General features: G+C 40.3%; 95 protein-coding genes, 1 tRNA gene and 3 pseudogenes (2 of these 99 only partly in view). 43 read left to right on the forward strand and 56 right to left on the reverse strand.

What is annotated here, in order from left to right:
• The 10 genes and pseudogenes from HW279_RS01210 to HW279_RS01255 form a co-directional block, all read right to left on the reverse strand.
• Window positions 1-131 carry the beginning of an ExbD/TolR family protein gene (locus tag HW279_RS01210; protein WP_002673266.1) on the reverse strand. Its footprint begins 484 nt before the window's first position, so 131 of the gene's 615 nt are visible here — the first part of the coding sequence; the start codon lies at window positions 129-131; its stop codon lies beyond the left edge, outside the window.
• A 6-nt stretch (window positions 132-137) separates the two neighbouring features.
• On the reverse strand, window positions 138-569 hold the full coding sequence (locus tag HW279_RS01215) for a hypothetical protein (protein WP_002673267.1): 432 nt from the start codon (window positions 567-569) through the stop codon (window positions 138-140).
• Window positions 570-597: 28 nt separating this feature from the next.
• Complete coding sequence (locus tag HW279_RS01220) at window positions 598-1329, reverse strand: MotA/TolQ/ExbB proton channel family protein (protein WP_009418843.1); 732 nt, start codon at window positions 1327-1329, stop codon at window positions 598-600.
• 72 nt (window positions 1330-1401) lie between these two features.
• A tRNA-Ser gene (locus HW279_RS01225) sits at window positions 1402-1489 on the reverse strand.
• A gap of 69 nt (window positions 1490-1558) precedes the next feature.
• A pseudogene (locus tag HW279_RS01230) lies at window positions 1559-2586 on the reverse strand (asparaginase).
• A complete protein-coding gene (locus tag HW279_RS01235; RefSeq protein WP_002673277.1) occupies window positions 2573-3706 on the reverse strand; it encodes a 1-acyl-sn-glycerol-3-phosphate acyltransferase in 1134 nt (377 codons plus the stop codon). The pseudogene HW279_RS01230 and the gene HW279_RS01235 overlap by 14 nt, the downstream one beginning before the upstream one ends.
• Window positions 3707-3778: 72 nt before the next feature.
• Window positions 3779-4540, reverse strand: a complete 762-nt coding sequence (locus tag HW279_RS01240; protein ID WP_178957656.1) for a TatD family hydrolase — start codon at window positions 4538-4540, stop codon at window positions 3779-3781.
• Window positions 4541-4914: 374 nt separating this feature from the next.
• Window positions 4915-6135 (reverse strand): DUF6051 family protein, encoded by a 1221-nt coding sequence (locus HW279_RS01245; RefSeq protein WP_178957657.1) that lies wholly within the window; start codon window positions 6133-6135, stop codon window positions 4915-4917.
• Window positions 6136-6202: 67 nt separating this feature from the next.
• Complete coding sequence (locus HW279_RS01250) at window positions 6203-7711, reverse strand: RagB/SusD family nutrient uptake outer membrane protein (protein ID WP_178957658.1); 1509 nt, start codon at window positions 7709-7711, stop codon at window positions 6203-6205.
• A 9-nt stretch (window positions 7712-7720) separates the two neighbouring features.
• On the reverse strand, window positions 7721-10777 hold the full coding sequence (locus HW279_RS01255; RefSeq protein ID WP_178957659.1) for a SusC/RagA family TonB-linked outer membrane protein: 3057 nt from the start codon (window positions 10775-10777) through the stop codon (window positions 7721-7723).
• A gap of 407 nt (window positions 10778-11184) precedes the next feature.
• On the opposite strand from HW279_RS01255, the gene HW279_RS01260 reads away from it, so the two are divergent.
• Both HW279_RS01260 and metK read left to right on the forward strand, forming a co-directional pair.
• Complete coding sequence (locus tag HW279_RS01260) at window positions 11185-11799, forward strand: hypothetical protein (RefSeq protein WP_178957660.1); 615 nt, start codon at window positions 11185-11187, stop codon at window positions 11797-11799.
• A 277-nt stretch (window positions 11800-12076) separates the two neighbouring features.
• Window positions 12077-13330 (forward strand): methionine adenosyltransferase, encoded by a 1254-nt coding sequence (gene metK, locus HW279_RS01265; RefSeq protein ID WP_178957661.1) that lies wholly within the window; start codon window positions 12077-12079, stop codon window positions 13328-13330.
• Window positions 13331-13492: 162 nt separating this feature from the next.
• Here the strand turns inward: metK and HW279_RS01270 are convergent, their stop codons facing one another.
• Together HW279_RS01270 and HW279_RS01275 are read right to left on the reverse strand one after the other, a co-directional pair.
• Complete coding sequence (locus HW279_RS01270) at window positions 13493-14749, reverse strand: hypothetical protein (protein ID WP_178957662.1); 1257 nt, start codon at window positions 14747-14749, stop codon at window positions 13493-13495.
• Window positions 14750-14777: 28 nt separating this feature from the next.
• Window positions 14778-15917 (reverse strand): TlpA family protein disulfide reductase, encoded by a 1140-nt coding sequence (locus HW279_RS01275; protein WP_178957663.1) that lies wholly within the window; start codon window positions 15915-15917, stop codon window positions 14778-14780.
• Window positions 15918-16550: 633 nt separating this feature from the next.
• Here HW279_RS01275 and carA point away from each other — a divergent pair.
• From carA to HW279_RS01320, 9 genes are all read left to right on the forward strand, one after another.
• The gene (carA, locus tag HW279_RS01280; protein ID WP_178957664.1) at window positions 16551-17651 is read left to right on the forward strand and encodes a glutamine-hydrolyzing carbamoyl-phosphate synthase small subunit; all 1101 of its coding nucleotides are present in this window, start codon (window positions 16551-16553) and stop codon (window positions 17649-17651) included.
• Window positions 17652-17795: 144 nt separating this feature from the next.
• Complete coding sequence (locus HW279_RS01285; RefSeq protein ID WP_178957665.1) at window positions 17796-18266, forward strand: DinB family protein; 471 nt, start codon at window positions 17796-17798, stop codon at window positions 18264-18266.
• A 90-nt stretch (window positions 18267-18356) separates the two neighbouring features.
• On the forward strand, window positions 18357-19649 hold the full coding sequence (eno, locus tag HW279_RS01290) for a phosphopyruvate hydratase (protein ID WP_178957666.1): 1293 nt from the start codon (window positions 18357-18359) through the stop codon (window positions 19647-19649).
• 72 nt (window positions 19650-19721) lie between these two features.
• Window positions 19722-20480: a carboxypeptidase-like regulatory domain-containing protein gene (locus tag HW279_RS01295; RefSeq protein WP_009418141.1), complete on the forward strand. Its 759-nt coding sequence runs from the start codon at window positions 19722-19724 to the stop codon at window positions 20478-20480.
• Window positions 20481-20584: 104 nt separating this feature from the next.
• Entirely contained in the window at window positions 20585-20743 is a 159-nt protein-coding gene (gene rpmH, locus HW279_RS01300; protein ID WP_002669412.1) for a 50S ribosomal protein L34, read from the forward strand.
• Between the two features lie 89 nt (window positions 20744-20832).
• Complete coding sequence (locus HW279_RS01305; protein WP_178957667.1) at window positions 20833-21594, forward strand: MBL fold metallo-hydrolase; 762 nt, start codon at window positions 20833-20835, stop codon at window positions 21592-21594.
• A gap of 71 nt (window positions 21595-21665) precedes the next feature.
• Complete coding sequence (locus HW279_RS01310; RefSeq protein ID WP_178957668.1) at window positions 21666-22160, forward strand: lipocalin family protein; 495 nt, start codon at window positions 21666-21668, stop codon at window positions 22158-22160.
• A 23-nt stretch (window positions 22161-22183) separates the two neighbouring features.
• On the forward strand, window positions 22184-22876 hold the full coding sequence (locus tag HW279_RS01315) for an OmpA family protein (RefSeq protein WP_009410919.1): 693 nt from the start codon (window positions 22184-22186) through the stop codon (window positions 22874-22876).
• Between the two features lie 288 nt (window positions 22877-23164).
• Complete coding sequence (locus HW279_RS01320; protein ID WP_009421686.1) at window positions 23165-24415, forward strand: aspartate kinase; 1251 nt, start codon at window positions 23165-23167, stop codon at window positions 24413-24415.
• Between the two features lie 109 nt (window positions 24416-24524).
• Here the strand turns inward: HW279_RS01320 and hisS are convergent, their stop codons facing one another.
• The 8 genes from hisS to HW279_RS01360 all read right to left on the reverse strand — a co-directional run bounded on the left by hisS (window position 24525) and on the right by HW279_RS01360 (window position 33154).
• Entirely contained in the window at window positions 24525-25901 is a 1377-nt protein-coding gene (gene hisS / locus HW279_RS01325; RefSeq protein WP_178957669.1) for a histidine--tRNA ligase, read from the reverse strand.
• Between the two features lie 6 nt (window positions 25902-25907).
• Entirely contained in the window at window positions 25908-26684 is a 777-nt protein-coding gene (gene mazG, locus HW279_RS01330) for a nucleoside triphosphate pyrophosphohydrolase (protein WP_009410922.1), read from the reverse strand.
• Window positions 26681-27889 carry an ROK family transcriptional regulator gene (locus HW279_RS01335; RefSeq protein WP_178957670.1) on the reverse strand — a complete coding sequence of 403 codons (1209 nt, stop codon included), beginning with the start codon at window positions 27887-27889 and terminating at the stop codon, window positions 26681-26683. Before HW279_RS01335 ends, mazG begins: the two co-directional genes overlap by 4 nt.
• A 319-nt stretch (window positions 27890-28208) precedes the next feature.
• Entirely contained in the window at window positions 28209-28847 is a 639-nt protein-coding gene (locus tag HW279_RS01340) for a peptidase E (protein WP_178957671.1), read from the reverse strand.
• 127 nt (window positions 28848-28974) lie between these two features.
• Window positions 28975-29787, reverse strand: a complete 813-nt coding sequence (locus HW279_RS01345) for a DNA alkylation repair protein (protein WP_178957672.1) — start codon at window positions 29785-29787, stop codon at window positions 28975-28977.
• Between the two features lie 157 nt (window positions 29788-29944).
• Window positions 29945-31342, reverse strand: a complete 1398-nt coding sequence (locus HW279_RS01350) for an efflux transporter outer membrane subunit (protein ID WP_178957673.1) — start codon at window positions 31340-31342, stop codon at window positions 29945-29947.
• Window positions 31343-31477: 135 nt separating this feature from the next.
• Window positions 31478-32578 carry an efflux RND transporter periplasmic adaptor subunit gene (locus HW279_RS01355; protein ID WP_178957674.1) on the reverse strand — a complete coding sequence of 367 codons (1101 nt, stop codon included), beginning with the start codon at window positions 32576-32578 and terminating at the stop codon, window positions 31478-31480.
• A gap of 243 nt (window positions 32579-32821) precedes the next feature.
• Window positions 32822-33154: a hypothetical protein gene (locus HW279_RS01360; protein ID WP_178957675.1), complete on the reverse strand. Its 333-nt coding sequence runs from the start codon at window positions 33152-33154 to the stop codon at window positions 32822-32824.
• 425 nt (window positions 33155-33579) lie between these two features.
• Between HW279_RS01360 and HW279_RS01365 the strand changes: the two genes are divergently transcribed.
• Window positions 33580-34974: a DUF5723 family protein gene (locus HW279_RS01365; protein WP_178957676.1), complete on the forward strand. Its 1395-nt coding sequence runs from the start codon at window positions 33580-33582 to the stop codon at window positions 34972-34974.
• A 90-nt stretch (window positions 34975-35064) separates the two neighbouring features.
• Here the strand turns inward: HW279_RS01365 and HW279_RS01370 are convergent, their stop codons facing one another.
• The 4 genes from HW279_RS01370 to HW279_RS01385 form a co-directional block, all read right to left on the reverse strand.
• Window positions 35065-38052, reverse strand: coding sequence for a VIT domain-containing protein (locus HW279_RS01370; RefSeq protein WP_178957677.1), 2988 nt, complete (start codon window positions 38050-38052; stop codon window positions 35065-35067).
• An 87-nt stretch (window positions 38053-38139) separates the two neighbouring features.
• Window positions 38140-40422, reverse strand: a complete 2283-nt coding sequence (locus tag HW279_RS01375; RefSeq protein WP_178957678.1) for a GH92 family glycosyl hydrolase — start codon at window positions 40420-40422, stop codon at window positions 38140-38142.
• 498 nt (window positions 40423-40920) lie between these two features.
• A complete protein-coding gene (locus HW279_RS01380) occupies window positions 40921-41787 on the reverse strand; it encodes a lysophospholipid acyltransferase family protein (RefSeq protein WP_178957679.1) in 867 nt (288 codons plus the stop codon).
• A gap of 315 nt (window positions 41788-42102) precedes the next feature.
• Window positions 42103-42546 (reverse strand): lipocalin family protein, encoded by a 444-nt coding sequence (locus HW279_RS01385; RefSeq protein ID WP_178957680.1) that lies wholly within the window; start codon window positions 42544-42546, stop codon window positions 42103-42105.
• Between the two features lie 205 nt (window positions 42547-42751).
• Here HW279_RS01385 and HW279_RS01390 point away from each other — a divergent pair, with 205 nt between their 5' ends.
• A complete protein-coding gene (locus HW279_RS01390; protein WP_178957681.1) occupies window positions 42752-43552 on the forward strand; it encodes a DUF4476 domain-containing protein in 801 nt (266 codons plus the stop codon).
• Between the two features lie 107 nt (window positions 43553-43659).
• Window positions 43660-43980: a thioredoxin gene (gene trxA, locus HW279_RS01395; protein WP_009418004.1), complete on the forward strand. Its 321-nt coding sequence runs from the start codon at window positions 43660-43662 to the stop codon at window positions 43978-43980.
• Window positions 43981-44063: 83 nt separating this feature from the next.
• Here the strand turns inward: trxA and HW279_RS01400 are convergent, their stop codons facing one another.
• The 3 genes from HW279_RS01400 to greA are packed head-to-tail and all read right to left on the reverse strand — an operon-like array spanning window position 44064 to window position 45144.
• Complete coding sequence (locus HW279_RS01400) at window positions 44064-44450, reverse strand: HIT family protein (RefSeq protein ID WP_088593859.1); 387 nt, start codon at window positions 44448-44450, stop codon at window positions 44064-44066.
• 31 nt (window positions 44451-44481) lie between these two features.
• The gene (locus HW279_RS01405) at window positions 44482-44622 is read right to left on the reverse strand and encodes a hypothetical protein (RefSeq protein ID WP_178957682.1); all 141 of its coding nucleotides are present in this window, start codon (window positions 44620-44622) and stop codon (window positions 44482-44484) included.
• A 48-nt stretch (window positions 44623-44670) separates the two neighbouring features.
• The gene (gene greA, locus HW279_RS01410; RefSeq protein ID WP_009410098.1) at window positions 44671-45144 is read right to left on the reverse strand and encodes a transcription elongation factor GreA; all 474 of its coding nucleotides are present in this window, start codon (window positions 45142-45144) and stop codon (window positions 44671-44673) included.
• Window positions 45145-45504: 360 nt separating this feature from the next.
• Here greA and HW279_RS01415 point away from each other — a divergent pair, with 360 nt between their 5' ends.
• Together HW279_RS01415 and HW279_RS01420 are read left to right on the forward strand one after the other, a co-directional pair.
• A complete protein-coding gene (locus HW279_RS01415; protein ID WP_009410097.1) occupies window positions 45505-46827 on the forward strand; it encodes a lytic transglycosylase domain-containing protein in 1323 nt (440 codons plus the stop codon).
• 28 nt (window positions 46828-46855) lie between these two features.
• Entirely contained in the window at window positions 46856-47722 is an 867-nt protein-coding gene (locus HW279_RS01420; protein WP_178957683.1) for a geranylgeranylglycerol-phosphate geranylgeranyltransferase, read from the forward strand.
• 174 nt (window positions 47723-47896) lie between these two features.
• Here the strand turns inward: HW279_RS01420 and HW279_RS01425 are convergent, their stop codons facing one another.
• Together HW279_RS01425 and HW279_RS01430 are read right to left on the reverse strand one after the other, a co-directional pair.
• Complete coding sequence (locus HW279_RS01425; RefSeq protein ID WP_178957684.1) at window positions 47897-50332, reverse strand: tetratricopeptide repeat protein; 2436 nt, start codon at window positions 50330-50332, stop codon at window positions 47897-47899.
• 76 nt (window positions 50333-50408) lie between these two features.
• Window positions 50409-51200 (reverse strand): DUF3108 domain-containing protein, encoded by a 792-nt coding sequence (locus tag HW279_RS01430; protein WP_178957685.1) that lies wholly within the window; start codon window positions 51198-51200, stop codon window positions 50409-50411.
• A 293-nt stretch (window positions 51201-51493) separates the two neighbouring features.
• On the opposite strand from HW279_RS01430, the gene pbpC reads away from it, so the two are divergent.
• From pbpC to HW279_RS01485, 11 genes and pseudogenes are all read left to right on the forward strand, one after another.
• Window positions 51494-53872: a penicillin-binding protein 1C gene (gene pbpC / locus HW279_RS01435; RefSeq protein ID WP_178957686.1), complete on the forward strand. Its 2379-nt coding sequence runs from the start codon at window positions 51494-51496 to the stop codon at window positions 53870-53872.
• Window positions 53873-54527: 655 nt separating this feature from the next.
• Window positions 54528-54785, forward strand: a pseudogene (locus HW279_RS01440) (glutaredoxin-2 domain protein); the annotation flags it as partial.
• A 197-nt stretch (window positions 54786-54982) separates the two neighbouring features.
• Entirely contained in the window at window positions 54983-55426 is a 444-nt protein-coding gene (locus HW279_RS01445) for a PIN domain-containing protein (protein ID WP_048746550.1), read from the forward strand.
• A gap of 24 nt (window positions 55427-55450) precedes the next feature.
• A complete protein-coding gene (gene ruvA, locus HW279_RS01450) occupies window positions 55451-56035 on the forward strand; it encodes a Holliday junction branch migration protein RuvA (RefSeq protein WP_048746553.1) in 585 nt (194 codons plus the stop codon).
• 17 nt (window positions 56036-56052) lie between these two features.
• The gene (locus HW279_RS01455) at window positions 56053-56319 is read left to right on the forward strand and encodes a hypothetical protein (RefSeq protein ID WP_053580975.1); all 267 of its coding nucleotides are present in this window, start codon (window positions 56053-56055) and stop codon (window positions 56317-56319) included.
• Window positions 56320-56421: 102 nt separating this feature from the next.
• Window positions 56422-56913 carry an LptE family protein gene (locus HW279_RS01460; protein WP_178957687.1) on the forward strand — a complete coding sequence of 164 codons (492 nt, stop codon included), beginning with the start codon at window positions 56422-56424 and terminating at the stop codon, window positions 56911-56913.
• A gap of 27 nt (window positions 56914-56940) precedes the next feature.
• Window positions 56941-57777, forward strand: a complete 837-nt coding sequence (locus tag HW279_RS01465; RefSeq protein WP_002673420.1) for a hypothetical protein — start codon at window positions 56941-56943, stop codon at window positions 57775-57777.
• An 11-nt stretch (window positions 57778-57788) separates the two neighbouring features.
• Window positions 57789-58166: a preprotein translocase subunit SecG gene (secG, locus tag HW279_RS01470; RefSeq protein WP_178957688.1), complete on the forward strand. Its 378-nt coding sequence runs from the start codon at window positions 57789-57791 to the stop codon at window positions 58164-58166.
• A 204-nt stretch (window positions 58167-58370) separates the two neighbouring features.
• The gene (gene groES / locus HW279_RS01475) at window positions 58371-58649 is read left to right on the forward strand and encodes a co-chaperone GroES (RefSeq protein WP_002673428.1); all 279 of its coding nucleotides are present in this window, start codon (window positions 58371-58373) and stop codon (window positions 58647-58649) included.
• Window positions 58650-58673: 24 nt separating this feature from the next.
• Window positions 58674-60308 carry a chaperonin GroEL gene (gene groL, locus HW279_RS01480; RefSeq protein ID WP_009418123.1) on the forward strand — a complete coding sequence of 545 codons (1635 nt, stop codon included), beginning with the start codon at window positions 58674-58676 and terminating at the stop codon, window positions 60306-60308.
• A gap of 266 nt (window positions 60309-60574) precedes the next feature.
• Window positions 60575-61738, forward strand: coding sequence for an OmpA family protein (locus HW279_RS01485; RefSeq protein ID WP_178957689.1), 1164 nt, complete (start codon window positions 60575-60577; stop codon window positions 61736-61738).
• A 715-nt stretch (window positions 61739-62453) separates the two neighbouring features.
• On the opposite strand, the gene HW279_RS01490 is transcribed toward HW279_RS01485, so the two are convergent.
• The 9 genes and pseudogenes from HW279_RS01490 to HW279_RS10955 form a co-directional block, all read right to left on the reverse strand.
• Complete coding sequence (locus tag HW279_RS01490) at window positions 62454-65612, reverse strand: efflux RND transporter permease subunit (RefSeq protein WP_178957690.1); 3159 nt, start codon at window positions 65610-65612, stop codon at window positions 62454-62456.
• Between the two features lie 333 nt (window positions 65613-65945).
• The gene (locus HW279_RS01495; RefSeq protein ID WP_178957691.1) at window positions 65946-66380 is read right to left on the reverse strand and encodes a DUF4268 domain-containing protein; all 435 of its coding nucleotides are present in this window, start codon (window positions 66378-66380) and stop codon (window positions 65946-65948) included.
• Window positions 66381-66384: 4 nt separating this feature from the next.
• Window positions 66385-67131, reverse strand: a complete 747-nt coding sequence (locus HW279_RS01500; RefSeq protein ID WP_178957692.1) for a hypothetical protein — start codon at window positions 67129-67131, stop codon at window positions 66385-66387.
• Window positions 67132-67144: 13 nt separating this feature from the next.
• Window positions 67145-68979 (reverse strand): annotated as a pseudogene (locus HW279_RS01505) (GNAT family N-acyltransferase).
• Window positions 68980-68993: 14 nt separating this feature from the next.
• Entirely contained in the window at window positions 68994-70298 is a 1305-nt protein-coding gene (locus tag HW279_RS01510) for a cation:proton antiporter (protein WP_178957693.1), read from the reverse strand.
• 55 nt (window positions 70299-70353) lie between these two features.
• Window positions 70354-71067 (reverse strand): DUF4294 domain-containing protein, encoded by a 714-nt coding sequence (locus HW279_RS01515; RefSeq protein WP_009410075.1) that lies wholly within the window; start codon window positions 71065-71067, stop codon window positions 70354-70356.
• Window positions 71068-71161: 94 nt separating this feature from the next.
• A complete protein-coding gene (gene ribH, locus HW279_RS01520; RefSeq protein WP_178957694.1) occupies window positions 71162-71647 on the reverse strand; it encodes a 6,7-dimethyl-8-ribityllumazine synthase in 486 nt (161 codons plus the stop codon).
• Between the two features lie 3 nt (window positions 71648-71650).
• Window positions 71651-72439 (reverse strand): tetratricopeptide repeat protein, encoded by a 789-nt coding sequence (locus HW279_RS01525; RefSeq protein ID WP_009410073.1) that lies wholly within the window; start codon window positions 72437-72439, stop codon window positions 71651-71653.
• 413 nt (window positions 72440-72852) lie between these two features.
• Window positions 72853-73008 (reverse strand): hypothetical protein, encoded by a 156-nt coding sequence (locus HW279_RS10955; RefSeq protein ID WP_002673486.1) that lies wholly within the window; start codon window positions 73006-73008, stop codon window positions 72853-72855.
• A 231-nt stretch (window positions 73009-73239) separates the two neighbouring features.
• On the opposite strand from HW279_RS10955, the gene topA reads away from it, so the two are divergent.
• Window positions 73240-75717, forward strand: coding sequence for a type I DNA topoisomerase (gene topA / locus HW279_RS01530; RefSeq protein WP_178957695.1), 2478 nt, complete (start codon window positions 73240-73242; stop codon window positions 75715-75717).
• Between the two features lie 207 nt (window positions 75718-75924).
• Here topA and rpe read toward each other — a convergent pair whose 3' ends face one another.
• From rpe to HW279_RS01565, 7 genes are all read right to left on the reverse strand, one after another.
• The gene (gene rpe, locus HW279_RS01535; protein ID WP_178957696.1) at window positions 75925-76575 is read right to left on the reverse strand and encodes a ribulose-phosphate 3-epimerase; all 651 of its coding nucleotides are present in this window, start codon (window positions 76573-76575) and stop codon (window positions 75925-75927) included.
• 88 nt (window positions 76576-76663) lie between these two features.
• Window positions 76664-78136 carry a Fe-S cluster assembly protein SufB gene (gene sufB, locus HW279_RS01540; protein ID WP_009418984.1) on the reverse strand — a complete coding sequence of 491 codons (1473 nt, stop codon included), beginning with the start codon at window positions 78134-78136 and terminating at the stop codon, window positions 76664-76666.
• Between the two features lie 159 nt (window positions 78137-78295).
• Entirely contained in the window at window positions 78296-78850 is a 555-nt protein-coding gene (locus tag HW279_RS01545; RefSeq protein ID WP_002673497.1) for a TlpA family protein disulfide reductase, read from the reverse strand.
• A 120-nt stretch (window positions 78851-78970) separates the two neighbouring features.
• Window positions 78971-79444, reverse strand: coding sequence for a DinB family protein (locus HW279_RS01550; RefSeq protein ID WP_178957697.1), 474 nt, complete (start codon window positions 79442-79444; stop codon window positions 78971-78973).
• Window positions 79445-79448: 4 nt separating this feature from the next.
• Window positions 79449-81737 carry a DUF5682 family protein gene (locus tag HW279_RS01555; protein WP_178957698.1) on the reverse strand — a complete coding sequence of 763 codons (2289 nt, stop codon included), beginning with the start codon at window positions 81735-81737 and terminating at the stop codon, window positions 79449-79451.
• Window positions 81730-82584, reverse strand: a complete 855-nt coding sequence (locus HW279_RS01560) for a hypothetical protein (protein ID WP_178957699.1) — start codon at window positions 82582-82584, stop codon at window positions 81730-81732. Before HW279_RS01560 ends, HW279_RS01555 begins: the two co-directional genes overlap by 8 nt.
• Window positions 82585-82714: 130 nt before the next feature.
• Window positions 82715-83194: a Dps family protein gene (locus tag HW279_RS01565; RefSeq protein WP_178957700.1), complete on the reverse strand. Its 480-nt coding sequence runs from the start codon at window positions 83192-83194 to the stop codon at window positions 82715-82717.
• A 775-nt stretch (window positions 83195-83969) separates the two neighbouring features.
• Here HW279_RS01565 and HW279_RS01570 point away from each other — a divergent pair.
• The 12 genes from HW279_RS01570 (at window position 83970) to tpx (ending at window position 95605) form a co-directional block, all read left to right on the forward strand.
• Window positions 83970-85736: an ABC transporter ATP-binding protein gene (locus HW279_RS01570; protein WP_178957701.1), complete on the forward strand. Its 1767-nt coding sequence runs from the start codon at window positions 83970-83972 to the stop codon at window positions 85734-85736.
• Window positions 85737-85841: 105 nt separating this feature from the next.
• Entirely contained in the window at window positions 85842-88247 is a 2406-nt protein-coding gene (locus HW279_RS01575) for an FtsK/SpoIIIE family DNA translocase (protein ID WP_178957702.1), read from the forward strand.
• 29 nt (window positions 88248-88276) lie between these two features.
• Window positions 88277-89470 carry an aspartate aminotransferase family protein gene (locus HW279_RS01580; protein ID WP_178959015.1) on the forward strand — a complete coding sequence of 398 codons (1194 nt, stop codon included), beginning with the start codon at window positions 88277-88279 and terminating at the stop codon, window positions 89468-89470.
• Between the two features lie 201 nt (window positions 89471-89671).
• Window positions 89672-90844: a nicotinate phosphoribosyltransferase gene (gene pncB, locus HW279_RS01585; protein ID WP_178957703.1), complete on the forward strand. Its 1173-nt coding sequence runs from the start codon at window positions 89672-89674 to the stop codon at window positions 90842-90844.
• 67 nt (window positions 90845-90911) lie between these two features.
• Window positions 90912-91112 carry a hypothetical protein gene (locus HW279_RS01590; RefSeq protein WP_009421888.1) on the forward strand — a complete coding sequence of 67 codons (201 nt, stop codon included), beginning with the start codon at window positions 90912-90914 and terminating at the stop codon, window positions 91110-91112.
• A 20-nt stretch (window positions 91113-91132) separates the two neighbouring features.
• Window positions 91133-91678 (forward strand): Smr/MutS family protein, encoded by a 546-nt coding sequence (locus tag HW279_RS01595; RefSeq protein ID WP_178957704.1) that lies wholly within the window; start codon window positions 91133-91135, stop codon window positions 91676-91678.
• Complete coding sequence (locus HW279_RS01600; protein ID WP_178957705.1) at window positions 91679-92359, forward strand: ABC transporter ATP-binding protein; 681 nt, start codon at window positions 91679-91681, stop codon at window positions 92357-92359.
• Window positions 92360-92400: 41 nt separating this feature from the next.
• The gene (locus HW279_RS01605; protein WP_178957706.1) at window positions 92401-92844 is read left to right on the forward strand and encodes a PepSY-like domain-containing protein; all 444 of its coding nucleotides are present in this window, start codon (window positions 92401-92403) and stop codon (window positions 92842-92844) included.
• 76 nt (window positions 92845-92920) lie between these two features.
• A complete protein-coding gene (locus HW279_RS01610; RefSeq protein ID WP_178957707.1) occupies window positions 92921-93367 on the forward strand; it encodes a PepSY-like domain-containing protein in 447 nt (148 codons plus the stop codon).
• A gap of 1 nt (window position 93368) precedes the next feature.
• The gene (locus HW279_RS01615) at window positions 93369-93803 is read left to right on the forward strand and encodes a PepSY-like domain-containing protein (RefSeq protein WP_178957708.1); all 435 of its coding nucleotides are present in this window, start codon (window positions 93369-93371) and stop codon (window positions 93801-93803) included.
• A 2-nt stretch (window positions 93804-93805) separates the two neighbouring features.
• A complete protein-coding gene (locus tag HW279_RS01620; RefSeq protein ID WP_178957709.1) occupies window positions 93806-95035 on the forward strand; it encodes an NAD(P)/FAD-dependent oxidoreductase in 1230 nt (409 codons plus the stop codon).
• Between the two features lie 72 nt (window positions 95036-95107).
• Window positions 95108-95605 (forward strand): thiol peroxidase, encoded by a 498-nt coding sequence (gene tpx / locus HW279_RS01625; RefSeq protein ID WP_178957710.1) that lies wholly within the window; start codon window positions 95108-95110, stop codon window positions 95603-95605.
• A gap of 55 nt (window positions 95606-95660) precedes the next feature.
• On the opposite strand, the gene recJ is transcribed toward tpx, so the two are convergent.
• Both recJ and HW279_RS01635 read right to left on the reverse strand, forming a co-directional pair.
• On the reverse strand, window positions 95661-97355 hold the full coding sequence (recJ, locus tag HW279_RS01630; protein ID WP_178957711.1) for a single-stranded-DNA-specific exonuclease RecJ: 1695 nt from the start codon (window positions 97353-97355) through the stop codon (window positions 95661-95663).
• Between the two features lie 93 nt (window positions 97356-97448).
• On the reverse strand, window positions 97449-98312 hold the full coding sequence (locus HW279_RS01635; RefSeq protein ID WP_002673542.1) for an RNA polymerase sigma factor RpoD/SigA: 864 nt from the start codon (window positions 98310-98312) through the stop codon (window positions 97449-97451).
• A gap of 101 nt (window positions 98313-98413) precedes the next feature.
• Here HW279_RS01635 and HW279_RS01640 point away from each other — a divergent pair, with 101 nt between their 5' ends.
• Window positions 98414-99409: a glycosyltransferase gene (locus HW279_RS01640; RefSeq protein ID WP_178957712.1), complete on the forward strand. Its 996-nt coding sequence runs from the start codon at window positions 98414-98416 to the stop codon at window positions 99407-99409.
• Between the two features lie 211 nt (window positions 99410-99620).
• On the opposite strand, the gene rsgA is transcribed toward HW279_RS01640, so the two are convergent.
• The 6 genes from rsgA to HW279_RS01670 all read right to left on the reverse strand — a co-directional run bounded on the left by rsgA (window position 99621) and on the right by HW279_RS01670 (window position 111603).
• Window positions 99621-100559, reverse strand: a complete 939-nt coding sequence (gene rsgA, locus HW279_RS01645; RefSeq protein WP_178957713.1) for a ribosome small subunit-dependent GTPase A — start codon at window positions 100557-100559, stop codon at window positions 99621-99623.
• A gap of 3 nt (window positions 100560-100562) precedes the next feature.
• Window positions 100563-101072, reverse strand: a complete 510-nt coding sequence (locus HW279_RS01650; RefSeq protein WP_178957714.1) for a CvpA family protein — start codon at window positions 101070-101072, stop codon at window positions 100563-100565.
• Window positions 101073-101097: 25 nt separating this feature from the next.
• Window positions 101098-104106: a reprolysin-like metallopeptidase gene (locus HW279_RS01655; protein WP_178957715.1), complete on the reverse strand. Its 3009-nt coding sequence runs from the start codon at window positions 104104-104106 to the stop codon at window positions 101098-101100.
• A 50-nt stretch (window positions 104107-104156) separates the two neighbouring features.
• Window positions 104157-106496, reverse strand: a complete 2340-nt coding sequence (locus tag HW279_RS01660; protein WP_178957716.1) for a reprolysin-like metallopeptidase — start codon at window positions 106494-106496, stop codon at window positions 104157-104159.
• 68 nt (window positions 106497-106564) lie between these two features.
• Window positions 106565-109591: a reprolysin-like metallopeptidase gene (locus HW279_RS01665; protein WP_178957717.1), complete on the reverse strand. Its 3027-nt coding sequence runs from the start codon at window positions 109589-109591 to the stop codon at window positions 106565-106567.
• A 140-nt stretch (window positions 109592-109731) separates the two neighbouring features.
• The gene (locus HW279_RS01670; protein ID WP_178957718.1) at window positions 109732-111603 is read right to left on the reverse strand and encodes a glycoside hydrolase family 13 protein; all 1872 of its coding nucleotides are present in this window, start codon (window positions 111601-111603) and stop codon (window positions 109732-109734) included.
• 373 nt (window positions 111604-111976) lie between these two features.
• Here HW279_RS01670 and yaaA point away from each other — a divergent pair, with 373 nt between their 5' ends.
• Window positions 111977-112735: a peroxide stress protein YaaA gene (yaaA, locus tag HW279_RS01675; protein ID WP_178957719.1), complete on the forward strand. Its 759-nt coding sequence runs from the start codon at window positions 111977-111979 to the stop codon at window positions 112733-112735.
• Between the two features lie 83 nt (window positions 112736-112818).
• On the opposite strand, the gene HW279_RS01680 is transcribed toward yaaA, so the two are convergent.
• The 3 genes from HW279_RS01680 to HW279_RS01690 are packed head-to-tail and all read right to left on the reverse strand — an operon-like array spanning window position 112819 to window position 114196.
• Entirely contained in the window at window positions 112819-113145 is a 327-nt protein-coding gene (locus HW279_RS01680) for a hypothetical protein (protein ID WP_009421892.1), read from the reverse strand.
• Window positions 113135-113362, reverse strand: coding sequence for a hypothetical protein (locus HW279_RS01685; protein ID WP_009421903.1), 228 nt, complete (start codon window positions 113360-113362; stop codon window positions 113135-113137). The genes HW279_RS01680 and HW279_RS01685 overlap by 11 nt, the downstream gene beginning before the upstream one ends.
• 42 nt (window positions 113363-113404) lie before the next feature.
• Window positions 113405-114196, reverse strand: a complete 792-nt coding sequence (locus tag HW279_RS01690; RefSeq protein ID WP_178957720.1) for a DUF2797 domain-containing protein — start codon at window positions 114194-114196, stop codon at window positions 113405-113407.
• A gap of 567 nt (window positions 114197-114763) precedes the next feature.
• On the opposite strand from HW279_RS01690, the gene HW279_RS01695 reads away from it, so the two are divergent.
• On the forward strand, window positions 114764-115343 hold the beginning of the coding sequence (locus HW279_RS01695) for a beta strand repeat-containing protein (RefSeq protein ID WP_178957721.1). 6029 nt of this gene lie beyond the right edge of the window; 580 of the gene's 6609 nt are visible here — the first part of the coding sequence; its start codon is at window positions 114764-114766; its stop codon lies beyond the right edge, outside the window.

The raw sequence follows: 115343 nt of genomic DNA on the forward strand, positions 1-115343 counted from the left end.
TTAGGAGGTAACTTTACAGTAATCCCTGAGTTGCTCTCAATAGTTGTTGTTACCAAAAAGAATATCAACAACAAGAAAGCAATATCAGCCATTGAACCTGCATTTACCTCAGGTGCGGAACGTTTTGCCATAATTTCTTATTTCATTAGTGCTTTTTTCACATTGGAAGCTATAAGAGCTACTACGGCTACCGCTACCAATATGTACAAAGCGATTAAACCTGTGCTTACCCATTTTCTTACAGATTCGCTGGCTTTCTTCACTTCGTCACTGGCATTAGCTTCTACAGCTCCTGATGAGAAGATATAAGCTAAAAGAAGAACTACCACAAATCCTCCTGTATAGATAAGCGTTTTCTTAAGTGCTTTTGGTGAAGCTAAAATGTTTTGTGCCGCTGATACGATTACTGCCAACAAAGCAATACCTAAAAGAACATAAGTCAGCACAAACAAAGCTTGCATTGTACCGTTGTTGGGATCCTCAGCGTTTGTAAAGAAAGACAAAACAATCCATAGAACTACCCCAATTACGCCCAAAGCAAGAGCTCCATATTTTGCTATTTTATACATACTTAAAGTTGTTTAATGGGTGAATAAATTATTTCATTTTTCTTGCTACTAAAAGGTCTATCAATGAGATAGAAGCATCTTCCATATCATTTACGATAGCGTCGATTTTAGCAATGATGTAGTTGTAGAATACTTGTAGAATCATCGCTACAATCAAACCAAACACTGTAGTAAGCAAGGCAACCTTGATATCACCAGCAATCAATGATGCGTCCAAACCACCAGCTGAACTAATCTTATCGAAAGCCTCAATCATACCAATTACCGTACCCATAAACCCTAACATCGGTGCAATAGCAATAAAGAGCGAAATCCAAGATACGTTCTTTTCTAATTGTCCCATCTGTACACCTCCGTAAGATACTACTGATTTTTCAACCATATCAATACCTTCTGATGAACGGTCAAGACCTTGATAGAAAATAGATGCAACAGGGCCTTTTGTATTACGGCACACTTCTTTAGCTGCCTCAATACCTTTGCTATCCAATGCCTCTTCAATATCGGCAATTAGCTTTTTAGAATTGGTAGTCGCCATATTGAGGTAAATAATTCTCTCAATAGCTACTGCCAAACCAATAATTAAGCAGAGCAAGATAGGAGCCATATACATAGGACCCCCTTCAATAAAACGCTCTTTAAATACTTGGTGGAAGCCTTTGCTTTGTTGCATCGTTTCAGTTGCTTCCTGAGCGCTAACCATAGCCACGTTTAAAATTAACATTGCTACTAGAAGTAGCTTAGATGACATTTTTTTCATTTGTTTAATCTTTTTAAATTGTTAGTTGATAATTTAATGTTTAATAATTATTCTGTTTTTTTTAGAAAGAAGCAGAGAGGAAGGGATTCGAACCCTCGATACGCTTGTGGCGTATATACACTTTCCAGGCGTACTCCTTCGACCACTCGGACACCTCTCTCTATGCTGTTTCTGAATGCCAAAGTAACAAATTATTTTTCTATCCCACAAGTTTTTTCTTAATTTTTTGCTAAATTTCTCCAGCTATATTTTCTTCAAACTTGATTTTGAATAGTTTATGAGAAATATTTTTTTTAAGCAAAAGCATCAATTTTGTGATTGCGGACTCGGTTGTGAGGTCTTTTCCGTCTATCACTCCCATCTTTTTGAGGGCTTCACTCGCTTCATATTTGCCCATCATCACACTACCTCCAGAACACTGAGTAACATTCACTATGTGTATTTCTTTATCAATAGCACTCTGCAAACTCTCTACAAACCACGCATCGGTAGGAGCATTACCTGAACCGTAGGTTTCTAACACTACCCCTTTCAGATTTGGAATATTGAAAATACCATTCAGTATAGGTGCAGTAATGCCTGGGAACATCTTGATAATCGCTACGTTAGTTTCAAAATCTTTCCACACTTCTAAATGTTGCTTTTGCTTACGGGGTAAAAGGTTCTCTTTCATCACCTTTAAATGTACACCACTTTCTACCAACAGCGGATAGTTCAGCGAGGCAAAAGCTTGAAAGTGCTCGGCGTTTATTTTGGTAGTACGGTTGCCTCGGTAGAGCTTGTACTCGAAATAGAGTCCTACTTCTTGTATCACCGGATCGCCATTTTCTTTTAGGGCTGCGAGTTGTATAGAGGTGATGAGGTTCTCTTTGGCATCGGTGCGCAAATCGCCTATCGGCAGTTGTGAACCGGTAAATATTACAGGTTTAGTAAGCCCTTGTAGCATAAAGCTTAAAGCCGAAGCCGAGTAGCTCATCGTATCACTGCCGTGCAACACTACAAAACCATCGTAGTGATTATACTCTCTTTCAATCACCTCAGCAATTTCAATCCAATGCTGGGGGTTCATATCCGAGGAGTCTATCACTTTCTCAAACGAGTGCACCGAAATTTCACAATCTAAGTGCGAGAGCTCAGGAATACGCTTGTAAAGATTATCAAACTCGAAAGCACGCAAGGCTCCTGTTTGGTAGTCCTTTATCATCCCGATAGTCCCCCCGTATAAATGAGGAGCACTTTTGAATTATTGGTTTCCATCGAATTTGTTCTTTACAGGATTGGCGTACATCTCTAAAAACTTCTTTTGTGAAAGGTCTTCAGAATTGCTTCGGTTGTTCATTCGGCGTTCAAAACGTCGAAAATCTTTTTCGTTGTAGTATTCCTTATATATAGAGGTGTCGTTCAGCAAATCATAAGCAATATAATTCGCAGGAAACAACTTGTATTGTTGATGAATAGCTCTGTCTAAACATTCAGCTAAGGCTTGCAATTGCTTGTTAAGATGCTGATGTGTGGCTTCTATAGTGTCTATCTGGTCGTACAGCGGTTGTCCTACCGAAATATGCACACGTCCTTTTTGTCCCAACAAGCCTTGAATGATATTCTCAAAATCCTCTTTTTTAGATTTCACGTATTCTACCCCGTTATGTTGGGCAATAAGTGCGGGCAACTTCAACACATCAGTGGGGTCAAACTCATAGGAAATCGACATCGGTACTAAATTAAGTGTCTTCAGGTACTGCAAAGGTGATATATCTTCGGGAGCATTAAGGGTGAGCATCTTCAAAACCCCTTGCTGGGTACGGTCGTCACCATTCTTAGTACGCCCTTCTCGTTGCGCAATCCACACATTGCGATGCTCTTCTGTAATGCAGTGGTAAATATATTCCGATACCAATTTAGAATGCTCCAAAGCCTCTCGTGGGGGCAGACTCCTATATATAATGATATTTCTGTTGAGCATCGCCAATATCTTCAAATACTTTTTCCTGAGCAAATTGTCACCCATCGCCGAAGCCGTCATCGAAAGGTGATTATCGTATAGGGCAACGTTTAATAAGGAAGTATCTAAAACAATATCGCGGTGATTGGAAACAAATACATAAGCTTTGCGCGGGTCTAAACCGTCAAACCCATCACAGGTAAATTCCGAAATACTTTTCTCAATCGCCTTAGTAACCACTTGATACATTATATCCTCCTGAAAATCGGACACCTTTTGGCAAGCAAGCAGTCGTCGCTCTCGCTCCTCGGGAGTTTCATCAGGAAATGCATAAGCCATCATCGCTCGAATCAAAGGATTATCTTTAATTTGCGACAAGGCACGTGCTACTTCGTTGTCGTTAAACGGACGTATGGACTTGAAATAATCGGTCATTTCAGATACTCTATATTCTCTTGTTTTGGATAACGAAAGGCAAAGTAACGAAATATATTTGATAATACCTAATTAAATCTTAAATATATTTGTAGCATTTTCGTCAGTAAGGCGTATAATCTCGCTTTCGGGCAAAGCATATATATCCGATAATTTCTCTACAACTTTCACTATATAAGCACTTTCGTTACGTTTCCCGCGGTAAGGTACTGGTGCCAAATAAGGTGAATCGGTTTCTAAAACGATATGCTGTAAATCTATATTTTTTAAAAACTGGTCTATCTTTCCGTTCTTAAAAGTTACCACTCCGCCAATACCTAAATGTAAGCCGTAGCCAATAGCTCGCTGAGCTTGCGCTTCTGTGCCTGTAAAGCAGTGAAAAATGCCAAAAAGGTCGTCACTTTTTTCAGTTTCTAAAACCTCAAACACTTCGTCGAAAGCCTCCCGACAGTGAATAACAATAGGTAACTGATGCTTTTTAGCCAACTGTATTTGCCACTGAAAAGCCTCTTGTTGCTCTTTGAGAAAAGTTTTATCCCAATAAAGGTCGATGCCTATTTCGCCAATAGCACAAAAGAAATGCGATTGCATCAAATTCTCAACGTGCGCAAGTTCCTCCTGATAGTTTTCTTTCACGCTACAAGGGTGCAGACCGTTCATTAGGAAAACGTAGTCAGGATAATCGTTTTTCAGCTGAAACATTCGCTGGGTATAGCTCGCATCAATAGCTGGGATAAAACAACGGGTTACCCCTGCTGCTTTGGCTCGTGCAATCATCTCGGTACGGTCAGCGTCAAATTCTTCTGAATATAAGTGTGTATGTGTATCTATCATCAGTTGTCAGCCGTTAGTGTTTAGTAGTTATTTACAATTATATAGGTTAAATACATCACAAGTGCAACTCCTAATAGCCAATATTTCTATAACCTTTCTTCGCCTTATCCTCGGTATAGATTCGTCATTTGTTCGTCTTTCCTTCGTCATTTGTTCGTCTTTTGTTCGTCTTTTGTTCGTCCTTTAGCCACTGTAGACCCACTGTAGACCCACTCTTCGTTCACCTTTCCTTCATCTTTTGTTCATCTTTTCATTATCTGCCCGTGCGACTCACACCTGCACGTGTGGCTCGCACCGGCCTGTCGTGCTACGACCTTGCACCGTCTTTTGTTCGTCATTCGTTATTTCTGTACTTCCCTTTTACCTTTTATCTTTCACCTTTTACCTAAATAAAACGCCACTGCCGATGTTACAAACCTCTCAAAAGCCTCGGTTACTTGGGGAGCATTCTTGGTGGTGAGCGCAAACGGACTCATATGGGTATACGGATAAGGAAAATCTTCTATTTGTACCTCTATATTGATATTGCGATAACCGCCTTTTAGGGTATTGAGAGCTTCAATAGGGGGTGTCACTTCGTCTTTTTCCAATACCATTGCTTTAATCTGTTTCTCCAACTGCACAAAGCGCTGTTCACGTTCTTTCTGATAATAATTATAGCGCAACATCGTTTTGAACCAGCCTTCACCAAAATGAAGATTACTGTCTTGATAATGTCTCAAGCGGTCGTCGTTTTTGAAATTGGTGCTGAGCAGTTCTGCAAAGGTTTTCTGCATTGTTATCGCTGCACGTCCGTCCATTATGTATTTAGAGATGGGAAACATACGGTCGATAGTCATACCTCCACAGAAGCAAAAGAGCTTGGAATTAGTAAAATAGCCTTGGGGATTTGCCATCATCAATATTACAGAAAGGAAAGAGCCTATGGAATACCCAAAGAGGTCTACCGTAGCCGTAGGTGCAATGGTAGGGAGCAAGCCCGCTTTCAGGTTGGTGATGAGCTGTACTATATCGTTATACGTTTGCAAACCCGACCAAAAGAGACGTTGAGGAAAGGCATCTAAACGCGTAGAAGTCGCCGCATTCACATAAGAGGTTTCGGAATTATCCGGAAACTCATTCATACGCTTTTGTGCAATAATGTACATTTCTTGGCGAGAGCTCCATCGCTCAGGGGCACGACTCATATGGAAGGCTATTGGGAAGAGCATTACTGCCTTACCTGTTTGTGTTGCCAATCCATAAGCCCACGGTAAGTATTTATCCCATTTCTTTTCGTTGAGTCCGTGGAATACAATAATCACCCCTTCAGCTTTTGAAGTTCCCAAAGGTTGTATTATATGATACTGGAAATGAATATTACAATCCACATCATAGTCAGCCCAATGAAGGTCGTCTTGCGCATCATTAAGCTGAGAAGGAAACGATAAGTTATGTTCTTGACAAAACAAATGCGGACTTCCCGGCAGGTAATACTTAGCCCCTTCGGAGAAGAAGCTATTATGCAAGATACGAATACCCAGTTCCGGTAATTCGGTATTGCGCTGGGTATCGAAAACTGTTTTTAGTTTTTTGTATAATTCGTAATATTCCATATTTTTATAAATTAGATAATTAGCAAATTAGCAAATTTTCACATTTACTAATTTGCTAATTATAGGATTACCAATTAGGGTTTTGTTTCCAGTTGCCTTGTTCGTAGTCTATATCATCTACTGGTATAGGCCATACTATTTTGTAATAGTAATTACTTCCTACCTGAATATTGAGTTCACTATAATCAGAGGCAGGAGTATTCCTGATAGCCGTTACATCCTGAGGGGTACCTCTTTTTACAGGCAATCCCCAACGATTGAGGTCATACAAGCGAAAATCTTCAAAAGCTAACTCTCTATTGCGTTCGTTTTGTATGTCGACAAAGAGGTTACTTCCTGAGGTAGTAACCGCTGTGAGCCCTCTGGCAGCACGTAATAGGTTTAAGTACTTTTTAGCATTGGTTTCATCATTGTTCTTATAGGCAGCTTCGGCTGCTATAAGGTAAGTTTCAGCTATGCGGAAAAGCTTAGCCTTATGCCCATAATAAAAATTATAACTATCAATAGGTTCTAATTCTCTATTTCGAGGGTACTTGTTTACAGCATAAAGAGAGCTAAACCCTACGGTTACTTCTTTTAAGAAAACATCTTTTCGCCAGTCGTCAGTAGTAAATAAATCTATAAAATCTTGAGTGGGCAACACATTAGGATTGGCGTCTATCTGTCCTGGGAAAAAGAAACTTTCACTTTCGCCTAAATAGAGCTCATTGGTATTATCAGAAGTTTCATAAACTCCTGCATTGACAGCTGCGTATAACTGGATAATACTCTCTGCATTATCATCTTCTGTCCATATTTTCTTGAAAGCATCGGCAGAGGTAGCCAGTGGATAGCGATTAGTATTGATAAGTGCTACTGCTACTTGGTAGGCTTGTGCCCAATCATTTTTATAGAGCAATACCCTTGCTTTGAGAGCTCTGGCAGCATCGAGGGTGAAAGTATCAGCTCCTGCTGCTCCTTTTTGATTTGCCAATAAGGTTTCGGCTTTCTGAATATCACTGAGTATAAAATCATAGGTTTCGGCTACACTACTGCGCGGAGGAAAGTTCTTGAGCGTAGGAGCTGTAAGCAGAGGTAAACCTAAATCGGTAGTTGCTGTACTACTGTTATAAGGTTTGCAAAAGTGCATAACCAAATAGGTAAAGCAATAGGCTCGCCCTAAGTAGAGAGCTCCTGTAAGTTCTTGTATTTCTGATTGCTCAGGTATATTAGGGAAGCCCTTAATACCTGTGTTTATATCTTGAATGATAAGGAAGCGTTCTTTCCATATAGAGGCAGTAGCGTGCTCTGAAGAAGCAAACGTAGACCAACGATGCATATCGGGCAACTTTTCCATTGCTCCCGCAGCTGCGTTGAGATAATCGGCTTGGAGGTCTGAGGCATACATCTGTTGCCCCTGATTGTAATCACGCAAAGCGTTATACATCCCGTTTACCCACATTTCAGCATCGCGCTTATTCTTAAAGCTGGTATTCTCACTGGCGTAATTATAGGGGTCTAAGTCCAAACGAGCACAACCCGTAGGCAACGACACCAAAAAAGAACATAAAAGTGCTATATATATTATTTTTTTCATTTTCCCTTTTTAGAATTTAAGTTCTACACCTATAGTAAATTGACGAGCAGGCGGATAACCTCCTCTTGATAACGTATTAGAAAACTCAGGGTCGGCTCCTGAATATTTGGTAATGGTAAAAATATTACGTGCCGATGCATATAGGCGCACTCCTGAAAAGAATCTCATTTGGTCTATTACCTCCTGAGGAAGCGCATAACTTAAACTTATACTCTTCAAGCGCATATAAGAAGCATTTTCGAGTAAGCGAGTATCTTTGCGCATATAATAAGCACTGCTGAGTTTAGGCAACTCTGTATCATCACCTTCTTGTTTCCAATAGTTAAACAATTCTCTATTAAAATTCTTACCTCCAAAAGTGCTTTGGTTTAAAGTATAGTATCGGTCTTCATTGATGAGCCATTTGCCCAAAGCATAAGAAAATGCCAAATCGAGTGATACATTCTTATAAGTAGCGCTTAGCCCAAAACCACCATTGATAGGTGCAAACATTTTCTTACCTGTAGTTTGTATTAGGTCTTCACTGAATTGGGTCGTAACTTTGGAGTCGTCTTTTTGTTGTATCATAGGGTTATCTTCGTTTCGTTGATACCATTCGGCATCTCCGTCTTTATTGATACCCTTAAATATTGGCAATGCCCATTGTAATGGTTCATTTAGCCTATATCCATTATTAAAAAGTCTATTCACAAAATTATCTTTGCTCAAGAATAGCGAGGTTACCTTCTGTTCATTGTAATTCATATTGAAATAAGGACGTATGCTTAAATCATTGTTCTTACTTCTATACGCAATCGTTGAAATAGTAAGGTCAAAACCTCTATTTTGCATATCACCTATATTATCCGGAATAGACGTAAAGCCAGAGGCTGAGTTTATATAACGTTGTGCAAGAGTTTTATGGGTATTGCGCTCATACACTTCAAAATTGATAGTAGTACCTTTGGCAATACCAATGTGCAAGCCGAGTGTTGTTTTCTGTTGTTCTTCCCACATAATATCGGGATTACCGAGCATCGCGATAAAATAACCTGGGGTTTGTTTATATAATTTTGAAGCATCCACCAAGGTTCTATTGCGATAATCACCAATAGAAGAGTTACCCGAAATACCGGTGCTAAAACGCAAATCTAAGCTGGTAAGCCAATTTACCTTTTGCAAAAACTTCTCTTCTTTGAGTTTCCACATTCCTCCTATCGCCCAAAAATTGGCATAGCGATTATTTGAACCAAAAGCTGATGAACCATCACGGCGTGCTGATAGGTCTATAAAATAACGATATTTATAAGAGTATTCCAAACGGGCAAAATAGGAATTAAATCCTGATTCAGATTGGCTATCTCCTACATTATATTCTTTAGTTCCGTGACTGAGCATTGATAAAGCATCAGAAGGTTGCCCCTTAGACGATGCGTTGAACGAGCGCCACAGCGTTTCGATAGATTCTTGCCCCAATAGGAAGTCAAAATCGTGTAAGTTCTTTATATTCCATTTGTATTGCAATAGGTTAGTATAAGTACGCTGTATGTATTTATTGAGATAGCGAAAGGTTTGTGCTACCGTTTTGCTACTATCATTACTATAACGATAATCTATATAAGAAGGCAGAGGCCCTTTGCTTTCAGTTTCATTTACATTATACTGTATCCCTACTTGGCTTTTAAATGTCAGGTTCTTGATAGGTTCTATTAATAAATACCCTATAGGCAATATATCCTCAGTATAATCAATAGAAGGGTATTTTTCAGCCATATAATCAGGGTGAAAAAAGCCATTTTGACGATTAATAAAAGAAGGAATGTAATTCTTTCTCTTCCCATCGCTCTCTTTGGGAGAATAAATGGGAAGCGACAATATATCGGTTTCACTACCAGCATTCGATACTCCTTCGGCAGTGGTAGTTCCTAAGGAGATTGAAAGCCCTGCTTTAAGCCAATCGGTTATTTGAGTGTCTAAATTAGTATTGAGGTTATAGCGTTTGTAGTCCGAACGCGCCTTAATACCCTGTTGGTCTAAGTAGCCCAACGAAATGTAATAAGAGGTCGTATTACTTCCTCCCGAAATAGACACATCGGTGCGTGAGATAGGAGCGAAATCGCGAAAGAAAACTTTATCCCAACGTGTATTATAAGGATTTGCTGCCAAGATACTATCGGCGATAGCTCTTGCCGTAGTTTGAGTGTAGCCCGAACGCCTACCGAAAGCTACAATAGCATTGGGGTCTTTTTTTACCCAAAAGTCCATATACTCTTGTGGGCTCGCCATATTATCAAAGAATTTGCGAGTTACATTGGTGCGCATTGAGAAGCCCAACTGATGATTAATAGTAATATGAGTGCGCTCATTGCGTTTACCTCTTTTGGTAGTAATTAAAATCACCCCATTGGCAGCACGAGCTCCATAGATAGAAGTAGAAGCAGCGTCTTTGAGTACTGTTACGCTCTCTATATCGGTAGGGTTATACATCGTCATTATATCGCCACTTACAGGGGCACCATCTATTATATACAAAGGTTCTGAGACTATCGTCTTATCAAAAACTGACATAAACGTGTTGAGTCCGTGAATGAGTACCGAAGAGCTTGCTCCTGGTCTTCCAGACTCGGTAGTTACCACCATACCTGCCACTTTACCTTGTAGCGCATCGGTGATATTAGCATTAGGGGTTTCGGCAAAATCTTTGCCTTTTACAGTAGCTACCGAAGCCACCGTGCGACTGGCTATTTTTTTGCCTCCATAGCCAGTTACCACTGTACCTTCTAATTGCTGAATATCGTCTTGAAGGACGATATCTATCTGGGTTACACCTGCCGTTACTTTCTTTTCGACAGATTTCATTCCCAAGAATGAATATTTGAGTACATCGCCTACTTGGGCATTGAGAGTATAGTTGCCATCAAAGTCAGTAGAAGTACCGTGTTGGGTGCCTTTTATAAAGACAAAAGCGCCCATCATAGGTTCACCCTTCGTGTCTTTCACCGAGCCCTTAATCGTTACATTTTGCGCTAAGGAAGGTAATACCCAAAGGAAAATACCTACAAAAACTAATAAATTTTTCAAATTCATAAATCGCTTTATTTTTCAGTGCAAAGTTTTCTAAAAAAAAATGAGAAAAACAAACAAAAGAAAAAAGAGATTCCTCTTTTAGAATATTTTTCTAAAAATATACTATAAAACAGAAAATAAATATGTTTCATAGCCTCTTTATTGACAAAATGGCGTTTTTAGAACTTTGAGAGTTTATATACTGAAAATGTGATGAATATATTTTTTATGAGCATTTTTTTGGGTAAAAAAATTTTTATATGGAGCTTATAGGAAGCTTATAGGAAGCTTGAACGAATCTTGGACGATAGATATAGGAATGTTACTAAAAGCCCTTGTACACCTTGGCTGAGCGCTATAAGGTAGTTACACTTATGTTCTGTTATTGGTTTTTCTAAAAAAGTATTATCTTATAGAAAAATACGCCATTGCTTATTGATAAGGTAAGATTTGGCTATTTGCAATTATTTATTATCTTTGCCGAAAAATATAAACATATGAATATGAAGCGCTTTTTATCAGCTATCACACTACTTGTTATGAGCCACTTAGCTTGGTCACAAAGTCCTAATATTTTAGACCCTGATTACCAAAGCAGCCGTCCTAACCCTTGGACTTATGGGGGAAATATAGGCATTGGCTACTCTACTTATGGATTGGGGATTGATGTATCGCCACGCTTAGGGTACAAAATCACTGAGGATTTGGAGCTTGCTGCTGTGGTGAATGGTTCTTTTCAAAACTCGGAATACTACCGCAGTTTGCTAGTGGGTGTAGGTCCTGCTTTAACCTATTACATAGGTAGGGTGGCGTATGTGAGTAGTTCTTATCAGCATTATTTTATCTCTCAGAAGCATAAAAGCACCAATTACAAATACAATACTGAGGAAGATGCCTTGTATGTGGGAGCCGGTTATATGCAAAATGTGGGGGGTAATGTGTATATACAGATAGGTGTGAGCTACAATGTGCTCTACAAGAAGGACAAAAGTGTTTTCAGCAGTGGTTTTATACCGAGTGTTGGGATAGTGATAGGACTTTAGTGTGAGCCACAGAGTAAAGTGCGAGTCACACAGGCAATTAGCACGACAAATAGGTGTGAGCGAGTGAACAGTAGAGAAATTTATTTATTTATAATTGTTCATTTATAATTATTTTATACCTTTGCACCGAAAAACATAACAAGAGGACAAATTTGTACTGATTGCAACCTCTTGGGGTACTCCCCGAAAAATGCTAAAACAGTAATCTTTACTTGCTTTTCACGTCGGTTCCCCATTCTTCTTTACAATTGCGTCCTCTACTAAATCATAATTACCAATGGGATATTTATTCACCTCTGAGTCCGTTTCTGAAGGACACCCCGACAAAATCGCAGACCAAATAAGCGATGCTCTAATCGACAACTTTCTTGCTTTCGACCCTCATTCGAAGGTGGCGTGCGAGACTTTAGTTACTACCGGTCAGGTAATATTGGCTGGGGAAGTAAAATCGAACACCTACATAGATGTACAGCAAATTGCGCGCAACGTGATTGAGAAAATTGGCTATACTAAAAGCGACTATATGTTTGAAGCCAAATCGTGTGGTGTGCTTTCGGCAATTCACGAACAATCGCCCGATATCAATCAGGGGGTAGACCGCGGTAAACCCGAAGAACAAGGGGCTGGCGACCAAGGAATGATGTTTGGTTATGCGGTAAACGAAACCGAAAACTATATGCCTCTTGCCTTAGACCTCTCGCACGCTTTGCTGAGAGAATTAGCTGATTTACGTCGTGAAAACAAAGAGATTACCTATTTGCGCCCCGATGCGAAAAGCCAAGTAACCCTTGAATATAGCGATGATAACAAACCGGTGCGCGTAAATACGATTGTGATTTCTACCCAACACGACGAGTTCGACACGGAAAAGAAGATGCTTCAAAAGATAAAAGAAGACATTGTGAACATTCTCATACCGCGTGTGATTAAAAAGTATCCTCAATATGCGCCATTCTTTGACGACAAGATTATTTACCACATCAACCCTACGGGTATCTTTGTGATAGGAGGTCCTCACGGCGATACAGGCTTGACCGGTCGTAAAATTATCGTAGATACGTATGGCGGTAAAGGGGCTCACGGCGGAGGCGCTTTCTCCGGCAAAGACCCAAGTAAGGTAGACCGCAGTGCAGCTTATGCTATGCGACACATCGCTAAGAACTTAGTAGCCGCAGGAGTAGCCGATGAGATATTGGTGCAAGTGAGTTACGCCATAGGGGTAGCTGAACCTACGGGCGTGTACGTAAATACTTATGGTACAGCTAAGGTAAACCTCACCGATGGTGAAATAGCGAAGAAGATACAAGAAATCTTCCCTTTGCGCCCGTATGATATAGAACAACGCCTGAAACTACGCAATCCTATTTATAGCGAAACAGCATCTTACGGACATATGGGACGCACACCTAAGGTAGTAACCAAAGAGTTCTCATCACCTTATCACAAGACAAAAAAGATAGAAGTAGAGCTTTTTACTTGGGAAAAGTTAGACTTTGTAGAGAAAGTAAAAAACACTTTTTTTAATGATTAATGATTAGTGGTTAATGTTAATACTAATATAAAGAAGGCTGTCTGATAGAAAACAGACAGCCTTCTTTTATTTGTTTAGGAGGTGATATACAATGCAAATTAAATAGTTGGAAGGGTGAAGAGTTTGATAGAAAAGCGACTTTTCACTATCCAATATTCTCTCTTAAAGCTCTATTTGGTATTGCAATACAAAAGTACCTAAGCGAGTACTTACCTTTTTATCAGTAGCATCGAAGATAGGGCGGTTCTCATAGCCTAAGGAGAGTTTACTCTTTTGTCCATTAAAATAAGTATTCACGCCTACTGAATAGATATTCACGTTGCTGTTGAGGGCTTTATAGTTAGCAAATCGCCAGCCTGCATTGGGTTGTACACGGATATTACAATTTTCCCATTTAGGAAGCAGATAGCCTAATTGCAAGAATAAAGTACTACCTGTACCTATGACGGGAGTAGCATTGCCAGCCCCATTAAGAGAGGTTCCTCCTCCAAAAATGCTATTAGCCCCGACACTTCTCACATAATCACTACCAAAATGAGTGCTGTTAAAGCCCAAATAAGCGGTAATAGCGTCGTTACGTTCAGAAATAGGAGTATCTATAAAGAAGTCGATACCTAAATTGAAGTAATCGCGATAGGAAGTATTAGTTCCATCAGTGATTTCTCTCATTTTAGCTTGATATTCATAACCAATACCGAGATTCATTATGTGTTTAGTTCCTAAATAAGTGCCATTACCTCCGCTAGTAGGCAATTTGTTGCTCTCATCGTCCCAAAACTCATATTTTAGGTAAGAGGAAGTAAGCACTTTAGGTTGCCCTTTGCTATAATTAAAAGCTGTACGAACATTATCAGAGGGGGCAGGTGAATTTTGCAAAGACACGAAATAATCAATCTTTCCTAACTGACCTTTGGCGTAAACACCTATCCTACGCCCCATATCATCGAAATGATTAAGGGTGTTAAGATAATAAATGTAAGGGTCGAGAGTGAGCATAGAACCGTTAGAGAAAGCGTTGGAAAAGCGCCCAGCTCCTGCAAAGGTGGTCTTGGCTACCCCAATGCTCAATTTTTCGCTAAAAGTATACTGACCGAGCACGTCAAGCAGACGGAAATCGGAGCTTTGGAGGGTACTTTGGTTGAGATTATTATTTCCCATTAGGATATAGAACAACCATTTCTTTTCTACTTGGGCGAAGAAGCCTAAGCGATAACGCCGTACAGAAAGGTCGAATACCTTATCGGCAGGTTCACCTTGTACGGTAGTACCAGGGTTTGTTTCGGTAAGGCGAGCCCAAAACTGTCCACGCACAATACCTTGAATAAAAGTATCGCCTTCTTCGTCGAAATTATGACGAAGCAACTGAGCTGAGGCAGGAATTGCCATCAATAAAGCTACTAAAAATAGAATTCTTTTCATTTTATGTTATGTTTATGGTTTAAAAAAGTTACTTGGCTTTGGGATTGTTAATAGCCATCAAATGGGTATCTATGAGTTTCTTTAAATTCTCATCGGAAGGCATTGGTGCATTGCTATTGATGATATTACCCTGCGCATCGATAAGCATATAGCGAGGGATACTTCGCAAGTCGTACAAAAACTTATAAATATCTTTCACTTCTGAGGTGGTATACAGATGAATACCACTTAGTTTATCATTCTTTACCATCTCTTTCCACGCTTCTTTATCACGGTCTACTGAAATACTGAGAAAGACAATAGGCTTACCTTTATAGGATTGCTGTAAGGCTTCTAAGGCGGGCAACTCTTTACGGCAATCAGGGCAATAAGTAGCCCATATATCTACAAATAGCAATTTGTCTTTGAGGGGTAAACTCTCATATTTCACTTCTTTATCGTTCAAGTCGGTAAGAGCTTTAAAAAGAGGGAAAGGTTGTCCTGCTTTAAGTCGGTTTACTGTAGCAATGCGTCCTGAAAGAGCGTTTAACAGTTCGTCGTCTTTTACTGTCTTTTGCACTAAGGCTATAATCTGTTCATTGGTAGTCTCAGCCGAGGTAGCCGATACGCCTTCGATGAGCAAAGGGGTGAGGTCTTCTTTAATATTTTGTGATTTGAGTGTATTGAAATCGGCTAAAATCTTACCCCACGGGTCGTTGAACTCATATTGCACTTGATAGCGATAGATTTTCAGTTGGAAGCAATTATGCACTAAGGTTTTATAAGCATTATACGCATCGAAATCGGTAGCGTTATCTAAATCTACATCTTTAAGAGATTCTTCCAAGGCTTTGATAGCAGGGGCTTCTTCTTCGGTATATTTACGATGATTTAGTAAATAAGCAGAAGTAAGAGACAAGAGTTCGTATTGGTTCTCTTTCTCTTCTTTAACTATAAAATCAGAAGGTAATCCTTTAGCGTTAGCTAACACCTCAGCGCATTGTTTACTTATCGCTTGTAGGTTCTGCTGAAAAGCAACAGGGTTCTGCCCTAAAAGTTCATTTTGCTTTTCGGGAGTTTGCAAACCTATAGCTTCCTTTTGTTGCTGATACGCTTTTATAGCTTCTTCAGGATTGGTACAAGCACTCAATCCTAACACAATGAGAAATGCAATAAATAGTTGTTTCATAGCTTAACAATTTAAAATAATGACAAAGGTATAATATTTTTTTGGAAATAGGAACTTTTTTTATGAATATTTAAATAATGGTTAATGATTAATGATTAATGGTAAAAGGTAAAGGGTAGTACAAGAATGACGAATGACAAAAGCGGTGTGAGCCACACGGGCAGATAGAGAAAAGACGAAGAGAACCTCCCCCCTTACACATACCCAGCTTTCGCTGGCTTCCTCCAAAGGGGGAACTGTAGCGACGCAAAGACGAACAAAAGACGAACAAAAGACGAACAAAAGACGAACAAAAGACGAACAAAAGACGAACAAAAGACGAACAAAAGACGAACAAAAGACGAACAAAGAACGAACAAAGAACGAACAAAAGACGAACAATGAACGAACAAATGACGAACAAATGACGAACAAAAGACGAACAAAAGACGAACAATGAACGAACAATGAACGAACAATGAATGGCGAATGAATGGAGATAAGGTGAAGATAAGATGGAGATAAGATGAATATTGATTGTATTTTAGGGTAATATTGAAATAATTTTAATAGGTTTGGGCTAAAAAATATCATTGATTATTTATATTTCAAAAATATTTTGTACCTTTGCACTCGATTTAAGGAAATAGCACAATGAAGTATCAACAAAAGAAAAAAGCGGTATTACTCCTTGCTGATGGCACTGCCTTTTATGGTAAAAGCGTTGGCTATGAAGGTACTGCTTTTGGCGAAGTGTGTTTCAATACGGGTATGACGGGCTATCAGGAAATATTTACTGACCCTTCGTACTTTGGTCAGATTATGGTGATGACCAATGCTCATATCGGCAATTACGGTATTTGTGAAGACGACAACGAATCGAATGGTATGAAAATTGCAGGGCTGGTATGTAGAAATTTTAGTTATGATGCCTCCCGTGCTGTTGCCGAGGAAACCTTGAAAGACTTTTTAGACCGTAACCACTTGGTAGCCATTTGTGAAGTAGATACCCGCGCTTTGGTGAGTTATATTCGTGACAATGGCTCGATGAACGCTGTTATTTCCACAGAAACTGACGATTTAGCACTGCTCAAAACTCGCTTAAATGAGATTCCTAATATGAAAGGTTTAGAATTGGCATCGAAAGTGTCGGTTACTGAACCTTATTTTTTTGGCAATCCAGAAGCGAAGTACAAAGTAGCAGCGCTCGATTTCGGCATCAAGAAAAATATCTTGCGCAACTTGGCAGCCCGTGATATGTACATCAAAGTATTTCCGTACAACACGCCTTTGGCTGAGCTTAAAGCGTGGAACCCCAATGGCTATTTCTTGTCTAATGGGCCTGGCGACCCCGAACCACTCACCGAGGTGATTGCCCAAGTAAAGCAGATGATAGCAGAAGATTTGCCTATCTTTGGCATTTGCTTAGGACATCAGATTATTGCACTGGCAAACGGCATTAGCACTTACAAAATGCACAACGGTCACCGTGGTATTAATCACCCTGTGAAGAATTTGCTTACAGGTAAGGACGAGATTACCTCTCAGAATCACGGGTTTGCTGTGAATAGAGCAGAGGCAGAAGCTAATCCTAATGTGGAAATCACGCATACCCACCTGAACGACAATACTGTGATGGGTTTACGAGTGAAAGGCAAGAAGTGTTTCAGTGTGCAGTATCACCCTGAAGCCGCACCTGGTCCTAATGATGCGACCTATTTGTTCGACCAATTTGTGGAGCAATTGGGGAATTAGAAAATGTGAAAATTAGAAAATGTGAAAATTAGAAAATTAGAAAATTACTCCCGAACCCCCGAAGGGGGACAAGCCGAGAAGAGGATAAGAAGATTAAGTATAAAATATAGGCTACAAACTAAGGACTAAACACTAACGACTAATATGAAAGAATTACTTACACCCGAAGCATTGCTCACTAACCTAAAAGATGTACGTGGTCTCACCCGCAAGGTGATTGAGGCTTTCCCCGAGAAAGACCTCTTTGAGTTCAACATTGCAAACCTGCGTCCGTTTTCAGGAATGGTAGAAGAGTTTTTGAGAGTTATGGACTATCTTTTTAAAGAGAGATTTCAGGAGCAACACACGCTTTTCTTAAAAGGAGCCTTTCCTACTACCAAAGCGGAAGTATTGACTTTGTGGGACAGAGCTACTGAAATTCTCGACCGTGAATGGCAAAAAGTAGGTGATTATACCCAACCGTTTACTATTTATCAAATGACTTTCAGCTTTGCCCAATGGATATTATACTTCATTGAAAACGAGAGTCACCACCGCGGACAAGGGTATACCTACCTCCGCGCTTTGGGTATCGAACCGCCTTTCTTTTGGGGAAGAGAAAGCTTTAACAATTGATAATTGACAATTGACAATTAGCATTATAAAGTCAGATAAGTCCGATATCCCTAACCCCTAAACAAAGTAAATAATTAAATAACAAAATATATGAGTATTATTGTAAGCGTGCACGCACGTCAGATTTTGGATTCAAGAGGAAATCCAACCGTAGAAGTAGATGTAATGACCGAGAATGGTTTCCTTGGTAGAGCTGCTGTTCCATCAGGAGCATCGACAGGTGAATACGAAGCCGTTGAATTGCGCGACGGTGGTAAAAATTATATGGGTAAAGGCGTACTCAAAGCCGTTGCTAATGTAAACGATATCATCGCAGAAGAAATCGTAGGTATGGACGTTTTCGAACAGAACCTTATCGACAAAACAATGATTGAGCTCGACGGTACTCCTAACAAATCTAAATTAGGAGCTAACGCTATTCTTGGGGTGTCATTGGCAGTAGCAAGAGCCGCTGCTGAAGAACTCGGTTTGCCTTTGTATCGTTATGTAGGTGGGGTAAGTGCTCACACTTTGCCTGTACCAATGATGAACATCATCAACGCTGGGGCACACTCCGATGCGCCTATTGCTTTCCAAGAGTTTATGATTATGCCTGTGAACGCTAAGAACTTTTCACAAGCTATCCAAATGGGTTCAGAAGTGTTCCACAACCTTAAAAAGGTATTGCACAAAAAAGGATTGAGCACTGCCGTAGGTGATGAAGGAGGTTTTGCTCCTAACTTTAAAGACATCGAAGACGCTCTCGATTCTATTAAAGAAGCTGTAAAAGAAGCAGGCTACAAATGGGGTGAAGATATCAAAATCGCCTTAGACTGCGCTTCTTCTGAGTTCTACAAAAATGGCAAATACGATTATACTATCTTTGAAGGTGCTAAAGGTAAAGTACGTACTTCAGCTGAACAAGCTGACTACTTGGCAGAATTGGTAGCTAAATACCCTATCATCTCTATCGAAGACGGTATGGATCAAAACGACTGGGACGGATGGAAACTCCTTACTGACAAATTGGGCAAAAAAGTACAATTGGTTGGTGACGATTTGTTCGTTACTAACGTATCTATCCTTGAAAGAGGTATTGCCAAAGGTATTGCCAACTCTATTCTCATCAAAGTAAACCAAATCGGTACTTTGTCTGAAACTATCGCAGCCGTAGATATGGCAAACCGCGCTGGTTATACTGCCGTAATGTCTCACCGTTCAGGAGAAACAGAAGACAACACTATTGCCGACTTAGCAGTAGCTTTGAACACCGGACAAATCAAAACAGGTTCGGCTTCACGTTCAGACCGTATGGCGAAGTACAACCAATTGCTCCGCATCGAAGAATCTTTGGGTTCAGTAGCTTACTATCCTAAAGAAAAAGCCTTCAATGTAAAGAACTAATGTTTTAATATGATTAGGGTGTTCGAGGGCACTCCTCGAACACCCATTTTTTTACCCTTAAAAGAAGTAAGTATGATGAAGAAGATATTATGGTTTTGTATGTTTTTATGTGTGACGACACTTGTAGCTCAGGAAACAGTGTTGCACGGACATATTTACAGTGTGCAAAACAATAAACCAATGCCTAATGTACACATCTTAAACCTCAATAAAGTAAGAGGTACTACTACCAATGACAAAGGTGATTTTAGCATCAGAGTAAGTGCTAACGACACGCTATACATTTCTTTTTTAGGGTATAAATCTACCAAGATACGCATAACAAACGATATGATAAAATATCAAGGGTTGAAAATAGGAATGACAGAGCTTGCTTATACTTTACAAGAAGTGGTTGTAACCCCTTATAAACTCACAGGTTATTTGGATATTGACGCTAAAAATGCACCTATCAATGACAATACGCGTTATAGTATTTCGGGGTTAGATATAGGTTATGAAAGTAGAGCTAGTGCAAGTGCTGTGGGTAGAGTGCTAAGTGCTGTAATGAACCCTGCCGACTTGCTGAGTCGCTCGTTTAGTGCCAAAGGGAAAGAAATGCGCAAACTGAGAGAGATGCGCAAAGATAACGAATTGAGCGATGCTCTTTCCACCCGTTACGACCGCGAAACCCTATTAGAACTTTTGCAAGTAGACCGTAGTGAATTAGAAGATATCATTCGCTCTTGTAACTATTCTAACGATTTTATAATGACGGCAAACGACCTGCAAGTGCTTGAAGCCATCAGTCAGTGTTACGAAGAATATAGAGTCTTACACAAGAAAAAATAAAAAATATTTTGTCATTCCAAAAAATTGACGTACTTTTGCCCCGCTATTGATAAAATAGAGAGATAAAGTATCATTTTTAATAAGATTTTAAAGATTAACAAGCAATGAAAAGAACATTTCAACCTTCAAAGAGAAAAAGAAGAAATAAACACGGCTTCAGAGAACGTATGGCAACTGCCAATGGTAGAAAAGTATTAGCACGCCGTCGCGCTAAAGGACGCAAAAAATTAACTGTATCCTCAGAACCACGTCATAAAAAATAAACCTTTTTATAAGGTAAAAAGTAAGAGGTAAGAAGTAAGAGCTAAAGTTCTTATTTCTTACCTCTTACCTCTTATCTCTTACCTGAAAAATGAAAATTACTTTCCTCGGCACAGCTACCTCACAAGGAGTTCCTGTAATAGCAAGCAACCACCCTGTGGGAAAAAGCACCAATCCCAAAGATAAACGGTTGCGCACTTCGGCACTTATCAGTTGGGAAGACACCAATATTGCAATAGATTGCAGTCCTGATTTTAGACAGCAAATGCTCACCAACGATGTACAGCATTTGGAGGCTATACTGTTCACTCACGAGCACGCCGATCATACCGCCGGAATGGACGACATACGCCCTTTTGTACGCTTGCAAGGCGATATGCCTATCTATGGACTAAAAAGAGTAATCGATGAGCTGAGAGTGCGTTTTGGTTATATCTTTGCCACTGAAAACCGATATGAAGGAGCTCCCTCGGTAATACCTCACGAGATAGACGAAGCACCTTTTACTTTGTGTGGTAAAACAGTTGAACCTATACACATAATGCACGGGAATTTGCCCATCGTAGGCTATCGGATAGAAGATTTTGGTTATATTACCGATGCCAAATATATAGATAAAAGAGAAAGGAAAAAACTACAAGATTTAGATGTTTTAGTATTGAATTGCCTAAGAGATGAAGTACACCCCACGCACCTTAATTTAGCGGAAGCGTTAGAAATTATAGGAGATGTACAACCTAAGCTCACCTATCTCACGCACGTGAGCCAAACCTTTGGTTTTCACGATGAGATACAAAAAAGATTGCCTAAAAACGTATTTTTGGCATATGATAACTTAGTAATAGAATGTTAATATTTAGTTAATTATTAGGTGGGCGAGAAAAAAAAGTTTATTTTTGCCCTCGTAATCAAAAACAATTAAAGATGAAAAAAATTGCACTTTTACTTGTAATGGCAGTATTGGTAATGGCTTGTAAGAGTTCTTCAGGCTCAATGACTGCAAAACCTAAAGAAACAAATATAGCTAATAAAGCTATTAAAGGTGAATGGACATTGCAATCCATCACATATAGTGAAAAAGGTAAATTTGATGTTACCTTATTGAACGATACTTCCAAAGAATGCTTTGAAGGTAGTACTTGGAAATTCGTTCCGAATAACAACCGCGGACACTATACTATCAACGCGAGTGGTTGTTCAACAGGACAAAGAAACTTCATTTTCATTGTTCAAGAAGTAGATAAATCAACAGGATACTATGATTTTCTGTTGAAACCTACCAATGAAAAATACAAATCTGAAACCAATGCAGGTATTCGTTTGCACTTGGCAAGTATTTCTGACGACTCAATGGTATGGGAACAAACCGTGAGAGTAGATGGCAAACCTTTTGTTATCTCAATGAATTTTGTAAAATAATTAAAGATTAATACAAACAGAAGATGAAAAAAATCGTAGTTTTAGCCTTATCGGCAGCTGTATTGCTTACCGGTTGCGAGGCATACAACAACTCTAACAAAGCACAACGCGGAGCTGTAATTGGTGCTGCTGGTGGAGCTTTATTAGGAGCTATTTTAGGGAACAACGTAGGTAACGGACAAAACAGCGAACTCGGTGCCGTACTCGGTACAGTAGTAGGAGGTGCTGCAGGAGCTGTTATCGGTAACCAAATGGATAAACAAGCTAAAAAAATAGAAGAAGAAATCCCAGGTGCCGATGTTAAACGTGTAGACGATGGTATCGTGGTTACTTTCGACGAAAATAACGGAGGTGTATACTTTGATACTAATAAGTATAACATCAACAACAAATCAAGACAAACACTTGATAAACTATCTGCTATTCTTAAAGAATATCCTGATACTAATGTGATAGTAGCCGGCCACACTGATAATGTAGGTAAAGATGAGTACAACTTAGGTCTTTCACAACGCCGTGCACAAGCCGTTACTAACTATTTTAAAAGTAAAGGTTTAGCAGGTAGCCGTTTTACTACCAAATGGTATGGCGAAAGAAACCCTGTAGCAAGTAACGAAACTGCTGATGGACGAGCTAAAAACCGCCGTGTGAATGTAGTAATCGTTCCTAATGAAAAGATGAAAGCAGACGCTAAAAAACAGGCAGGAAACAAATAAAAATAGTTTGATACTTGACTATACAAATGAGTGTTGAGAAATACTTCTCAACACTCATTTTTTATTACTTTAAAGATAATAAATATCTAAAACAACAGATAAAAAAAGAACGTTAGAAATATAACAATATCACTTCCAAATGACATTTTTTAGTCTTCACTTTTCTATTTTCACTAAAATACACTACCTTTGCACTGTTAATCTCGGTATTTTGGGTATTTAGGTTTATTACTTACCTCTTACTCACATACTCTGCAGTCGCAGACTTTACCTCATATCTAAAAAGAAATGCAGATATTTAAATTTGGAGGCGCCTCAGTAAAAGATGCTGCAGGTGTGCGCAATGTCGCTAAAATATTAGAAACGGTAGGCTATGCTAATACGCTCATCGTCATTTCAGCAATGGGAAAAACCACTAATGCTTTAGAAGTAGTGGTAAATAGCTATTTTAAGGAACAAGAAAAACTTTCGGAAAGCGTTCAGCTGATAAAAGACTTTCATTACCATATCATTCGCGAACTATTTACCGATGAAAATCACCCTGTGTATTGGAAAGTAGATGGCTTGTTTGCAGAGCTCACTTCGTTTTTAGAACGCAATAAGTCGCCGAAACACAGTTTTGTATATGACCAAGTGATTGGCTTTGGCGAACTCATTTCTACTACTATTATCAGTCAATATCTGAATGACAATGGTATTAAAAACACGTGGATAGATGTCCGTAATCTCGTAAAAACAGATAGTAATTACCGTGATGCCTCTATCGACTGGGAAGAAACACAAAGTAACATTCGTACGCATATTAACAAATCATTACTTAACATCACACAAGGTTTCTTAGGAAGCGATGCTAATTTCTTCACTACTACCTTAGGGCGTGAAGGTTCAGACTATACAGCGGCTATTTTTGCCTATTGTTTAAACGCTGAAAGTGTAACGATATGGAAGGACGTTCCTGGTGTTCTCAATGCCGACCCTCGATATTTTCAGCATACAGAGCTCTTGCATAAAATCCCTTATAAGGAAGCTATAGAACTCGCTTTTTATGGTGCTTCAGTAATACACCCAAAAACCCTACAACCACTCCAACAAAAGGAAATCCCTCTTTATGTACGTTCGTTTTTGAATCCTACTGCTGAAGGAAGCGCTGTGTGTAATGTAGCTGAATTATCTCCAAAGGTACCTTGCTTTATCCTCAAGAAAGAACAAATACTGCTTTCTCTCTCTTCTCTTGACTTTTCATTTATAATGGAAGAGGGTATTAGCTATATCTTCAAAAATTTGCATAAGACTAAGATGAAAGTAAGTGTGATACAGAACTCGGCTATTAGTTTTTCAGTATGTGTAGACAACAAATTCGATACCTTAACTGAACTTTTAGAAAAATTGGAAGAACGCTTTAAGGTATCGGTAACTGAGAACGTAACACTTTATACCATTCGCCACGCTACGGAAGAGGCTATTAAAGAAGTGGAAATGAACAAAGAAGTGCTGCTTAAACAAGTGGCTTCAGATACGGTTCAGATAATAGTGAAGTAAATCTATCTTCTTATTATCCGTTATTGTTTAAGCAACAATCAAACAAAGCTTACAATAAAAAAGGGACTGATGATATATCAGTCCCTTTATATATATTCTATGATTCATATTATTGAAATAATGCTTCATTTACCTCATTAAAATTATATTCTTTTTGAGTGCCTTTAAGCATATCTTTCAATACAAAAGTATTTTTAGTAAGCTCGCTTTCCCCAATCATCACTACAAACGGAATGCTTCGCTTATTAGCATATTCCATTTGCTTTTTAATCTTAGCTGCATCGGGGTAGAGTTCTGCTCTTTTTCCGAGTTTACGCAACTCTTTCAACAGTTTCATACTCTGTAAAGCTTCGTTATTGCCAAAATTTATACAAAGCACTTCTATGCTATTGCTCAGTGATTCAGGAAAAAGATTCAGTTCTTCCATCACCAATCCTATGCGGTCTAAACCAAACGAGATACCTATACCACTTATCCCCTTCAATCCGAAGATGCTCGTAAGGTCGTCATAACGTCCACCTCCACCAATAGAACCCATTTGTACTCCCGCTGGAGCAGCAACCTCAAAGATAGCTCCTGTGTAATAATTCAGTCCACGTGCGAGGGTGACATCGAGGTCTAAAATAGCTGTTTGTAAGGTAAGTCGCTCTATTTGTTGTGCTATAAACTCCACCTCTTCAATACCTTTCAACCCCGTTTCAGAAGTTTTTAGTATCTCTTTCAGAGCAGTGAGCTTTTCAGCAAGAGCTCCTTTAAGTGCGAAGATAGGTTGTAACTTGCTAATAGCTTCGTGGCTGATACCTCTTTCCATCATTTCCTTGATAACACCCTCTTCGCCTATCTTATCGAGCTTATCGAGAGCTACGGTAAAGTCGATGAGTTTATCACTCTCCCCTATCACTTCGGCAAAACCGCTGAGAATTTTGCGGTTGTTAATCTTAATAGTCACCCCTTTAAGATTGAGCGCTGTGAACACGGTGTCGTAAAGCTGTACGAACTCCACTTCCTGCCACAAGCTGGTACTGCCTACTACATCGGCATCGCATTGGTAAAACTCTCTGAAACGTCCTTTTTGCGGACGGTCGGCGCGCCATACAGGCTGAATTTGATAACGTTTAAAGGGGAAAATCAGTTCATTTTGGTGTTGTACTACATAGCGTGCAAAAGGAACTGTAAGGTCATAACGGAGTGCTTTTTCTGATATTTGGGGAGTGAGCTTCTGAGTATTCTTAGTTTCCCAATCGTCTTGTTTAACTCCTTGTGTAAAATCACCTGAATTGAGTATCTTGAAGATAAGACGATCGCCTTCTTCGCCATATTTACCCATCAATGTATCGTAATTTTCAAAGCTGGGCGTTTCGATAGGCTGAAATCCAAAAGCGTTAAAAGTATTTTTAATAGTGTTAATAATAAAGTTGCGTTTGGCTACTTCGGCTGGTGAAAAGTCACGAGTACCTTTAGGTATGCTTGGTTTTTGTATTGCCATTGTTTTTTATTGTTTTACTATTTTCTTAGCTTCTTGCCAATAAGTTTCCATTTCTTGTAAGGTCATATCTTTGAGTGATTTTCCCTTCTCATTGGCTCGTTGTTCCAAGTATTGAAACCGAGTTATAAACTTACGATTAGTGCGCTCTAAGGCATCTTCAGGATTTACTTTTAAAAATCGGGCATAGTTAATAAGACTAAAAAGAACGTCGCCAAACTCACTCTCAATATTTGTCTGTTTTTGCGCTTTTACTTCGGCGTGTAGTTCATCTATTTCCTCTTTTATCTTCGCAAAAACATCGTCTATATTATCCCAATCGAAGCCTACACCTGCCACTTTGTCTTGTATACGAGTAGCTTTTACTAATGCAGGCAAACTTTTAGGCACACCTCCTAGTACGCTCTTGTTACCTTCTTTGAGTTTTATTTTTTCCCAATTGCGCTTTACATCGTCTTCGTTGTCTACTTTCACATCTCCATAGATATGCGGATGCCGTTCAATGAGTTTTTCACACACACCATTTGCCACATCAGCAATATTAAAATCACCCGTTTCACTACCTATTTTGGCATAGAAAACGATATGAAGTAACAAATCACCGAGTTCTTTTTTCACTTCTTGCAGATTGCCACTGAGGATAGCATCGCCCAATTCATAAGTTTCCTCAATAGTGAGATGGCGCAACGATTGTATTGTTTGTTTCTTATCCCACGGACATTTCGCACGCAGGTCGTCCATTATATCGAGGAGTCTCCCAAAAGCCTGAAGTTGTTGCTCTCTCATATCAATCCTATAAATTTACTACGGGCGAGGAGACTTGCACCTAATAGACCCGCCTTATCACCTAATTTTGATACTTTTATCGAAGAGTCTTTATTCACTAAATTCAAAGAATACTTCTTGATAGCACTGCGCAAAGGCAATATTAAATAGTCGCCTGCATTGGCAAGAGTACCACCAATAATCACCAATTCAGGATTAAATAGGTTGATGAGACCCGCCACGTGTTTACCTAGTGTATTCCCCACCTCTTCAATAAGTTCTATAGCCAATATATCTTCCTGTAAAGCTACATCTATGATATCGTTGAGTGTAATTTCGTCCTCATTTTCCTTCTGTTGAGTAAGTAAAGACGATTGACCGTTATGAAGTTTTTCCAAGAATTTACGATAAAGAGCAGAGCCCGAAGCCTCTGTTTCTAAGCAACCTTTCTTACCACAGTGGCATAATATCTCGTTTTCAAAGGCAGTAATATGCCCAAACTCACCTGAAAAGCCCGATTTCCCATAATATAGCTGCCCATTAACAATGATTCCTAAGCCTAATCCCCAACCTACATTCACGTAGAGGATATTTTTTTCAGCTTGTACGCGTCCTTTAATATATTCACCATAAGCCATCGCACGCGAATCGTTATCAATAGAGACATCTATACCCAATTTTTCTTCAAACATTTCAGTAAGCGGGCGTTCATCGAAATAAAAGAAACTATAACTATGCCCCGTTTGAGGGTTCACACGCCCTGAAATATTAATGCCAATACTCAGTATTTTATCCTTAGGCACCACTGTATGGCTCATAAAATCTTCAATTATTTCACATAAACGTTCAAAACGCTCGTGAGGATGCGCTTCCTCAAAAGAGATATCCATCTGTTCATCTATCAAATCTCCCTTAAAGTTGATAAGCCCTATATGAACGCGTTTTTGAGAGATATCTACACCTATAAAATATCCCGAACTTTGGTTCAATCCATAGATATTAGGACGTCTACCTCCTGGGGTTTCCATCTTCCCAAAGTCCATCACTATACCATCTTCTATCAGTTCGCCCACCATTTTAGTGACGGTAGGCACACTGAAGTTAAGTTCTTTACCAAGGTCGGCAAGTGTATCATCTCCGTTATTGATGTAATAACAGATAATATCCTTTTTCAATGAGGCGCTTCTGATGCCTTGTTTAATTTCTTCTAAGAATTTTAGTCCCATAGCATTTTAATCTTAATCATTATTGTAAAGGTAAGGCAAAATTACTAAAAATATTTTAATAAAAATGCAATAATAAAAAAATAATTGATGTTTGTAAGTAGTATTTAATGCTTCTTTCTACGGATTAATAGTAACGATTTTACCCTCTTCCCAGATTATTATTTTCTGTTTATTCTCCCGCTTTTCGGTAATCATTCGCTTGTAAGCAACGTCTAAACCTTTTAAAAGTTTGTCTCGAAATAACTTTTATTTCTGTATTTCTATCTCCCATAGCTGTTTTTCATTTGATTATAGGTAGCATAAAGATGCATAATCAAGACTATTTCTTGGTTCCTCTTTTAGGTTTTTCAAGTGTTTTTATTTCATTACCTAAAACCGTAATTACTTGATTGTTAGAAATAGGTCGCAAATCTACTTTCTGTGAATATTCGTTTACTATTTTTTGAGTAACTTCCTTATATGGAAAGTTCAAATAATGAGGTAAAAAATAAAAATCTACCAAATGTAATCCTGAATAATCAGTTAATTCTGGAACTTTTTTGGTCTCGTCCATATCGCTAACAAATTCAATAGTAGGAGAGGCAATAATAGAACCTGCCGAAGTACCTATGTACAACTTTCCGTTATTAATTTGCTCAATAAGTAGTTTATCAGCTCCTTTCTTTTTTAGTTCCTGCATTAGGTAGAACGTATTCCCTCCAGAAATGAAAATATAATCATTTCGTTCTAATGCTGTGGCTATTTCTTCGGTAGTAGCTGTAGAAACTTCTAATTCTTCTATGATAAGCCCTAATTTTTCAAAGGCTTTTCTATCATCATCAACATAAAAACGCACTTTTTCTACCAAACTTGCTGTTGGAATAAATACGATTTTCTTTCCATTTACCGGTTCTCCTGCAAAATCTTCAAACAATTTGGCTACAGAACTGAATGATGAAGTTAAAAATAATCTTTTCATTTGTGATAATAATTGCTGTTATTGGACGGTGGAGGCACGAGCTACAAGCTCGCGCCAGAGAGAGGGTAACAATTCCTCTATATGAGGGTGTGTTACTATAATGAGTGTTTTCATTTTCCTAATCTTATTAGAGAATACTTCTCAGTGCCTTTTTTACAATATATTTAGTTTCTTTGGTAGGACTTTCACTTTCCCAACGCTCACATAGTGCTGTTACGAAATCAGGGCGGGTTTTGCTGGTATCGTTCAGCCAATTTCCTACACTATCTTGCACGTACTTTGCCTTATCAGACTTCAATTTATCTAATATAGGCAAATATAATTCTGGCTTTTCTTTCAAAGCCTCTATATGAGCACACCAAACACCCCGCGGACGCAAGGCTTCTGTACTAAACCTTCGTATATTCTCATCTTCACTTTCTGCCCAATGGGAAAGAAAAGCAATTGAAAAGTCTAAATGCTCGCTCATTTCGGGACGTAACGCCATCCAAATCACCTCACGAACGCCAAAATGACTATCGGCTACCAAGCGTTTTAACTTGTGTAACTTGTCTTCCAAAGGGGTATCGGTAAATGCTACCAAATAACAAGCATAACAGCGCACAGAATCGGATAAATGAGTGCTAAGTTGCTCAAACAAAGGTTCATATAAGTTAGTATTTGCATATTTTTTGTATAGCGATGCTCCTATGAGCTTAATCGTATTCATTGTAGAAGGTTTCTTTTGCTGATTGATTTGGCAAACCAACTCTTCAATGACATTTTTATCAATCCGCAAAGTAGGAAAAACAGATTTTACAAGCTGTGAATGGTCTATCGCTAACCATTCGGTAAGGTTTACCGTTTCTATACTCCCTGTATTTAAGAGTGAAAGTACTTCGGAAGGGATATCAACAGCCTTTTGAGCTCCTCTTCTGTCTTTGATAATTTCTATGTTCATTGTATAACTAAGTTATAGTTATATTAGGCACAAGCTATAAGAAATGAGATAGCAAGGGTTTTCTGAGCTTTCTGACGATTCAGATTCTTAAAGCAATGGCAACTTATAAATCGCTTTTTTAACTTTAACAAAGTGTGCAAAACCTATGCTCTTTTTCCTACCTCCAGCCACCACCAAGGGCTTTATATAAGGTAATGCCATACTGCATACGGGTAAACTGGGCGTTGGCTACACTAAGCTCGGCATTGAGGCGGTTTACTTCGGCAGTAATGACCTCTAAATAATTCACCATACCGCTATCGAACAGTTGTTTGGAATAATCGGTGGCATCTTGATAGGCTTTCATTTCTTGGGTTTTGAGTTGAATGAACTCGTCTTGCGAACTAAATTGACGCATTGCATCGGATACTTCCTTGCCCGCTGAAAGAATTGCTTTTTTGAAGTTCAGCAAAGCGATTTCTTGAGCAGCTTTCTGCACTTCGTATTGGGTACGAATTTGTCGGCGATTGAGAATAGGTTGCGCCAATCCTGCTATAAAGTTAGCAAACATCGATTTAGCAGAAAACCAAGTATCGAGTTCGGTACTGCTGATACCTCCACGAGCGGAAAGAGTAAGCGTAGGATAGAAATTGGAACGCGCTACATTCGTAAGTTCAAAGGCGTTGCGCAAGTTCAGTTCGGCACGTGCCACATCAGGACGATTCTCGAGCAGGCTTACTGCATACCCTTGACGAAACTGTGTGGGGAATTGTTGCTCAGCAAGTGTGCTTCGTTCTATGTTATGAGGCTCTTCACCCAAGAGTACACAGATGGTGTTCTCCAATGCCCAAACGCTATTGTTGATGGTAATAAGTTGCGCCTGTGCGTTGTACACGAGTGCTTCGATTTGTTTGGTTGCTACTTCGGTAGTAGAACCTGCATTTTTGAGTTGTTTGGTAGTTTCTAAACTCTTTTGGCGGAAATCAATCGTTTGTTCGAGTACCTTTTTCTGTTCGTCGAGCATCAACAGTTGGTAATAAGCCGTTGCTAAGGTAGCTACCACTTCGGACTGTACTGCTTTTTGAGCTTCCAAAGTTGCTAAATAAGAGGCATAGGAAGCGCGTTTTTGAGCGGATAGCTTGCCCCATATGTCGGCTTCCCACGAAGCACTACCCGTGATATCGAATAGATTGTTGTAAGTACGGTCGGGAGCACCACCTCCAGCATTTAATGATGAGATGCTACGAGTATAGTTAGCTCCCACCGAGAGGGTAGGAATAAAAGATGCCTTACTTTGTTTGAGGTAGGCTTGTGCTGAAATCACACTTTGCATCGCTACACGCACATCGAGGTTATTGGAAAGTGCCTTGCTGATGTGTTGTTGCAAAAGCGGGTCGGTGAAGATATTGCGCCACGAAAGGGTTGCATCGCTTTGGGCATCGGTAGCGGGGCTTTCGGTACGGAAGAGTTTTTCGTCTATGGCTTGTGGACGCTCATAGGTTTTGCGTCCTGCACAAGCGGTAAGGGTAAGGGCTACGGTTACTATAGCCAGTGATTTATAAATGATTCTGTTCATACAGTAATGTTCAATTGACAATTAATGTTTAACGTAGACTTTGCCAAAGGTCGTAACACGACAAGCAAATCGTAGCACGACAAGCACTAAAATTTTAGCAAGGTTTACGATGCAAAGGCAACTTTTCAGTCTTCACTAAAATATCGGTTGTATTTTCTTAACAAGGCTATCCATTGAGATAGGTTGAGGTTTGATAACCGTACCCGTACGCACTTTGTTAAGTCCTTGTGCGAGAATGACATCACCGTTTTTAAGTCCGCTTTCTACCACAGCATAGTTATCGGCACGGCTTTTAAGAGTGATGATAGCTTGTTTGAGGGTGTCGTTCTCTACTTTGTACACAAATACCTTTCCTTGTTGCTCAAAGGTAGCAACTTCGGGGATTACAAGTGAGTTACTAAAATGTTGTGGTATCTTGATAATCCCACTATTTCCATTGGTAAGCAACTTGTTAGGGTTAGGGAAGGTAGCGCGAAATTGTATGCTACCGGTAGTAGGGTCTATTTGTCCGGTTACGGCTTGTATTTTGCCTTTCTCGGCATATTCTTGTCCGTTAGCTAACACCAAAGAAGCCTCAGGTAAGTTTTTGAGTTTCTCGGCAGTGGTTTTGCCTTGGGTATTGTCTAAGAAGTCGAGGTATTCTTTTTCGTTCATTGAAAAATAGGCATACACCTCTTTCACGTCGGATACGGTAGTGAGCACAGTGTTATTGGCAGTTACCAAAGCACCTTCGCGGTAGTTAATTGCACCTACCACGCCGTTTACTGGTGCTTTTACTACGGCAAAACCAATGTTGCTGGCTACCTCGTTATAAGTAGCTTGGGCGCGTTGTAAGTTGGCTTTGGCTGTGGCGAGTTGGATAGGGCTTACAATGTTTTTCTGTACCAAAGGCACGAGTTTATCTACCTCTACCTTAGCGACCTCTACGGCTGCTTTGGCTGAAGCAGCTGACTGGTTAAGGGTTTGAGTTTCTAACTTGAAGAGCGGTTGCCCTTGGGTAACCACCTGACCTTCGTCTACCAATACTTTGGTAATATAGCCTGATATTTTGGCTTGTACGGCGCTGTTCACTACGCCTTCGATATTCACAGGGTAAGAAAGGTTAGACACGGTATTTTGTTCGCCTACGATAATCACAGGGTAAGGCACAGCACCTTGTGGTCGCTGTTGCTGTTGGTTTCCATTATTACAAGCTACCATTGCGGTAGCGGTTGCTACTAAAAAGATTTTATTCATAATGTTTGTTATTTTAGATGTTAGAGGTTTTAGTTATCAAACAGGTCGGATAGGTCTGAGAGATAATTTTATTAAAAATAATACACTAAAAAGGAAGCGTTTGCAAAAAAACACTTCCTTGTTTTCATGGCGTTGTGAGGTCTGCTTTTACAGTGCAAAAGTACACTAAAAAATTTTATAGACAAGTGCCGTGAGGCGTTAATCTTTTGTTAAAGTTAGGCTTCAATGGTTAATGGTTAGTGATTAATGGTCAATATGGTTTATCTGGTCGTATTCCACATTTGTTACGCCTTTAAGATTAGAAAAATAGGCTTTTGCCTGACGAATATCTTTATCTTGGGGTACTTTGATAGCTATTCCTTTGATAATTCTGTATTCATAAAGCATCTCTGCGCCATATTTTTGTACTTCTTTTTTCAAATGAGCCAATGTTTTTTGATTTTGATAGCTAATAATAAGATTATGCGTAATATTTTTAAGCATTTCTTCTTCAGAAGAAGAAGATTGCGCTACTTTTTGTGTGGTGCGACAGGAGAGCGTAAGCAGGCTCAATCCTACGAGAATTATCTTTTTCATAAGAAATAACAATTTTAAAATCTTCTACAAAATAAAGATTACGATTTATGTATTATAACTTTCGTGAACTTCCGTTAATAGGTTATGTTTAAGTAACTAATACCTTTGATAATCAGCGCTTAGATATAGGAAGCTTATACGAAGCTTATACGAATCTTGGAAGATTGGTATAGAAAAGACGAATGTGTGCTCTACTAAAAGCATAGGTGAAACGAAACTAAAACGAAACTCAGGTAGTGAACTATGCAAAGCAGACAAGACTGTATATGGTTTTTAAAGAGGTGGCTCAGCGGTAAATGGCAGTATAGAAAGGGCAAAGATAACGATTATAAATTAATTCTACAAATAATTTTGACCTTCTTTATTTGTTATTTGATAAAATATTGTACTTTTGCCGCGCAATTTAAACAAGTGTTTTTTATAGAATGAAAAAAGTAATTTTATCAGCATTGTTTCTAACAACAATGGCAGTGGAAGCTCAGCAATCGTATGTAGGGCTTCGAGAAAGCAATTATTCGGGTATTTTTCCTGTAACTTCTAATCCTGCGAATATGATTAGCAGTAAGCGTTCTTGGGACGCTAATATTGCTACAGTGAACTTTGGTTTTGGCAACAACGCTATTAAACTCACGCCTAATATCACTGATAGCTTTAACGAGTACACACGCGTTGATACCCAGAATGCTATTTTTGGTTATAACAATATCAAAGCGAAGATAAACGTTGATGTGTTAGGACCATCGGCTTTTGTGAAGATAAACGACCAGCATACAGTAGGGATTTTCTCTCGTGTGCGCCTTCTGGGCAATGTACGTAACATAGATGCAAAAATGTTACAATCATTTGTTAGTGATTTAGATAAATTGGAACTCAAAACCCCTTACCAAGTGAACCTTAACGACCAAGAGATAGTGGTAAATGCTTTTTCGGAAGTAGGTTTCTCGTGGTCAGGTGAAGTGTATTTTGACGGTACTAACACAGTGAAAGTAGGAGCAAGTGCTAAATTAGTACAAGGCTCTGGTAATGTTTACGTAGGTTTTAAAGACTTTGAAGGTTCGGCTACACTAACGCCTGACACTGATAAGGACAAAGTAAACTTGAATATCCAATCGGCTAACGGAACTTTGGAAGTGCTTAACGGTGGAATGGACTTGGTTGATTTCGACAATGTAAAGGTAAACAAGTTGTATTTTAGTTCAGAAGCTACTACTTTGGCTTTCGATTTAGGAGCTACGTATGAGTTTCGCAAGGACGGTTGTCCTCGTTGCCACAACAATCCTCACGATTTGCGTGTAGGGATTTCGCTAATGGATCTCGGGCGTTTACAATACACTGCCAATAAGAACTCTTACCGCTACAAAATGCCTGCAACACAAAGTACGACTTTAAGTCTAGACGACCTATCAGAAGAGAATTTAAAGAATCACTTTGATGGAACAAAGGCTACAGGCTCTAAATTGAGGTCATCACTACCTTCTACTTTTAACCTCAGCGCCGATTATCGCGTAGTTGATGCGTTCTACTTGAACTTATCAGGACAAGTGAATATAGCTTCTACAAAGGACAAAGAGCTTTACAACGCTACTTATGCCAATGAGCTTTCACTCACTCCTCACTACGATACTAATAGTTTTGGGGCTTATTTGCCTATTTCATACAACCAAGTATCAAAAGCTAATGTGGGAATTGCCTTGCGCTTAGGTCCGTTAGTATTAGGGTCAAGCACTATTTTAGGCAATGTGCTTACCCGCTCAGCTAAAGAGTTTAACTTCTTCTTTGGGCTTCGTTTCGGTCACCAATCTTACCCCGTAGACCTTTAATTATTAATTTAATTTTACAACTTCATAATGGAAAAGGCTGTTCAGCAAATGCTGAACAGCCTTTTATCTTTAATTATTAAGCATTAACTATTAAAATTCAAAACTTCCTACTTCAATCACCTCCTTGGCATTACTGAGGCGTACAGTGGTTTCTTGTTGTTTTTGCTGAGGCGTACCATAGTGAGTATAGAAAGTAATACGCAAGTTCACAGGCATCAGTTGCTTTTGTGAGCGAGTGCCAAAGTAATCCACTTGCACTTTGTACTTGCCTTTTTCGGCTTTCTTGAGCATAAATTCTTCAGGTCCGTAGCCTTGAGTAACATCACGCGAGATTTTACCACCAAGGTAAGTAAGAGTGTTTTGGTAGTAACACTTCTCATCTTTGGGGTCGGTTACCCATAAGTCCATATCGCAGCTATCAGTATCCCAACTGAGCACTACTCGCACATCTACGGGTTCTTTTTTGAGCAAACGCTTGTCGATATAACTCACGTCTATACCCTTGTGGCGTGCGACGAGGCTATTGATATCGTTCATTGTTACGATTTGTACATCACCAAAACGACTGCTCCACTCGCTTGTAACTACTTTATAAAGGTTTTTCACGGCTTCGTTATAGGCACCATCGTCGGCAAGTGCTAAGCCCAAATCACGAAAAGACTGTGGTTCTTCTTCACGCAGAGTTACCACCTTACGGAATACCCATACCGCTTCTTTCTTAGCATTGTAGTTACTGAGTTTGTAGCCTAACATACGCAACAACTGAGGGTCGTCTAAACCGAGCTCTGCCAAATTAGATACTACCAAGATAGCTTGCTCACGATTACCTTTCTTAAAGAAATAGTCGGCTACATCTACATAAAAGGAAGGTGTGTTACCGTATTCTTTTTTGAGTTTGTAATAGGTTTCTACCGCTTTAGCTTCCTCAGTGTACTCCATTACCTTTAAATAAGGGGTATCGGGGTTATAGGCGTTGAGCTCTATTTTTGAAGCAGGTACAGGAACAGGACTTGCTGGTTTGCGTGATAAAGAAACATCTTTTTTAACAGTAGCGTTACCACTAGGAGAATCAGCAACTCTACTACTTATAGCTCCCGCCATAGCTGCTTTTCTTTGTGGAGAATAACCTACTACAACTACTTCATTTAATTCTGCACTTTCATCAGCTTCTATAGCGGCAACCTCCTCACTTCTAACTTCTTGTGCTACCCCAGAAGCCACCCCTCTTATTCTTACAGGAGTATCATTAGAGTTATTAACATTTTTCTTAGGTTCAGTGCCTTTCACAGGATATTCGGTATGCCACCATTTACTTTGCTTTTCCGATTGCTCTACGACTCTATCCAAAATACGCTTAGCAGTATCCTCTTTTTGCTTTTGCTCATTTGCTAAGCGTTTGGAGTACTCCTGCTGTAATTCGGTAGGTGGCATAATGCGGTAACGTACATAATCTTCTACGGTTTCTAATACTATCAGCGAATTACCTTCGGTTACAATGCCGTACTCACGTCCTACCGCATCTATTTGTTTTTGTTCAACACCTTCTCGTTGCAGTTGTGCAATTTGCTTCTCTGCCCATATACGGCGCAAAAGATTGAACTCACTTTCAGAAGCATCGGGGTTTGCTACAAATTTTACTTCTTTTTGCACCATTACCTTTTTAGGGTAACCAAAACTAAGTACTAAGGTTGCTTCCTCGCTTTGCAATTCACCTGCAAGGGTGAAATTACCTTTGCTAATAGTAGCTCCTTTCTGTGGGAAGATTTTGGTTACTTTACCATTTTTCACTTCTATATCTAGCAGTTGGAAAGGTATAGTGCGTGCTACGTTTAGTGCTTGCTCGGTAGTGAGGGTGGTCAAATCTATAAAGCTACCACCCGTAGCATTAGCAAGGTATTGCATTTCTGGAGTATTAGCAACCTCCGAAGCATTCACCACACTCACCGGTATTTTGGCTTGTTTCACTATTTCGTTTACAGAAAATTCTTTACTGCCAAAGTTGAAAATACCGTCGCTAAAAAGTAATATTTCATCTGTTTTGAGGTTGAAATCAATAGCATTACCATCGGTAGCTCCATCGTATTGCAAACTTTCTAAATGCGATTTCAGTGCTTGCCAATTGCCGTTTTTCACCTCAAAAGTAAGCGGTTTAGCAGAACGAATATTAAAAGTACTAAGTACTACCTTAGTGTCTTTGAGTTCCTTAAAATAAGCATCTAAGAAAGCAAACTCTTTTGCTCTGTCGCGTTGGATTGCTGAGTGCGATGCGTCCCATAAGAGTCCTATTTCCTTAGGAATGGGGCTACTTTTAGCTTTGGTATCGCTCAAAGCTATATTGCCATAAAAATAGCTTTTACTGCCTTGGGTAGCGCTAATGGTTTGTGGTTTCTCAATTTTCGGGAAAGTAAGTGCAATGTTTTGGTTGAGCGTGAAGTTTTGCTTGCTTACCTCACTGATATAGCTATTGCGCGCTTGTTTGAAGTCTAATTGCAGACTGTTCTGAATATCTGCCTTTACAAAGCGTGATACTACCTCAGTACGCACCTTGAAGTTTTTAAGGGTTACGTTAGCCGTGATAGGCAAGAAGTAGTAATCTTGTCCGCCTCGTTCGTGTAGTTCTTGTTCAAAGGCAATGAGTACACGGCGAGTACCTTTGGCAGGCATAGGGTATACACGCGCTTTAAAATTGTTGCCCTCAGTTTTTTCTAATAAACCTGGGTCTACACCCCTGCGCACTATGTCCTCAAAGGCTTTGCGCCCTAAGGCTTTGTCTACTACCACACCTTCACGCAGTTTGCCATTGATATCTAAGGCAAAACGCGACACCTGCTGTCCGTCGGCAAGCGGGAATTGAAACTCACCTTCCATTACGCGGGTGTTGGGGTTGTAGAAGGTCATTTCCATAGTAGTAACAGCCGTTTGTCCTACCACTAATATATCTACTGAAAGGTCTTGCAATACCATCGGGTTGGCATTGCGCTCATTCACTACCTTCACCTCTGGCACTACCGATTTCTGTGCGGTTAGCAGTAAGGGAAGTAGTAAAGCTGTTGCTGATAAAAAATGCTTGATTCTCATTACTAAACAATGGTTTTGATGAAACTACTGTCTGTAAATCAAAGAGCATACCAAAATCACTAATCTACTAATTTTCACACTTGCTCATTACCTGAAAAACGTCAAAGTCCCATTCTCTCTAAATGCCCCAAACGGTATTTCAAAACCTTCTATTTTCTTGCCATTGAGCTGTACGTACTCTACTAAATTGTTATCCGAATTGCGTGCCACACTCTTTATTAAAAACTTCTTGCCCTCAGGCAGTTGTAAGCTCACCGTTTTAAACAGTGGGTTACCGAGTATGTAGTTATCACTGGCAGGGGTAACAGGGTAAAAGCCTAAGGCTGAAAATACATACCAAGCCGAGGTCTGTCCGTTATCCTCATCACCGCAATAACCGTCGGGCGTAGGGGTATAGAGTTTCTCCATCACTTCCCGTAGTTTAGCTTGTGCTTTTTGGGGTTTACCAGCGTAGTTATATAGATAGATAAGGTGCTGTATGGGCTGATTGCCGTGCGCATAGTTCCCCATATTTATGAGTTGCATCTCGCGTATTTCGTGTATGGTAAAACCGTAGTACGAATCGTCAAACAGCGGTGGCATCTCAAACACTTCATCTATCTTATTTTCAAAAGCCTCTTTGCCTCCCATTAGCTGTATAAGTCCTTCAATATCCTGAAATACCGACCACGTGTAGTGCAAACTGTTTCCTTCGGTAAACGCATCGCCCCATTTCAGCGGATTAAATGGCGACTGGAACTTGCCGTCTTTATTCTTGCCTCGCATCCACTTAGTTTCGGGGTCAAATACATTCTTGTAGCGTTTCGATTGTTCGTAATACTGTTTAGCAACCTGCGCCTTACCCATCTTTTCTGCCATACGAGCAATGCAATAATCGGCGTAAGCGTACTCCAATGTGCGGGCTACATTCTCATTAATCTTCACATCATAAGGCACATAACCCAAACTATTGTAGTAATTCACCCCCTCACGCCCTACCGATTTCACCGGTCTGCCATCGTTTTGGGTAGCGTTCTTCTGCATCGCTTCTAAAAGAATTTCAGCATCAGCCTCGTCTATATTCCCTTTCAGGTAAGCATCAGCAATGATAGAAGCCGAGTTCGACCCTATCATACAATCCCTATGACCTGGACTTGCCCATTCGGGTAACCAGCCCGATTCTTTATAAGCGTTCACCAATCCCTTCATCATCTGTTGATTCATCTCAGGATACAACAGGTTGAAAAGCGGAAATACTGCCCGGAAAGTGTCCCAAAAACCGTTGTCAGTGAACATATACCCCTTTTCCACCTTGCCGTTATACGGACTGTAATGCACCATTTCACCATCTTTATTGTATTCGTAGAAAGTGCGTGGGAAGAGCAGTGTGCGGTACAAACAGGAGTAGAAAGCGCGCAAATGGTCTATATTCTCATCTTCCACTTGTATCTTGCCGAGTTCATTCTCCCAAAGGGTAAGTGCTTTTTGTTTCGTCTGTTCAAAAGTGTCATTACCCAGTTCCGTTTGCAAGTTCAATAGGGCTTGCTCAGGCGAAATAAACGACGAGGCTACTCTTACGGTTACCTGTTCACCTTTTTTCGTGCGGAAACCTATCACTGCCCCTGTGTGTTCGCCCTTGCTTTCAGCATTTTTTGTCAGCTTAAAGTCATCGCTCCACGTCTGTACACTCTCAAAATCCTTGTCGAAAGTAAGCACAAAGTAATTGTGAAAATTCTCAGGTACTCCCCCACTGTTGTTGCGGGTATAGCCTATAATTTTGCGTTCTTTGGGCAACACTTGCACCATCGAGCCTTTAAAATAAGCATCTAAAACCAAATAAGCCTTATCGCTCTCAGGAAAGGTAATGCGGAACTGTGCTGCTCTACTGGTAGGCGTAATTTCCACCGATGTATCATAATCGGCTAAATACACCTTGTAGTAGTGAGGCTGAGCCGTTTCTGCCTTATGAGAGAACCACGAAGCGCGTTCTTCTTCTTTAATTTTCAAGTCACCCACTACCGGCATCAGTGCAAAAGCCCCATAGTCATTAATCCACGGACTCGGTTGGTGGGTTTGCTTAAAGCCCACAAGCTTATCAGCGTGATATTGATATGCCCAGCCGTCGCCCATTTTGCCCGTTTGAGGTGTCCAGAAGTGCATACCCCAAGGCACCGCAATAGCAGGGTAAGTATTCCCGTTGGATAAACTAAACTTCGAGTCCGTACCCATCAGTGGGTTTACATACTCAGTGTAAGAGGTTTCGGGCACTGCCGAAGTAGTATCCTGTTTAGTTTCTTCTTTTGAAGTGTTTGCCTGCTTGTTACAAGCCATCATCAAACACAAAAACACAAAGTATAATATCTTTTTCATCTTAATAATTACAATTTTCATTCAATTAGATATTATTTTATAATACGAGTCAAGGATTAAAAATTAATAATATCTGGTCTATAATGAGTTATGATAACCGTTATACATCTCCTCTTTCCCTTCACTTTACCCGTCAACACACTCCCCTTTTCCTTCATACTTCCCCCTAGTGTCTATGACCTAAGACCTATTGCCTCTTCCTCTTTCTTTCGCCTCGAAACCCTGTTTTTACCATTTTTAGCGTTGTTGTATTACAGTATGAATCAACAACTTATATACCCTTCCTATACCAATCGTCCAAGATTCGTATAAGCTTCCTATAAGCTCCCTATAAGCTAACCCCACCCTCCTAATAGCCTTTTCTCACCAAAATCCCTCTCAACTCCCTTCCGTTCTTCTCCGTTTCCTTCCGATAACTCAAATGTGTCACTTTTAGGGGTATACAATTTGCCAAAAATTCTGCCCGTGTGGCTCACACTGCCTGTGCGGCTCGCACCTCATTTGCTAATTTTAGAACTCTTATTGCATTCTCTTAAACCTATTGTGCGTCCACAGGTAAAACTCTGGTTTGTCGTAAATCTGCCTATTGATACGTTCAAAAAACATATCTGTAATCTGAAAATCCACGTATTCAGTGGGATTTTCAGCCAATACTTCAAAGGTCGTTTGGTAATAACCGCGCTTTACCTTTTCTATTTTAGCAAATACAATCACAGTATTGAGTGCCTTTCCCAAGCGTTCCGCCCCTGTAAATACAGGCACATTAAGCCCTAAAAACGGACGTCGATAGTTCTTCTTGTTATTAGGAATCTGGTCAGAGGCAAAACCATAGCAATACACCCCGTGCGCATCTTTGTGTTTTTTCATCTCTCTATGCGCTGTATAGCGAGGCAAAAGGTAACTGTGGTGTTTCATTCGTATTTTTTGTAACAATCTGTCAAAATACTTATTGCTCAGCGGAGTATAAAGTGCATACGACCTGTGTTCAAGGAAATAAGCCAAAGAAAGTAACCATTCATAACTCGCATAATGACTGCACATAATGAGGATATTACGCTCCTCTTCTTCATACTTTTTGAGCACTTCAAGATTAGGAAACACCATACGCTTCTTCATCTCTTTTTCACTCATTCCGTATGATTTCACCATTTCTAATAAAGTATCACAAAAGTGATGGTAAAATTTGCGTTCTATCGTTCTAAGTTCCGCTTCTGTTTTAAAAGGGAAAGCCGTATGGAGGTTCTTGCGTACCACTTTTACCCTGTATTTCAATAGAGTATAAAGTATAAAGTAAAAGAAATCCGATACTCTGTAAAGAAGCCAAAAAGGCAATCGCGAAATCCCCCAAACAATAGGATAAGCAATAATATAAATTAATAAATTCATTCTGTCCCTAATTTTGTGGCAAAGTTAATAATTTAATATTATCCAAAAAAGTAAATCTGTGATTTTTGTATTTTCCCAAGGAAGGAAGTTCGTGGCAAACTTCACCAAAGTTTTAAATTGTTTGTCGTGCTACGATTCGCCCTTCGTACTACGATTCGCCTGTCGTACTACGACCTCCGGCAAAGCTAATTACCCTAATAATAAGTTCTTTTCAGTACGTGTAGGGGCTAATAGCAATTAGCCCTTACATTATTACCAATTAAAAAAGCGCAATACCACAAAGGATATTGCGCTTTTTTAGTTTATAAAGAAAATTTACTTTCTTTTATAGATATAAACAGTAGTTTCTGTAACACTACTACTTTTGTTGAAATCTTCAAAAGTAAGAGTAAGTTTGTTGTTGGCTATAGAAAAAGTGGCTTCATCAGCTTCTCCTATTCTATCTCCTTTTTCTGTTAAAACAATCTGTTTTCCAGTAATAGTGTAAGTACCCTCCTCCTGATTTTCTTTACATTGATTGTTTGTAGGATTGATGTCATAAGAAACTAAAGAATATTTGTTGTCAGCAGTGAAAGTATAAGTGTTTTTCTTCTCACATTCATCAAGAACTTTCACAACACCATTTCCTGTTTCACTTTCAATAATCCAACTTCCTACTAAGCTATTGTTTATTTGATTATTTGTTTTATCGTCCGATTTTCCACACGATGCTACAAAAATTGCTACGGCTACTAAAGCCATTTTAAAAAGTTTTTTCATTTGCTATATTGTTTATTAATTAAACAGTGCAAAAGTACGAATTTACATCTCTTCTTCTGTTAAATTATCGTTAAATTTTACTTAACATTCCTTTTTTTAGCAATTACAAATTAGACACTTTTTACCTTTTACCTATTACCTTTTACCTAAAAAACGGCTTTGGCACGAAATTCGCTACACATAGTTCATAAAATACTATACACTTATGAAAAAGTTTTTATTACTTTGCTTAGGGGTTTTAACCTCAGTAAGCTGGGCACAAGAAGTAGGCTCGGCAGGTCGTTTGTTGCAAAACGAATACCGTCAAAACAAACAAGCGCGCGCTGTCATTGGGCGGGGGGGTATCTCAGTAAATATCGATTGGGAATACGACTATAACGGCGGTTATGCCGAAGTCTTTATCCGCATTCCTGAACGCGACCGCTTTACAGTGAGTATAGGCGACCAAGAAATCACCAGTACTACCGGTATGTACCGCTTCTTCGACGTAACAGCTAATCCTCAACCACTCAGCATTTGGCAAGGACGTACGCTCATTTATCGAGTAACTATCAATCCCCGTAACAACACCCGTATGATAATGGACTTCTTTTCACGCGAAGGACTCTATTTGTTAGACGAAATTAGCTTGAACAACAATCAGCCCTCCTATCACGGTCGTCAATGGAATGATGTGTGGAATCGCTCATACGGTGGAGGCTATGGAGGTGCTCCTATGATGCGCCAAGGTGATTTTAACAACTTCTTTAAGATGTACAAGGACGAAACTTTCGATAAAGATAAGCTGGCTTTCTTCCGTGCCCAAAAGAATATCGTATCGTTTACCACTGAGCAAATAGGTGAACTGATGGAAGAACTTTCTTTTGACGACAATAAACTCATCATCGCACAAGAAGCCTATCCTAATGTAGTCGACCCTCAAAACTATTACCAGTTGCAAGCCAAATTCACTTTCCCATCTGGTAAAAAGAAACTATCAGAGTTCCTACAATCAGTGCGCAGATAACAAACGTTATAGTAGTATAACAAAAAACTATCACCGTGAGGTTTTGTATTTTTAATAAAGTTTGTATCTTTGCCTCAAATTTAATTACAATATAAAAACATATTAGTATGGCATTAGAAATAACAGATGGAAATTTTGAAGACTTGGTACTTAAAAGTACCCAGCCTGTATTAGTAGACTTTTGGGCAGTGTGGTGTGGACCTTGCCGTATGCTTGCTCCCGTTATAGAAGAAATATCTAAAGAATACGAAGGTAGAGTAGTAGTAGGCAAAGTAGATGTGGATAACAACCAAGAATTTGCTGCTAAATATGGCATTCGCAATATTCCTACCGTATTGGTATTCCAAAATGGAGAGGTAGTAGGTCGCCAAGTGGGAGTAGCTCCTAAAAAGACTTACACCGATGCATTAGACGGATTATTGTCTTAATTGCTTGTCGTGTTACAACAAAAAAGGCTATCAACAACTTATTGTAATTGTTGATAGCCTTTTTTGTATTGTCTTCTTTAAGGCTAAAGCGCTTCTCTTACTTTCTGCGCAAGCGCTTTAAACTCTTCATCGGTAAGTTTTACTTTGTGTTGGAAAGTCATTTCCTTCATCTCGCTGATAGGAATGAGGTGCACGTGTACGTGAGGCACTTCAAGACCTACAACTGCTACGCCTATACGCTCGCAAGGTACTACCTTTTCAAGAGCTTTGGCTACACGTTTTGAGAAAGCCATCAAGCGCAAGTAATGGTCGTCATCCATATCAAAAATATAGCTGATTTCCTGTTTAGGCACACAGAGGGTATGCCCTTTGGCATTAGGGTTGATATCGAAAAAAGCGATAAACTCATCGTCTTCCGCTACTTTGTAGCAAGGAATTTCCCCATTGATAATTTTTGTAAAAATACTCATTTTTTTTATTTATTAGTTCAGGTTTTAGGACTTAGCCAATCTTTAAGTATAAACCAATAATCATAAGGGCAAGAGTAATAAATAATTCCACCACCCATTTTATGATATCTAATTTAGCCTGCGCTAAATCTTGCTTTGTTGCAAGTTTATCTTCTGATTGGGGTAAAATCATATTTTAGTAATAAAAAACTATATTTAGTCATATGTTCTTACCTCTTATCTATCTTGAGATTTCTAAAATCTCCAATTTAAGAGTGCCATTAGGTACCTTAATCTCAGCTATTTCACCTACTGATTTGCCCAAGAGCCCTTTGCCAATAGGAGAACTTACCGATATTTTCCCTGCTTTTAGGTCGGCTTCACTTTCTGCTACAAGGGTATAAGTAATCTGCATCTTGTTAGCCAGATTTTTCAACTTTACGGTAGAGAGCACAAGCACTTTGCTCACATCAAGCTGTGATTCATCGATAATGCGAGCATTAGCTACCAATTCTTCGAGTTTGGCAATCTTCATTTCCAATAAACCTTGTGCTTCTTTAGCAGCGTCGTACTCAGCGTTTTCTGAAAGGTCTCCTTTGTCACGTGCCTCAGCAATAGCTTGAGAAGCACGAGGGCGCTCCACATCTTTCAGCTGATTGAGCTCATCACGAAGCTTTTTCAGCCCTTCAGCAGTGTAATATGATACTTTCTTCATAATATCTTTTAATGTTGTTATGTTTATATAAAAATAAAAAATCCTCAAATAGTCTCTCTGAGGATTTCTGCGGGCAAAGGTAATACTTTTTTTTAAACTGACAAACTTTTTATAACAAAGTAGTACGCTTTTCTTCTTTTGGCATCAAATATAAAATCACCAATATCAATTAACATAGGTTTTGTATAAGCTACCTCTTATCTAAAAATACCTTTACCCAAAAATAACAAATCTTGGCACACTTTTGGTATCAATTCAGTGAGGATTTTGAAAAAAATAACTATATATTTGTTGCATTTCAATATTTTTAATAACTTTGTCCCCTTGCTAAATCTAAGTTAAAAAACACTCAACAATAATATGACACTTAAAAAATATACATTGGGAACTCTTTTTTGTTTTTTAATCGGTAGTTTATCCGTTGAAGCACAGAGCTCGTTCTCCAAAGATACCATCAATCAAACTATTGCTAACAACAAACGCGAAGCTCTTCGCAAACTAAACGACAACCCTAAAGCAAGAAAATACGATGAAAAATGGCTAAAAGAACTCTCTAATTCCGATTTATTCGAGCAAATGAGTGAAGATATTGCTACTACCCCCACCGATGTAACCTACGACGAACTTCCCACTGAAGTCCTCAAAAAACGATTAGAGAAACTTAACCAGAAAACTCCTTTCAATGTAGAGTATAATCCTATCTTGGAACAGGTAATCAAGTCGTTTCTCAAAAATCGCCGTTCTTCTTTAGAGCGCCTAATGACTCTTAGTGATTATTATTTCCCGATGTTTGAACAAGAGATGAGTAATCAAAAGATTCCTTTAGAGATGAAGTATTTAGCCATTATTGAGTCGGCTCTAAACCCTAAGGCTCGTTCGCGTGCAGGAGCTACAGGCTTATGGCAGTTTATGTACAGTACAGGTAAAGGTTATGGCTTAGAAGTAAATAACTATGTTGATGAGCGTAGCGACCCCATTCGCTCTACCAAAGCAGCTGCAAAATACCTAAATGAACTCTATAAAATATTTGGCGACTGGGATTTAACACTCGCCGCCTACAATTCAGGACCCGGTAATGTAACCAAAGCCATTCGCCGTTCCAATGGCAAGACTAACTATTGGAATCTGCGTCCTTATCTCCCCAGAGAAACCGCTGGATATGTACCGGCTTTCTTGGCAACCCTCTATATTTTTGAATATGCCAAAGAACACGGCTTCAAACCTCAAAAGCGCGCTAATCACGTTTTTGAAACCGATACTGTCCGCGTAAAGCAAGCTATATCTTTTAAAGATATTTCCGATATTACAGGTATGGACGTAAAAGATATTCAATTTTTTAACCCTTCCTATCAATTAGATGTTGTCCCTTATGTTGAAGGTCGTAACTACGCCGTGCGCTTGCCTATTTCTGAGATAGGTAAGTTTGTAGCCAACGAAGAGGCTATCTATGCTTATCTTAATGAAGAGAAAGCAAACCGTGAGCAACCTCTCCCTCAAGTAGTAAAAGGCGACCAATATGCAGGAGGCAGATCTTCTAAGAAAACAATATACACAGTAAAGAAAGGAGATAATTTAGGAAAGATTGCTACACGGCACGGTGTAACGGTTTCTAATCTCAAACGCTGGAATCGTATCAAGGGCAGTAATATTCGTGTAGGACAAAGGCTCTCTATCTATAGGTAACGGCTAACAAGCACAAAACATACACATAATGAGGAGAACTACCTTATTAAAGCTCATCGGAATTTTTTCGGCTGTACGAGGTTATAATATAATGATAGTATGCCTCGCCCAATATTTAGCTGCTATCTTTGTGCTTTCGCATAAACCTTGGCGTGAGGTAATTTTTGACGATTCTTTACTGATGCTTGTCATTGCAGGAGCTTTGGCTATCGCAGGAGGCTATATTATCAATGGTTTTTACGACAAAGAAAAAGACCTTATCAATAAGCCTACCAAAACAATGATAGACCATCTGGTAAGTCAAAATACTAAACTCACTCTTTACTTTTTACTTAACTTCCTTTCAGTAATTGTAGCCAGTTATGTATCGTTCAGAGCAGTAATTTTCTTCTCTGGATATATTTTCACAATGTGGCTCTATTCTCACCGTATCAAGAAGTTATTATTTTTTGGCAACCTCACTTCGGCAATATTAGCTATTATACCCTTCTTTGCCATCTTTGTATATTACCGCAACTTCGAGGCGATAATTTTCGTACACGCCCTACTCATCTTTCTGCTTATCCTTATCAAGGAGTTTATTAAAGATTTACAAAATATCAAAGGAGATTTGGCTCATAACTACGCTACTATACCCGTAGTATATGGAGAGTCCTTCTCCAAAAAGCTCATTACCCTAAGCGTCGTGTTGTGTGCCTTACCTATTTACGTATTGCTCAATTACTTTTCCATAGGGAATTTAACCTATTTTCTATGGTTTATGCTTATATATTTATGTATTTTTGTATGTCTTCTTTGGCGAAGTAAAGACCAAAAACATTATGCATTGCTCCACAATATGCTTAAATTGATATTAGTAGCAGGCATATTCAGCGTAGCACTTACTGTAAAATAATCTCAACTCAATGTAACGATTTATTAATATTCAAACACTTTTACGGTTACAGTACTTTACCAAAGTTTAGCCCTTTGGATATTACCTCTCTTACATCAAACTCTCGCTAAATAACAAAAAGAGCTGTCTTAATAAGACAGCTCTTTCCGCATTTATTATTTGAAAAAGGAGAGTTTACTTTTTAGCGGTAACTACTTTCAGCATATCACAAGCTTTCTTCTCACCGTTATCGCAAGCTTGTTCAAACCAATCGGCAGCCCTACTATCCGATTGTTCTATGCCTTCACCGTGATAATAGCAGTGTCCTAAACGAAATTGCGCAGGAGCATAATCCTTACGTGCAGATAATTTGTAGTAATTAGCGGCTTTCTCATACGAACGGTCTATACCATTCCCATTGTAATAACAGTTAGCTAAGTTGTATTGTCCTTGAGCGTAATCACGTTGTGCCGACTTTTGGAAGTTAGCCAATGCCTGACCAAAGTTCTGCTTCTCAAAATAATAAGAGCCTAACTCATTAAGTGCTTCCACATTGTTTTGTTCAGCTGCTTTAGCAAGCCAATGTATCCCTTTGGTTTCATTGAGGTGTTTCATAGGTGTTTTCGGAGCGTTTTGTGCTACGGCAGATCGTGTACTTGCTCTCACAGCATATTGCTGTTTAGCAGAAGAAATGCTCTTGCCTCCTCTTTGTCTGCGAAGTAACTCAGCACGTGCTTCGGCTTCAGGACTATTAGGCTCTATATTGTGTGATGAGGTAACAGCAACAGTAGGCGTAGCGGTAGCAGCTGGCTTTTTAGGGGTTGGCTTAGGAGCGGGAGTTGCCGGTTGTGGCTTCACATCGGGTACCATTGTCATATAGTATTTTCCTAGGCTGAATTGAGTAGAAGCATCACCTTTCTTAGCCACTCTCTCTGCCCAATAAACTGCTTTCTCATCGTTCTTATCTGGATTCTTTACTTCAAAATAATACTCCATCAAACGTTTTTGTGCAGTGGTATTATCTTGTTGTTTGGCTAATTTTTCATAGAGTGGAAAGGCTTTATCATTTTGTTTACTTGTCCCTTTAGCATAGAAATAACCATCAGCTACTGCCAATATCACTTCCGGACTCTCTTTTGGGTCATTCTTTTCAACTATTTTATTAAGCCAATCAAAAGCGTATTTATTAGAAAGCCCAGCAGCTTTTACTGCCCACTTGCTGGCTTCTCTCATCGATTTCTTCACTCCTTTACCTTCGGCATAGCATTGTGAAAGATTGTATAACACATCGGCATACGCATCTTCTTGTCCTTGGTAGAAGTAGTCTAACATTTCTTTTTGTGGAGTAGGTGTTTGTTTAGAAGCCTTAGTATAATATTCAAAGGCTCGTTCAAACGATTGGTTGGTGTATTTCCCATTGAAGTACAAATCACCTAATTTCTTAAGCGCTAAAAGATGATTAGCCACAGCAGCTTTCTCGAGGTAGTCAAAGCCCTTTTTAACGTCCAACTGTCCCTCTTGCAAAAGAATATTTCCTAAGTTGTATTGCGCTGTTACATCACCTGCTTCAGCAGCTTTTTGGAAGAACTCTAAGGCTTGTGCGTTTGAGGGTTGTGCTCCTATCCCCACTGCATAACATACCCCTAAGTTATTTTGCGCTTTAGGAGTAGGATTGGTATTTACTGATTTGAGTATCCAACTGAAAGCATCTTTCGGGGAAGCATTGGTGCCTATGCCATTGTAGAAGCAAAGTGCTAATTGTGCTTGTGCTGCTGCATTGCCTTTGTTAGCGGCTTGGGTATAGTAATTAATCGCTTTCTTGTAGTATTTCCCTATAAGCGGACTGTTGCCATAGAAGTAAAAGTTTCCTAATTGGTACATTGCTTCAGCATCGCCTCCTTTGGCTGCTTTTTCAAGCATTTCAATAGCTTTAGCTTCCGATTTTTCTACGCCTTTACCTTCTAAGTAAGCATCGGCAAGCATTCTTTGTGCTTCGGTATTACCTTTATTAGCCACTTGGGTTAAACGCTTTATAGCTTCTGGGTTTGATGCATTGACTTCATACGCCCAAGAAGCTAATAGCATCTCAGCTTCTGAATTGCCGTTTTTTGAAGCTTGTTCTGCCCAATATTTAGCCTTATTCACATCTTTAGTAACTCCTTCACCTGAGTGGTACGCCTTAGCAAGGTCTAACTGCACTTCAGGGTTCTCTTTCTCAGCGTGCTTCTCTATAAGTGCATAATACTTCTCTTTCGATTGCTCTACGCCTTTACCATCGCGGTAGCATAGTGCCAACTCACGTTGTGCTTCGGGGTTACCCGCATCGGCTACTTTGGTGAGCCATTCCACTCCTTTTTGTGGTGATTTTGGTACGCCTTTACCGTTAAAATAGCATTGTGCCAACTGGTATTGTGCATTTAAATCGCCTGTCTCGGCTACTTTTTCAAGCCATACTACGGCTTCCTGATAAGAGCGCCTTACGCCCTTTCCTTTAAAATAAGCATCAGCTAATTCAGTTTGTGCTTGTACATCTCCCTTCTCGGCAAGTTTGATGAGTTTTTTTACATTCGCATCTTGCCCATACGATAATGTTGCAAGAAAAATAGAGACTGCTAAAAACAAGTTTTTCATAGTATATTTGTTTATTTTTGATTACTTCCGCTTTGAGGCGACAAATATACGTAAAAAAAATAAACTAACTACACAATTATTTCTTTTTTTTCAAATTTGTGTCATTTTTAAGATTATTAAAGCCATCAAGCTCAGCTACCAACGAACCTACACGCAACGAAGCTTTTAGCTTCACAGGCACTTTATTCTTGTCGTCGGTAATCCACATCGTGATACTTTCTTCTTCCTTAAACACGCGCCCATCTTGTACTAATGGACAGAACTTTAAGGTATTAACCGTACCAAAATGTGTCTTTACTTTTTCGCGACCTAATAGTTTTAGTTTGAACTTGTATACCTCGTCATCATCAAAAATCATATCCATAGATATCTGCCCCCCTACTTTCATATTTTCGATATTAGGGTGATGACGAAGTGCATAGAACGCTGATATTACATCGTGTAAACCTGGCTGAAAGTTTATTTCGGTAATATTACCGTTTTCTACATTATTTATTTTTACCTTATTGCTGGTATGATTAAAATACATTTTGAGGTATTTAGTGTATCCTCCTTCGTAAATATTTCTTATAAAAAGTCGTGGTTTGCCATCTGTTATGCCAAAATAACTCTCATAAGTATCATCTACTTTGAAAAATATACGTGCCAAACCAGTAGTGGCACCTTTACCCACTGCGTGAAACACCTTTTCGCCGTTATACATCTCTTCATTAACTGCCATTGTAGCAATGCTGGCGTTAAATACACCATATTTTACTTTAAAACGCAACCATTCTCCTCCTTTGAAAGGTAGTTCAGCAGTTTGAGCCCCTACTATAGGGCTTACTAATAACGAAAAAAAGATAATAACAATACTTAAATGTTTCATATATTAACGTGTTAATCTGTCAATAAGACAATAAATTAATGTGCCAAAGAGCAATTAACGTGCCATTTTTCAACAGCCTTGTGACTTCTATCTCATTTTTTTATGTTACATTTGCCCGATTTTTTAGAGGTTATTCGTGTTATGATAGCGTTAATCAATAGTATTTCAATATATAACACTAATTATAAATCCCTTCGTGGATTGTCCCCTTTCGAGGGTTTGGGGGCTTCCGCGTAATCCGTGAGAGACTTTAAAAACTCTTTATCAAAGTCTCTTAGGCTTTTACAAAATCCGTGACGCAAAAACAATTGAAAAATAAAATTTTACATATCCTTTTCTTAACAAAGCAAAAACTCCGCCACCACCCTATCAAAACAGCGATAGCAGTGCTATGCTTTGTGTGGTATGCTTTCTGTCTGCCTCGTCAGCTCTTCCCACAACCTTATGCTACGGTGTTGGAAAGTAGCGAGGGTAAATTACTTGGGGCTAAGATTGCAAACGACGGACAATGGCGTTTCCCCGAAGTAGACAGTGTGCCCTACCGCTTTAAAATGTCGGTATTGCAGTTCGAAGATGCTCATTTTTATTACCATTGGGGGGTAAATCCCATATCGGTAGCCAAGGCTCTCTATCGCAATGTGAGTAGTGGTAAAGTACAGCGCGGGGGCAGTACGCTCACCCAGCAGGTGATACGTATCGCTCGTGAGCACCAACAGCGCACTTATTTCGAGAAACTTATTGAAATGATATGGGCTACCCGATTGGAGTTCCGCTATTCTAAGGAGAGTATCCTCAAACTCTACGCCTCTCACGCGCCCTTTGGTGGCAATGTTGTGGGACTCGATATGGCAGCCTGGCGTTACTTTGGTGTCGCTCCTCATCAGCTCTCGTGGGCACAATCGGCTACGCTGGCAGTCCTCCCTAATGCACCCAGCCTTATCTTTCCTGGTAAGAACCAAGAACGTCTCTTGCAGAAACGCAATACGTTGCTTTACAAACTCCTCCTTAAAAATATCATCGATAAAGAAACATACGATTTGGCACTTCTCGAACCTCTTCCTGCTGAACCTCACCCTATTCCACAACTTGCGCCTCACCTGCTTATTTTTGCTTCTAAAACTCAAGAAGGTGAGCGCATTAGCTCTACGGTGTCGTTAAACTTGCAAGAGAAGGTAAACAGCCTTGTAGCAGGGTATTACACCCACTACTCGCAATCCGAAATCTATAATATGGCAGCTTTGGTGGTAGAAGTGAAAACACGAAAAGTGCTCGCCTACGTAGGCAATACCCCTACCGATACCGACCATCAAAAAGATGTGGATATCGTGCACGCACCTCGCAGTACGGGCAGTGTGCTCAAACCTTTTCTCTATGCAGCGATGTTGCACGAGGGAGAACTCTTGCCTACCCAGTTAGTACCCGATGTTCCTACTCAAATAGGAGGCTATTCACCTCAGAATTTTAGCAATAGTTTTGAAGGTGCTGTCTCTGCCGATATGGCTTTAGCCAAATCGCTAAACATTCCATTTGTATGGCTCTTAAAGCAGTTTACTACCTATCGTTTCTACGATGTGTTACAACACTTGCAACTGAAAAACATCAACCGCCACCCCGACCATTATGGTCTTTCCATTATCCTCGGAGGTGCCGAGAGCAATCTGTGGGATTTGGCACAGGCGTATACCAATCTGGCTTCGGAAACGGAAGTCTTTGCGCGCACTCAGCACTATCGTACTAAGGAATTTCAGCACTTGCGTTATACCGATACTGCCCCCTTAGATTTCGGAAAAAACACTCGCGATCTACCTACACTCAGGGCGGGAGCGCTCTACAAGATGTTTAGTGCAATGAAGGAAGTGAACCGCCCTACCGATGATATAGCGTGGCGCTACTACGAGTCGTCGCGCAAGATAGCGTGGAAAACAGGCACCAGCTTTGGCAATAAAGATGCCTGGGCGATTGGTGCTACGCCTCAATATGTGGTGGCTGTGTGGGTAGGCAATGCCACAGGCGAAGGACGTCCCACCCTCACAGGGGCTACCTATGCCGCTCCGGTGATGTTCAGTATCTTCAACGCCCTCCCTCCTACTTCGTGGTTTTCAGAACCCTTAGACGACCTGCGCGAGGTATCCGTCTGTGCCAATTCTGGTCTCCTTGCCAAACCCGAATGCCCTAAGCAAACAGTACTTAGCAATCTCGCTCCTAAGGAAGTGGGGCAATGTCCTTATCATAAGCTCGTACACCTCGACCGTGATGAGCAGTATCAAGTAAACACCTCGTGTGAGTCTCCACAAAACATTGTAAACAAAGCGTGGTTCGTGTTACCTCCCGTAATGGAATGGTATTACAAACAGCAACACATTCACTACAAGCCGCTTCCCCCCCTACGTCCCGATTGCACACAAGGCAATCTCCAAAGGGGCTTGGATTTCGTTTACCCTAAACACCAAAGCGTACTCTACACCACTAAAACTTTTGGAGGCGAGCAACAACCCTTTACAGCAAAGGCTGCCAATCGCGAAGGCAAGGTTTTTTGGTATTTAGACGATGCTTTTCTCGGCACCACCGAAACTTTTCACGAAATGAATATCTTTGCCCCAAAAGGCAATCACACCCTGCGTATCATCAACGAAAAAGGCGAAGAAAGAGCCATTACCATCATATGCCGATAGTCCAATTTACTAATTTTTTAATTTGCTAATTTATCAATTTACCAATTTATATCCGTCTTCCCCTAATTGCCTGTTGTTCTAGAACCTTTGGCAAAGTTAAATATATTTAACCTTCCCGTCACTAATTCCCCCTTTGAAGATAACCAGCAACAGATTTTCATCACATCTCCTTCGTCATTCGTCATTCGTCCCTCGTCATTTCTTCCCCTTTTCCGTCACTACATTCCCCCTCTCCTTGGGAGAGGGACGGGGTGAGGATTCTTTTTCTTTCGCCTCAAAACCCTGTTTTTAACATTTTTTACACTGTTGTATCATATTATGAATCAACCTTTTATATACCCTTTCTATACCAATCGTCCAAGATTCGTATAAGCTTCCTATAAGCTCTCTATAAGCTAACCCCACCCTTCTTACACCCTTTTTTCATCAAAAAACCTACCTCCCCTCTTCCGAACTCCTCCGTTTTCTTTTGACAACTCAGATGTGTCTCTTTTGCGGTATACAGTTTGCCAAAGTTTTTGCCTGTGCGGCTCGCACCTTTGGCAAAGTTGATTATAGGCATTATTGGTATTATTGACGCTTCCTAACGACTAACGAACTATTTTTTGTCATTTGCTATTTTTTTTGTACTTTTGTCTTTTCAAATTATACTATTATGCCTTACACTATCACTATCACCGATGACAGTCCACAAGCTTTATCCTTTATAAAGTTTGCACGTACCCTCGATTTTACTAAAGTTACTAAAAACAAAGAGACTAAAAAAAAGTCTGTTACTTCTGAAGTTTTAGAAGAAGATGAATATGGCATTCCTATAAAATATCGAGATGAAATTATGGCAATTTCTAAAAAAGTAAATAAGGCTGTCGCTAAACGTTGGGACGCTGAACTATCTAAAAGAATAGAAAAAGAAACTAATCGAGATGAAATTATGGCAATTTCTAAAAAAGTAAATAAGGCTGTCGCTAAACGTTGGGACGCTGAACTATCTAAAAGAATAGAAAAAGAAACTAATCGAGATGAAATTATGGCAATTTCTAAAAAAGTAAATAAGGCTGTCGCTAAACGTTGGGACGCTGAACTATCTAAAAGAATAGAAAAAGAAACTATATGATAGTTATTTCTGATAGCAATATTATTTTTAGTTGCTTCTATGCTCCCAATGGAGTAATAGCTAATATACTATGCAATAAAAAGAATCCTATACAATTTATCGCTCCCGACTATCTTTTAGAAGAAGTTGAAGAACACTTGCCTGAAATAATGGATAAAGTAAATATGACTAAAAAAGAAGCTCTTACTTTCCTAAAAGAGGTTACAAAGAATATTACATTTTATAAATTAGAGCAGATACCTTCAAAATATACTTCTCAAGCTAAAAAGATAGTTAGAAATATAGATATTGACGACTATCCCTTTGTAGCCCTTCACTTTCAAGAAGGACACAAAATTTGGACTTGTGATTTCAAACTCATCAACGGACTGAAAGAAGAGGGGTTAGACATTTGTATCACTACTTCTGAACTAAAATCTAAGACCTATAAAAAGAATTAACCCAAGTATCGACAAATTGAACTAATGATTACACAATTACAAGGAAAACTCGTAGAAAAGAACCCTACTCACGTAGTAATCGACTGTCACGGGGTGGGCTATTTCGTAAATATCAGTCTGAATACTTATTCAGCGCTCCCCGAAGGCGAAGCCATTAAACTATACACCTATTTGCAAATAAAAGAAGATGCCCATACACTCTATGGCTTCCTCACCAAAGCCGAACGCGAAGTGTTTGTATTGCTTCTTTCGGTATCGGGAGTAGGTGCTAGCACTGCCCGCACAATGCTCTCATCGCTCACCGCTGCACAAGTGCGCAATGCTATTATCAATGGCGAGGTAGCTACCATTCAAGCAGTAAAAGGTATAGGTGCTAAAACAGCCCAACGTGTAGTACTCGACCTCAAAGACAAGATGCTCAAGCTTCAAGACTTTGAAGAGGTGCCTATGAACGCTGTAAGCACCCACAAAGAAGAAGCGCTTGCCGCCTTAGAAGTATTGGGCTTTATGCGCAAACAAGCCGAAAAAGTAGTCGATATCATTATCAAATCGAGTAGCGAAGAGCTTTCAGTAGAAGAAATTATCAAGCAAGCCCTCAAACGCTTGTAAATTTAACAGTAAAAACTATGAATACAACCATTCTCAAAGTAGACAATAGCAGTGAAATGGCTTTAGCTTTTTTAGAATATGTAAAGTCTTTGCCATTTGTAAAAGTAGAAGTGCCTAAGAGCAAGAAAGAAACATCAGCTTCCTCTATGGAAATATTAGAAGAAGATGAAGACGGTATTCCTATTGCACATCGCGATTTTATAATGGAACTATCACAAGATGTAAAAAAAGGTTTTGCCAAACGATATTTCAAGACTATGAAGAATAAATATGCTGAGAAATGATAGTAATAACTGATAGCAATATACTTTTTACTGCAAATTCATCATTCGTAATTTGTCATTCGTAATTATTTTCGTATCTTTGCCCGCTAATTGATTGGTAAAATGAAATATATCTTATATATACTCTTGGCTTTCACTGCTATAAGTTGTGGTATCTACAACTTTACAGGAGGAAGTACAGGCGATGCAAAGACTTTTCAAGTAAACTTCTTTCGCAACGATGCTCCCTTGGTAGAACCTGGACTCGACCGCGATTTTACCATCGCCCTACAAGATTTAATTAACAACCAAACCAACCTCAGCCTTACCGATCGCAATGGCGACCTTGTGTACGAAGGCGAAATCGTAGAGTTTAACATTACCCCTATGACGTCTACTGCAGGACAAACCGCTGCCCAAAACCGTGTAACCATAGGCGTAAATGTGCGCTTTACTAATCATAAAGAAGATAAAAAAGACTTTGAAAAACGCTTTTCTTTTTACTATGATTATCCTGCTGCTACACAATTCAACTCAGTAAAAGGCGAAGCTATACCACAGATATTCGAGCGTATCACCCAAGATATTTTCAACGCCTCATTGGCAGATTGGTAGCAATTAGGTAAAGACAATAAGGTAAAATTGACAGTAAAACAATTCATAGAGATTATTAGGCATCCCTACACTATTAACGATGATCAAGTATATGAACTCGACGAGATAGTGAAGGAATATCCTTATTTCCAAGCAGCAAGGGTGTTACAACTCAAAATATTGCATTCCGAAGAAAACTACAAGTACAACAAAGCCTTAAAACTCGCTGCGGTACACGTAACCGACCGCTCAGTATTGTTCGACTTTATTAATTCTAAAAGTATTATCCCTGATTTCTCAGCCCTGCGCCGTGATTTTGAACGTATTCGCAAAGCGAGAGAACGCAAGGAAGCCGAAGAAACTGAGAATACACCTCCTAAGGTAAGTTACATCGACCACGAACCGCGCTTATATCGCCCTAATGTACCCGAATCTATTTTTGAAGAACCTATTTTCCCCGAAGATTTGGTAAATCACCAAGAGTTAGCCGATGCTTTTGAACCTAAAACAGAGGAAAAACCTAAAACTGATACTGACAATATCTCTCAATGGTTAGAAAACATCTCCGATGACCATACCGAAGTATCCTATAAAGACGACAAGGTAGCCGAGAAGTTCAAACTCATTGATAAGTTTTTGGAAAACAATCCTAAGATTGAGGCCTCTAAAGATTATGTATCCAACGTAAATTTAGCCGATGATGTAAACTCAGACCCTAAACAATTAATGACTGAAACTTTGGCACAAGTATATGTAAATCAGCGCAAATTTAAGCAAGCTATACAAGCGTATGAAATATTAATTTTGAAAAATCCAGAAAAAAGTGCTTACTTTGCAGCCCAAATAGAAAATATCAAAAAACTACAACAAAATAATTTATTTTAATTTATAGAGAAATGACTACATTCAACATCTTTTTAGTGCTTATCGTGGTAGTATGTTTGCTACTCGCTTTAGTAATTATGGTACAAAACCCTAAAGGAGGCGGACTCTCTTCTACTTTCGGTGGCAATACACAAGTAGTAGGTGGTGTAAAAAAAACAGGCGACTTCCTCGAACGCAGTACTTGGACGTTTGCTACTGCTTTAGGAGTGCTTATCCTTATCGCCAACACCTTACTACAAGGCAATACCGGTGTAAACGCCGATTCTAAACTGCTCGATGGCAATACCCCTGTTGCCCCTATAGAAAACCCTCTTAACCAACAAGCACCTGCCAACAATGCTACTCAAATGCCTGCTACTCCTGCCACATCTTCTAATACAGGTAACTAAACTGACAAAAAGTCAGTTTTTACAGATTGGCATACTTTCTGAAATATCCTCTTCGATTTTTTATAAAAGGAATTAAAATACTTGAATGAAAAGGTTAGATAACATCCCCACATCCCCCCTTTCGAAGGGGGCGCGGGCGATGTAATTCCCTAACACCTAATTCCTATTTTCTAAACAAAAAAATAACTAAAAACTAAACAAATAATGGCAAAATTGAATATTAAACCTTTAGCTGATAGAGTAGTGATTGAGCCCGCAGTGGCCGAAACTACTACCGCATCAGGTATTATTATCCCTGATACTGCAAAAGAAAAACCTCAAAAAGGTACGGTTGTAGCCGTTGGAGCAGGTACTAAAGATAACCCTGTAACCCTAAAAGTAGGCGATACAGTACTCTATGGCAAATATGCCGGTACTGAACTAAAATTAGAAGGTAAAGACTACCTTATTATGCGTGAAAACGACGTATTAGCAGTTATCTAAACATAAAAACTAAAAACTAAAGAAATGGCAAAAGATATTAAATTTGATATAGACGCTCGCGAAGGTTTAAAACGTGGCGTTGATGCATTAGCAAATGCAGTAAAAGTAACATTAGGTCCTCGTGGTCGTAATGTGATTATTAGCAAATCATTTGGTTCACCACAAGTAACCAAAGACGGGGTAACCGTTGCTAAGGAAATAGAACTAGAAGACGCTCTCGAAAATATGGGCGCTCAAATGGTAAAAGAAGTAGCTTCTAAAACCAATGACCTCGCAGGTGACGGTACTACTACCGCTACTGTATTAGCACAAGCTATCGTAAAAGAAGGTCTTAAGAACGTAGCTTCTGGTGCTAACCCAATGGATTTAAAACGCGGTATTGATAAAGCCGTAGCAAAAATCGTAGAACACTTGGCTAAACAAGCTAAAGAAGTAGGCTCTTCTTCTGAAAAAATAAAACAAGTAGCCTCTATCTCTGCTAACAACGACGATACTATTGGCGAACTTATCGCTCAAGCATTCGAGAAAGTAGGTAAAGAAGGGGTTATCACCGTAGAAGAAGCAAAAGGTACAGATACTTACGTAGATGTAGTAGAAGGAATGCAGTTCGACCGCGGTTACCTTTCTCCTTACTTCGTAACCGATTCTGAAAAGATGGTTGCAGAACTCGACCACCCTTATATCTTGTTATACGACAAGAAAATCTCTACTATGAAGGACTTGCTTCCTGTATTAGAGCCTGTAGCTCAATCTGGCAAACCCCTCTTGATTATCGCTGAAGATATCGATGGTGAAGCATTAGCTACCTTAGTAGTAAACAAATTGCGCGGTACTCTTCGCATCGCAGCTGTAAAAGCTCCTGGTTTTGGTGACCGTCGTAAAGCAATGCTCGAAGATATCGCTATCCTTACGGGTGGTACTGTAATTGCCGAAGAAAGAGGCTTTACCCTTGAAAACGCTACTATCGATATGCTTGGTACTGCCGAAAGAGTAAGTATCGACAAAGATAACACCACTATTGTAAATGGTGCTGGAAAATCTGATAATATCAAAGCGCGTGTAGCACAAATCAAAGCACAAATCGAAAACACCTCTTCTGATTATGACCGTGAAAAACTACAAGAGCGTTTAGCTAAACTCTCTGGTGGGGTAGCAGTGCTTTACATAGGTGCTGCTTCGGAAGTGGAAATGAAAGAGAAAAAAGACCGTGTAGATGATGCTCTTCACGCTACTCGTGCAGCTGTTGAAGAAGGTATCGTAGCAGGAGGTGGTATAGCGCTTATTCGTGCTAAAAATGTTTTAGGAAAACTAAAACCTCTCAATGCCGACGAAGAAACAGGTATTAAAATTATCCTCAAAGCATTGGAAGCTCCTTTGCGCACTATCGTAGAAAACGCAGGGGTTGAAGGTTCTGTAATCGTAGCTCGTGTACTCGAGGCTTCAAGAGATGCTTACGGATACAATGCTAAAACAGGTACTTATACCGATATGTTTAAAGCAGGTATCATCGACCCTAAAAAGGTAACCCGTGTAGCCCTTGAAAACGCTGCCTCAGTAGCTGGTATGATTCTCACTACCGAATGTGCTTTGGTAGACATCAAAGACGATAAAGCAGCTGCAATGCCTCCAATGGGTGGTGGTATGCCAGGAATGATGTAATCGTAAATTCATAGCATTATTATCATATTTTATTAACACGAAAATCAGGGAGAGTTTACAATGAAACTCTCCCTGATTTTTACACCCAAAAACTATATTATCTCTTTGAAATGTGAAAGAAATGCAAACGGTTTGTAAATAAAACGTTAAAAAACAGGGTAAAAATGCGAAAAGCATATATTTTATAACCAAAAATGATTGTACAAATAAAAAAAGTCGTATATTTGCCCCGAATTTTAAAACACAAGTAATAAACATTTTTTTATATGAAAAAAACCTTATTAAGTATTGCAACTGTCGTTGCAGTGATAACAAGTGCTAACGCACAAGATATGCTAAGTAAGAGCAAATTTTTTGACAATTGGCAAGTAGGTGTTAAAGCTGGAGGTTTCTCTTATACTCAGCGTGAAGCTTTCTTTAAAAACACCCGTGCCACTTTTGGAGCTGAGATTGGTAAACAAATCTCTCCTGCTTTCCGTTTAGGCGTTGAAGGTATGGCGTATGTTCGTCCAGTAGACCTTGACAATGATGTAGATGCAGGTAACTTTATAGACAATACCAATGTAAGCTTGGTAGGTACTGTAAACTTGAGCAACCTTATTGCTGGTTACAAAGGAACTCCTCGTTTCTTCGAAGTAGAAGGTTTTGCAGGAATTGGTTGGTTCCACAGATATGTACAAGACATCGCTCCTAACTATAGAGAAAACTACAGAAGCAACAGTATGTCTGCTCAGTTTGGTTCTAACTTATTGTTCAATTTAGGCGAAAGCAAAGCGTGGGGAGTTAAATTAAGTCCTGCTATTGTTTATGCAGTAGATACACCTACTGAGAAAAGTTCAGTAAACAGCTTAAACAGCTTGAACTCTTTCATTCAAGCTACTGTTGGTGTAGTTTACCGTTTTAAAGGAAGCAATGGTGCTCACCACTTCACTACAGCTACTCAAAATCCTGACAATAGCGCAGAATTGAGTAGACTTCGTGATGAGTTGAACAGCAAAAACAAAGAATTGTCTGACTGCCAAAGACAAGTTAATAAATTGCAAGATGACTTAGAAGCAGCTCGCAACAAGAAGCCAGAAGTAGTAGAAAAAGTAGTTACTAAAAACAAGAAAACTTTGGAATCAGTAGTTACTTTCCGTGTAGCTAAAAGTACTATCGATGCATCTCAATTGCCTAACGTAGAGCGTATCGCTTCTTACCTTAACAAATATAGGAATGCTAAAGTTAGTATCAAAGGTTATGCTTCACCAGAAGGAAACTTAGAAAAGAACAAACAATTAGCTACTGCTCGTGCTGAAGCTGTTAAAAACCTTTTAGTTAAACGTTACAAAATCTCAGCTGATAGAATCCAAGCTGAAGGTAATGGTATCGGTGATATGTTCAGTGAACCAGATTGGAACCGTGTAAGTATCGCTAATATCGTAGAGTAATCAAATACCCTACAAAATAAGAACTTACAAATAAAAATTAAGGAAAAAGGCTATCCTAATTAGGATAGCCTTTTTTATTTTCTATTACGTGAGTTTGACTCGAATTAAAAGAGGCAAGGTCAATGCTGAAAAAATGTTAATCTCTTTTAAAACCCTGCAATTTTTTTAAAGTTTAGAAAGTAGAACACTTGATAGTCTTTTGTGGTATCAAAAACATTAAAACATTATTTATCAGTAAAATATTAGAAAAACCTTTGTTATCTTTTAATTGAAGTTTAACCGAAGGTAGAGCGAAGCTAAGGTGAACCTAAGACGAACCTAAGACGAAGGAAAGGTGTTAGAATATTGGATATCAATAGGTAAAAAGCCCTTATAACTTTATTGAAGAAAAAGTGTTAAAATAGCGTTTTTGATAAATAAAAAACAATATTACTACTTTCTGAGTTCTGGATAAGAAAACATCAGATAATAAAAAATCCCACAGAATTACACAGATTCCACAAATCTGCGAGGTTTATAGGGTGAATTTAGTAACTAAGGAAATAAGATTTGTACGGATTGCGACACAAAAGAGATATCAAATTTACTAAAGTTTCTAACTTTGGCAAAGTATTGTACGCAAAAACGACCCAAAAATAATGTGCTAGTAATAGAAAATAAAAAGGCTGTTTGCTTTTTTAGCAGACAGCCTTTTTTGTCGTAGCACAATAGGCATTTAATATTCGTCAGTAGGCTCTACAAATATCTCTTCTTTTTCTTTATGACCACTAATACTCTCTTGTATCGCTTGGAAGAATACAAAAAATACCGGAATCACAACAAGTCCGAAAAAAGTACCAATAAGCTGACCAATAGCAGCTCCCGTAGCTACTGAACGGTTTCCTGCTGCTCCTACGCCTGAAGCAAATACCAATGGCATCAAACCAACGATAAAGGCAAAGGAGGTCATCAAGATAGGGCGCAAACGCGCCATTGCGGCATTGATGGCTGCCTTAGATAGGCTTTCACCCATACGACGACGTTGCACAGCAAATTCTACAATCAAAATCGCGTTTTTAGCTAAGAGTCCCATCAGCATAATAAGGGAAATTTGGAAATAGATATTATTTTCTAATCCAAAAAGCCACTGTCCTAAATAAGCTCCAAAGATACCAAAAGGCAATGAAAAGAGCACTGATAGTGGCAATAGGTAACTCTCATACTGTGCCGAGAGAATAAAATAGGTAAACACCAAACTGAGCAAGAAGATGAGAATAGTTTGTGAACCGGCATTCTGCTCTTCACGCGTTAAGCCCGTATAGTCGATTCCATAATTAGCATTGAGGGTTTGGGCAGCCACCTCTTGTACTGCTTTCAGAGCATCACCTGTACTATAGGCAGGATTGTTCTGAGCCGAAATAGACACCGAAGTAAAGAGGTTATAACGGCTGAGCGATTGCGGACCGAATGTACGTGTAAGAGTTACAAACTCGGTAATAGGAGCCATTGTTCCACTACCTGTTTTCACGAATAAGCTATTAAGGCTATTGAGGTCTTTACGCGCTTCGGGCAACGATTGTACCATTACGCGGTATTGCTTTCCGTAAAGAGTAAAATCAGTTGCATAGAAGCCCCCTATATAATTCTGTAAGGTCGATAGAATAGTGCTCACTGTAATACCTGACTGCATAGCGCGTTCTACATTAATATCCATTTGGTATTGTGGATAGTTCACATTGAAAGACGTTTGGGCAAACTGTATCTCGGGGCGTTGCATCAGGGCACCCAAGAACTCTTGTGCATTTTTATTTACCTCACTGATATCACTTCCGGATTTATCCAAGAGTACAAACGACACCCCACCTCCTACACCAAAACCAGGCACGGAAGGAGGCTGGAAGAAAATTACATTGGCATCTTTGATATTGGCTACTGCACGAAAGGCATTGTTGATAATCGACTGAATGTCTTGACCAGGGAGTTTAGAACGTTCCTCAAAAGGTTTCAGCTTGAAGAAACCCATACCATTATTACTACCTTCACCTGAAATCATACCGCGACCAGTAACAAAGGTAACATTTTCGACACCTGGGATATTGGAAAGACTTTCGTTTACCTCACGCATAATATTGGCTACACGTTCCATAGAGGCACCAGGAATCATCGATACATCCATCATCACAAACCCTTGGTCTTCACTGGGCACAAACCCCGATTTCATACTTTTATTAGCAAAATAGATACCGCCTCCTGCCATAAGTAAGAGCACTAAGGTTACCCATTTATGACGAAGGAAGAAGGTAAAGGTTTGCCCATATTTATGCGTAGCGGCATTGAAAGCTATATTAAACTTGTGGAAGAACTTGCCGAACCACGACTTTTCTTCATATTCTTTATTGCCGTGAGGTTTGAGGAAAAGCGAGCAAAGTACCGGACTGAGGGTGAGCGCATTGATAGCTGAAATCACAATGGCTACAATCAGAGTTACCCCAAACTGTTTGTAAAACACGCCCGTAGTACCACCCATAAAGGTTACCGGCACGAACACTGCTGCCATCACAAGGGTGATAGAGATAATCGCCCCTGTAATCTCGTTCATAGCTGAAATTGTAGCGGGTTTAGCTTTCTCGTGAGTTTGTTCCATCTTGGCGTGCACCGCCTCGACAACCACAATGGCATCGTCCACCACTATACCGATGGCCAATACCAAGGCAAAGAGGGTAAGCATATTGACAGAATAGCCAAAGAGGTTCAAGAAGAAGAAAGTACCCACGATAGACACTGGTACCGCAATAGCAGGGATGAGTGTAGAACGGAAGTCTTGCAAAAAGATATATACCACCAAGAACACCAAAAGGAAAGCCTCCAAGAGGGTAGATACCACCTTAGAAATGGCAGCATCTAAAAAAGTATTGGCGTTGTAGTTGATAGTATAAGTAATCCCTTCGGGCAAAGAAGGTTTCAACTCGTCTAATAGCTTTTCTATATTTTGGATAATCTCGTGAGCGTTAGAGCCTGGCGTTTGGGAGATACCCATTGCCACAGCAGGGCGACCTTTGCTTTCAGAAAATCCTGTATATCCGAGCGCGTCGAGTTCTACCTTAGCCACATCTTTAAGACGGAGAATACGACCCCCATCTAAAGCTTTGAGCACTATATTTTCATATTCCGATACTTGGGTGTATTTCCCCTTGTACTTAATCACATATTCATAGCTACTACCGCTGTTTTGTCCCAAAGTACCCGCAGCCGCTTCTCTACTCTGAGCCGAAATTGCAGCAGTTACCTCGGTAGGATTAAGCCCATAGGCTTGGAGTTTTTGCGGATTTAACCAAATGCGCATAGAATAGGTTTTACCTCCAAAAGCACTGGCATCCCCTACCCCACTGATACGTTTGATTGCCGGAATCACATTGATGCTCAAATAGTTTTGCAGAAACACATCGTCTAACTCTTTATTCTCAGAAAAGAAGGAGAGAAACATCAGGTTACCTGAGCTCTGTTTGCGCACCGTTACCCCCGATTGGGTTACCTCAGATGGCAAAATAGAATTGGCACGCGACACCGCATTTTGCACGTTTACCGCCGCGATATCACCATTGGTGCCCTGTTTGAAATACACAGTAATATTTGCTGAACCACTATTAAAAGCCGATGAGGTAATATAATCCATATTTTCCACCCCATTGATTTGTTCTTCCAGCGGAATCACCACCGCTTTGAGCACTGTTTCGGCGTTGGCACCTGCATAGTTAGCCGATACCTGTACCGTTACAGGGGCGATATCAGGATATTGAGAGATAGGCAAAGAGATAATCCCCAATACCCCTAAAATCACTATTAAGATAGAGACTACCGTTGATAGTACGGGTCTGTTAATAAAGTTTTTTATCATAAGTTAGATGTTATACTTGAATTAAAATTCTTGTTTAGTAGGACGCAAAGTAATCTCATTGATAGCTACGTCCTCGACCTGTCGCCACCTTCAAACCCGCTACTGGCTCCTGTGATAATCACGACTTTATCTTTGATGTTTTCTTTCATAATTACCAATTCATTAGATATTAAGAAATATAGAAAAGGAAGCGCTTTTATAGTAAAAAACACTTCCTCTTTGAGGGTGTTACCTTATTCTATGCAAAGGTAAGACAAAAAAGTTGCGTAAGAATGAGGTTCGATGTTAATCTTTTCTTAAAGTTTCAAAGGATAATACAGAGGTAAGTAGTGCTTATTTTTCTTCTTGTATTATGTCTTTGTACTCTGCCCAAAAGGCTTCAAACTGTAACATCGATTGATAGAGGAACTCCATCGCTGATTGCCAAGTAGCTTTGTTGTGAATAGTTACGTTTGGCAGTTCTACATACACACAGCCGATTTCTTTACCGTTGTTCAAGAGAAAGTGCTCTTCGAAAACAACGTCAGGGAGGTATTGTTCTTGCAGAATGGTTTTCAGCGACAACAATTTGTTATAGTACAAACTACGTGTTGCCTCGTTAGGGTCTTCCACAGCGAGGAGCACCCGTGCTTTACGGGTGTCGAATGAAAACTTAAAGCTGAAATCCTTTATCTTGGTATTGTAAAGCGTCCATTTCCGAGGGAAGGATTTGCCAAAGGAAATCCAGAAGTCTTCGCGTAGTTTTTTTGCTTCAGCTTTGCTGTACAAGGGGTTAAGGTGTGAATTGGATATTTGCTAAAAATGTATGACCTCTATCCTCTATTTTTTTAAACAAAGTAAATTTATAGAATGTGGAGCCGTCCTTTTCAAGCACTCCAAATTCATTATTTTTTAAATCATAAGCTACGAATGTATTCGGGGTAAGAGTCGGTTTGATTTTATAACGCAATTCATTAGTCTTCTTATCATACAATTCGTATGAAAAGTCTACTTTTTTAGCATATAAAAATTCTATATAGGGGTCTTCTTCTATTATTTGAGTATTGCTTTTTGCTATAGTAGTAGGTTGTGCAGGAGTAAGCGTTGCCATTGCCGTTTGAGTAGTAACAGGTGCTTTGTATTCCGACTTAAAAGTTGCTAAAGCATTCCCTTCAAAGGCATTGCGCAAGGCCTCTTGATACGACTTCTTGAACTCCTTTTCACGACTTTTACCTATCTCGGAAGTAAAGACGGTTTTATTAGCACAATCGGTGAGGATAAATTGCACCTTAGAGGTCATCATATTCGATTGGTTTTTCACGTCGGCTTTCAGTGCATCGCAGGGGTTTTGGAGCAGTTCAGCGGGGACTTCGCTCTCCATATACGTTTTAAAACCTTGTTTTTCTAGTAAAAACTTCGTAAGTGCATTCAACTGGTACTGATTATCTTCCTTTTGGAAAGTATAACGGTTAGGCACAATCACAGTTTGTGCAACAAGAGTCAGTGGTAGTAATGCTACTAAAAATAATATCTTTTTCATTGGTTTCTAATATTTATTCATATTCATTATTCTTCATTCGAGCTTCGAGTTCGGCTTGAAACTCTTCTATCACGGGTTTCATAGTGCTTTCAGGGAGGTCGGAGATGCGAATGTACATCAATCCGTCTACAGAGTTGTTGAAAAGTGGGTCGACGTTGAAGGCAATGACTTTGGCGTTTTGCTTGATGTACTTTTTGATGAGCACCGGCAAACGCAAGTTTCCTGGTTCGAGTTCGTCGATGAGTTTGTCGAACTTATTGAGGTCGGCTTTGGTTTCGTCGAAAATAAAATCTTTATCCTCGTCTTTGAGTTTTACTTTGAACTCTTTTTTAGGGCGTACATACTGTGCAATATAAGGGTCATAGAAGTTCGACTTCATAAACTCTATCATCAGCGATTTAGAAAAGTCAGAGAACTGGTTACTAATACTCACACTACCCAACAAATATGAGTGTTCCGGATAACGCAAAGTGGTATGAGCAATGCCTTTCCACAGCAAAAACAGTGGCATAGGTTTCTGCTGATATTCTGAAATGATAAAGGCACGCCCCATCTCGATGGTTTTACTCATCATATCGTATAATTCGGGCTCAAAACGGAACAAATCGTGGGTATAAAAGCCTTCGATGCCATATTTAGGGAATATTTCAGCCCCTAAGCCCATACGGTAAGCTCCTACTATCTTCTTAGCTTCGTTATCCCAAAGAAAAAGATGATGATAATAGAGGTCAAACTTATCTAAGTCAGACGAAGCGTTAGTCCCCTCCCCTACTTCGCGGAAAGTGATTTCACGTAAGCGTCCTATTTCCTTCATTATATTAGGAATCTCTTGATAAGGTGCTAAGAATACCTCGTAGTTGTTGTTTTTGAGCAGTCGGTAATCTTTTTTAGTGATGTTATCAACTTCCTTCTCTATGAGGTCTTGTTTGATAGGCGCTTCTATCTGTTGAGGATTGCTACCGCTCTTGCTTGATTTCAACACGTTAGTGAGTGGTAAAAACTTCTTATCTTGCTCTAAAGCATTAGCTAATATATAAGTTTTCTTACGTAAAAATTCGGTAAAATCTTCCAAATCGGTATGCTCATCTTGCATAGCTACCGAAATAGGCTTACCTATGCGTATATAAATAGTGCGTTCTTTCTGTGTAAGCAGTTCTGAGGGCAATTTAGCCGTGCGTAGCGTATCACTGATGCTTGCCAAGAAGTAAAACAACTTACTGTTTTTGGCGTGAAAATAGATAGGCACAATAGGCACTTTCACTTTCTTAGCAAGTTTCATAGCTGCCTCTTCCCAAGGCTTATCCACCATCAGTTGCCCCTCTTTGGTTACCGATACCTCCCCTGCAGGGAAAAGACCTAAGGGTTTGCCCTCTTTGAGGTGTGCAATGGTATGCTTAAAACCCACCACGCTAGATTTCGCATCTTTGCGGTCTTCAAAGGGGTTTACCGGTAATACATAAGGCGCTAAAGGCTCAATACGTTGCAAGAGAAAATTCGCCATAATCTTGAAATCAGGACGTTTTTCTAAGAGTAGTTTGAGAAGCAGAATACCATCAATTCCCCCAGTGGGTGGTTAGAAATGGTGATAAAAGCCCCTTCTTTGGGGATATTCTTAAAATCCTCTTCGGGTATTTCGAACTTTATTTCAAACTCATCTAACAGTTTGTTGAGGAAGTCTAACCCTTCAAAGTGTTTATTTCGGTTGTAAATAGCATTGAGTTTGGAGATACGGAGCAACTTCATCAGTGCCCATCCTCCAAAAGTACCCAAGAAGCCAAGTTTATCAATATTAATCGCTTTGGCTACTTCTTTGGCACTTACCAATCCTTTATCTTTTTGCTTTCTCATTCTTCTTTAAAGTCTTATGATTGTTTCCCTCTTTGCAGTTGTTTCATTCTTTTCAAGCGTGTCATCACCTCATCGCGATACAAGGCTCTGGTAGCCACTTTGCCTACGGTAAGACCTTGTACTAAAATGGAAAACAATACTACAATATAAGTAATTTGCAACAGTGTTTCTTTAAATCCTCCTTTATCAGCAGGGATAGAGAGTACCAAGGCGATGGATACTCCCCCGCGAATACCCCCCCACACCATTGTGATGAGCGAGCCTCGCGAATAGGTAGCTACCTTGCGTAATATCGTTTTGGCAGGAATATAAATCGCCAGTGCACGCCCCAAGAGGCATACGAGAATAGCTACCCCGCCTAAAAGGAACTGCTCTGTTAGATTGTCTATCAGTAGCATCTCAAATCCTATGAATAGGAACAAGATAGCATTCATAATCTCGTCTATGATTGCCCAAAACTTTTCAAGGTAATCTTTATTCTCCGCACTGCTGGCTTTCTTGCCTACATTTCCTACAAAAAGCCCTGCAATTACCATTGCCAGAGGCGAAGAAACGTGAGAAGCTTTGGTGATAAGAAAACCACCCATTACCACTGCCAAAGTGACGAGTACACTCACGTGATAGTCATCGGCTTTTTTCATCATTTGAGAAGCTATCCACCCCAAGAGCACTCCTAGTAAAACACCTCCTCCTGCTTCCAAGAGGAAGAGCTTAGTAATAGCGAAGAACGAAGGCTCAAAAGTGCTATTAGTAGCCAATTTCAGTACTACGGCAAACATTACTACCGCTACCCCATCGTTAAAAAGCGATTCACCCGTAATCTTAGTTTCAATACGTTTAGGTACTTTCACTTGTTTGAGCACTCCCAACACTACAATAGGGTCGGTTGGGGAAATAAGTGCACCAAAAAGCAGACAATAAACGTAAGGAATATGGATTTCTACCAAAGGAGCAATGTAGTACAGCAAAACTGATATAAAGAAAGCCGAGAGTACTACACTGATAGTTGCATAAGTAAAAATGGAGATTTTGTAGTTTTTTAGGTCGTTGATATTGATGTGGAGAGCTCCTGCAAAGAGAAGGAAGTTCAACATTGCTCCCATCAGTATTTCAGTGAAGTCAAAGCCTTGTAAAAGCGATTCAAGACGGTGTGCAAGCCCTGTAAATACTTCACCTCCGAAAAGACGTACGCCTACCGATATCATCATAGCAATCACCATAATACCTATGGTCATAGGCAGTTTTACGTAGCGAACATTCACGTACGAAAACAAAGCTGCTAAGACGATAATTACTGAAAAAGCGTAGTATAACTCCATTAGTACTATTTTATTTTCGGCAAAGGTACAAATAATTTGCTAATTTGCAAATCTGCTAATTTGCTAATTGCTTTTGAAGTCTTTTCTGTCGTTGTTCTACAAGGTCTGAGAAGTTATATAGTAAAGCTGGGGTTTGGTATTCTAATTCTCCACTATTGATAGCCCGCAAGATAATTTCCTCTATCCAATAGTCCTCTTCTACATTCATAGGGTCATAGCCTTTTTTGAGAGAAAGGTCGTACAGCCACGCGGTTTTGTTATACCAATAAGCATTCCAACCATTGCGCAGGTCTTTTACCAATTCGTAAGCCGTTTTTCCAGTTTGGCGGTGAATGAGTTTAATGAGAATACGCCCTTGCGAGCGGGAAAGTTTTTTGAGTTCGTCGGTGAAGTGGTCTTCAATATAGCGTTGGGTGCGTTTTACGTACACCTTCTTTTGTCGTTTATTTTGCATAGTATCCATCGTACGTTCCATTGTATAGAGCCGGTCGGCAGCCATTTTGGCATACGGATACACGCGTTTCACCCTACTGCGGAGAAGCAAATAGCGCTTTTGAGCTTCTGCATCACCGAAGTAATGCTCTTTACCAAAAACACTCACCTCAGCAAGCCGAATAGTATCTCCTGAATAAAATTGCTGGTCAAAAATATAAATAGTATCACGCTTCTGCGAGAAAGAAGTAAAAGGTAAAAAGTAAAAGACAAAAACAGTGATAGCTGGGTAAGTGAATAAAAGGTAATGTTGTATAGGTGCAATGATGTATTTCATTCTGATTTTCTTTATTTATTTTTAAAATCTAACGACTTTAACAACATTTGCATTGCAAAAATTGTTCCAACCTTTTACGTTTCACTTTTCTCTTTCACTTCCCTAACACCGCCATTTTTATTGCAGTAATAGCCGCCTCCACGCCTTTATTACCCAGCTTACCACCACTGCGGTCAAGCGACTGCTGGAAGGTATTATCAGTGAGAACGCAGAAGATAATAGGCACTTTACTTTGTTCCGCATTGAGCTGGGCAATACCTTGGGTAACACCCTGGCACACGAAATCGAAATGACGAGTTTCTCCTTGTATCACACAGCCTATTACAATAATAGCGTCTACCTCGGTAGTTTCGAGCATTCGCTTGGCAGCGTGTACTAATTCAAAGCTCCCTGGTACTTCCCATAAGAGTATGTTGTCATCAATAGCACCACAATCTTTAAGGGTCTCAATAGCACCATTGCGCATTCCATAAGTTACCTGCTCATTCCACTGAGAAGTAATAATCCCAAAGCGAAGAGATTCCGCATTTGGGATTATATTTTTATCGTATTGTGATAAGTTTTTGTTTTCTGTTGCCATTAATTATTGACTAATTTTCCCTATAAGGATATCGATAGTACGTGCTTCTTCTGAGGTAGGATACTCGTCTTTGATGCGCTCGTAATATTTCAAGGCATCGTCTTTTTTACCTTGCAAAGAAGCTACTATTCCTGCTTTTTTCAGGTATAACGGAGTTACAAAGTCATTTTTGCTATGTTCAAAGGCTTTGATATAATATTTCAATGCCTCAGCATTATTTTTCTGTTGAAGGTAAGCATCACCTATATTCCCGTAAGCCAAAGCTCCGAAAATATCATCGGTAGAGTCGAACTCTTTAAGGTGATTTATTGCGTTGTTATAGTCACGCAAACGCATATAAGCCATACCCATACCGTATTCAGCAAGGTTAGCAGCTTTGGTACCGCTATAGTTTTCGGCAATTTGCTTAAATCCATATTTTCCTTTTCCACCGTTGATAGCCACTTTAAAGAGGGAATCCTGTGCTCTAGCATCAGTAGCTTCCATCGCTTCATCAAAGAACTGTTGTGCAAAGAAAAGCTCATTAGCAGCATTCTTTTCCCTAGGGGCTTTCACAAACTGTTGGTAAAGCAAATAACCCAAGCCTATCACAGCTACGGCTATGAGAGTTCCAATAATAATCTTCTGATTGCGTTTTACCCAATCTTCGGTGCGAGTAGCGCCTGCATCGAGGGCATCAAACACCTCAGCAGTAGTACTTTCTTTGTGTAATTGAGCCTGTTTTGCTTCGTCTAAATGCTCGGTATCTTTTTGTCTATTAGGTCGGTTGTTGTTCTTTTTGTAAGTTGCCATATATAATTTTCATTAAAGTTCGGCAAAAGTACAACTTTTATTTTAATTAGAAAGCAAAACACAAAAAATTATTTACTCATCAGTCATTTTTCCCATTTTATCTATTAGTTAATATACGGCGAATTTTCTCCACATCTCCTCCGTCATTCGTCCCTTGTCATTCTTCATTTCTTCCCTTTTCCATCGCTACATTCCCTCTTTAAAGGAGTATGTTTTCGTCCCTAATTTCTCCTTTTCCGTCATACTCCCCCCTAGTGCCTATGGCCTAAGGCCTAATGCCTCTTCCTCTTTCTTTCGCCTCGAAACCCCGTTTTTACCATTTTTAGCTCTGTTGTATTATACTATTATTCAATCACTTATATACCCTTTCTATACCAATCGTCCAAGATTCGTATAAGCTTCCTATAAGCTCTCTATAAGCTAACCCCACCCTCCTTACACCCTTTTTTCACCAAAAATCCTTCTAACTCACTTTTTATATTTTTCGTTTTTCTCCGATAACTCAGACCAGTCCAATTTGTCCGACAAGTCAGACTCGTCAAAAAACCTTTTTTATCACTACCACCCATTTGCTAATTTTCAAATTTGCTATTCTGCTAATTTTTCCCGCCCATCGTGCTACGACTGCCTGTGCGGCTCGCACCTTTGGCAAAGTTGATTACTGGTATTTCCGGTATTATTGGCATTCCCGGCATTACTGGCATTACTGGTATTCCCAGCATTATTGCCTTTTCCCTCATTTGCTATTTCGCAATTATTTTGTACTTTTGCACCCAATAACTCAAAAAACAAACAAGCGTATGGCTAAGAATGTAGTGATTGTAGAGTCGCCTGCCAAGGCTAAAACCATTGAAAAGTTCTTAGGTAAGGACTACAAAGTAGTGTCCAGCTATGGGCATATTGTCGATTTGCCCTCCAATGAACTGGGCGTAGATATCCAGCACGGTTTTAAACCTAATTACCTCATCTCTAACGACAAAAAAAATCTTGTAAAAGAACTCAAAGCACTCACGTCAAAAGCCGAAGTAGTATGGCTCGCTTCCGATGAAGACCGTGAAGGAGAAGCAATTGCGTTTCATCTTTCCGAAACACTCAAACTAAAAAAGGAAAATACCAAGCGCATCGTTTTTAACTCCATTACCAAATCGGCTATTGAAAACGCTATTAAAAACCCTCGTGGTATTGATTATAATCTGGTGAATGCACAGCAAGCACGCCGTGTACTCGACCGCCTCGTGGGCTATGAACTCTCTCCCGTACTGTGGAAAAAAATTAAAAGCGGACTCTCAGCAGGACGCGTACAGTCGGTAGCAGTACGCCTTATCGTAGAACGCGAACGCGAAATACAAGACTTCAAAACGCAATCCTCTTACCGAATTACTGCCGAATTTATCACCTCAGAAGGCAAAGTTGTAAAAGCCTCTTTGCCTAAAAATTTCGACACACAAGCCGAAGCTGAAAACTTCTTGCAACAGAATATCGGAGCGCATTTCAAAGTGCAATCATTAGAAACCAAACCAGCCAAGAAAATGCCTGCGCCCCCCTTCACTACTTCCACCCTCCAACAAGAAGCCGCACGCAAACTGCACTTCTCAGTAAGCAAAACAATGACGGTAGCCCAACGCCTCTACGAATCTGGTTTTATCACCTATATGCGTACCGATAGCGTGAATCTTTCACAAGAAGCGCTCAACACTGCCAAAAACGCTATCGTGCAACTCTTCGGAGCTCAGTACAGCCAAGTGCGCAAGTTCGCTACTAAAAGCAAAGGCGCACAAGAGGCGCACGAAGCCATTCGTCCTACCGATATGAGTCGCTCCTCTATCGCTGCTGAACCCGACCAGAATAAGCTATACGAACTGATATGGAAACGCACCCTTGCCTCACAAATGGCAGATGCTCAAATAGAGCGCACTACCGTAAAAATAGAAGCCGATAAGCACAAAGAATACTTCGTAGCCAATGGCGAAATGGTACAGTTCGATGGCTTTTTAAAAGTGTATTTAGAAAGTACCGACGACGAGGAAGAAGAACAAGAAGGAATGCTCCCCAATCTCAAAAAAGGAGAAGCTCTTACGCATCGCTATATTACTGCTACCGAGCGTTTCACTCGTCCATTACCTCGTTATACTGAGGCTTCGCTGGTGAAAAAGTTAGAGGAACTCGGTATCGGACGCCCATCTACTTATGCTCCTACTATTTCTACGATTCAAAACCGCGGATATGTGGAACGTAGCACACTCGAAGGTGAAGTGCGCCCCTATCAGCAACTCACCCTTGCAGGCAATACTATCAAAACACAAACCCTTAGCGAACGAGTAGGTGCCGATAAAGGCAAGCTTGTCCCCACCGATATAGGTAGTGTAGTAAACGATTTTCTCGTTTCCCATTTCGATACGATAATGGACTATAATTTCACTGCCAAAGTAGAAAATAGCTTCGACGAAATAGCCGAAGGCACTGAGAATTGGACAAAGATGCTCACACAGTTTTATAATCATTTTCACCCCGTAGTAGAAAATGTTGAAAAGCATACAGGTCGTGAAACAGGTGAACGCGTGCTGGGTACCGACCCTAAATCAGGTCGCCCTCTCAGCGTACGCTTAGGTCGTTATGGAGCTATGGCGCAAATAGGGAATCCCGATGATGCCGAAAAGCCTATTTATGCAAGTCTATTAGCAGGTATGTCTATCGAAACGATTACTTTTGAAGAAGCCCTCAAACTCTTCGAGCTTCCTCGTCAGTTAGGCATTGTCGATGGTAAGAATGTAGAAGTGAATGTAGGGCGTTTCGGACCCTATGTGCGCTACGGCGATGCTTTTATATCACTTGATAAAGGTGAAGACGTTTTCAGTGTAACTCTCGAGCGGGCTAAGCAACTCATCGGCGAGAAGAAAAAAGCTGACGCTCCTATTGCCACCTATCAAGGAGTGGAAGTTACCAAAGGTGTAGGTCGTTTTGGTCCCTTTATTAAGTGGAACAACACTTATATAAACGTTACCAAAAAGTACAATTTCGACCATCTTAGTCAGCAAGATGTAGAAGAACTTATAGAAGATAAACTCAAAAAAGAATCAGAAAAGGTAGTGAAAGAATGGGACGAAGGAGCTATCCGTATAGAGAAAGCTCGCTGGGGACGTTTTACCCTCCTCAAAGGTAAAACCAAAGTAGAACTCCCCAAAGACACCGATATAGCAACTTTCACCAAAGAACAAGCTCTTACCCTCCTTACCGAGAAAGAGCCTAAACCTAAAAAAGCCCCTTCTAAAAAGAAATAATACAATAATAATAGGCTATCAAAAAGATAAGATTTCTTTCTTGATAGCCTATTTTGTATCATAAAATAAGTATTTTTATAATGTAAATCTGAGAAATGATTATCTCTGATTTACAACTTCATAGTCTTTTTTGCGTCACATCTCCCCCTTTGGAGGGGGCTGGGGGGAGGTTTATAATCAATAAGTTATTTAATCCTTGATTGATATTTATAATACTGTTTTTTTTAATTCCGCAATCATTTGGGTAGGGTTAGTAGCATTGAAGATAAAACTGCCTGCTACTAAGGCATCAGCACCTGCCTCTACAAGTGCTTTGGCATTCTTTAAACTCACTCCACCATCTATTTCTATAATTGCGTGTGCCCCTACTTGTTCAATAAGTGCTTTAGCTTGACGCACTTTCTTATAAGTATTTTCAATAAATGACTGTCCTCCGAACCCAGGGTTCACGCTCATCAGCAAGAGTACATCTATATCTTGAATAACATCTTCCAACAAGGCGACAGGCGTATGCGGATTGAGGGCTACCCCTGCTTTCATTCCCTCTGCTTTAATTGCTTGTATAGTGCGATGCAAGTGCGTACACGCCTCGTAATGCACAGTAAGAATATCACTACCGAGCTTAGCAAAAGTGCTAATATAGCGGTCGGGGTCAATAATCATCAAGTGAACATCTAACGGTTTGGTAGCGTGTTTGTGAATCACTGAGAGTATAGGCATACCATAAGAGATATTAGGCACAAAAACACCGTCCATAATATCAATATGAAACCAATCGGCTTCGCTGGCGTTTACCATTTCCACGGCTTGTTGCAGGTTGCCGAAATCGGCAGCTAATAATGAAGGAGCGAGAATCATATTTTAATATTTAATGTTTAATGATTAGTAATTTATTTTATGAAGCAAAAGCAATTTTTAGTATACCATCGTCATTCGTAATTCGTCATTAGCCAACACTTCCTTCTAACGAAATCTCTAAGAGTTTTTGAGCTTCTACGGCAAACTCCATAGGTAGTTTGTTGAGTACTTCTTTACCAAAGCCATTTACGATGAGTGAAATCGCTTTCTCGGTATCAATACCCCGCTGATTGCAGTAGAAAATCTGGTCTTCACCAATCTTAGAGGTAGTAGCTTCGTGTTCTATTTGAGCAGTAGGATTTTTAGCTTCTATATAAGGAAATGTATGCGCTCCACAGAGGTTACCCATCAATAGGGAGTCACATTGAGAGAAATTGCGTGCATTTTTAGCATTAGGCACTACTTTCACCAATCCGCGGTAGCTATTTTGTGATTTTCCTGCCGAAATACCCTTAGAGATAATTGTGGATTTGGTATTATTGCCTAAGTGTATCATCTTAGTACCCGTATCGGCTTGCTGAAAGTGGTTAGTAACCGCAATTGAGTAAAATTCGCCTATAGAATTATCACCTTTGAGCACTACTGAAGGGTATTTCCAAGTGATAGCAGAGCCTGTTTCTACTTGTGTCCACGATATTTTGGCATTTTTCTCAGCCAAAGCGCGCTTGGTTACGAAGTTATATACACCGCCTTTACCGTCTTTATCACCAGGAAACCAGTTTTGAACGGTAGAGTATTTAATTTCGCCTCCCTCCATTGCGATGAGTTCTACCACTGCGGCGTGCAATTGGTTTTCGTCGCGTTTGGGCGCCGTACAACCTTCGAGGTAAGAGACGTAAGCACCTTCATCAACAATGAGGAGGGTTCGCTCAAACTGTCCTGTTCCTGCTTGATTGATACGGAAATAAGTAGAAAGTTCCATAGGGCAACGCACCCCTTTGGGTACATAGCAAAAAGAACCATCAGAAAAGACTGCTGAGTTAAGAGCTGCGTAGAAATTATCGGTTTTAGGTACGACAGTACCAAGGTACTTACGCACCAAGTCAGGGTGTTTTTGTATCGCTTCGGAGATAGAACAGAAGATAATGCCTCGTTCTGCTAATGTTTTTTGAAAAGTAGTTGCTACTGAAACGGAGTCCATCACTACGTCCATTGCTACGGCAGATTTTTCATCTTCTACTCCCGCAAGGCGTTTTTGTTCTTCAAGAGAGATACCGAGTTTTTGGAAAGTTTCCAATAGCTGAGGGTCTACCTCATCAAGGCTGTTGAGTTTAGGTTTCTGTTTAGGAGCAGAATAATAAGCAATATCTTGAAAGTCGGGAGTTTCAAACTTGAGATTTGCCCAATGAGGAGGCTCTTCCATCGCTTGCCACGCACGGAAGGCTTCTAAGCGCCAATCGGTCATCCACTGGGGTTCGTTTTTCTTTTTAGAAAGGGCTATTACCACTTCCTCGTTGAGCCCTTTAGGAAAAGTTTCTGATTCGATATCTGTATAAAAGCCGTATTTGTATTCGCTGTTTTCTAATTCTTCTTTAAGTTCTTCTTCTGTATATTTAGTCATAATTGCTTTTAGATAAGAGGTAAGAGATAAGAGGTAAAACTCCTCTTATTTATACCGAGATGCGATTTTACAAAGCGCAAAGATAGTACTTTAAATTGAATCTAAAATACTATCTTTATAATTATTTTGTTTGAGAGATAGAGTTTGCTTATAGTTAAGCTATTGGGTAAGACTGTCTAACAACTGATGTACTGCATCACTATTCCAGCGTGCAATACCGTCTTTCTGAGCACGTACATAACCGTTTTTATCTACTATGTAACCTGCAGGAATCTTATCGGGGTCAAAAGGTTTTTTAGGAGCTTCGATAATGAGGTAGGTAACTTTGAAATGAAAATTGCGCTTTTGCATCATTTCATCTACTGGCTCGGGGAGCTCATTGGTGATGATGTAAAAATCCACTTTATCCTTATAAGCATCGTAGAGTTTTTCCACTGCATAAAGGTCGGCTACACTGATTTCACGCCAAGAAGAAAAGAAGTATACAAATGATGGTTTCTTACCTTCGGTTTGGGAATAGTTAAACTGCACATTATTGCGGTCTTTCAGTTGCCAATCGAAGTCTATTTTACGAGCTTTGTCAGCGGGAATAATATCTACCGAGCCGGCAAAGATACGCTGTAGTAATATCTTACTTTCGTACCCCAAAGGAGTTACAAAGAAAGAGAGCACAAAAAGAATAAGCAGTAGGTTGAGTATGGTACGTTTTTTCATAAACTAATTTTATTGATAGCGATTGCAAAGGTAATACTTTTTTTTCTAATTGGGAAACTTACTTCAATATCAGAAATCAAATAGCTTTTCGTGTTACTCATCTATTTAATTTATAATCAATTACTTTTTGCTTCCTGTAATTGCACATTTTAAAGCTAACACACTTCCCAAATGTACCCCCTCGTGTGAAATATTGAAGTAAATAGCTTCTTCAATAGTATTGAGTTCGTACTCTATGCCCGTTACATAGTGGTTATAATGCTTAAAAATTCCTTTTTGATAATCAGTTTCGAGCCAATTTATAGTGCTGATGAGAAGGTCTTTTAGTTCCTCTATCTCGGCAGCAGTAGGAATATGTCCATCGGGGATGGTGCCTTTGCGATAACGCTCTACAAACTCAGGGGTGAGATAAGTAGGTAGGTCGCTATTGGCATAGCAATAATTTTGCTGGGTAACTACGCAGTGAGCGAGATTCCACAAAATATTGTTTTTAAAGCCCGCAGGAATGATTGCCAATTCTTCGGGGGTAAAGCTATTGAGCAATTTGAGTTGTCGCTCACGCAATTTTCGGTATAAAGTAAATACTTCTTTCATATATTTAAAAATCAAAATCAAAGTCGTTGAGTTCGTCTAATTTAGTACTCTCTTCTTCCGTAAGCACTTCTTGCAAGAGTTCGGCAGTAGCTTCTTTACCAGTACCCCAAAGGTCTCCTAAAAGTTCAGCGATACTGTTCTTTTGGTTGGGCTCAAAATCCGAAAAAGCACGGCGCAAGAATACTACCGAGCGCATAAACTGCTCTTCGTCCAACTGCCGTACATAATTGTCTAATTCTTGCCATATAATCGTACGCGATAACAATGCGTATCTATTTCTTCCTGAAAATCCTTCAAACCACGAGGCACCTAAATCGGCGGGGACACCTGCTGAAAGGCGACGTGACACTTCTTTTCCACATTGTTCTTCAGTAGCTAAATTGTGCTCTAACAATATAGCAAAGGCTACCCCCGAAAGCTTGGTGTTCACATCGTCACGCCACGCAAGGTGAGTGAGTTCTTTCTGCCACGTTTCGGTATCTACCAATTCGTATTGCTGTTCGGCTATGAACTCCATAGTATTGATAGCTTCTACAATTGGTTTAGAGGCTTTGTCATCACAAGATGAAGCATCTATCAGTAATAACGATGCACGGAGGAAAAGCTGTTGCAAGATAGGTTTCAGCGGTTCGAGATTGAACTGACGCAGGTCACCGTACTGTATAAGCACCGAGAGCTCGTGTGCAGCAAAGGCAGTTTCGGCAAAACTATTACTATCTACCAAAAGGCGTTGCAAGGTGCTGAGCGCATTGCTAAAAATATGCGTAAGTTGACATTCGCAAGCCTGCCTAATGATTTTAGCTACTACTGAAAGGTCGGTGCTTTCGTTGAGCTGTTCTTTGAGTACAAAAGCTGTAGCTATTTCAAGCGTTTCACCTTTAAGGTTAGCTTCTACGATTTCTATTTCGACCTCAGGACTCCACTGTAACACCCATTTCTCTGCCCACGAGGCTTTATCCTGCTGTACGTGCTGCTGGGTAGCAAAGTGAATGCCCAACACTTCCAAGCGATGAAGGAATGTAGAGCGATTTAGGTCTATAAAAGCAGCTTCTTTGGTCTTTACTTTTAAGTTCTCACGCAGGTCGAGGGTGAGGTCTTGCGCTACCGCCGATTTGTAGTTAGTGAGCTTTAAGCGTTTCAGCTCTTGGTTCATATCCTCTTGTACGGGCGTCTGACTCACCCCTTCGGGTAATGTCCCAATAGCTGTACCGATATCTACCTTATTGATAGCTTCGGCTACCACAGCAAGGTCTCCCCCACCAAAACAAGTAACCACTGCATCGTGGAGGTCTTGCAACACAGGGTAAGTACCGCCTTTCATAGCCGAAAGCACATTGGCAAGGCGCACCGCTTCGATTACGCTAGCAGAAGAGGCATTTTGCCCTTGATTACGCAAGATTTTGGCTACTTTAGTAAGATAGACAGCTGAGAGCTGATTGAGGGTGTTTTCGTGCATCGCTTGCCACATCAGTTCAAAGTAATAAGGAGCCGTATTGCCCGCTCCGTAACCCGTGCGACTGCTGAGACGCAAATAGGAATAAGGCATCAGGGTGAGTAGAGAGGTAGCTTTAGGGAGCTTTTTAAGCTCGTCATCAGTTATAGCAGGTAGGCTGTTCTGGATACCTGATAAGTGGTAAGCCCCTACAATTACTACTATTTCTTCGGGTTTGAACTCGGTGCAAGCCTTAGCAATCTCACGTTTCATATATGCCTCACGAATGAGATTATACGAGAAATCGAAAGGCGCATCTTTATATTCTTTATCTATGACCATTTGGCGCATTTCACCCGATTGTAAGGCAAGTGTGGGTGCAAAAGCATCAGGATTGAGATTGTGTTCAAAATGGCGTTCCCAATAATCTTCATAGTCGGTTTCGCCCCCCTCTTCGGCTATTTGCTTGTAGAGGGTATTGTGGTATAGATAAAAATCTTTGGCTTTTTCGGCTTCTTCCTCCGTGCGTTGCTCCTGCTTCAATTTCAGCATATTCTCCGAAGGCAAATCGATGAAACGAAGTGTTACCTTCTTCTTTACTCCCCAACATATTGCTTGATATTCGGGAGAATAAGACGCAAATGGATAGAGCACTGTTTCGATAGGCAATTCGGTAGTATAGCCCAGCATAGCGATAGGAGGTTTTACCCCCTTTTGCGCTATTTGAGATATCAGAGGGGTAGCATCAGCAGGACCTTCGATGAGAATACACTTGGGGTTGTTTTCCTCTAAGAAGGCAATTAAATGATAGGCTGCCGAAGGCGACAGATGCCTTACACCGAAAAAGTGAATGTTATTCATAATAACTGAGGGTGCGTTCTATAATTTGTCGGGGTTCACCATTGATGAAAGTCGTTTTGGCAATCCAATTACCTTGATTATCGTATTTATACTCGTAAGTCGCTACATTCTTCTGTTTTTGAGGTAGTTTATTTTCTGCTTGTAGTTTGATACAATCTCCTTGACTATTGTATTTTTTGGTAGTAATATTCACCAACTTATCATCTTTGTCGTAAGTGCGATTGCGTTCGGCTAAATGCTGTTTATTGAACTTGCTTTCTACCCTTTGCAACAGATTGCCCTGAGCATCGTAGTAGCGCATCTCGACAGGGTCGCCTTGTTTGTTGTAAGTATAAGCTATGGTAGACTCTAACTGATTGGCGTGATAAGTTTCCTCTTTTAGCACTTTGCCATTGGTATCTACTTGATAGTTGTAATGCGTTTTTAAGAAGCCCCCAGGTGAGTAGGTCGCATCTTTGATAAGATAGCCTTCAGGGTTGTAGACATAAAGGGTTTTATCGGAATTGTAACGGGTTTCAAACAGTTGCCCTTGCGGATTGTAATAGTATTCCATACGACTGTACAATTCGCCGTTTTTGAAGAAAAAACGCATTTGAGTGAGATATCCATTGGGGTTGAAATCTTTTTGAATATTGTCGAGGTTACCTATTTTGACTACTGTATCCAAATCGCGGTCGATGGCTCCTTTTACGAATGTTTTTCCTTGGGTAACTACCTCGTAAGGGATACTGCGCTGACTTTTGACTTTTCCTTTGAGCCCTGAGAGTTCCCAATCGGTAGGGGCTTTGTGTTGAGCGGTGAGGATAGTGGTTGCGATGAATAGGATAGATGTGATTAAATATTTCATTAGTTATGAGTTATCAATTAAGAGTTATGAGTTGTGCAAAGGTAGGGATTAATTATGAATTGGCAAAAAAAGAAAGAGGAATTGATTATTTTTAGTCAATTCCTCTTTCTCGTTTAATCAAAATTCAGTATTAAATTACTTCATTGAGGTAGGCTTTGAGCATCCAAACGGTTTTCTCTTGTTCGGTTACAAAGTCGCTCATTAGATTATTAGTCCCTTCATCACCTATTTCGTCGGAGAAGTCTAACAATTCTCTTTCCAAAGGTAATAGAGCGCTAAGGGTATTAATTACCAAGCGTACGGTTTTATCATCGTCGAAAATGTTTTCGCCTACGGGAACAGAAGTGTGCTTTACATAGCTTTCGAGAGTGTGAAAAGGCACGCCACCAAGGGTAAGAATACGCTCAGCTATTTCGTCGACTTGTTCTTGTGCGGTATTATAAAGTTCTTCGAACTTCACGTGTAATTCAAAGAAGCGTTTTCCTTTTACATTCCAGTGTACACCGCGCAAGTTTTGATAATACGTTTGATAATTGGCAAGCAATACATTTAGCAAGCTGATTTCTTTTTCTACTTTGGCTTTATCAAGCCCTAAGGTATTTAAACTCATAATTTGTTATTTTAAAAATTCTACGGTGCAAAGGTAGCAGTTTTTTTGCAAAGAAGAGCTACTGGATTTATAGATTTTTTTAATTTTAAAATAATAGTAATTAATACCAAATAATGCCAGTAATACCGGATAATGCCAATAATACTAAATAATGCCAATAATACTAAATAATGCCAGTAATACCAGATAATGCCAGTAATCAACTTTGCCAAAGGTGCGAGCCGCACAGGCAGTCGTAGCACGACGGGCGAGGAAAAATTAGCAGATTAGCAAATGTGGAGGGTTGGAGGATTCGTAAGAAAACGGAGAAGAACGGAAGAGAGTCGAGAGAAGTTTTGGTGAGAAAGTGCTATTAGGAGGGTGGAGGTAGCTTATAGAGAGCTTATAGGAAGCTTATACAAATCTTGGACGATTGGTATAGAAAGGGTATGTAAAAAGTTGATTCATAATATCATACAACAGCGCTAAAAATATTAAAAACGGGGTTTCGAGGCGAAAGAAAAAGAATCCTCACCCCGTTCACATACTCTCCTATTCGGAGACTTCTCCCAAGGAGAGGGGGTGTAGTGACGAGTAGAGAGCGACGAAAAAAGGGGAATGTGGCGACGGAAAGGAGAAGGAATAATTAGAGGATTAGCAAATTTAGAAATTAGCAAATGAGGACGGCTGTGACGAGGTAGGACTGGTGAAATAGAGGGAACGGGGAATAAATGACGAGTGTTAAATTTGGGGATTTGGGAATTAGTTCGTAATTTTGCCACCTTAAAAGAAAACAATGTCAGAAAAAACATCTCGGACTAAACATACTTTTCGTCAGCTGTCGCGCTTTGTAAAACCTTATCGCGGGGTATTTATAGCCGTAGCTCTCTTTGCGGTGCTATCGTCTATCTTTTCGACCGCACAACCTTACCTGATAAAAGTAGCGATTGACAATTATATCACTCCTAAGGATTACGAGGGTTTAGTGCGCATTGTGTACATACTCATAGCTTTGCTATGTGCGGAAGTAACGATGCAGTTTCTGTTTTCTTATTACTCTAACTGGTTGGGACAAACGGTAATACGGGATATACGCGAAAAGCTTTTTGCGCACTTGTTGCGCTTTAAGATGCGGTATTTTGACAAATCGTCCATAGGGGTATTGGTAACGCGTGCGGTGAACGATATGGAACGGATAGGCGAAATTTTCAGTTCGGGGCTTTTTGAGATGGCAAGCGATATACTGAAAATGTTTGTTATCACGATTGTAATGTTTGTGATTGATTGGAAATTAGCGCTTATCAGCTATGCTACGATGCCTCTGATTTTGTACTTTACGCGTTGGTTTCAACGTTCAATGAACGCTGCTTTTGTGGAGGTACGTCACCAAGTGGCAAACCTAAACGCCTTTGTACAAGAGCGCATTTCGGGTATTAAAGTATTACAACTTTTTGCGCAAGAGCGCGAAGAATTGGAGAATTTCAAAAAGATAAACGAGAAACACAAACAGGCGTGGCTGAAAACGATATGGTACAACTCTATTTTCTTTCCGATTGGCGACTTGTGTGTATCGATTACCATTGCGCTGATTGTGTGGTTTGGCGGTCGGCAAATTATAGGAGATAACGTGTACGACTTAGGGAATATCTTTCTTTTTATACAGCTTTCACAACAGTTATTCCGACCTATTAGGCATATAGCCGATAAGTTCAACACTTTGCAGATGGGCATTATCGCTTCTGACCGCGTATTTGCTATTTTGGATACTGAAACGGATACTGAAACCGGAGGTGAGAGAGAGTTGAAGGAGGTGAAAGGTAATATTAAGTTTGAAGACGTCCGTTTTGAATACGTAGCAGGGGAAGAAATCTTGCACGGCATTAGTTTTGAAGTAAAAGAAGGCGAAACCATTGCTATTGTAGGGGCAACGGGTGCAGGGAAGACCACTATCACCAATTTGCTAAACCGTTTTTACGACTTGACTTCGGGGGCGATTTACATCGATGGGGTGAACATTGAGGAGTATACTCTCAGTTCGCTACGAGAGCACATTGCTACCGTGTTGCAAGACGTATTCCTATTTGCCGATAGTATTTACAACAATATCACCTTGAAAAATCCTGCTATCACCGAAGAGGAAGTGATTGCCGCTGCTAAGAGTATAGGAGTTCACAACTTTTTGATGAGTTTGCCAGAGGGATATTATTACAACGTGAAAGAGCGTGGGGTTATGCTTTCGGCAGGACAACGCCAGTTGATAGCTTTCTTACGCGCCTATGTACACAAACCGCAAATTCTTATTTTGGACGAGGCAACGTCTTCAGTAGATTCGCATTCGGAAAAGCTCATACAAGAGGCTACCGATAAGATGACCGAAGGGCGCACGTCCATCATCATTGCACACCGCCTTACCACCGTAAAAAAAGCTGATAGAATAATAGTATTAGACAAAGGGAAGATAGTAGAAATAGGCAATCACGAAGAGTTGTTGCAAATAGAAAACGGCTATTACCGCAACTTGTATGAGGTGCAGTTTTTAGAAGAAGTAAAATACAAGGAGTGAGACTGCGTCTCAGAAATTAGCATAAATGAGGTTCAGAATCAAGTATATAAAACGCAATTGAACTGACATTACATAAAATTTAATTGAAAAAACGCTTAACTATAAATGGCTAAAAAGAAACAACCACAAGAAACACAAAAGAAGAAGAAGGATACTAATAAACCTCAACAGCGCAAATTGGCTTTTGGCGTATTTTTAGTACTGCTATCGCTGTATTTGGTATTTACCTTTTCGTCATTCTTCTTCTCGTGGCAGACTGACCAAAGTGGATGGGCAGATTTGAGCAATCGGGAAGAAATTGCTGACAATATAGGCAGTAAAATAGGAGCCTATTTGGGGCAGTTATTTGTATATAAAGGTTTTGGACTGGCAGTTATCTTTCCTGTGTGGCTTCTATTTCTCTCAGGGATGAAACTTATCCTGAATATGAAAAAGCCTTTGCTAAACCGCTGGTTCTGGGGGATTCTGTTAATGGTATTCACTTCAACCGCCTTAGGATTTTTGGGAGGGAAAGCTACCATATTAGCAGGTGTTTCGGGCTATGAACTAAACCATTTTCTACAAGACTATTTGGGCAAATTGGGCACTATACTCCTTTTGGTACTTATTGTGGTACTCTATGGCATTTTCAAACTAAATCTCACTACTGAAAAGGCTGTTGCTTTCTTCCAAAATACATTCTCTAAACTGAAACGCGAAGGAGAAGAAGAACAGGAGCAAGGCGATGAGGAGGAAAACAGCTTTGAAAGTATAGAAAAAGAACCTAACTCCATAGAATTTACTACTGATGAGGGTGATTTAGACTTTATCATTCCACAGGGTGAAAACGAAAAGTTAGACCCTTTTACCCATAAAAAGGAAATTCCGCGCCTTGATAGACAAGAAGGAGGTTTGGAAATCACTAATATTCCCGAAGAGGAACAACCTGATTTTACAGTAACGCCTACTCAGCCAACAGAAGCAATAGACCCCGAGGCTCTGGCTAAGCAATTGGTAGAGAACTATGGAGAGTATGACCCAACGTTAGAACTTAGCGATTACCGTTTCCCTACACTCGACCTCTTAGACGACCCCAAAGACAGTGGTATTGTTATTAACCAAGAGGAATTGGAGGAAAACAAGAATACAATCGTACAAACGCTGAACGATTACAAAATTAAAATAGAGAAGATAAAGGCGACCATAGGTCCTACCGTTACTCTTTACGAAATTGTACCCGAAGCGGGGACACGTATTGCAAAAATCAAGAACTTAGAAGACGACATAGCCCTTTCATTGGCAGCACTCGGCATTCGTATTATTGCACCTATTCCGGGAAAAGGTACGATAGGTATTGAAGTGCCAAACAAGAAGCCTACAATGGTGTATATGCGCACAATGATTACCGCACCGCGATTCCAACACGCCGAAATGGAACTGCCTATTGCCTTCGGAAAAACAATTAGCAACGAAACTTTTGTAGCCGACCTTACCAAAATGCCTCACTTACTGATGGCGGGGGCAACCGGACAAGGTAAGTCGGTAGGGATAAACGTAGTGCTCAGTTCGCTACTCTACAAGAAGCACCCCGCGGAAGTGAAGTTTGTGTTAGTAGACCCTAAAAAGGTAGAACTCTCGATATTTGAGCGTATAGAACGTCACTTCCTCGCTAAATTGCCCGATAGTGAAGAAGCAATTATTACCGACAATAAAAAGGTGGTGAACACGCTAAACTCCCTCTGTATAGAGATGGACAACCGCTACGAACTGCTGAAAAATGCCCAAGTGCGCAACATAAAAGAGTACAACGCTAAGTTTAAAGCGCGACAACTCAACCCTAACGAGGGACACCGCTTTTTGCCTTACATCGTATTGGTGGTAGATGAGTTTGCCGACCTGATAATGACAGCAGGCAAAGAGGTAGAACTTCCTATTGCACGATTGGCACAGCTTGCCCGAGCCATTGGTATTCACTTGATTATCGCTACCCAACGCCCATCGACCAACGTGATTACCGGTATTATTAAAGCCAACTTCCCTACGCGTATTGCCTTTAAGGTAAGCTCTAAAATCGACTCTAAAATCATCTTGGACGGCTCAGGAGCAGAACAGCTCATTGGACGAGGTGATATGCTCTACTCGCAAGGGAATGAACCCGTACGTATACAATGTGCTTTTGTAGATACCCCCGAAATAAAACACATTACCGACTTCATTGGGGCACAGCGCGCTTACCCCGATGCGTACTTGTTACCTGAGTATGTAGGGCCTGAGGGAGAGGGTGTAGATTTAGACTTCGACCCCTCGGAGCGTGACCCTATGTTCCGCGAAGCTGCCGAAGTGGTAGTGAATGCCCAACAAGGTTCGGCTTCCCTCTTACAACGCAAACTGAAATTAGGTTACAACCGCGCGGGTCGCCTGATTGACCAATTAGAACACGCCGGTGTAGTAGGCCCGTTTGAAGGTAGTAAGGCAAGGCAAGTGCTTATTCAAGACATTGTAAGCTTGGATAGATTATTAGAGGGGCAATAGTGAAAAATGAAAAGTTAAGAATGAAAAGTATGAATCAACAACAAGAATTTCTAAAATATCAAGCTCCCACCTCACCTTATCCGCGATTGTTGGAGGTAGAACGCGCTGAGGGTAGCTATATCTATACTACCGATGGCAAACGTTATTTAGATTTTGTGGCAGGCGTATCGGCTTGCACCTTAGGGCATTGTCACCCTGCGGTGGTGAAGGCTATCCAAGAGCAGTGCGCTACCTATATGCACGTAATGGTATACGGCGAGTACGTACAAAAACCGGCGGTAGACTTCTGCAAACTCCTCGCTGAGCAGTTGCCACCAGAGCTCAATACTACTTATTTAGTAAACTCGGGGACGGAAGCTATTGAAGGCTCGGTGAAATTAGCCAAACGCGCTACAGGTCGCACCCAACTCATTGCTGCCAAAAACGCCTATCACGGGAATACACAAGGCTCAATGAGCCTAATGGGCTATGAAGAACGCAAACGCGCTTATCGTCCGCTCATTCCCGATGTAGATTTTATAGAGTTCAACAACGAAGCCGATATTCTCAAAATCACCGAACGCACAGCAGGTGTGGTCTTGGAAAGTATTCAAGGGGGAGCAGGATTTATCGAACCCCAGAACGACTATCTTATCAAGGTAAAACGCCGTTGTGAAGAAGTAGGCGCCCTGCTTATCATCGACGAGATACAACCAGGTTTCGGACGTACCGGAAAGCTCTTTGGTTTCCAAAACTATGGCTTTACCCCTGATATTATCGCAATAGGTAAAGGAATGGCAAGCGGTATGCCGGTAGGGGCATTCGTGTCGTCGTATGAGCGTATGCAACTCTTGGCACACAGTCCTAAAATGGGGCATATCACTACCTTTGGTGGCAACCCCGTGATAGCAGCAGCCTCGTTGGCAACCCTCAACCAGCTACTCACTACCGACTTGATGGCTCAAACCTTAGAGAAAGAGAAACTCTTCCGTAAGTATTTGCAACACCCACTTATTGAGAGCGTGAACGGTAAAGGACTGATGTTAGCGGTTATCGTTAAGACTGCCGAAATCGCCGACTTTGTAGTGAATTACTGTCAGGATAGGGGACTCATTGTGTATTGGCTCTTGTTTGAACACCGCGCTGTACGACTTTCTCCTCCACTTACTCTTACAGAAGAAGAAATAAAAGAAGGCTGTGATATTATCTTAGATGCATTGAATCAGGTAGAGAAATCATTCTAAATGATTACTATCTACATTTAATTCCTTTTTAATCGAAGCTAAAGCGAACCTAAGGCGAATCTAAACCAAAGCTAAGACGAAAAATAGGTGGAATAGAATTAGGAAGCAATCGGTTATAATTGCAATTAATTTATTATCTTTGCCCAAAATAAGCTTTTTGAACTTGCTAATTATCCATTGTAAATTGTTAATTGAAAATATATGTCTGCAATCCTAAACTCATTATTAGACAACGATTTTTACAAATTCACTATGCAATGTGGCGTAGTGCAGTTATTTCCTAAAAACAAGGCACGTTACACCTTTATCAACCGTGGCAAACACGAGTTTCCCAAAGGCTTTGCCGAGGCTTTGAGAGAAGAGGTGGACAATATGGCAAAACTGAAACTCACGAAAGTCGAAAAACAGTTTTTGAAAGATAACTGCCCCTATTTGAGTCCGCTGTATTTAGACTTTTTGGAAGGGTATCGCTATGACCCTTCGGAAGTGCATATCGAACAAAACGGTAGCGACTTGCAGGTAACTGTTGAGGGCTATTGGTATCGCACGATACTTTGGGAAGTACCCTTGCTTTCTATAATTAGCGAGCTCTTCTATAAACTCACCAAAGCGACCGCTTGGACAGACGAGCAGGTAATCGCTAATACTCGTGAAAAAGAATTGTTATACAAAGAATTGGGCGTTGTATTTGCCGAGTTTGGTACACGTCGTCGCCATTCGTATCACGTGCACGACATCGTGATGCATACCTTAATGGAAGGCTACAACCAAACCTTTATAGGTTCTAGCAACGTGCATTTTGCGATGAAATACAAGGTAAAACCCATAGGTACTCACGCTCACGAGTGGTTTATGTTCCACGCAGCTGAGTACAGCTACAAAATGGCTAATGCACTCTCTCTCGAACACTGGGTGGATGTGTACCGCGGCGACCTTGGGGTAGCACTCTCCGATACCTATACTACCGATGTGTTTTTCAAGCAGTTCGACAAGAAATTTAGCAAACTGTTCGACGGTGTGCGTCACGACAGTGGTGACCCTATCGTTTTTGCCGAAAAAACAATTGCTCACTACAAGAAAATGGGTATAGACCCACTATCAAAATACATTATCTTCTCTGACGGACTCAACCCTAAGAAGGTACAAGCTATTACTGAGGCTTGCAAAGGTACCATAGGAATCTCATTTGGTATAGGCACCGACCTTACTAATGATGTAGGGTTGCGCCCGATGAACATAGTGATGAAACTCACCGAAGTACTCACCAGCGACAACGAGTGGGTGCCTACGGTAAAACTCTCCGATGAGCCTAATAAGCACACCGGCGACCCAAGAATGATTGAACTCGCAAAAGGAATATTAGCAATTAAATAGGTTTTAGGTGTCAGGAGTCAGGTTTTAGGCTGACACCTGGTACCTGAAACCTAAAACCTGATAAAAAATGAATTACATACTAATGATTTTAGGGGTGTTGGTAGCACTGTCGCGTTATCTTTTTCCCAAATACGACCAAGCATTGCTCATCATAGGTATAAGCCTACTGATGATAGGTATCTATCGCATTTCACGCAACCTATCCTCAAGAAATGAGGAAGATTTTCAAGACCCAGCGACGAAAATAAGAAACCCAGAAGATAATTAGCAAATTGGCAAATTAACACAGTGAACATAGGAGATTACATAGAAGTACTAGACGATACCATTAAAGGACACATCGTGCGCCTTACGCCTCAGCAGGTAACTGTGCTTACTACTGAGGGGTTTGAATTAACTTACCGCCCTGAGGAAATAATAGTTATTAAAGAAGAAGCACCTCTAAAAGGTGCTTTTACAAATATAGATGAAGAAAGTTTGCGCAAAGATGTGGTGAGCAAGCGCAAAAACAAATCGCCACTCACTAAAAAAGAGCGTAACATCCCTCCAATGGAAGTAGATTTGCACATCGAGCAACTGGTTGACTCTACAAGAAATATGACCAATTACGATATGCTTACCCTGCAACTCGAAACCGCTCGTCGGCAGTTAGAGTTTGCCATTGCACAGCGTATCCAACGCGTAGTATTTATTCACGGAGTAGGCGAAGGCGTATTGCGCACTGAATTAGAATTCTTGTTGGGGCGTTATGCTAATGTTACTTTCTACGATGCCGAATACGCCAAATACGGTGTAGGTGCTACCGAAGTATATATCTATCAAAATGCCAAATAAATGATTCAAGCTAAAAATATTCATAAAACTTATAAAGATTTAGAAGTACTCAAAGGCGTATCGGTGAACGTTGCCAAAGGCGAAATTGTATCGATAGTAGGTGCCTCAGGAGCAGGAAAAACTACCCTGTTACACATCTTAGGCACTTTGGACAGTCCAGATACCAATAAACCATCGTCGTTGGTGATTAATGGTACGGATATATTGTCGTTATCCTCCAAAGCCTTAGCAAAATTCCGCAATGAACACATAGGCTTTATCTTCCAATTCCACCAACTGTTGCCTGAGTTCACTGCTTTGGAGAATATCTGCATTCCTGCACTCATCAAAGGGGTAGGCAGGAAAGAAGCCGAAAAACGCGCAATGGAGCTCTTAGACTTTTTGCACCTTACCTCACGTGCCGACCATAAGCCTAATGCCCTTTCAGGAGGCGAACAACAACGAGTGTCGGTAGCACGCGCCCTGATGAATCACCCTTCGGTAGTATTCGCTGATGAACCCAGTGGAAACCTCGATTCCGAAAGTGCTGAGAAACTACACCAACTCTTTTTCCAACTGCGCAATGAGTTCCAGCAGACTTTTGTAATCGTTACCCATAATGAAGAATTGGCTACTATGGCAGATAGAAAGCTGGTGATGGTAGATGGAAGGATAATTATTCCCAATTCTTTCCAAAATTAGGTAGTATCTTTGCCCCGTTAAACTTAAAAACAGATTAAACAATGAAAAAATTAGTATCAATTATCGCCTCTTTTTTATTGACTGTGGTAGCAGTACAAAATGTATCAGCGAAGGACACTCCTATTACTTTTGAACAATTGCCGGCTAAGGCACAAGCTTTCGTGAAACAACACTTTAAAGTAAATGATATCGCATCGGTATGGAAAGACGACGATATACACGACCAAGATTACAAAGTGTATTTTAACGATGGTACTCAAATTGAATTTTATGCCAATGGAGACTGGGAAGAAGTGAAAACTCGCACTCAGGCTGTACCTGCAAAACTCATTCCTAATGGTATCGCTCAGTACGTAAAGAAAACCTACCCTCAGACGGATATCTACAAAATCCAAAAGAAACGCTATGGCTATGAGGTAGAACTCGCTAACGGACTCGATTTGGAATTCAATGCTAAAGGACAATTTTTAAGAATAGACGACTAATAAAAAGTACCATTTATTTGGTAATTTTTTTATTTTTAGTTACTTTTGTGCCCTAAACATTTTCAATTATAAAAAGATGAATACACTTAAAACATTATCAACAATAGCCTTTTCTTTACTTGCTTTTGGAGTGGCTATCGCTCAAGACGAAGGTCTTGTACCTATAGATGCTTTGCCTGCTAGTGCACAAAGTTTTATTAAGCAACATTTTTCTGCTAATAGCATCGTTTCGGTATGGCAAGATACCGAGAAAGGCAAAGTAGAGGACTACACCGTGCTCTTTGCTGATGGCACAGAAATAGAGTTTCGTGCTGATGGCAATTGGAAAGAAGTGAAATCACGCAACGGACAAGTTTCGCCCAAGATTGTTCCTACAAAAATTACTAAGTATGTGCACAAAAACTACCCTAATGTAATCGTTAAAGAAATTAAAAAAGGGCGTACTAAATACGAAGTAGACCTTTCTAACGGGGTAGAACTCATTTTTAACTTAAATGGTAAATTCTTAAAAATAGACGACTAAAATGAAACGATTTTTATTACTTATCACGGCTGTCCTTACCTTTGGTGCAACTTCAGCACAAGACAAAAAAGTAACTTTTAACGACCTCCCTGCTGATGCTATCAACTTTGTGCGTGAGCATTTCTTGGTAGATCACATCGCTTCGGTATGGAAAGATACCGATTACAACGACGAAGAGTATACCGTCATCTTCCGCGATGGACTTGAAATAGAGTTTAACGGCGACGGTGATTGGAAAGAGCTTAAAGCTCGTCACGGCAAAGTGCCCGATCACGTAGTACCCGAAAAAATATTAGCACACGTACGTGCCACTTTCCCTTTTGAATCTATCAAAGAAGTATCGCGCAACCTTAGTAAAAAGAAATATGAAGCAGAACTTACCGACGGTCAAGAACTCAAATTCGACGATAAATTCAATTTTATTGGGGTAAAATAACTATGTACGACCTTCTTATTATCGGTGGAGGAGCTGCTGGCTTCTTCACCGCTATTAATACTGCTGAAAAACACCCTAACTTTAAGATTGCTATCCTTGAAAAAAGCAAAGAAGTGCTCCACAAAGTGCGCATTTCGGGCGGAGGGCGTTGTAACCTCACCAACGCTACTTTCACCCTTCAAGAACTCGTAAAGAACTATCCTCGTGGCAGTAAGGAACTCCTTAGTCCCTTCTACCGTTTTATGTGTGGTGATACAATGGACTGGTTTGAAGCTCACGGTATCCCTCTCAAAACTGAAGCTGATGGTCGTGTATTTCCTATTTCTAATACTTCGGAGAGCATTGTAAATTGCTTCCTCAACGAAATAAAAAAACACCATATAGAGCTCTTCACTGAACAGAATGTACAAGCCTTCTCTCCTACTCCCAATGGTTGGCAAGTAAGTACGCCCAAGCAAACCTACATTGCTCGAAATATAGTCATTACTACTGGCAGTAACCCTAAAATATGGCAATTGTTAGCTGATTTGGGGCATACTATCATACCACCAGTCCCCTCGTTATTTACCTTTCATACTTCCACCCAATGGACGAAAGAACTATCGGGTATTGCTGTAAATGCTTCTGTACATTTGCTTAGCAAAGAAGGAAAATCACTAAAAATAACTGAGACTGCTCCGCTACTCTTCACCCATACGGGTTTTAGCGGACCTGCGGTATTGCGCGCCTCGGCTTGGGGGGCTCGTGTGCTAGCTGAATGTAACTACCAATGCTTAATGGAAGTAAATTTCACCGCTAACCTCACAGAGGCGCTTTCTTATGACGAAACGCTCTCCGTTCTCCAAGAGTTTAAACAACACAACGGACGCAAAGCAATGCAAAGCTTCTCACTTTTTGAACTCCCCAAACGCTTATGGTCTGCTCTTTTAGAAAATGCAGGTATCGCTCCTGAACAAGTGTGGGCAGAACTCAACAAACCACAATTGCGTCGGCTGGCTGAAGCTCTTACCCAATATCGTTTTCCCATAGAGGGCAAAGCTACCTTCAAAGAAGAATTTGTAACAGCAGGTGGTGTAAAACTTTCTGAAATCAACTTTAAGACTTATGAGAGCAAGCTATACCCTCAGCTCTATTTAGCAGGAGAAGTACTAGATATTGATGCTATTACTGGAGGGTTTAACTTCCAAAATGCGTGGACGGGTGGTTATATCATTGCAGAAAGTATTCAATAATAATCCTATTATAAACTTAATACTTGGCATTATTTTTGTTTATTTTCATATTATTAATAATAACTATATTTTATGGCAAATATTACATTTCACGAACAACCAGCTCATACTGTTGGAGAACTTCCCAAAGTGGGTACTATAGCTCCTAATTTTTCAGCTGTAAGGAATGATTTAGCTGAAGTAACACTCAAAGACTTTCAAGGGAAGAAAGTTGTACTAAATATTTTTCCGAGTGTAGATACGGAGGTATGTGCAGCTTCTGTACGCAAATTTCACGTGGAAGCTTCTAAACTCAGTAATGTAGCTATCCTTTGTGTATCTAAAGACCTTCCTTTTGCACTTACTCGCTTTTGCGCTGCTGAAGGAATAGACAATCTCACTATGCTTTCAGACTTTAGAGGTGATTTTGCAAAGCATTACCCTATTGTCTTTACTGATACTCCCTTAAAAGGGTTATTATCACGTTGTGTAATAGTTTTAGATGAGCAAGGGAAAGTGGTTTATACAGAACAAGTAGCTGAAACCACACACGAACCTAACTACGTTAAAGCGTTAGAGGCTTTGAAATAGGTAAGGAAACAAATAAAAAAGAGGTTATTGGAATACTATTCCAATAACCTCTTTTTTATTTTATATCTCTTATTTGTAACTGCAAACTTGCTCTGCCATTCCACTGATTTTCTTCTATTGAATATACTATGCTGAAAGGTCTGCCAGAGGTTACTATGGGGAGTTTATGTGCTAAGCCAAAGCCTACTGCATCGTAATACGAGGTAGTACCTATTTCTTTTAAGGTGAGTTTTAAGTGTTCTTCATCTTTACCGATACGCTTGGCAAAGCCGGTATCTATTACGCTTTCGGCATAGAAAAGCGGAGGGAGATTCAGAGGACCGAAAGGCTCGAACTGTTTGAGTACGTTATACAACTTTGGTGTAAGTTTGCTCAATGGCAAAGCGGTATCTATAAAGAGTTTGGGAATACGAAGCGAAGAGTCTATGGTTTGCTTTACTACTTCTTCAAAGGCATTTTTGAAAAGCGGATACTGTTCAGGGCGTAAAGTGAGTCCGGCAGCGTATTTATGACCACCAAACTGCTCCAAATACTCACTGCATTGTTCCAAAGCTTCGTAAATATCAAATCCTTGTACCGAACGCGCTGAAGCGGCATACTTATTACCACTCTTAGTAAAGACTACCGTAGGACGATAATAATGCTCTATAAGGCGAGAGGCGACAATGCCTATCACCCCTTTATGCCATTCTTCATTAAACACTACCGACGTATAGTGTTCTTGCTCGCCATTTGCCTCTATTTGGTTGAGAGCTTCGGCGGCGATACTGCTGTCTAGCTCTTTCCTATGTGTATTGAGTGCGTCTATTTCCTTAGCTTTAAGTACGGCTTGTTCTTCATCAGTTTCGGTGAGGAGAGCAACGGCGTATTTGCCGTGTTCTATACGTCCTGCTGCATTCACACGAGGTGCTGCTTTGAACACTACATCGGTTATGGTAATTTTACCTTGATGCTCTCCAAAAAGCGCTTTTACGCCTGCCGACGGATTATTATTGAGCACTTCTAACCCAAAGTACGTCAAGCAACGGTTCTCGCCGTCCATTGGTACGATGTCGGCAGCAGTAGCAACGGCTACTAAGTCTAAAAGGGAAATGAGTTCACTGAACGGGCGTTGTAAATACTCGTGATAAGCTTGGGCTAATTTAAACCCTAAACCACAACCACAGAGTTCTTTATATGGGTAAGGACAATCAGCTTGCTGGGGGTCGAGCACGGCAATAGCATCGGGTACTTGTTCCGAAGGACGGTGGTGGTCGGCAATAATAAAGTCAATGGCTTTTTCTTTGGCATATTCTACTTTATCAATGGCTTTGATACCGCAGTCGAGCGCAATGATGAGGGTACAACCTTGCGCCTCGGCATAGTCTATTCCTTGAAAAGAAATACCATAGCCTTCGGTATATCGGTCAGGGACGTAGGTGTGCAATTTAGAAGTGAAGTTGCTAAGATAACGCTCCATTAAAGAAACGGCGCTAGTACCATCGACATCGTAATCACCGTAAATAAGGATTGTTTCGTTACTTTTTAAGGCTCGATCTAAACGAGCAACGGCTTCTTTCATTCCTTTCATCAGGAAAGGATTATGTAATTGTGAGAGTGTAGGACGGAAGAAATCTTTTGCTTGCTGAAAGGTAGTCACGCCCCGTTGTGCTAAAAGAATCGCCAAAGGCTCACTGATGTTGAGCTCTTGTTGCAAAGTAGCGACAATGGCTTGCGGTGGTAGTGGTTTAAAGTCCCAAGTGTAGTCCATTATTTAGGTAAGAGATAAGAGGTAAGAAAAAAACTTTGCCAAAGTGTGAAACTTTGGCAAAGTGTGTGATATTATTGCTTGTGTGGCTCGCACTTAGCCTAAGTATGTTTTTAGAATTTTACTACGGGAAGTGTGTTTGAGACGGCGAATGGCTTTTTCTTTGATTTGACGTACACGTTCGCGAGTGAGGTCGAAGGTTTCACCTATTTCTTCGAGGGTCATTGCGTGCTGGTCGGAAAGACCGAAATACAAACGAACTACATCGGCTTCGCGAGGAGTAAGCGTTTCGAGCGCGCGCTCTATCTCGGTGCGCAAAGAATCTAATATTAAAGCCTTATCGGGGTTAGGTGACTCGTTACTGCGAATCACGTCGTAAAGGTTAGAGTCTTCTCCTTCTACCAAAGGTGCGTCCATAGAGATGTGGCGACCTGCATTCTTCATAGATTCCTTCACATCATTTACCGACATATCAAGTTCGCGCGCAATCTCTTCGGCTGAAGGTACGCGTTCATTGGCTTGCTCGAGGTAAGCATACATCTTGTTAATTTTGTTGATAGAACCTATTTTATTCAGCGGTAAGCGCACAATACGCGATTGTTCGGCTAAGGCTTGGAGAATAGATTGGCGAATCCACCATACGGCGTAGGAAATGAATTTGAATCCACGGGTTTCGTCGAAACGTTGTGCTGCTTTGATGAGCCCTAAGTTCCCTTCGTTAATAAGGTCGGGCAGGGTAAGCCCTTGGTTTTGGTATTGTTTAGCTACTGATACCACGAAGCGCAAATTGGCTTTGGTGAGTTTTTCTAAGGCGGCTACATCGCCTGCCTTAATGCGTTGTGCCAATTCTACCTCTTCATCAGCAGTAATCAAATCTACACGACCAATCTCTTGCAAATACTTATCAAGAGACGCAGTTTCACGGTTGGTTACCTGTTTGGTAATTTTTAGTTGTCTCATTCAGAAAAAATCCTTAATTTTGTCGATTCTTATACGCATATTATACGTATGGTATTATAGAGATGTTACAAAATCTTTTAATTTTAACATTACTTTAACAGATGAAATATAGTTTTATTATCCCTATATACAATCGCCCTGAGGAACTTGACGAACTGCTAAACAGTCTTGCATCACAAACTTACGAAGGTGATTTTGAAGTAGTAGTGATAGAGGACGGCTCTACTATTACCTCAGAGCAGATATGTAAAAAATACCAAAACGATTTATCGATTACTTATCTTTCTAAACCTAATACAGGTCCGGGCGACTCGCGCAATTACGGTATGCAACGCGCTCAGCACGATTATTTTCTCATTTTAGATTCCGATTGCATTTTGCCTTCTCATTATTTGGAAGCGGTAGATGACTTCTTGCAAGCCCATTATGTAGATTGTTTTGGGGGCTCGGATACTGCTACCGATGACTTTACCGATATTCAGAAAGCTATTAACTATACGATGACTTCTTTGCTGACTACGGGGGGCATTCGCGGTAGCCAAAAGCGTATTCAGCGGTTTGAACCTCGCAGTTTTAATATGGGTTTATCGCGTAAAGCTTTTGAGGCGACGGGAGGTTTTGGGAAAATACACCCTGGTGAAGACCCAGATTTGGTGATACGCCTTTGGGAAAAGGGTTTTGATTCGGCTTTTATCCCTACTGCTTTTGTGTTTCACAAACGGCGCATTTCGTGGGCGAAATTCCGTACCCAAGTGAGCAAATTTGGACAAACGCGGGCTATCCTTAACCATTGGCACCCACAAACGCGCAAGCTGACTTTTTGGTTGCCTACTTGCTTTGCCTTGGGACTTTGTGGCGCTATACTGTTAGTCTTTTTTGGACACATCGCTCCCTTGCTTGTATACGCTTCTTATTTTATATTGATAGGGTGGGACAGTGCCCGAGAGAACCGCAGTGTGAAGATAGGATTTTTATCGGTTTGGGCACTTCTGGTACAGTTTTTTAGTTATGGTTGGGGATTTCTCAGAGCGACATTAAAAATAGCTTTCGTTAAGAAACCAATCGAAACTCTTTTCCCGCATTTATTCTTTAAATAACCTCTTTTTTAGTAGTAGGGAGCTTATAGAAAGCTTATAGGAAGCTTATACGAATCTTGGACGATTGGTATAGGATAGCTATATAAAAATTTGATTTTCAAACTGCTATAAAGGGCATTTACACAGAAATAAAACGAAAGAAAACAGACCTCCAATAGGAGGTCTGTTGTTTGTAAGAGGGAGGTGTTTTATTCTAATATTGCTTTTTGCGTTACTCTCCTTCGCCTTCTCGGTATACGCTTTCTTCGCCTTTTAGGATTTGGAGATAGCTTTTGTAGCGCGACCAAGCGATTTCATCGCGGTTTAAGGCTGCTTTTACAGCGCATTGGGGTTCATCGGTGTGGAGACAATTATTGAACTTACATTGGTGTTTGAGAGCGAAAAACTCGGGGAAATAGTCGGTGAGTTCTTCTTTTTCGATTTCTACCATACCAAAGCCTTTGATACCTGGAGTATCGATAATGCGTGCCCCAAAAGGCAAATCGAACATCTCGGCAAAAGTGGTAGTGTGCTGACCTTGCTGATGTTGCTGAGAAATTTCGGCAGTTTTGAGATGTAAATTGGGAGCTATGGCATTGATGAGAGTAGACTTGCCCGCACCAGAATGCCCTGATACCACGCAGGTTTTTCCTTCCATAGTAGCTTTTACCTTATCGATATTTTTACCCGTAGTAGCCGAAATACCTATACATTCATAACCTGCCTTGCGGTATATTGAAGCGAGGTATTTCACTTCGGTGAGCTCGTCTTCTGTATAAGTATCTACTTTGTTGAAAAGCAATACGGTTTTGATACCATAGGCTTCGGCAGTTACCAAAAAACGGTCGATGAAAGTAGTAGAGGTAGGCGGATTGTTGAGGGTTACTACCAAGAAAGCGAGGTTGATATTGGAAGCGATGATATGAGTTTGCTTAGAGAGGTTTACCGATTTACGAATGATGTAGTTATCGCGTTCTTTTATCTCGGTAATGACGCCTCTGTTGCTCTCTTCCAAACGAAAGAGCACGCGGTCGCCCACGGCTATGGGGTTTGTGTTCTTAATGCCTTTTAGGCGGAATTTGCCTTTGATGCGACACTCGTAGAACTGCTCCGTAGCGACGTCCTTCACTGTGTACCAGCTTCCTGTAGATTTATAGACTAACCCTTCCATTTATTATTCACTTTTCTGTTCTTTTTTCTCTTTCTCAGGAAATACATTGGCGTATACTACTTGACTGATACTCTTTACGGGTTTGTACAGAAGAGATTCACTCAAAGCCGAGGCTGAGAGCCACTTTTCGGTTTGAAAGGTACGCTCTAAAAACAAGAACATCGACCCTGCAATTACAGCCACTTTGAGTAAGCCAAACAAGGCTCCTGCTAAACGGTTCAGAAGACCGAGTTCGGCAATTTTGAGTATCTGGGTAAGGACTTTAGCTAAGAGCATTACCCCCAGCATTAATACAACGAGGGTAATACCAAATGCAAAAATCTCCAAGGTTTGCTTTTCGGCAGGTAGAATCTTGTCTAACAACGAGGCTGTAAAGAACGAAAAGTGTATCGCCCCATAGATACCTATCACAATAGCTAATAGCGATGCCATTTCGATAATAACCCCTCGCATAAAGCCACGTACAGCTCCGAAAGCCAGAATTACCAGTAATAAAATATCTATCTTATTCATTTATCAATTATATTTTTAGTAGTATCTATTTTACGTATAAAATTCCTTTTTTGGTTTGTTGTTGTCCTTTAAAATAGTAGGTAACCACATAGAAATAAGTACCTGCTAAGCGTTTACTACCTACCACTCCTTTTACGTTAGGGTAGCCTCTGAAATAGTCACCATTTTGCTGATAGTGGTCATTTTCATACACTTTTAAGCCCATTTCATCAAAAATAAGTAATGAGATAGGGCGATCTTCATCAGCATTTTCTACCTTGAAATAGTTCTCGGGGTTAGTAGTTGAGACAGCATTATATATTATAAGTGTCGCAGAGGGTGATTTGGACGGGTCGGACGGATTAGGTTGTGGTTGAGGTTGTGGTTGTGGTTGGGGTTGAGGTTGGGGTTGAGGTTGGGGTTGAGGTTGGGGGTTGGGTTGTGGTTGAGGATTTTGAGCGTTAGGGTCAATAGTGATTACTTGTTCATAACGGTTTCCGTTATGAGCACTATCTTCTACGAACCACACATAGCGTATTATTTTTTTACTGCCTTTGTCTTCACTGCTTTGGCTATAGACTACTTGTAAAGCTCCATCACAATTATCGGTTGCAGTGAGGTTTTCTCTTACAGGCACATCGGCGTCGCTCTTTACGGTCATACTTGGAGGGTAAGACGAGAGCACTGGTTTTTGAGTGTCTTTAAGGAAAATTTGTTGGGTATAACGGATAGGCAAAGCTCCATCGGCATAGGCTATCCAAGAGCGAGTGAGTTTGTAAGACTTACGGTCGCCTTCTCTAAACTCTTCTTCATAGTCTATGTGAATGTTTTCGGCTCCCTCTGCTTTTACTTCAGTTTTAGCAGGAATATCGTCTCTGCATTGTACGTGTTTATCCTCAGGAAGAGGAGCTACAAATCGTAAGGTTTTAGTAGGTGGTTCTTTTTCGTAATAGATAAATTGCTGTGCTGTAGCAGAATAGTTGCATTTATCTTTTGCTACCCATTTGCGCAATAAATAGGTAGTATGGTCTTCTTCTGAAAAAGTTACCTCAGCTTTTTTATTAGCACCACAATAATGAGATTCGGCGGTAACGTTAGGTTTTTCGGGAATAGCATTCTTTTTAACAGTTATCACAGGCTCAGGCAAATTTTTAAAGGTAATGTCAGGGCTGTGCATATCCAAAGTGCCTGGGGTGTCAGTGCTCACAGCATAGGCAATATGGTTGAGTACTTCTATTTTAAAGAGTCCTTCTACAAAAAGATTATAATTTTTCCATCCTTTAGCTTGTGTAGGAAAAATGACCGTAGCTTGTCCGTTGTTAGGCAATCCATCGGCTAACACGTATTTATAGGTTTTTCCATAATCGTCTGAAAAGAGGATACGCACCTTACTATCGTTGCCAAAAACATTCTTATCAACATCCCAGTAGATAGTAGTTTCTTTACCATATTTAAATTTTCCGGCACTGCTTTTAGTTATATTAGTTATCCTAAAAGGCTTACCTTCTACTATATTTACTTTGGTTTCATAGACATCATAAAGCGGTACGTGAGGTTTTCCGTCTTTGTAAGCTCCTATTTTGCCATCGCATACGCCTAACCAAAAAGTAAACTCTCCTGTTTCTCCGGGCTTCGTAAATTTATAATCTACAGCTTTCCATTCATTGCTTTTGTTCTTTTTATAAGGCTGATAGAACTCTATACGGTTGCTTTCGGTAGGGCGATTAGAAGGGAAACGCGCTTTGCCAAACTGATTAAAGTCGGCTTGATGTGCCATATAGAGAAGGGGGTCGCCATCGGGGTCGGTTGCTTCTATATTGAATTGAAAGTAAGTGTTAGGAGGTAGTTTGTATTCCTTTTTTAATGTAGAACGTTGGATCACAGGGGCACGGTTAGTAGAAACTTCACCGTAAGGGATATTGTCTTGTGGCAAGCCTACCAACTGAGTACGAGCTTTATCGCTATAATAAGCATCGTGCAAATTGGTACGGTTGCGGATGGTGTATATAGACGGAAGAGAGAAATAAGTGCCATTAGGGTCGTTGATGTAACTCATAATAGAGTTCCCTCTATCGGGCTCGGTATGAGAAGAAGCGGTTGCTCCTCCTATGGTAAAGGTGTGTGCGGAGCCTAATAAGTGTCCTAATTCGTGAAGGATAATATAAAACTCGTGATTGGCGATACAGCCTCCTTTTAGCTTTCCTGTAATTTCACCCAAATGCGCCAAACCACGGTTATCACTGTATATAGAAAAGACAATACCTGCATCGTAATTCTCTTCGCCTATAAGGTTATTAAAATCTGAAGTCGCTCTATTCAATACCTCTCTCACCACAGGGTAATCGTATATTTCTTTGTCTTTAGTAGTGATGATAAGGCGAGGGTCGTCCACCAAAGTAAATTGACAGCCAATCTCTCTACCGCATACTTCGTTGAGCCCTGCCTCTACTTTTGTCATAAATTCTTTTACCTTATTTATATCACCATAACAATGTTTTTTGTAGAAACTGTAATCGATGAGCATAGCCAAACGATAGGTTCTGAGTACATTGGTATTGTAAAGCACTTTTTTGTCGTCAGACGGAAGTGCCTCTTCGTGCAGTATGGCACCACGTGCAGTCATCGCATCAGCAGGCGCGAGTTGCATAGGTAGTCTTTGGGAGGTGGGCGTTGTAGCTTGAGAGCATTGTCCATCGGCGCAAGTACCACAAGTGAAGTGTTCTTTATCGGTAGTAACTTTGAGTATTCCGTTTTCAGTGTTGATGAAATAAGAATGACCATCGTGCCATACTTCACCTGATAGGGTACTTTTATTCATTGAGAGTGTTCCTGCAAAATTGCCATTGTGATAGGCAACGAAAGTGCGGAAGCCTTCTTGGGCAAGGCTATTGGGGCGTGCTTGCCAGTTAAGCGATACAGATTTTCCTTCGATAGGAACATTCCATTGTACTGAGGAGTTTGTACCAAAAAGGCGTATGACCTCAGTAGCTTTTTGTTGTGCATTTATGGTTCCTGCTACGAAGAACCAGAGTAGTAAAAGTCGTGATATTTTCATTTTTTGTTAGTTATTAGTCGTTAGTATTAGGTAACAGGTAAGAATTCCGATTATCTTACATATAGGAATCCTTTCTTTTCTTCTAAGTTACCATCTTTATAATAGGTAACTATATAGAAATAGGTACCTGCAAGAGGTTTGTTACTTATAGTTTTTAGATTAGAGTAGCCCCTAAACACTTCACCGTTTTTGCCGTAATAGTTGTTCTCGTATACTTTGAGTCCCATTTCATCGAAGATGAGCACCGAAATAGGGCGATCTTCGTCAGCATTTTCTATTTTAAAATAGTTCTCGGGGTTAGTAGTTGAGACAGCATTGTATATGATTGCTGTTGCATTAGGTAATGTTGATGAATCAGAAGAGTCTGACGGACTGGGTTGAGGTTGCGGGCTAGGCTGTGGTTGGGGCTGTGGTTGTGGGTTAGGTCGTGGGTTGGGCTGAGGTTCTGGTTCTGGTGTAGTTTCAGGTTTTGTAGGGTCTTTTTGTATCATAAAGCCTCCTACGTGATAAGGCTTTGTACAAGACAATGCATAAGCCAAGCCATCAATCACTTCTATCTTGATGATGCCTTGTCCTTTTTGTTTGCCAAAATGTCCGCGAGTAGTACCTACGGATATATTGGGAAGCTCTACCTCACAAGCTCCATTGTTAGGTGCTTCTTTTTTCAATACGTATTTATAGGTTTTACCAGAGTCGGTTGACAAAAGGATACGCACCTTACTATCTTTGGTAAAAATAGCCTCGTCTACCTGCCAATGAAGCAAAATTGTCTGACCTCCTTTGTAGGTTTTGTTCTGCTCCCAACTACCATTGTCGAAATTTTGTATTTCAAAAGGTTTACCTTTGACTATTTTCACTTGTACCTCTTCTACATCGTATTTCACTACGTGGTTGCTATTGTCTTTGTTATGATCGGCAGCAGCTAACCAAAAGGTGAAAGTACCTTCTTTGTAAGAATCGGCAGCTCCTATGGGTACGAAGGTATTGCGTTCACTCTCAAGCCAAGTAGTTTCAAAGCGTATATTACCATCAGCTCTTCCTTTATAGGTGATAAAACGAGCGTTAGATTTGGTAGAGTGAAAACGCCTATCAGCGGGGTGAGCTATATAAGTAAGCGCATCGCCTTCGGGGTCGGTAGCATTGAGATAGAATTGAAAATAAGTTTCTTCGGGTATGGTATAAGTTTTCTTTAAATGCGTTCTATCGAGCACTGGGGGGCGATTGTTACTCTTTACTCCATAGACAAGGTTAGAGCCTGTTCCCTCTACACGCTTGCCTGCCTCTTGGGTACGCGCTTCATCGGCATAATACGCCATAGAGTTACCCAAGAATTTGCGTATTTCTTGCAAACTTATAAGCGAAAAGAAATCGCGTGGGTGCTCGTGACCGTAACTCATAATCGACTGACCCGAGCCTGTTTCGGTTTTACTAGAATATTGCCCTCCGTTAGAAAATGTATGGTCTGCACCAAACATATGTCCTATTTCGTGGGCAATGGTAGAAGGTTTTATAGGACGTGCTGCCGCGTTAGCTTTGTTGTGTTGCTCATAAGCGGCATAGACCGCTGCCAAACCATTGTAGTTCTCGCGATAATCGGTGAGGATAATTGCTATATCGTATTTGTTTTTATCGTAACGTTTGTTGAGAGTGATAGTACCGTTGTTTACCACTTCATTAGCAGCTTCCCTTCTGCGGAATAAATGATTTTCTTCAGTAGTAAAAATAAGTGCCTCATCATCTACCAAAGTAAAATCCACCCCGACATCATTGCGATATAACTCATTCATAAAGGTAACGGTGGCATACCAAAACGTTTTGATTTTATTTACATTTCTATTGAAATATGCCGAATTGTAAATGCTGTAATCCACCGGTATTGCCAAGCGGTAGTGCCTGAATACGCCATCGGTGTGAATGAGCGCTTTAGGATAAAGTGAATTGTAAATATCAGGTTGCTCGATAGGTGGGTCGTTCTTATCTTCATTGCCTTCGGGAAAGAAATTGCGGGCAGTGAGGGCTTGTTTTCCCAAAGAACTCGCACCACAATCGTGTTCATCGGTTACTGCCTCGACAGTGAGCATTCCTTGGGGAGAAGTTCCCAATACATAGGACTTTCCTCTGTAAAACACTTCACCGCTTAACTGCTGTTTGTCAAAGCTGATAACGCCTACAAAATGGTCTTGGTAGTAACCTACAAACGAGCGAAATTCCTTAGAAGTAGTTCGCGCTTGCCATTGTACGAGCATAGAAGGTGAGTTAGGAATAGGGGGAGCCCATTCTACAGAGGGTTTTTCAGCAAAAAGAGCTATAACACTTTGGATATTAGTTTGTGCATTGGCTACCTCTATGCTTAGGCATAGCCAAAGTAAGTAGTGTAATATATGTTTCATTAGTTTGGTTTTAAAAAACGGCGCAAAGGTACAAAACAATTAACAAATAGCAAGCAAAATTTAACAAGTTATCTTATGTATAGGAATCCTTTCTTTTCTTCTAAGTTACCATCTTTATAATAGGTAACTATATAGAAATAAGTACCTGCCAAGCGTTTGCTTCCTATCACTCCTTTTACATTAGGATAGCCTCTAAAATATTCGCCTTTTTGTTGATAATAGTTACTTTCATATACTTTCAAGCCCATTTCATCAAAAATAAGTAAGGTAATAGGTCGGTTTTCATCTGTATTTTCTATTCTGAAATAGTTATCAGAGCCTTTTTCAGTAGAAACGGCATTGTAAATCACCACTTCTTTAACAGAAGGAACTATTGGCGGTGTAGGTGGTTGTGGTATTACTGGGGTAATGATAATGGTTTGCGTATGCACTCTTTCGTTGCCACACACATCACGCGCTACCCACTTATAAACGACTTTAGAGAGCTTTCCGTTAGTGAGAGTTTCTTCTTTTGGAGACATTGTAACGGTAGGTTGTCCTGCACAAGTATCTTCTGCTGAAATACTCTGTTGTTGGGGGACGGGTGTCCCTTCTTTAATCGTGAGGTTTTGAGGCAAAGTCCCTACAAAAGTAGGTGGGGTAGTATCGGCTACGGTAATGCGCTGGGTATGGGTAAGAGTTGTGCAACCATCGGAAGCGGTAAAAGTACGTTCTAACGTGAAGTTGTTAAGGCATTGCTTGTTGAGTTCCTTGTCGGCGCGAGTAATCACTACCTTAGCACAGCCTCCTTGTGTGGTGGGGGTTTGCACAGCGGGAATAGCTTTGGCACAATCGACGGTTATATTGTTAGGAAGTGTTGCCCAAGTGAGAGGTATAGGAGTTGTTTTAGGCACAATGGTAATGATTTGTTGGTGGGTAGTAACATTACCACAAGCATCTTTGGCTTCCCATATATAGATAAGCTGAGAGATTTTTCCATTAGTTTTTACTTCTTTATGAGAAGGTGTAACAGTAGCGGTGCCACAATTATCAGTAGCGGTAAGCGTTACTTGGGTAGGGGTCGTTTCGCCTTCTTTAATACTCATATTTTGGGGTAAAGCACCTACAAAAGTAGGGCGAGTTTTATCTGTTACGCTAATAGTTTGAGTATAAGTAAGCGTTTGGTTACAAGTGTCGGTAGCTGTAAAAATGCGTTTGATAGTATAAGTATAGTCACAATTACCTTTGATGCGTTCTTCTTTTTGAAGAGTAACCACAGGAGTACAACCACCTGTAACTGTAGGCAATACTACCGCTGGAATAGATTGTTCACAAGAAAGGGTAAGATGATTAGGAAGTGATGCCCAAAGGAGAGGTTCGGGAAGGGCTGAATTCTTTTCAATAGTAAAACCACCGCTTTTAGGGTTGTAGTTAGTAAGGTCAAAGGCTAAACCATCGATTACTTCTACTTTTAGCACCGCCTTATCTGTATTGATATTAGGCAAAGTGATTTCCTTACTGCCATTGTTATCGGCTTCTGCTACTACTATATGTTTAAACGTCTTGCCTAAATCATCTGAGAGCAAGATACGCACTTTGGTGTCTTTGAAAATAGTATTATCTACATTCCAACTAAGGGTGAGTCGATCGCCTCCTTTGTATTCGTTTTTTGGGGTAGTCGTAATTTTGAAGGGGGTACCGTCTTTTACCGTTACTTTGGTTTCAGCCAAATCGTATTGTACTATATAGTCGGCTGACGGTTGGAGTGGGGTATCGCTCACTCCCAGCCAAAAGGTAAAAGTACCCGTAGTTTGTTGTGCTAAGCCACTATTGGCTATTACACTACCTGAGTCTTTGTGGTACTCTGTTTTAATAGTTACAGGGTTAGCAGGAGTAGGTTTGTAGATAATGTATTGCGTTATAGGGGTTTCATCTCCATTGCGTACATCGTGTTGGTTTACGGCGTATAGCAGTTCTGCACTATCGGGGTCGATAGCAGGAATATAGAATTGAAAGAAAGTACCCTTGGGAATAGTATAATGACTTTTAATCTTGCTGTGGTCTATGCGAGGGGCTTGAGTAGTGAAAGTCTTGTCGTGAGCTTTCACGGGTACTTTCGTCAATAGTTCCCGTATGCGCTGAATGCTCGACAGCGAGAAAAAGTCACGCGGACTGCCATAGCTCATCACCGAAGTACCTCTGTCATACTCTGTCTTTTCACTATCGTAGGCTTCTGAGCCCTTATAGCTACCAAAAGTGTGTTTACCCCCGAATAAGTGTCCGATTTCGTGAGCTATGACTTCTTTGGTAAGTACTGCTACGGCATCAGCTTTGGTATTAGCCTGATAAACACCTTTAAGATAAGCTAATCCTCTGATCCCTTTTTTTAAGGAAGCGGTATATGCAAGAGAGATACCCACGTCATAACTATTTTCTCCTATAAGTTCGTTGATAACCTTTGTTGAATGATCCTTAACGTAATCGGCATCGCGATAGCTTGCAAAAGTCTCTTTGCTTTCGTCTTTGATGATGAGACGCTCATCGTTTACTAATTCAAAACGCACTCCTAAATCGCGTATATACACTTCATTAAGGAAGTTTTCAGTATCTGCCCAAAACGTTTTTACTTTCTGTATGTTTTTCTCTAAGTGTCCTGTACTGAAGGTGCTATAAGGGATATGCATCGCCAAACGGTATACCCTTAGTGTTTGTGTGTTGGCAATGGTAGGAGTGGTTTCTTCGGCTAATATCGCAGGGCGGGCTGTCGAAGGGCTTAGGTGCGAATGAGGCGTATCGGTAGTGCCACATCGGAAATTCTTATTAGGCGAAAAGACCAATTGTCCTTTTTGTACGTTTATCTCATACGAGGTATCTCCATAGTGAAAACTCCCCGACACGCTCTGTCCTCCTACCGAAAGGGTCGCTACAAAATTGTCTTGGTAGTAACCCACAAAAGAGCGAATTCCCTCTGAGGCAAGAGAGGTTTTGCGCTCCTGCCACTCAATAGCAATACCCTGTTGTTCCGACACCGCCTTCAGCCATTTATCAGCCTCGCTCTGTGCTTTCCCAAAGAACACACACCCTATTAGCAATCCTATTGTAATGATGTTCTTCATAAGTTTAAATTCAGTATTTTATCCATAGCATTAGTGTCATCTCTGCATCACAAACTTTCGCCAAAGTTTGAACTTGGGCAAAGTTGAAAAAGTCACAGGAAAGAGGCTACTTAAAGCATTCTTGGAGCAACTATTAACCATTAATGATTCATCATTATAATAAGACTTGTCTTACCTGCTACTTCCAAAGTATCTCCTAAAACAATCTCTTTCCCCGAGATAATATCTCTCCCTCTCAAAAATCCCGCCAAACTCTCGGCAAAGCGGTTTAGGTGGAGCGTTTGGCTCTTTTCGTTGTTGTTGAGCACTACCATTACGGTCTCGGTATCGTTGTAACGGAAATAGACATACACTTCATTTTCAGGCAAGTATTGCTTGGTCTTCCCGTAGTGAATTACGGCTTTATCCTTACGCCAATTGAATAGCTTAGCTGTAAAATCGTAATACTCTTTTTGGGTAGCTGTACGCCCAGCAGCAGTGAAAGCGTTCTGTGTATCGCCTGCCCAGCCACCAGGAAAATCTTGTCGTATATCGCCATCGCCTTTGCTCTTGTCGCCTGCCATTGCTATCTCACTACCGTAATACAATTGCGGAATACCACGCGCCGTTGCTAACAATGTGATAATCATCTTATAATCCTCTATCTTAGGATATACGTGATTGATACGTGCCGTATCGTGATTTTCTGCAAAGATGAGCAGATTGTTGATGTCTTTATACAGAAAGTCGTTCGCAAAGTTGTCGTAGAGTTGCATCATACCTTTGTTCCACGAAGGTGTAGTACGGAAAGCCTCGCCTATTGCATCGAAGAGCGGAAAGTCCATTACCGTAGGTAGGTGGGTGTTATAGCTTTGTATCGCACTGATAGGGCTATCCTTTTGCCAATACGATATTTGTGCGCTTTGAGTAAGCCATACCTCGCCCATAATGTTAAAGTGCGGATATTCATCTGTAATGGTTTTCGTCCATTGGGCAATGCCTGCTTTGTCGTTATACGGATAAGTATCCACACGCAAACCGTCGAGGTCGGCGTATTCTATCCACCAAATCGCGTTCTGGGTGAGGTAGTTTAATACCAATGGGTTCGCTTGGTTGAGGTCGGGCATAGAACGCGCAAACCAACCTTTTTCGCAGTACTTTTTGTCCCAGTCCGAGGCATTGCTGTCCATCTGAGTAGTTATCCTAAAAGAGCTCTGTCCATAACCAGGAAATTGGTGTAACCAGTCGTAGCAAGGCAGGTCTTTCACGAGCCAATGCTGACTGCCCCAGTGGTTGGTTACATAATCTTTGATGAGCTTCATACCGCGCTTGTGCAAAGCCTCTGATAACTGTCGGTACTCTTCATTCGTACCATAGCGGGGGTCTATTTTGTACACATCGGTTTGGGCATAAGTGTGATAAGAATGTTGTGGTTCGTTGTCCTCACATAAGGGCGTACTCCATATAGCCGTAGCTCCTAAGGATTGTATATAATCCAAATGGTCGATAATCCCCTGAATGTCGCCCCCGTGACGACCGAAAGAATCTGAGCGGTTGAGCTTATCAGTAAGTGCAGGGTGCAAATCATTGTCGGGTTTACCATTGGCAAAGCGGTCGGGCATAATCAGGTAAACCACATCGCTGCTGTCGAAACTCTTGCGGTAAGCCGAGCCCTCACGACGCGCTTTTAATTCGTAGCGAACACTGCCCACTTTCTTTTTCTTTTGCAATAACGAAATGGTATAGTTGCCCGCTTTTTTATCTTTGGTATCGACGGTTACAAACAGATAGTTAGGGTTTTCTGTTTTCAGTATGTTTACAATAGGCAAATCGCTCTCCACATTGTACTGAGCGATGTTTTTGCCATAGAGCAATACCTGCACTTGGCTATAGTGCATTCCTTCCCACCAAAAAGGTGGTTCTACACGCTGAATCTGAGCGTGAGTTATTCCAAAACTAAATAATCCCATAAGGGTAATAATGTATTTCATAGTGCAAGTTACACAGATGTTTATTTGGGCAAAGATAAGCATTTCTTTTTAAATAACAATGAAAGATAGTAGTTAGTTATTTTAGCTCGGACAAGTCTGACCCCACAGAACCAGAGCAACAGTTCATAGCAACAACATTATAAATTCTATTAGTATTCTATTAATCTTTGGTTAGTCTTCATTGTAGACCCACTGTAGAGCCACTGTAGACCCACTGTAGAGCCACTGTAGACCCACTGTAGAGCCACTGTAGACCCACTGAAGACCCACTATAGACCCACTATAGACCCATCATAGTTCCGTTTAAAATCTATCTAATGCCTCTCCCCTATTCAATTGTCAATTATCAATTGTCAATTATCAATTGCGAATTGTCAATTGTTTTGTAACTTTGCCCCGTTAATTATTTATCACTATGAAAATCGTAATCTCTCCTGCCAAAACCATTAACGAAACATCAGCCCTACCTACTACCCTACACTCTTCGGCTATTTTTCCAAAGGAAATTGGCGAGGTAAGCACTGCCCTTAAAGCACTCTCTCCAAAGCAACTCATAAACCTGATGCATATCTCCCAAAAGCTCGCCGACCTGAATTGGGAACGACACCAACAGCTCTCATTGCCTTTTACCCCACAAAATGCACGTCCGGCGCTCTTTGCTTACGATGGCGATGTGTATGAGGGACTCGATGCCTATTCACTCTCCGAAACGCAAATGGATAAGTTGCAAAGGTCTTTGCGTATTCTCTCTGGGCTATACGGACTGCTTAAACCCTTAGACCTTATCGCTCCTTATCGGTTGGAAATGAGCATCAAACTACCCGTAGGGAAGGCTACAAATCTATATGCTTTTTGGAAAGACAAAATCACTCACGCATTGAACGACGAATTACAAGAAGGAGAATTGTTTATCAATCTCGCCAGTGAAGAATATTTTAAGGCAATTGATACCACAAAGTTAAAAGTGCCCGTGATTACACCTATCTTCAAAGATTATAAAGGGGAAACACTAAAAGTTGTTAGTTTTTATGCGAAGAAAGCGCGGGGTCGTATGGTGCGTTTTTTGGCAGAAAACGAGATTCGCTCAGTAGAAGATTTGAAAGGGTTTAACACTGATGGATATGCGTTTTCAGAAAAGTTTTCAGAAGGAAATACACTTGTTTTTATTAGATAAAAAACTTTGCCAAAGGTTCTAATTGCACGTCGTGCTACAACTGCCTGTGCGGCTCGCACCTTTGGCAAAGTGTATGATATCAATCATTTTTGAGGAATATTGATAATAGTAAGTCTTCTCAATAATTTATTAGGGTCTTCTTTAGCATTTATAGCTCCTATAATCCAAATTTTTGACAATTCTTCTACAATAAGAAAATAAATACCAAAGTGAAATCTTTTAGTAAAGCAAACACGCACTTGTTCTATTTCTTTTCTAAAAGAAAAGGGGCGACTTTTTATTTCTTGTATATAGCTATAAATCTCCTCATATACTTCAAATCCTAAATTTTCTCTTATTTTATTGTAGTAAACTACAATTTCTTCCAAGTCTATTTCGGCTTGACGATGAATCATTAGCTCAAAATCCATATCTTGCTCTCATTTTTTTATCAAATTCATCAAAAGCCCTTCCTGCTTGTTCAGGATTTTCTGTAATTTCATTAGCTCGTTTCAAAAGCACTTGCAAATACTCATTAGAAGTCTCACTATCCGAAATATTATAGTCAAAATCTATATTTTTCTCTTCTAAAAACGAAGTTAGCACTGCTTTTTGGGTTTCATCTTTTGGATATACTAATACACACATAATTATTCTTTTTTTGCAAAGGTATAAAAATTAATTGAAAAATCAGCTAATTTGTAAATTAATCACCAGTCCTTCATTACCTCGCACATTAAAGACGGTGTTGTCGCTAAAAATGAGGTATTGCCCTTTGATGCCCATTAGTTTACCACTATACGTAGGGGTTTGCAACAGTTGCAGAGAGCGTACTTGGGTAGGGTATTTTTCTACGGGGAAATGAATGTGCAAAGGGGTGATATCTTCGGTGATGTAGGGCTGTACTTGGTCGGGCACAAAGTCGCGCACCTCTAATTTTACTCGCAATAAATCTACGGGGGTGATTTGGTTGGTAAGCATTTTGCGCCAGTTAGTTTTATCGGCTATATGAGTTTTAAGAGCGACTTCGGCGATGCCTGCCAAATAGCGATTGGGTACTTCGGCAAGTATAAGGGCTTCGTGCGCTCCTTGGTCTATCCAGCGTGTTGGAGCTTGTGATTTGCGTGTTACCCCCACTTTTACGTCGCTGGAATTGGCAAGATACACATAATGCGGTTGCAACTGCATTTGTTGCTCATAACCCAAATCGCGCTCTTCGATGTTTAAATGCGCTTTGCTAAGTTCGGGGTGCATCACCCAATCGGCGGTTTGAGGGACTTCAAAAAAGCACTCTTTGCAATAACCCTGACGGAAAATAGGCTTATTTTCCCCACAATTCATACACTGAAAGCGCACAAATTGGAGTGTTATATCCTTGCCGATGAGTTGGTTCATCAGTACAAAATCGCCTTCCATTGGCAAATAATATCGTATGGGGTCAGCCCATTCGGTAAGCATTTTTTGAAGTACTCCTTGAAACATAGTTTTAACAGTGAAATGAGGGGACAAAGATACAAAAAAAGTCGTAACACAACAAGCAAAACAATTAGCAAATAGAGCAAACACACGAAATTAAGAGTTAATGTCCGTTCAATATATAACTCTGATTTACAGTTTCTTTTTACAGTATACTTCTGTGAAATCTAAGCAACTTGTTGCTAAATTCCGTGGATAAAATGAATAGCATCTAAAATTTGTCTGTGAAAAATCCGTGTGTTCCGTGAAATCTGTGCGAGACTCTTTGTAGCGAAGCTATCTTTTTTCCTCTCCGCTGGTGCGTTTCTTATAGCTCGTACCTACCTTTGAAAGAGAAAACAGATTACAGCAGAAACAGAGGATATAACAGTGTTATTTTTTACACAAGTAATGAAAGGTAAAGAGTAGAAAGTGTAAAGAAAAAGAGATTTAAAAAGAATTAAAAACGGTTATTTTTACCCTTAAACTTGTTAAAAATGTGTTAATTATTATATCAGTGTAGAGAATGTAAAAAATCTTTACTAATTTTGCGCCCAAAATAAATCACTAACAATGTCTTTTTACAAAACAAGAATGAAAAATATCACTAAAATTCTATTAGCTATAGCATTTTTCTTAATCTCTTTTGAGGGGGTAGAAGCACAAGTGCAGTCTTGTAATTCTATGCCTGAGCCTGTTGCTTATACAAGAGTGGGTACGGCTACTGAAAAAAGAGTAGAAGAAACCGCTGTTGTTAGAGGTATTACAGTAACTCGCATATTAGAAACGAGAGGTTGGTCTATTGATAAGATTATGTATTCTAATCAGGAAACTATTCCTGGAGATACGCAAAGTGACGAAACCTATTGTGGTAAATCTCGTAAGAATACTTTTGGTGGCAAGAAATATCCTTTTATGGACTCTAATAAGGTAAGCAAAATTACCTATAAGTTTAGTAAGCCCGTAATAGATGTTGAAGTTTTTTTAGCAGCCTTTGGTTATAGTGGAAAACGTAAGCCTGGTGGATGGCAATCTTATCCTCATATAGATGTGGTTAAAATAACAACTAATAAAGGAACGGCAACTTTACACGCACGTTCTACTTGTGGTGAGAATAATTTACTTACTGTCTCAGGTAATGAAATATCATCTATAGACGATAAGACTACCGATG

This window comes from Capnocytophaga sp. oral taxon 903 (assembly GCF_013394785.1).
In the GTDB taxonomy this organism is placed as follows: domain Bacteria; phylum Bacteroidota; class Bacteroidia; order Flavobacteriales; family Flavobacteriaceae; genus Capnocytophaga; species Capnocytophaga ochracea.

What these genes read in the sequence shown, in the direction of transcription:
- HW279_RS01215 (WP_002673267.1), bottom strand. Translation starts at nt 569, where the DNA reads ATGTATAAAATAGCAAAATATGGAGCTCTTGCTTTGGGCGTAATTGGG.
- HW279_RS01220 (WP_009418843.1), bottom strand. Translation starts at nt 1,329, where the DNA reads ATGAAAAAAATGTCATCTAAGCTACTTCTAGTAGCAATGTTAATTTTA.
- HW279_RS01235 (WP_002673277.1), bottom strand. Translation starts at nt 3,706, where the DNA reads ATGACCGATTATTTCAAGTCCATACGTCCGTTTAACGACAACGAAGTA.
- HW279_RS01240 (WP_178957656.1), bottom strand. Translation starts at nt 4,540, where the DNA reads ATGATAGATACACATACACACTTATATTCAGAAGAATTTGACGCTGAC.
- HW279_RS01245 (WP_178957657.1), bottom strand. Translation starts at nt 6,135, where the DNA reads ATGGAATATTACGAATTATACAAAAAACTAAAAACAGTTTTCGATACC.
- HW279_RS01250 (WP_178957658.1), bottom strand. Translation starts at nt 7,711, where the DNA reads ATGAAAAAAATAATATATATAGCACTTTTATGTTCTTTTTTGGTGTCG.
- HW279_RS01255 (WP_178957659.1), bottom strand. Translation starts at nt 10,777, where the DNA reads ATGAATTTGAAAAATTTATTAGTTTTTGTAGGTATTTTCCTTTGGGTA.
- metK (WP_178957661.1), top strand. Translation starts at nt 12,077, where the DNA reads ATGGGATATTTATTCACCTCTGAGTCCGTTTCTGAAGGACACCCCGAC.
- HW279_RS01270 (WP_178957662.1), bottom strand. Translation starts at nt 14,749, where the DNA reads ATGAAAAGAATTCTATTTTTAGTAGCTTTATTGATGGCAATTCCTGCC.
- HW279_RS01275 (WP_178957663.1), bottom strand. Translation starts at nt 15,917, where the DNA reads ATGAAACAACTATTTATTGCATTTCTCATTGTGTTAGGATTGAGTGCT.
- carA (WP_178957664.1), top strand. Translation starts at nt 16,551, where the DNA reads ATGAAGTATCAACAAAAGAAAAAAGCGGTATTACTCCTTGCTGATGGC.
- HW279_RS01285 (WP_178957665.1), top strand. Translation starts at nt 17,796, where the DNA reads ATGAAAGAATTACTTACACCCGAAGCATTGCTCACTAACCTAAAAGAT.
- eno (WP_178957666.1), top strand. Translation starts at nt 18,357, where the DNA reads ATGAGTATTATTGTAAGCGTGCACGCACGTCAGATTTTGGATTCAAGA.
- HW279_RS01295 (WP_009418141.1), top strand. Translation starts at nt 19,722, where the DNA reads ATGATGAAGAAGATATTATGGTTTTGTATGTTTTTATGTGTGACGACA.
- rpmH (WP_002669412.1), top strand. Translation starts at nt 20,585, where the DNA reads ATGAAAAGAACATTTCAACCTTCAAAGAGAAAAAGAAGAAATAAACAC.
- HW279_RS01305 (WP_178957667.1), top strand. Translation starts at nt 20,833, where the DNA reads ATGAAAATTACTTTCCTCGGCACAGCTACCTCACAAGGAGTTCCTGTA.
- HW279_RS01310 (WP_178957668.1), top strand. Translation starts at nt 21,666, where the DNA reads ATGAAAAAAATTGCACTTTTACTTGTAATGGCAGTATTGGTAATGGCT.
- HW279_RS01315 (WP_009410919.1), top strand. Translation starts at nt 22,184, where the DNA reads ATGAAAAAAATCGTAGTTTTAGCCTTATCGGCAGCTGTATTGCTTACC.
- HW279_RS01320 (WP_009421686.1), top strand. Translation starts at nt 23,165, where the DNA reads ATGCAGATATTTAAATTTGGAGGCGCCTCAGTAAAAGATGCTGCAGGT.
- hisS (WP_178957669.1), bottom strand. Translation starts at nt 25,901, where the DNA reads ATGGCAATACAAAAACCAAGCATACCTAAAGGTACTCGTGACTTTTCA.
- mazG (WP_009410922.1), bottom strand. Translation starts at nt 26,684, where the DNA reads ATGAGAGAGCAACAACTTCAGGCTTTTGGGAGACTCCTCGATATAATG.
- HW279_RS01335 (WP_178957670.1), bottom strand. Translation starts at nt 27,889, where the DNA reads ATGGGACTAAAATTCTTAGAAGAAATTAAACAAGGCATCAGAAGCGCC.
- HW279_RS01340 (WP_178957671.1), bottom strand. Translation starts at nt 28,847, where the DNA reads ATGAAAAGATTATTTTTAACTTCATCATTCAGTTCTGTAGCCAAATTG.
- HW279_RS01345 (WP_178957672.1), bottom strand. Translation starts at nt 29,787, where the DNA reads ATGAACATAGAAATTATCAAAGACAGAAGAGGAGCTCAAAAGGCTGTT.
- HW279_RS01350 (WP_178957673.1), bottom strand. Translation starts at nt 31,342, where the DNA reads ATGAACAGAATCATTTATAAATCACTGGCTATAGTAACCGTAGCCCTT.
- HW279_RS01355 (WP_178957674.1), bottom strand. Translation starts at nt 32,578, where the DNA reads ATGAATAAAATCTTTTTAGTAGCAACCGCTACCGCAATGGTAGCTTGT.
- HW279_RS01360 (WP_178957675.1), bottom strand. Translation starts at nt 33,154, where the DNA reads ATGAAAAAGATAATTCTCGTAGGATTGAGCCTGCTTACGCTCTCCTGT.
- HW279_RS01365 (WP_178957676.1), top strand. Translation starts at nt 33,580, where the DNA reads ATGAAAAAAGTAATTTTATCAGCATTGTTTCTAACAACAATGGCAGTG.
- HW279_RS01370 (WP_178957677.1), bottom strand. Translation starts at nt 38,052, where the DNA reads ATGAGAATCAAGCATTTTTTATCAGCAACAGCTTTACTACTTCCCTTA.
- HW279_RS01375 (WP_178957678.1), bottom strand. Translation starts at nt 40,422, where the DNA reads ATGAAAATTGTAATTATTAAGATGAAAAAGATATTATACTTTGTGTTT.
- HW279_RS01380 (WP_178957679.1), bottom strand. Translation starts at nt 41,787, where the DNA reads ATGAATTTATTAATTTATATTATTGCTTATCCTATTGTTTGGGGGATT.
- HW279_RS01385 (WP_178957680.1), bottom strand. Translation starts at nt 42,546, where the DNA reads ATGAAAAAACTTTTTAAAATGGCTTTAGTAGCCGTAGCAATTTTTGTA.
- HW279_RS01390 (WP_178957681.1), top strand. Translation starts at nt 42,752, where the DNA reads ATGAAAAAGTTTTTATTACTTTGCTTAGGGGTTTTAACCTCAGTAAGC.
- trxA (WP_009418004.1), top strand. Translation starts at nt 43,660, where the DNA reads ATGGCATTAGAAATAACAGATGGAAATTTTGAAGACTTGGTACTTAAA.
- HW279_RS01400 (WP_088593859.1), bottom strand. Translation starts at nt 44,450, where the DNA reads ATGAGTATTTTTACAAAAATTATCAATGGGGAAATTCCTTGCTACAAA.
- HW279_RS01405 (WP_178957682.1), bottom strand. Translation starts at nt 44,622, where the DNA reads ATGATTTTACCCCAATCAGAAGATAAACTTGCAACAAAGCAAGATTTA.
- greA (WP_009410098.1), bottom strand. Translation starts at nt 45,144, where the DNA reads ATGAAGAAAGTATCATATTACACTGCTGAAGGGCTGAAAAAGCTTCGT.
- HW279_RS01415 (WP_009410097.1), top strand. Translation starts at nt 45,505, where the DNA reads ATGACACTTAAAAAATATACATTGGGAACTCTTTTTTGTTTTTTAATC.
- HW279_RS01420 (WP_178957683.1), top strand. Translation starts at nt 46,856, where the DNA reads ATGAGGAGAACTACCTTATTAAAGCTCATCGGAATTTTTTCGGCTGTA.
- HW279_RS01425 (WP_178957684.1), bottom strand. Translation starts at nt 50,332, where the DNA reads ATGAAAAACTTGTTTTTAGCAGTCTCTATTTTTCTTGCAACATTATCG.
- HW279_RS01430 (WP_178957685.1), bottom strand. Translation starts at nt 51,200, where the DNA reads ATGAAACATTTAAGTATTGTTATTATCTTTTTTTCGTTATTAGTAAGC.
- HW279_RS01445 (WP_048746550.1), top strand. Translation starts at nt 54,983, where the DNA reads ATGATAGTTATTTCTGATAGCAATATTATTTTTAGTTGCTTCTATGCT.
- ruvA (WP_048746553.1), top strand. Translation starts at nt 55,451, where the DNA reads ATGATTACACAATTACAAGGAAAACTCGTAGAAAAGAACCCTACTCAC.
- HW279_RS01455 (WP_053580975.1), top strand. Translation starts at nt 56,053, where the DNA reads ATGAATACAACCATTCTCAAAGTAGACAATAGCAGTGAAATGGCTTTA.
- HW279_RS01460 (WP_178957687.1), top strand. Translation starts at nt 56,422, where the DNA reads ATGAAATATATCTTATATATACTCTTGGCTTTCACTGCTATAAGTTGT.
- secG (WP_178957688.1), top strand. Translation starts at nt 57,789, where the DNA reads ATGACTACATTCAACATCTTTTTAGTGCTTATCGTGGTAGTATGTTTG.
- groES (WP_002673428.1), top strand. Translation starts at nt 58,371, where the DNA reads ATGGCAAAATTGAATATTAAACCTTTAGCTGATAGAGTAGTGATTGAG.
- groL (WP_009418123.1), top strand. Translation starts at nt 58,674, where the DNA reads ATGGCAAAAGATATTAAATTTGATATAGACGCTCGCGAAGGTTTAAAA.
- HW279_RS01485 (WP_178957689.1), top strand. Translation starts at nt 60,575, where the DNA reads ATGAAAAAAACCTTATTAAGTATTGCAACTGTCGTTGCAGTGATAACA.
- HW279_RS01490 (WP_178957690.1), bottom strand. Translation starts at nt 65,612, where the DNA reads ATGATAAAAAACTTTATTAACAGACCCGTACTATCAACGGTAGTCTCT.
- HW279_RS01500 (WP_178957692.1), bottom strand. Translation starts at nt 67,131, where the DNA reads ATGAAAAAGATATTATTTTTAGTAGCATTACTACCACTGACTCTTGTT.
- HW279_RS01510 (WP_178957693.1), bottom strand. Translation starts at nt 70,298, where the DNA reads ATGGAGTTATACTACGCTTTTTCAGTAATTATCGTCTTAGCAGCTTTG.
- HW279_RS01515 (WP_009410075.1), bottom strand. Translation starts at nt 71,067, where the DNA reads ATGAAATACATCATTGCACCTATACAACATTACCTTTTATTCACTTAC.
- ribH (WP_178957694.1), bottom strand. Translation starts at nt 71,647, where the DNA reads ATGGCAACAGAAAACAAAAACTTATCACAATACGATAAAAATATAATC.
- HW279_RS01525 (WP_009410073.1), bottom strand. Translation starts at nt 72,439, where the DNA reads ATGGCAACTTACAAAAAGAACAACAACCGACCTAATAGACAAAAAGAT.
- HW279_RS10955 (WP_002673486.1), bottom strand. Translation starts at nt 73,008, where the DNA reads ATGGGTGGTAGTGATAAAAAAGGTTTTTTGACGAGTCTGACTTGTCGG.
- topA (WP_178957695.1), top strand. Translation starts at nt 73,240, where the DNA reads ATGGCTAAGAATGTAGTGATTGTAGAGTCGCCTGCCAAGGCTAAAACC.
- rpe (WP_178957696.1), bottom strand. Translation starts at nt 76,575, where the DNA reads ATGATTCTCGCTCCTTCATTATTAGCTGCCGATTTCGGCAACCTGCAA.
- sufB (WP_009418984.1), bottom strand. Translation starts at nt 78,136, where the DNA reads ATGACTAAATATACAGAAGAAGAACTTAAAGAAGAATTAGAAAACAGC.
- HW279_RS01545 (WP_002673497.1), bottom strand. Translation starts at nt 78,850, where the DNA reads ATGAAAAAACGTACCATACTCAACCTACTGCTTATTCTTTTTGTGCTC.
- HW279_RS01550 (WP_178957697.1), bottom strand. Translation starts at nt 79,444, where the DNA reads ATGAAAGAAGTATTTACTTTATACCGAAAATTGCGTGAGCGACAACTC.
- HW279_RS01555 (WP_178957698.1), bottom strand. Translation starts at nt 81,737, where the DNA reads ATGAATAACATTCACTTTTTCGGTGTAAGGCATCTGTCGCCTTCGGCA.
- HW279_RS01560 (WP_178957699.1), bottom strand. Translation starts at nt 82,584, where the DNA reads ATGAAATATTTAATCACATCTATCCTATTCATCGCAACCACTATCCTC.
- HW279_RS01565 (WP_178957700.1), bottom strand. Translation starts at nt 83,194, where the DNA reads ATGAGTTTAAATACCTTAGGGCTTGATAAAGCCAAAGTAGAAAAAGAA.
- HW279_RS01570 (WP_178957701.1), top strand. Translation starts at nt 83,970, where the DNA reads ATGTCAGAAAAAACATCTCGGACTAAACATACTTTTCGTCAGCTGTCG.
- HW279_RS01575 (WP_178957702.1), top strand. Translation starts at nt 85,842, where the DNA reads ATGGCTAAAAAGAAACAACCACAAGAAACACAAAAGAAGAAGAAGGAT.
- HW279_RS01580 (WP_178959015.1), top strand. Translation starts at nt 88,277, where the DNA reads ATGAATCAACAACAAGAATTTCTAAAATATCAAGCTCCCACCTCACCT.
- pncB (WP_178957703.1), top strand. Translation starts at nt 89,672, where the DNA reads ATGTCTGCAATCCTAAACTCATTATTAGACAACGATTTTTACAAATTC.
- HW279_RS01590 (WP_009421888.1), top strand. Translation starts at nt 90,912, where the DNA reads ATGAATTACATACTAATGATTTTAGGGGTGTTGGTAGCACTGTCGCGT.
- HW279_RS01600 (WP_178957705.1), top strand. Translation starts at nt 91,679, where the DNA reads ATGATTCAAGCTAAAAATATTCATAAAACTTATAAAGATTTAGAAGTA.
- HW279_RS01605 (WP_178957706.1), top strand. Translation starts at nt 92,401, where the DNA reads ATGAAAAAATTAGTATCAATTATCGCCTCTTTTTTATTGACTGTGGTA.
- HW279_RS01610 (WP_178957707.1), top strand. Translation starts at nt 92,921, where the DNA reads ATGAATACACTTAAAACATTATCAACAATAGCCTTTTCTTTACTTGCT.
- HW279_RS01615 (WP_178957708.1), top strand. Translation starts at nt 93,369, where the DNA reads ATGAAACGATTTTTATTACTTATCACGGCTGTCCTTACCTTTGGTGCA.
- HW279_RS01620 (WP_178957709.1), top strand. Translation starts at nt 93,806, where the DNA reads ATGTACGACCTTCTTATTATCGGTGGAGGAGCTGCTGGCTTCTTCACC.
- tpx (WP_178957710.1), top strand. Translation starts at nt 95,108, where the DNA reads ATGGCAAATATTACATTTCACGAACAACCAGCTCATACTGTTGGAGAA.
- recJ (WP_178957711.1), bottom strand. Translation starts at nt 97,355, where the DNA reads ATGGACTACACTTGGGACTTTAAACCACTACCACCGCAAGCCATTGTC.
- HW279_RS01635 (WP_002673542.1), bottom strand. Translation starts at nt 98,312, where the DNA reads ATGAGACAACTAAAAATTACCAAACAGGTAACCAACCGTGAAACTGCG.
- HW279_RS01640 (WP_178957712.1), top strand. Translation starts at nt 98,414, where the DNA reads ATGAAATATAGTTTTATTATCCCTATATACAATCGCCCTGAGGAACTT.
- rsgA (WP_178957713.1), bottom strand. Translation starts at nt 100,559, where the DNA reads ATGGAAGGGTTAGTCTATAAATCTACAGGAAGCTGGTACACAGTGAAG.
- HW279_RS01650 (WP_178957714.1), bottom strand. Translation starts at nt 101,072, where the DNA reads ATGAATAAGATAGATATTTTATTACTGGTAATTCTGGCTTTCGGAGCT.
- HW279_RS01655 (WP_178957715.1), bottom strand. Translation starts at nt 104,106, where the DNA reads ATGAAAATATCACGACTTTTACTACTCTGGTTCTTCGTAGCAGGAACC.
- HW279_RS01660 (WP_178957716.1), bottom strand. Translation starts at nt 106,496, where the DNA reads ATGAAACATATATTACACTACTTACTTTGGCTATGCCTAAGCATAGAG.
- HW279_RS01665 (WP_178957717.1), bottom strand. Translation starts at nt 109,591, where the DNA reads ATGAAGAACATCATTACAATAGGATTGCTAATAGGGTGTGTGTTCTTT.
- HW279_RS01670 (WP_178957718.1), bottom strand. Translation starts at nt 111,603, where the DNA reads ATGCTTATCTTTGCCCAAATAAACATCTGTGTAACTTGCACTATGAAA.
- yaaA (WP_178957719.1), top strand. Translation starts at nt 111,977, where the DNA reads ATGAAAATCGTAATCTCTCCTGCCAAAACCATTAACGAAACATCAGCC.
- HW279_RS01680 (WP_009421892.1), bottom strand. Translation starts at nt 113,145, where the DNA reads ATGGATTTTGAGCTAATGATTCATCGTCAAGCCGAAATAGACTTGGAA.
- HW279_RS01685 (WP_009421903.1), bottom strand. Translation starts at nt 113,362, where the DNA reads ATGTGTGTATTAGTATATCCAAAAGATGAAACCCAAAAAGCAGTGCTA.
- HW279_RS01690 (WP_178957720.1), bottom strand. Translation starts at nt 114,196, where the DNA reads ATGTTTCAAGGAGTACTTCAAAAAATGCTTACCGAATGGGCTGACCCC.